The sequence below is a fragment of the Enterobacter cloacae complex sp. IR5403 genome, assembly GCF_049238705.1.
GTDB lineage: Bacteria > Pseudomonadota > Gammaproteobacteria > Enterobacterales > Enterobacteriaceae > Enterobacter > Enterobacter hormaechei_C.
Map to the genome: position 1 here is coordinate 1 of NZ_JBMKHP010000013.1, position 112,755 is coordinate 112,755.

The 112,755-nt window shown below is 56.9% G+C and carries 109 protein-coding genes, 3 tRNA genes, 1 pseudogene and 1 other annotated feature (1 of these 114 only partly in view); of the genes and pseudogenes, 59 read left to right on the forward strand and 54 right to left on the reverse strand.

Features of this window, described 5'->3' with window-relative positions; all coding sequences use genetic code 11:
* From ACOTW6_RS16540 to tal, 3 genes are all read right to left on the reverse strand, one after another.
* Window positions 1-1,113 (reverse strand): MFS transporter (locus ACOTW6_RS16540; RefSeq protein ID WP_421766268.1); only part of this gene is annotated, 1,113 nt, incomplete at its 3' end.
* 122 nt (window positions 1,114-1,235) lie between these two features.
* On the reverse strand, window positions 1,236-1,823 hold the full coding sequence (gene mog, locus ACOTW6_RS16545) for a molybdopterin adenylyltransferase (protein ID WP_213789058.1): 588 nt from the start codon (window positions 1,821-1,823) through the stop codon (window positions 1,236-1,238).
* Between the two features lie 110 nt (window positions 1,824-1,933).
* Window positions 1,934-2,887 (reverse strand): transaldolase, encoded by a 954-nt coding sequence (gene tal, locus ACOTW6_RS16550; protein ID WP_003856481.1) that lies wholly within the window; start codon window positions 2,885-2,887, stop codon window positions 1,934-1,936.
* 262 nt (window positions 2,888-3,149) lie between these two features.
* On the opposite strand from tal, the gene ACOTW6_RS16555 reads away from it, so the two are divergent.
* Together ACOTW6_RS16555 and yaaA are read left to right on the forward strand one after the other, a co-directional pair.
* Window positions 3,150-4,583 (forward strand): alanine/glycine:cation symporter family protein, encoded by a 1,434-nt coding sequence (locus ACOTW6_RS16555; protein WP_062932381.1) that lies wholly within the window; start codon window positions 3,150-3,152, stop codon window positions 4,581-4,583.
* 66 nt (window positions 4,584-4,649) lie between these two features.
* A complete protein-coding gene (yaaA, locus tag ACOTW6_RS16560; protein WP_022650381.1) occupies window positions 4,650-5,423 on the forward strand; it encodes a peroxide stress protein YaaA in 774 nt (257 codons plus the stop codon).
* Between the two features lie 31 nt (window positions 5,424-5,454).
* Here yaaA and ACOTW6_RS16565 read toward each other — a convergent pair whose 3' ends face one another.
* The 7 genes from ACOTW6_RS16565 to yjjY form a co-directional block, all read right to left on the reverse strand.
* Entirely contained in the window at window positions 5,455-5,742 is a 288-nt protein-coding gene (locus ACOTW6_RS16565; RefSeq protein ID WP_062932382.1) for a DUF2502 domain-containing protein, read from the reverse strand.
* 246 nt (window positions 5,743-5,988) lie between these two features.
* Entirely contained in the window at window positions 5,989-7,275 is a 1,287-nt protein-coding gene (gene thrC / locus ACOTW6_RS16570; protein ID WP_047727834.1) for a threonine synthase, read from the reverse strand.
* Window positions 7,276-7,278: 3 nt separating this feature from the next.
* Window positions 7,279-8,208 (reverse strand): homoserine kinase, encoded by a 930-nt coding sequence (gene thrB / locus ACOTW6_RS16575; protein WP_022650380.1) that lies wholly within the window; start codon window positions 8,206-8,208, stop codon window positions 7,279-7,281.
* 1 nt (window position 8,209) lies between these two features.
* Window positions 8,210-10,672, reverse strand: a complete 2,463-nt coding sequence (gene thrA / locus ACOTW6_RS16580; protein ID WP_062932383.1) for a bifunctional aspartate kinase/homoserine dehydrogenase I — start codon at window positions 10,670-10,672, stop codon at window positions 8,210-8,212.
* Window positions 10,673-10,696: 24 nt separating this feature from the next.
* Window positions 10,697-10,814: a sequence feature (Thr leader region), on the reverse strand.
* Window positions 10,753-10,821, reverse strand: coding sequence for a thr operon leader peptide (gene thrL, locus ACOTW6_RS16585; RefSeq protein WP_015572623.1), 69 nt, complete (start codon window positions 10,819-10,821; stop codon window positions 10,753-10,755). It overlaps the preceding feature by 62 nt.
* Window positions 10,822-11,032: 211 nt before the next feature.
* Window positions 11,033-11,719 (reverse strand): tRNA/rRNA methyltransferase, encoded by a 687-nt coding sequence (locus ACOTW6_RS16590; RefSeq protein WP_062932384.1) that lies wholly within the window; start codon window positions 11,717-11,719, stop codon window positions 11,033-11,035.
* Between the two features lie 399 nt (window positions 11,720-12,118).
* A complete protein-coding gene (yjjY, locus tag ACOTW6_RS16595; protein ID WP_001541509.1) occupies window positions 12,119-12,259 on the reverse strand; it encodes a protein YjjY in 141 nt (46 codons plus the stop codon).
* A 95-nt stretch (window positions 12,260-12,354) separates the two neighbouring features.
* On the opposite strand from yjjY, the gene arcA reads away from it, so the two are divergent.
* Window positions 12,355-13,071, forward strand: coding sequence for a two-component system response regulator ArcA (gene arcA, locus ACOTW6_RS16600; RefSeq protein ID WP_003856501.1), 717 nt, complete (start codon window positions 12,355-12,357; stop codon window positions 13,069-13,071).
* A 48-nt stretch (window positions 13,072-13,119) separates the two neighbouring features.
* Here the strand turns inward: arcA and creA are convergent, their stop codons facing one another.
* Window positions 13,120-13,590, reverse strand: coding sequence for a protein CreA (gene creA / locus ACOTW6_RS16605; RefSeq protein ID WP_003856503.1), 471 nt, complete (start codon window positions 13,588-13,590; stop codon window positions 13,120-13,122).
* Window positions 13,591-13,805: 215 nt separating this feature from the next.
* Here creA and robA point away from each other — a divergent pair, with 215 nt between their 5' ends.
* Window positions 13,806-14,675 (forward strand): MDR efflux pump AcrAB transcriptional activator RobA, encoded by an 870-nt coding sequence (robA, locus tag ACOTW6_RS16610; RefSeq protein ID WP_062932385.1) that lies wholly within the window; start codon window positions 13,806-13,808, stop codon window positions 14,673-14,675.
* Here robA and gpmB read toward each other — a convergent pair.
* Window positions 14,672-15,319 carry a 2,3-diphosphoglycerate-dependent phosphoglycerate mutase GpmB gene (gene gpmB / locus ACOTW6_RS16615; RefSeq protein WP_047052512.1) on the reverse strand — a complete coding sequence of 216 codons (648 nt, stop codon included), beginning with the start codon at window positions 15,317-15,319 and terminating at the stop codon, window positions 14,672-14,674. The genes robA and gpmB overlap by 4 nt on opposite strands.
* A 48-nt stretch (window positions 15,320-15,367) precedes the next feature.
* Between gpmB and yjjX the strand changes: the two genes are divergently transcribed.
* Window positions 15,368-15,883 (forward strand): inosine/xanthosine triphosphatase, encoded by a 516-nt coding sequence (gene yjjX / locus ACOTW6_RS16620; protein WP_015572619.1) that lies wholly within the window; start codon window positions 15,368-15,370, stop codon window positions 15,881-15,883.
* Window positions 15,884-15,910: 27 nt separating this feature from the next.
* On the opposite strand, the gene trpR is transcribed toward yjjX, so the two are convergent.
* The gene (trpR, locus tag ACOTW6_RS16625; RefSeq protein WP_003856511.1) at window positions 15,911-16,240 is read right to left on the reverse strand and encodes a trp operon repressor; all 330 of its coding nucleotides are present in this window, start codon (window positions 16,238-16,240) and stop codon (window positions 15,911-15,913) included.
* A gap of 55 nt (window positions 16,241-16,295) precedes the next feature.
* On the reverse strand, window positions 16,296-18,233 hold the full coding sequence (gene sltY / locus ACOTW6_RS16630; RefSeq protein ID WP_213789059.1) for a murein transglycosylase: 1,938 nt from the start codon (window positions 18,231-18,233) through the stop codon (window positions 16,296-16,298).
* 226 nt (window positions 18,234-18,459) lie between these two features.
* Between sltY and ettA the strand changes: the two genes are divergently transcribed.
* On the forward strand, window positions 18,460-20,127 hold the full coding sequence (gene ettA, locus ACOTW6_RS16635) for an energy-dependent translational throttle protein EttA (protein ID WP_003856515.1): 1,668 nt from the start codon (window positions 18,460-18,462) through the stop codon (window positions 20,125-20,127).
* A 128-nt stretch (window positions 20,128-20,255) separates the two neighbouring features.
* On the opposite strand, the gene ACOTW6_RS16640 is transcribed toward ettA, so the two are convergent.
* Window positions 20,256-21,155 carry a LysR family transcriptional regulator gene (locus tag ACOTW6_RS16640; protein ID WP_015572618.1) on the reverse strand — a complete coding sequence of 300 codons (900 nt, stop codon included), beginning with the start codon at window positions 21,153-21,155 and terminating at the stop codon, window positions 20,256-20,258.
* Window positions 21,156-21,263: 108 nt separating this feature from the next.
* On the opposite strand from ACOTW6_RS16640, the gene ACOTW6_RS16645 reads away from it, so the two are divergent.
* On the forward strand, window positions 21,264-22,265 hold the full coding sequence (locus tag ACOTW6_RS16645) for a zinc-binding alcohol dehydrogenase family protein (RefSeq protein WP_213789060.1): 1,002 nt from the start codon (window positions 21,264-21,266) through the stop codon (window positions 22,263-22,265).
* Window positions 22,266-22,348: 83 nt separating this feature from the next.
* Here ACOTW6_RS16645 and nadR read toward each other — a convergent pair whose 3' ends face one another.
* From nadR to serB, 3 genes are all read right to left on the reverse strand, one after another.
* Window positions 22,349-23,581 carry a multifunctional transcriptional regulator/nicotinamide-nucleotide adenylyltransferase/ribosylnicotinamide kinase NadR gene (nadR, locus tag ACOTW6_RS16650; RefSeq protein WP_062932388.1) on the reverse strand — a complete coding sequence of 411 codons (1,233 nt, stop codon included), beginning with the start codon at window positions 23,579-23,581 and terminating at the stop codon, window positions 22,349-22,351.
* A gap of 35 nt (window positions 23,582-23,616) precedes the next feature.
* Complete coding sequence (gene radA / locus ACOTW6_RS16655) at window positions 23,617-25,002, reverse strand: DNA repair protein RadA (protein WP_003856523.1); 1,386 nt, start codon at window positions 25,000-25,002, stop codon at window positions 23,617-23,619.
* 75 nt (window positions 25,003-25,077) lie between these two features.
* The gene (serB, locus tag ACOTW6_RS16660) at window positions 25,078-26,046 is read right to left on the reverse strand and encodes a phosphoserine phosphatase (RefSeq protein WP_003856524.1); all 969 of its coding nucleotides are present in this window, start codon (window positions 26,044-26,046) and stop codon (window positions 25,078-25,080) included.
* A 117-nt stretch (window positions 26,047-26,163) separates the two neighbouring features.
* On the opposite strand from serB, the gene ACOTW6_RS16665 reads away from it, so the two are divergent.
* From ACOTW6_RS16665 to ACOTW6_RS16695, 7 genes are all read left to right on the forward strand, one after another.
* A complete protein-coding gene (locus ACOTW6_RS16665) occupies window positions 26,164-26,808 on the forward strand; it encodes a YtjB family periplasmic protein (protein WP_015572615.1) in 645 nt (214 codons plus the stop codon).
* Window positions 26,809-26,847: 39 nt separating this feature from the next.
* Window positions 26,848-27,864: a lipoate--protein ligase LplA gene (gene lplA, locus ACOTW6_RS16670; RefSeq protein ID WP_213789061.1), complete on the forward strand. Its 1,017-nt coding sequence runs from the start codon at window positions 26,848-26,850 to the stop codon at window positions 27,862-27,864.
* Window positions 27,865-28,097: 233 nt separating this feature from the next.
* Entirely contained in the window at window positions 28,098-28,790 is a 693-nt protein-coding gene (locus ACOTW6_RS16675) for a DUF1120 domain-containing protein (RefSeq protein ID WP_219241046.1), read from the forward strand.
* Window positions 28,791-28,848: 58 nt separating this feature from the next.
* Window positions 28,849-29,538, forward strand: a complete 690-nt coding sequence (locus ACOTW6_RS16680) for a DUF1120 domain-containing protein (RefSeq protein ID WP_213789063.1) — start codon at window positions 28,849-28,851, stop codon at window positions 29,536-29,538.
* 76 nt (window positions 29,539-29,614) lie between these two features.
* On the forward strand, window positions 29,615-30,322 hold the full coding sequence (locus ACOTW6_RS16685; protein WP_213789064.1) for a fimbria/pilus chaperone family protein: 708 nt from the start codon (window positions 29,615-29,617) through the stop codon (window positions 30,320-30,322).
* A 27-nt stretch (window positions 30,323-30,349) separates the two neighbouring features.
* On the forward strand, window positions 30,350-32,773 hold the full coding sequence (locus ACOTW6_RS16690) for a fimbrial biogenesis outer membrane usher protein (protein WP_062932394.1): 2,424 nt from the start codon (window positions 30,350-30,352) through the stop codon (window positions 32,771-32,773).
* Window positions 32,770-33,339 carry a hypothetical protein gene (locus ACOTW6_RS16695; RefSeq protein WP_213789065.1) on the forward strand — a complete coding sequence of 190 codons (570 nt, stop codon included), beginning with the start codon at window positions 32,770-32,772 and terminating at the stop codon, window positions 33,337-33,339. The genes ACOTW6_RS16690 and ACOTW6_RS16695 overlap by 4 nt, the downstream gene beginning before the upstream one ends.
* 34 nt (window positions 33,340-33,373) lie before the next feature.
* Here the strand turns inward: ACOTW6_RS16695 and deoD are convergent, their stop codons facing one another.
* From deoD to deoC, 4 genes are all read right to left on the reverse strand, one after another.
* Window positions 33,374-34,093 carry a purine-nucleoside phosphorylase gene (gene deoD / locus ACOTW6_RS16700; RefSeq protein ID WP_003856538.1) on the reverse strand — a complete coding sequence of 240 codons (720 nt, stop codon included), beginning with the start codon at window positions 34,091-34,093 and terminating at the stop codon, window positions 33,374-33,376.
* Between the two features lie 125 nt (window positions 34,094-34,218).
* Complete coding sequence (gene deoB, locus ACOTW6_RS16705; protein WP_003856540.1) at window positions 34,219-35,442, reverse strand: phosphopentomutase; 1,224 nt, start codon at window positions 35,440-35,442, stop codon at window positions 34,219-34,221.
* A 53-nt stretch (window positions 35,443-35,495) separates the two neighbouring features.
* Window positions 35,496-36,818 (reverse strand): thymidine phosphorylase, encoded by a 1,323-nt coding sequence (deoA, locus tag ACOTW6_RS16710; protein ID WP_017383831.1) that lies wholly within the window; start codon window positions 36,816-36,818, stop codon window positions 35,496-35,498.
* Window positions 36,819-36,917: 99 nt separating this feature from the next.
* On the reverse strand, window positions 36,918-37,697 hold the full coding sequence (gene deoC / locus ACOTW6_RS16715) for a deoxyribose-phosphate aldolase (protein WP_003856543.1): 780 nt from the start codon (window positions 37,695-37,697) through the stop codon (window positions 36,918-36,920).
* A 262-nt stretch (window positions 37,698-37,959) separates the two neighbouring features.
* On the opposite strand from deoC, the gene ACOTW6_RS16720 reads away from it, so the two are divergent.
* Both ACOTW6_RS16720 and ACOTW6_RS16725 read left to right on the forward strand, forming a co-directional pair.
* A complete protein-coding gene (locus ACOTW6_RS16720) occupies window positions 37,960-39,495 on the forward strand; it encodes a YjjI family glycine radical enzyme (protein ID WP_213789066.1) in 1,536 nt (511 codons plus the stop codon).
* A complete protein-coding gene (locus ACOTW6_RS16725) occupies window positions 39,470-40,330 on the forward strand; it encodes a YjjW family glycine radical enzyme activase (RefSeq protein ID WP_063133589.1) in 861 nt (286 codons plus the stop codon). The genes ACOTW6_RS16720 and ACOTW6_RS16725 overlap by 26 nt, the downstream gene beginning before the upstream one ends.
* On the opposite strand, the gene ACOTW6_RS16730 is transcribed toward ACOTW6_RS16725, so the two are convergent.
* From ACOTW6_RS16730 to ACOTW6_RS16765, 8 genes are all read right to left on the reverse strand, one after another.
* Window positions 40,325-41,107: a TatD family hydrolase gene (locus ACOTW6_RS16730; RefSeq protein WP_213789067.1), complete on the reverse strand. Its 783-nt coding sequence runs from the start codon at window positions 41,105-41,107 to the stop codon at window positions 40,325-40,327. The two genes, ACOTW6_RS16725 and ACOTW6_RS16730, sit on opposite strands and share 6 nt — an antisense overlap.
* Entirely contained in the window at window positions 41,104-42,156 is a 1,053-nt protein-coding gene (locus ACOTW6_RS16735; protein WP_213789068.1) for a patatin-like phospholipase family protein, read from the reverse strand. The genes ACOTW6_RS16730 and ACOTW6_RS16735 overlap by 4 nt, the downstream gene beginning before the upstream one ends.
* A gap of 122 nt (window positions 42,157-42,278) precedes the next feature.
* Complete coding sequence (locus tag ACOTW6_RS16740; protein WP_003856556.1) at window positions 42,279-42,440, reverse strand: DUF1328 domain-containing protein; 162 nt, start codon at window positions 42,438-42,440, stop codon at window positions 42,279-42,281.
* Between the two features lie 125 nt (window positions 42,441-42,565).
* Window positions 42,566-43,183 carry a molecular chaperone OsmY gene (gene osmY / locus ACOTW6_RS16745; protein ID WP_047052524.1) on the reverse strand — a complete coding sequence of 206 codons (618 nt, stop codon included), beginning with the start codon at window positions 43,181-43,183 and terminating at the stop codon, window positions 42,566-42,568.
* Window positions 43,184-43,486: 303 nt separating this feature from the next.
* Entirely contained in the window at window positions 43,487-45,076 is a 1,590-nt protein-coding gene (gene prfC / locus ACOTW6_RS16750) for a peptide chain release factor 3 (protein ID WP_006810210.1), read from the reverse strand.
* A gap of 92 nt (window positions 45,077-45,168) precedes the next feature.
* Window positions 45,169-45,846 carry a pyrimidine 5'-nucleotidase gene (gene yjjG / locus ACOTW6_RS16755; RefSeq protein WP_213789069.1) on the reverse strand — a complete coding sequence of 226 codons (678 nt, stop codon included), beginning with the start codon at window positions 45,844-45,846 and terminating at the stop codon, window positions 45,169-45,171.
* 19 nt (window positions 45,847-45,865) lie between these two features.
* Window positions 45,866-46,309 carry a ribosomal protein S18-alanine N-acetyltransferase gene (gene rimI, locus ACOTW6_RS16760; protein WP_213789070.1) on the reverse strand — a complete coding sequence of 148 codons (444 nt, stop codon included), beginning with the start codon at window positions 46,307-46,309 and terminating at the stop codon, window positions 45,866-45,868.
* The gene (locus tag ACOTW6_RS16765) at window positions 46,278-46,691 is read right to left on the reverse strand and encodes a DNA polymerase III subunit psi (protein WP_063133592.1); all 414 of its coding nucleotides are present in this window, start codon (window positions 46,689-46,691) and stop codon (window positions 46,278-46,280) included. The genes rimI and ACOTW6_RS16765 overlap by 32 nt, the downstream gene beginning before the upstream one ends.
* Before the next feature lie 102 nt (window positions 46,692-46,793).
* Here ACOTW6_RS16765 and rsmC point away from each other — a divergent pair, with 102 nt between their 5' ends.
* The 4 genes from rsmC (at window position 46,794) to ACOTW6_RS16785 (ending at window position 48,286) form a co-directional block, all read left to right on the forward strand.
* A complete protein-coding gene (gene rsmC, locus ACOTW6_RS16770) occupies window positions 46,794-47,822 on the forward strand; it encodes a 16S rRNA (guanine(1207)-N(2))-methyltransferase RsmC (protein ID WP_096204482.1) in 1,029 nt (342 codons plus the stop codon).
* 144 nt (window positions 47,823-47,966) lie between these two features.
* Window positions 47,967-48,053 (forward strand) — tRNA-Leu (locus tag ACOTW6_RS16775).
* 28 nt (window positions 48,054-48,081) lie between these two features.
* A tRNA-Leu gene (locus tag ACOTW6_RS16780) sits at window positions 48,082-48,167 on the forward strand.
* A gap of 32 nt (window positions 48,168-48,199) precedes the next feature.
* A tRNA-Leu gene (locus tag ACOTW6_RS16785) sits at window positions 48,200-48,286 on the forward strand.
* 42 nt (window positions 48,287-48,328) lie between these two features.
* Here ACOTW6_RS16785 and ACOTW6_RS16790 read toward each other — a convergent pair.
* Complete coding sequence (locus tag ACOTW6_RS16790; RefSeq protein WP_047735121.1) at window positions 48,329-48,598, reverse strand: DUF1435 domain-containing protein; 270 nt, start codon at window positions 48,596-48,598, stop codon at window positions 48,329-48,331.
* Window positions 48,599-48,814: 216 nt separating this feature from the next.
* Here ACOTW6_RS16790 and ACOTW6_RS16795 point away from each other — a divergent pair, with 216 nt between their 5' ends.
* The gene (locus tag ACOTW6_RS16795) at window positions 48,815-49,879 is read left to right on the forward strand and encodes a GGDEF domain-containing protein (RefSeq protein WP_033486722.1); all 1,065 of its coding nucleotides are present in this window, start codon (window positions 48,815-48,817) and stop codon (window positions 49,877-49,879) included.
* A gap of 95 nt (window positions 49,880-49,974) precedes the next feature.
* On the forward strand, window positions 49,975-50,763 hold the full coding sequence (fhuF, locus tag ACOTW6_RS16800; RefSeq protein ID WP_047052527.1) for a siderophore-iron reductase FhuF: 789 nt from the start codon (window positions 49,975-49,977) through the stop codon (window positions 50,761-50,763).
* A 136-nt stretch (window positions 50,764-50,899) separates the two neighbouring features.
* On the opposite strand, the gene ACOTW6_RS16805 is transcribed toward fhuF, so the two are convergent.
* Entirely contained in the window at window positions 50,900-52,246 is a 1,347-nt protein-coding gene (locus ACOTW6_RS16805; protein ID WP_047052528.1) for a PTS sugar transporter subunit IIC, read from the reverse strand.
* Window positions 52,247-52,574: 328 nt separating this feature from the next.
* On the opposite strand from ACOTW6_RS16805, the gene ACOTW6_RS16810 reads away from it, so the two are divergent.
* The gene (locus ACOTW6_RS16810; protein WP_003856572.1) at window positions 52,575-53,033 is read left to right on the forward strand and encodes a YbaK/EbsC family protein; all 459 of its coding nucleotides are present in this window, start codon (window positions 52,575-52,577) and stop codon (window positions 53,031-53,033) included.
* 37 nt (window positions 53,034-53,070) lie between these two features.
* On the opposite strand, the gene bglJ is transcribed toward ACOTW6_RS16810, so the two are convergent.
* Both bglJ and ACOTW6_RS16820 read right to left on the reverse strand, forming a co-directional pair.
* On the reverse strand, window positions 53,071-53,706 hold the full coding sequence (gene bglJ / locus ACOTW6_RS16815; protein WP_213789093.1) for a DNA-binding transcriptional activator BglJ: 636 nt from the start codon (window positions 53,704-53,706) through the stop codon (window positions 53,071-53,073).
* Window positions 53,703-54,440, reverse strand: coding sequence for a helix-turn-helix transcriptional regulator (locus ACOTW6_RS16820; protein ID WP_213789071.1), 738 nt, complete (start codon window positions 54,438-54,440; stop codon window positions 53,703-53,705). Before ACOTW6_RS16820 ends, bglJ begins: the two co-directional genes overlap by 4 nt.
* Before the next feature lie 390 nt (window positions 54,441-54,830).
* Here ACOTW6_RS16820 and ACOTW6_RS16825 point away from each other — a divergent pair, with 390 nt between their 5' ends.
* The 9 genes from ACOTW6_RS16825 (at window position 54,831) to ACOTW6_RS16865 (ending at window position 62,124) form a co-directional block, all read left to right on the forward strand.
* The gene (locus ACOTW6_RS16825) at window positions 54,831-55,607 is read left to right on the forward strand and encodes a threonine/serine ThrE exporter family protein (RefSeq protein WP_213789072.1); all 777 of its coding nucleotides are present in this window, start codon (window positions 54,831-54,833) and stop codon (window positions 55,605-55,607) included.
* Window positions 55,598-56,071 (forward strand): threonine/serine exporter, encoded by a 474-nt coding sequence (locus tag ACOTW6_RS16830; protein ID WP_032103059.1) that lies wholly within the window; start codon window positions 55,598-55,600, stop codon window positions 56,069-56,071. The genes ACOTW6_RS16825 and ACOTW6_RS16830 overlap by 10 nt, the downstream gene beginning before the upstream one ends.
* A 44-nt stretch (window positions 56,072-56,115) precedes the next feature.
* Window positions 56,116-56,568 (forward strand): MarR family winged helix-turn-helix transcriptional regulator, encoded by a 453-nt coding sequence (locus ACOTW6_RS16835; protein ID WP_213789073.1) that lies wholly within the window; start codon window positions 56,116-56,118, stop codon window positions 56,566-56,568.
* A gap of 84 nt (window positions 56,569-56,652) precedes the next feature.
* Window positions 56,653-57,081, forward strand: a complete 429-nt coding sequence (locus tag ACOTW6_RS16840) for an organic hydroperoxide resistance protein (protein ID WP_003856578.1) — start codon at window positions 56,653-56,655, stop codon at window positions 57,079-57,081.
* A gap of 124 nt (window positions 57,082-57,205) precedes the next feature.
* A complete protein-coding gene (gene dnaT, locus ACOTW6_RS16845; RefSeq protein ID WP_062932402.1) occupies window positions 57,206-57,751 on the forward strand; it encodes a primosomal protein DnaT in 546 nt (181 codons plus the stop codon).
* The gene (dnaC, locus tag ACOTW6_RS16850; RefSeq protein WP_003856580.1) at window positions 57,748-58,485 is read left to right on the forward strand and encodes a DNA replication protein DnaC; all 738 of its coding nucleotides are present in this window, start codon (window positions 57,748-57,750) and stop codon (window positions 58,483-58,485) included. Before dnaT ends, dnaC begins: the two co-directional genes overlap by 4 nt.
* 84 nt (window positions 58,486-58,569) lie before the next feature.
* Entirely contained in the window at window positions 58,570-59,052 is a 483-nt protein-coding gene (locus tag ACOTW6_RS16855) for a DUF2501 domain-containing protein (RefSeq protein WP_015572603.1), read from the forward strand.
* 271 nt (window positions 59,053-59,323) lie between these two features.
* Entirely contained in the window at window positions 59,324-61,615 is a 2,292-nt protein-coding gene (gene opgB / locus ACOTW6_RS16860; RefSeq protein WP_213789074.1) for a phosphatidylglycerol--membrane-oligosaccharide glycerophosphotransferase, read from the forward strand.
* Window positions 61,615-62,124: a GNAT family N-acetyltransferase gene (locus tag ACOTW6_RS16865; RefSeq protein ID WP_032103061.1), complete on the forward strand. Its 510-nt coding sequence runs from the start codon at window positions 61,615-61,617 to the stop codon at window positions 62,122-62,124. Before opgB ends, ACOTW6_RS16865 begins: the two co-directional genes overlap by 1 nt.
* Before the next feature lie 183 nt (window positions 62,125-62,307).
* Here the strand turns inward: ACOTW6_RS16865 and tsr are convergent, their stop codons facing one another.
* Window positions 62,308-63,972 carry a methyl-accepting chemotaxis protein gene (gene tsr, locus ACOTW6_RS16870; RefSeq protein ID WP_121479323.1) on the reverse strand — a complete coding sequence of 555 codons (1,665 nt, stop codon included), beginning with the start codon at window positions 63,970-63,972 and terminating at the stop codon, window positions 62,308-62,310.
* A gap of 83 nt (window positions 63,973-64,055) precedes the next feature.
* Window positions 64,056-64,496 carry a homoprotocatechuate degradation operon regulator HpaR gene (hpaR, locus tag ACOTW6_RS16875; protein ID WP_003856591.1) on the reverse strand — a complete coding sequence of 147 codons (441 nt, stop codon included), beginning with the start codon at window positions 64,494-64,496 and terminating at the stop codon, window positions 64,056-64,058.
* Window positions 64,497-64,764: 268 nt separating this feature from the next.
* On the opposite strand from hpaR, the gene hpaG reads away from it, so the two are divergent.
* The 14 genes from hpaG (at window position 64,765) to yjiA (ending at window position 79,062) form a co-directional block, all read left to right on the forward strand.
* Window positions 64,765-66,042: a 4-hydroxyphenylacetate degradation bifunctional isomerase/decarboxylase gene (hpaG, locus tag ACOTW6_RS16880; RefSeq protein ID WP_062932405.1), complete on the forward strand. Its 1,278-nt coding sequence runs from the start codon at window positions 64,765-64,767 to the stop codon at window positions 66,040-66,042.
* On the forward strand, window positions 66,039-67,505 hold the full coding sequence (hpaE, locus tag ACOTW6_RS16885; protein ID WP_062932406.1) for a 5-carboxymethyl-2-hydroxymuconate semialdehyde dehydrogenase: 1,467 nt from the start codon (window positions 66,039-66,041) through the stop codon (window positions 67,503-67,505). The genes hpaG and hpaE overlap by 4 nt, the downstream gene beginning before the upstream one ends.
* Window positions 67,506-67,507: 2 nt before the next feature.
* Window positions 67,508-68,359 carry a 3,4-dihydroxyphenylacetate 2,3-dioxygenase gene (hpaD, locus tag ACOTW6_RS16890; RefSeq protein WP_024908288.1) on the forward strand — a complete coding sequence of 284 codons (852 nt, stop codon included), beginning with the start codon at window positions 67,508-67,510 and terminating at the stop codon, window positions 68,357-68,359.
* A gap of 9 nt (window positions 68,360-68,368) precedes the next feature.
* Complete coding sequence (locus ACOTW6_RS16895; RefSeq protein ID WP_045339629.1) at window positions 68,369-68,749, forward strand: 5-carboxymethyl-2-hydroxymuconate Delta-isomerase; 381 nt, start codon at window positions 68,369-68,371, stop codon at window positions 68,747-68,749.
* A gap of 154 nt (window positions 68,750-68,903) precedes the next feature.
* Entirely contained in the window at window positions 68,904-69,707 is an 804-nt protein-coding gene (gene hpaH, locus ACOTW6_RS16900; protein ID WP_213789076.1) for a 2-oxo-hept-4-ene-1,7-dioate hydratase, read from the forward strand.
* A gap of 9 nt (window positions 69,708-69,716) precedes the next feature.
* Window positions 69,717-70,511 carry a 4-hydroxy-2-oxoheptanedioate aldolase gene (gene hpaI, locus ACOTW6_RS16905; protein WP_062932408.1) on the forward strand — a complete coding sequence of 265 codons (795 nt, stop codon included), beginning with the start codon at window positions 69,717-69,719 and terminating at the stop codon, window positions 70,509-70,511.
* Window positions 70,512-70,532: 21 nt separating this feature from the next.
* A complete protein-coding gene (gene hpaX / locus ACOTW6_RS16910; RefSeq protein ID WP_062932409.1) occupies window positions 70,533-71,876 on the forward strand; it encodes a 4-hydroxyphenylacetate permease in 1,344 nt (447 codons plus the stop codon).
* A complete protein-coding gene (hpaA, locus tag ACOTW6_RS16915; protein ID WP_213789077.1) occupies window positions 71,848-72,780 on the forward strand; it encodes a 4-hydroxyphenylacetate catabolism regulatory protein HpaA in 933 nt (310 codons plus the stop codon). The genes hpaX and hpaA overlap by 29 nt, the downstream gene beginning before the upstream one ends.
* A gap of 177 nt (window positions 72,781-72,957) precedes the next feature.
* A complete protein-coding gene (hpaB, locus tag ACOTW6_RS16920; RefSeq protein ID WP_010427196.1) occupies window positions 72,958-74,520 on the forward strand; it encodes a 4-hydroxyphenylacetate 3-monooxygenase, oxygenase component in 1,563 nt (520 codons plus the stop codon).
* A 17-nt stretch (window positions 74,521-74,537) separates the two neighbouring features.
* A complete protein-coding gene (locus ACOTW6_RS16925) occupies window positions 74,538-75,047 on the forward strand; it encodes a 4-hydroxyphenylacetate 3-monooxygenase reductase subunit (RefSeq protein ID WP_003856606.1) in 510 nt (169 codons plus the stop codon).
* A 120-nt stretch (window positions 75,048-75,167) separates the two neighbouring features.
* Window positions 75,168-75,425, forward strand: a complete 258-nt coding sequence (locus ACOTW6_RS16930) for a DeoR family transcriptional regulator (RefSeq protein ID WP_163358867.1) — start codon at window positions 75,168-75,170, stop codon at window positions 75,423-75,425.
* Between the two features lie 219 nt (window positions 75,426-75,644).
* A complete protein-coding gene (locus ACOTW6_RS16935) occupies window positions 75,645-77,798 on the forward strand; it encodes a carbon starvation CstA family protein (RefSeq protein WP_047052543.1) in 2,154 nt (717 codons plus the stop codon).
* Between the two features lie 96 nt (window positions 77,799-77,894).
* The gene (locus tag ACOTW6_RS16940) at window positions 77,895-78,098 is read left to right on the forward strand and encodes a YbdD/YjiX family protein (RefSeq protein ID WP_003856610.1); all 204 of its coding nucleotides are present in this window, start codon (window positions 77,895-77,897) and stop codon (window positions 78,096-78,098) included.
* A gap of 10 nt (window positions 78,099-78,108) precedes the next feature.
* The gene (gene yjiA / locus ACOTW6_RS16945) at window positions 78,109-79,062 is read left to right on the forward strand and encodes a GTPase (RefSeq protein WP_063151197.1); all 954 of its coding nucleotides are present in this window, start codon (window positions 78,109-78,111) and stop codon (window positions 79,060-79,062) included.
* A 58-nt stretch (window positions 79,063-79,120) separates the two neighbouring features.
* Here yjiA and ACOTW6_RS16950 read toward each other — a convergent pair whose 3' ends face one another.
* A complete protein-coding gene (locus ACOTW6_RS16950; RefSeq protein WP_063151199.1) occupies window positions 79,121-80,485 on the reverse strand; it encodes an esterase-like activity of phytase family protein in 1,365 nt (454 codons plus the stop codon).
* Between the two features lie 400 nt (window positions 80,486-80,885).
* On the opposite strand from ACOTW6_RS16950, the gene ACOTW6_RS16955 reads away from it, so the two are divergent.
* On the forward strand, window positions 80,886-81,431 hold the full coding sequence (locus ACOTW6_RS16955; protein WP_033486712.1) for a YfaZ family outer membrane protein: 546 nt from the start codon (window positions 80,886-80,888) through the stop codon (window positions 81,429-81,431).
* Window positions 81,432-81,594: 163 nt separating this feature from the next.
* Here the strand turns inward: ACOTW6_RS16955 and ACOTW6_RS16960 are convergent, their stop codons facing one another.
* On the reverse strand, window positions 81,595-82,965 hold the full coding sequence (locus ACOTW6_RS16960; RefSeq protein WP_213789078.1) for an NAD-dependent succinate-semialdehyde dehydrogenase: 1,371 nt from the start codon (window positions 82,963-82,965) through the stop codon (window positions 81,595-81,597).
* A 153-nt stretch (window positions 82,966-83,118) separates the two neighbouring features.
* Here ACOTW6_RS16960 and ACOTW6_RS16965 point away from each other — a divergent pair, with 153 nt between their 5' ends.
* From ACOTW6_RS16965 to ACOTW6_RS16975, 3 genes are read left to right on the forward strand one after another with little or no spacing between them, the layout of a single operon-like run.
* Window positions 83,119-83,871, forward strand: a complete 753-nt coding sequence (locus tag ACOTW6_RS16965; protein WP_213789079.1) for a helix-turn-helix domain-containing protein — start codon at window positions 83,119-83,121, stop codon at window positions 83,869-83,871.
* Between the two features lie 38 nt (window positions 83,872-83,909).
* Window positions 83,910-84,563 (forward strand): LysE family translocator, encoded by a 654-nt coding sequence (locus tag ACOTW6_RS16970; RefSeq protein WP_090279858.1) that lies wholly within the window; start codon window positions 83,910-83,912, stop codon window positions 84,561-84,563.
* Between the two features lie 3 nt (window positions 84,564-84,566).
* The gene (locus ACOTW6_RS16975; protein ID WP_213789080.1) at window positions 84,567-85,838 is read left to right on the forward strand and encodes a DUF445 domain-containing protein; all 1,272 of its coding nucleotides are present in this window, start codon (window positions 84,567-84,569) and stop codon (window positions 85,836-85,838) included.
* On the opposite strand, the gene ACOTW6_RS16980 is transcribed toward ACOTW6_RS16975, so the two are convergent.
* From ACOTW6_RS16980 to ACOTW6_RS17010, 7 genes are all read right to left on the reverse strand, one after another.
* A complete protein-coding gene (locus tag ACOTW6_RS16980; RefSeq protein ID WP_063133616.1) occupies window positions 85,835-86,911 on the reverse strand; it encodes a DUF2955 domain-containing protein in 1,077 nt (358 codons plus the stop codon). The two genes, ACOTW6_RS16975 and ACOTW6_RS16980, sit on opposite strands and share 4 nt — an antisense overlap.
* Window positions 86,901-87,968: an HlyD family secretion protein gene (locus tag ACOTW6_RS16985; RefSeq protein WP_090279862.1), complete on the reverse strand. Its 1,068-nt coding sequence runs from the start codon at window positions 87,966-87,968 to the stop codon at window positions 86,901-86,903. Before ACOTW6_RS16985 ends, ACOTW6_RS16980 begins: the two co-directional genes overlap by 11 nt.
* The gene (locus tag ACOTW6_RS16990; RefSeq protein ID WP_213789081.1) at window positions 87,965-88,435 is read right to left on the reverse strand and encodes a MarR family winged helix-turn-helix transcriptional regulator; all 471 of its coding nucleotides are present in this window, start codon (window positions 88,433-88,435) and stop codon (window positions 87,965-87,967) included. The genes ACOTW6_RS16985 and ACOTW6_RS16990 overlap by 4 nt, the downstream gene beginning before the upstream one ends.
* A gap of 149 nt (window positions 88,436-88,584) precedes the next feature.
* Window positions 88,585-89,280 (reverse strand): ArsR/SmtB family transcription factor, encoded by a 696-nt coding sequence (locus ACOTW6_RS16995; protein WP_032647138.1) that lies wholly within the window; start codon window positions 89,278-89,280, stop codon window positions 88,585-88,587.
* Window positions 89,255-89,650 (reverse strand): amino acid-binding protein, encoded by a 396-nt coding sequence (locus tag ACOTW6_RS17000; RefSeq protein ID WP_045350116.1) that lies wholly within the window; start codon window positions 89,648-89,650, stop codon window positions 89,255-89,257. The genes ACOTW6_RS16995 and ACOTW6_RS17000 overlap by 26 nt, the downstream gene beginning before the upstream one ends.
* Window positions 89,643-89,966 (reverse strand): antibiotic biosynthesis monooxygenase family protein, encoded by a 324-nt coding sequence (locus ACOTW6_RS17005; RefSeq protein ID WP_045333468.1) that lies wholly within the window; start codon window positions 89,964-89,966, stop codon window positions 89,643-89,645. Before ACOTW6_RS17005 ends, ACOTW6_RS17000 begins: the two co-directional genes overlap by 8 nt.
* A gap of 260 nt (window positions 89,967-90,226) precedes the next feature.
* The gene (locus ACOTW6_RS17010; RefSeq protein WP_047062292.1) at window positions 90,227-90,706 is read right to left on the reverse strand and encodes a carboxymuconolactone decarboxylase family protein; all 480 of its coding nucleotides are present in this window, start codon (window positions 90,704-90,706) and stop codon (window positions 90,227-90,229) included.
* 102 nt (window positions 90,707-90,808) lie between these two features.
* Between ACOTW6_RS17010 and ACOTW6_RS17015 the strand changes: the two genes are divergently transcribed.
* Window positions 90,809-92,197: a PLP-dependent aminotransferase family protein gene (locus ACOTW6_RS17015; protein ID WP_213789082.1), complete on the forward strand. Its 1,389-nt coding sequence runs from the start codon at window positions 90,809-90,811 to the stop codon at window positions 92,195-92,197.
* Window positions 92,198-92,282: 85 nt separating this feature from the next.
* Here the strand turns inward: ACOTW6_RS17015 and ACOTW6_RS17020 are convergent, their stop codons facing one another.
* A complete protein-coding gene (locus tag ACOTW6_RS17020) occupies window positions 92,283-92,444 on the reverse strand; it encodes a DUF1127 domain-containing protein (protein WP_194302893.1) in 162 nt (53 codons plus the stop codon).
* Window positions 92,445-92,620: 176 nt separating this feature from the next.
* On the opposite strand from ACOTW6_RS17020, the pseudogene ACOTW6_RS17025 reads away from it, so the two are divergent.
* A pseudogene (locus tag ACOTW6_RS17025) lies at window positions 92,621-94,039 on the forward strand (PLP-dependent aminotransferase family protein).
* 61 nt (window positions 94,040-94,100) lie between these two features.
* Here the strand turns inward: ACOTW6_RS17025 and ACOTW6_RS17030 are convergent.
* Together ACOTW6_RS17030 and ACOTW6_RS17035 are read right to left on the reverse strand one after the other, a co-directional pair.
* A complete protein-coding gene (locus ACOTW6_RS17030; protein ID WP_121479332.1) occupies window positions 94,101-95,222 on the reverse strand; it encodes a cupin domain-containing protein in 1,122 nt (373 codons plus the stop codon).
* A 134-nt stretch (window positions 95,223-95,356) separates the two neighbouring features.
* Window positions 95,357-95,962 carry an ATP-dependent Clp protease proteolytic subunit gene (locus ACOTW6_RS17035; RefSeq protein ID WP_003863062.1) on the reverse strand — a complete coding sequence of 202 codons (606 nt, stop codon included), beginning with the start codon at window positions 95,960-95,962 and terminating at the stop codon, window positions 95,357-95,359.
* 300 nt (window positions 95,963-96,262) lie between these two features.
* On the opposite strand from ACOTW6_RS17035, the gene ACOTW6_RS17040 reads away from it, so the two are divergent.
* The gene (locus ACOTW6_RS17040; RefSeq protein ID WP_047052558.1) at window positions 96,263-96,880 is read left to right on the forward strand and encodes a response regulator transcription factor; all 618 of its coding nucleotides are present in this window, start codon (window positions 96,263-96,265) and stop codon (window positions 96,878-96,880) included.
* 3 nt (window positions 96,881-96,883) lie between these two features.
* Here ACOTW6_RS17040 and ACOTW6_RS17045 read toward each other — a convergent pair whose 3' ends face one another.
* The 5 genes from ACOTW6_RS17045 to ACOTW6_RS17065 form a co-directional block, all read right to left on the reverse strand.
* Window positions 96,884-102,469: a trifunctional serine/threonine-protein kinase/ATP-binding protein/sensor histidine kinase gene (locus ACOTW6_RS17045; protein ID WP_213789083.1), complete on the reverse strand. Its 5,586-nt coding sequence runs from the start codon at window positions 102,467-102,469 to the stop codon at window positions 96,884-96,886.
* Window positions 102,470-102,478: 9 nt separating this feature from the next.
* Window positions 102,479-102,859 (reverse strand): response regulator transcription factor, encoded by a 381-nt coding sequence (locus tag ACOTW6_RS17050; RefSeq protein WP_006810275.1) that lies wholly within the window; start codon window positions 102,857-102,859, stop codon window positions 102,479-102,481.
* Window positions 102,860-102,882: 23 nt separating this feature from the next.
* Complete coding sequence (locus tag ACOTW6_RS17055; protein ID WP_003863056.1) at window positions 102,883-103,143, reverse strand: XapX domain-containing protein; 261 nt, start codon at window positions 103,141-103,143, stop codon at window positions 102,883-102,885.
* Window positions 103,140-103,361 carry a DUF1427 family protein gene (locus ACOTW6_RS17060; protein WP_022646923.1) on the reverse strand — a complete coding sequence of 74 codons (222 nt, stop codon included), beginning with the start codon at window positions 103,359-103,361 and terminating at the stop codon, window positions 103,140-103,142. Before ACOTW6_RS17060 ends, ACOTW6_RS17055 begins: the two co-directional genes overlap by 4 nt.
* Before the next feature lie 61 nt (window positions 103,362-103,422).
* The gene (locus ACOTW6_RS17065; RefSeq protein ID WP_003863053.1) at window positions 103,423-104,109 is read right to left on the reverse strand and encodes a hydrolase; all 687 of its coding nucleotides are present in this window, start codon (window positions 104,107-104,109) and stop codon (window positions 103,423-103,425) included.
* Between the two features lie 220 nt (window positions 104,110-104,329).
* Between ACOTW6_RS17065 and ACOTW6_RS17070 the strand changes: the two genes are divergently transcribed.
* The 6 genes from ACOTW6_RS17070 to mcrC all read left to right on the forward strand — a co-directional run bounded on the left by ACOTW6_RS17070 (window position 104,330) and on the right by mcrC (window position 112,290).
* Window positions 104,330-106,201, forward strand: a complete 1,872-nt coding sequence (locus ACOTW6_RS17070; RefSeq protein ID WP_047052562.1) for an amidohydrolase — start codon at window positions 104,330-104,332, stop codon at window positions 106,199-106,201.
* On the forward strand, window positions 106,201-106,608 hold the full coding sequence (locus ACOTW6_RS17075; protein ID WP_017383877.1) for a DoxX family protein: 408 nt from the start codon (window positions 106,201-106,203) through the stop codon (window positions 106,606-106,608). Before ACOTW6_RS17070 ends, ACOTW6_RS17075 begins: the two co-directional genes overlap by 1 nt.
* A complete protein-coding gene (locus tag ACOTW6_RS17080) occupies window positions 106,605-108,224 on the forward strand; it encodes an MFS transporter (protein WP_213789084.1) in 1,620 nt (539 codons plus the stop codon). The genes ACOTW6_RS17075 and ACOTW6_RS17080 overlap by 4 nt, the downstream gene beginning before the upstream one ends.
* A gap of 30 nt (window positions 108,225-108,254) precedes the next feature.
* The gene (locus ACOTW6_RS17085; protein WP_213789085.1) at window positions 108,255-109,076 is read left to right on the forward strand and encodes an alpha/beta fold hydrolase; all 822 of its coding nucleotides are present in this window, start codon (window positions 108,255-108,257) and stop codon (window positions 109,074-109,076) included.
* Between the two features lie 131 nt (window positions 109,077-109,207).
* Window positions 109,208-111,160 (forward strand): AAA family ATPase, encoded by a 1,953-nt coding sequence (locus tag ACOTW6_RS17090; protein ID WP_213789086.1) that lies wholly within the window; start codon window positions 109,208-109,210, stop codon window positions 111,158-111,160.
* Entirely contained in the window at window positions 111,157-112,290 is a 1,134-nt protein-coding gene (gene mcrC / locus ACOTW6_RS17095; RefSeq protein ID WP_213789087.1) for a 5-methylcytosine-specific restriction endonuclease system specificity protein McrC, read from the forward strand. Before ACOTW6_RS17090 ends, mcrC begins: the two co-directional genes overlap by 4 nt.
* A 40-nt stretch (window positions 112,291-112,330) precedes the next feature.
* On the opposite strand, the gene ACOTW6_RS17100 is transcribed toward mcrC, so the two are convergent.
* Window positions 112,331-112,755, reverse strand: the 3' end of a protein-coding gene (locus ACOTW6_RS17100) for an MFS transporter (protein ID WP_213789088.1). Its footprint extends 970 nt past the window's final position; 425 of the gene's 1,395 nt are visible here — the last part of the coding sequence; its start codon lies beyond the right edge, outside the window; it ends in the stop codon at window positions 112,331-112,333.

Genomic DNA, 112,755 nt, shown 5'->3' on the forward strand with positions numbered 1-112,755 from the left:
GAAAGAGATCCCAGTGAAGCGTACCTCCGGCGGGAAGGCGCGGACCATTACGTACGGTACGGCGCCAACGACGCCCACGCACAACCCGACGACACCGTACAGCAGGACCAGCTGTTCAGGATGGGTGCCCGCAAGATGATAAAATGCCCAGCTCGACGCGGCCAGAAGCAGACTGCCGACAATAAAGGTCGCGCTTGCGCCGAAACGATCCGCCGCCAGCCCGGCGGCCAGACAGCCAAAGCAGAGCATAATTGTCGCGATACTGTTCGCCTGTAACGTCACGGCAGGCGCAAAACCGTACTGTTTTTGCAGCCAGACCGGCGACATCAAAATGACCACCACGATACCCGCAGACAGCAGCCAGGTCAGAAGCATCGACACCACTACCGCTTTTTTATGCCGCACCACCACGGTTTTCACCGGCAGTTCTTGCGCCAGCGCCTTCCGCTGCTGCATTTCCAGAAATATTGGCGTCTCCTGCAACCAGCGTCGCAGGTACATTGCCACCAGCCCGAACGCCCCGCCCAGCAGGAACGGAATGCGCCAGCCCCAGTCGTGAACGGCCTGTTGCGTCATGCTGGTATTGATGATGGTTGCAACCACGGAGCCAAGCAGGATCCCGATCGTCAGCCCTGCGGTCAGCGTTCCGCACGCAATGCCGATGCGGCGCACCGGGACGTGCTCAGCGACAAACACCCAGGCGCCAGGCACTTCCCCGCCGATGGCCGCGCCCTGGAGAATACGCATCAGCAGCAGCAATAACGGGGCGATAATGCCCATCGACTCATAGGTAGGCAAAAGACCAATCGCCAGCGTCGGCACGGCCATCAGCAGGATGCTGAGGGTAAACATCTTCTTGCGCCCAACCAGATCGCCAAAATGCGCCATAACAATGCCGCCCAGCGGACGCGCCAGATACCCGGCAGCGAAAATGCCGAAGGTTTGCACCTGACGCAGCCATTCCGGTATATCCGCCGGGAAAAACAGCGCCCCCACAACGGCGGCGAAGAAGACAAAGATGATGAAGTCGTAAAACTCCAGCGCGCCGCCCAGGGCAGCGAGCGTGAGGGTTTTGTAGTCCTGTCGATTCAGAGGTCGGGTGTTATGTGACATAGCGAACCATTGTGCATGTGTTGTGGATTATTTTTTACAGCAATCGTAAAGAAAAAATTACTATATCGTAAATCCATTTACACGCTACTGCGGCTGGCGCTAATGTCACATTTTAATCATTTTCAGGAGATTGTTTCGCGGCGAGCGCTTTTAGGGCGAAATGCTGCTACCACGTTGCCGTCAGTTTCCACATACGGACCGTCAAGCAACTGTATACAATACGGTACACTTGCAAAAATACCGTTAACGATAACGCTGCCGTCTTCCGCTTTAAGCCCTTCGAGGGTCTCTTTGATCGACTTCGGCTGGCCCGGCAGATTCAGGATCAGCGCCTGTTTGCGGATCACCCCGACCTGACGGGAAAGGATGGCCGTCGGGACAAAGTGTAGACTGATCTGGCGCATCTGTTCACCGAAGCCCGGCATTTCACGATCGGCGATAGCCAGCGTCGCGTCCGGCGTCACATCGCGGCGCGCGGGGCCGGTGCCGCCCGTCGTCAGCACAAGGTGGCAGCTCATCTCATCCACCAGTTCACACAGGGTTTGCTCGATGATCGGCTGCTCGTCCGGGATCAGGCGAGTCTGGATCTCAAACGGGGTAGTGAGCGCGCTGCCCAGCCACGCTTCCAGAGCAGGGATGCCTTTATCCTGATAAACACCGCTGGAGGCGCGGTCAGAAATCGACACTAAGCCGATGCGTAAGGTATTCATATCCATTCCATTCAAAAAGTACTGATTAAAGGGAATGATACACGCAGAGAGAAAATTCAGACAGAGGCGGGGGAAAGACGCGTGACCGGGAACCCGGTCACGCAGAATGATTACAGCAGGTCGCCGATCATTTTTTCCAGTTTTTCCTGGTCGATAGCAAACTTACGGATACCGTCCGCCAGTTTATCTACCGCCATTGGATCCTGGTTGTGCTGCCACAGGAACTCGGACTCGGTGATGCGCTCAGGGCGTGCTTTCACTTCGCCGGTGTAGGACAGTTTACGCTCGATAGCACCTTCGCTTTCTGCCAGCTCTTTCAGCAGCGCAGGAGCGATGGTCAGGCGGTCACAGCCAGCCAGCTCGATGATTTCGCCGACGTTACGGAAGCTTGCGCCCATAACAACGGTCTCATAGCCGTGCTGTTTGTAGTATTCGTAGATTTCAGTCACAGAAATCACGCCTGGATCTTCAGACGCCGCGTACTCTTTCTTGTCGGTGTTGGCTTTGTACCAGTCCAGAATACGGCCCACGAACGGAGAAATCAGGTATACGCCAGCTTCGGCACATGCACGTGCCTGCGCGAAGGAGAACAGCAGAGTCAGGTTACAGTTGATGCCTTCTTTTTCCAGCTGCTCAGCGGCGCGGATGCCCTGCCAGGTAGAGGCCAGTTTGATCAGGATACGGTCGTTGCTGATGCCCGCATCGTTGTACAGCTTGATCAGGCGTTTTGCTTTGGCGATAGAGGCTTCGGTGTCGTAGGACAGGCGAGCATCAACTTCGGTTGAGATACGGCCAGGAACGAGCTTCAGGATTTCCAGACCGATGTTCACTGCCAGTTTGTCAGTGGCATCCACAACCTGCTGCGCGCGGTCATTGCTCTGTGCTTTTGCCCAGGTCACCGCCTCGTCGATCAGTTTGCGATACTCAGGGATCTGCGCGGCGTTAAGGATCAGAGAAGGGTTGGTTGTGGCATCCTGCGGCTGGTACAGCTTCATTGCCGCGATATCTCCGGTGTCAGCGACGACAGTGGTGAACTGACGAAGGGAGGTCAATTTATCCGTCATGATAGTGTTTCTCTTTTAACGTGCCCTGGATAATTCACACTACCGACAGCTTGCCAGCAGCGGAAAAATGACAGGTTTACTTGTTAGGGGGATGTAACCGGTCTGCCCTGATGATAACACGAGTGAGAGGCAGCGCAACCGCAGACAGTGCGCTTAGGCAGAGTATGATAAACTCAGAATATTAACAGGCTGCTAAGTAACAGCATGCACAATCAGTGGTAGCGCTTACATATTCACTTTGGCATCAACAAGAGGGACGTTAGTGCCTGATTTCTTTTTCTTTATTAACGAAGTCCTCTGGGGTTCGATCATGATATACCTGCTTTCTGGAGCAGGTATCTGGTTTACGTGGCGCAGCGGTCTGATTCAGTTTCGCTATATCCGCAAATTTGGCAGAAGTCTGAAAAACAGCGTCACCCCACAGCCGGGCGGCCTGACCTCGTTTCAGGCGCTCTGTACCAGCCTGGCCGCACGCGTCGGCAGCGGTAACCTGGCCGGTGTCGCGCTGGCGATCGGCGCGGGCGGTCCGGGCGCGGTATTCTGGATGTGGGTGACGGCGATTATCGGTATGGCCACCTCCTTTGCTGAATGCTCGCTTGCCCAGCTCTACAAAGAAAAAGACGGCAAAGGTCAGTTTCGCGGCGGTCCCGCCTGGTATATGGCTCGCGGGCTGGGAATGCGCTGGATGGGCGTCCTGTTCTCGATCTTTTTGCTGATTGCCTATGGCCTTATTTTCAATACCGTTCAGGCAAATTCCGTCGCGCACGCGCTGCGCTTTGCCTTCAATTGTCCGGAGTGGCTGACGGGCGGCGCGCTTGCCCTTCTCACCCTGCTGACCATTGTGACCGGGCTCAAAGGGGTTGCCCGCCTGATGCAGTGGCTGGTTCCGCTGATGGCGCTGCTGTGGGTGTCCACCAGCCTGATGGTCTGCGCGATACATATTGACGAGGTGCCGAACGTTATCGTCACCATTTTCCAGAGCGCGTTCGGCTGGCGCGAAGCGGCTTCCGGCGCGCTGGGTTACACCCTTAGCCAGGCACTCACTGCGGGTTTTCAGCGGGGTATGTTCTCCAACGAAGCGGGAATGGGCTCCACGCCGAATGCCGCCGCAGCCGCCGCATCATGGCCTCCGCATCCCGCCGCGCAGGGCATTGTACAGATGATTGGCGTCTTCACAGACACCATTGTTATCTGCTCCGCCAGCGCGATGATCATGTTGCTGGCCGGTGCCGCTGAACAACCGTCCGGTAGTACGGCAGGCATTCATTGGGTACAACAGGCGCTGGTCTCCCTCGTCGGCGGCTGGGGCGCGGGCCTTGTCGCACTTGTCGTGGGACTTTTTGCCTTTAGTTCCATTGCGGTGAACTATATCTATGCCGAAAACAACCTTATCTTCCTGAAAGTCGATTCGCGTCTGGCCCGCAACGTCCTTCGCGCGGGTGTGCTGGGAATGGTTTTCGTCGGCTCCCTGCTCAGCATGCCGTTGGTCTGGCAAATAGCGGACGTCATTATGGCGCTGATGGCCATCACGAACCTGACGGCGATTTTGCTTCTTTCACCGGTTGTGGCGCTAATTGCGCGCGATTATCTGCGTCAGCGCAAGCTTGGCGTACAGCCCGTCTTTGACGCCTCACGCTATCCCGAAATCGAGTCACAAATTGCCCCTGGCACCTGGGATGATTTGCCGCGGCAATAACAGCTATCGATCAATTCAGGGCGATTTTTTGTTAAAGTCGCTCTAAATTTCCTGCAAGGACTGGATATGCTGATTCTGATTTCACCTGCCAAAACGCTCGACTACCAGAGCCCGCTCGCCACTGAGCGTTATACCCAGCCGGAATTGCTGGATTACTCGCAACAGCTGATCCACGAGGCGCGTAAGCTTTCGGCTCCGCAAATCGCTTCGCTGATGAGCATCAGCGATAAACTCGCCGACCTGAACGCCACCCGTTTTCATGAGTGGCAGCCTGACTTCACGCCCGCTAACGCCCGCCAGGCGCTGTTGGCCTTTAAAGGTGACGTCTACACTGGCCTGCAAGCAGAAACGTTTAGCGAAGCCGATTTCGATTTTGCCCAGCAGCATCTGCGCATGTTATCCGGCCTGTACGGGGTGCTGCGCCCGCTGGATCTGATGCAGCCGTATCGGCTGGAGATGGGTATCCGCCTGGAAAACGCCAAAGGCAAAGATCTGTACCAGTTCTGGGGCGATGTCATTACCGACAAGCTTAACGCGGCGCTGCAAGCCCAGGGGGACAACGTGGTGATCAACCTGGCCTCCGATGAGTACTTCAAATCGGTGAAGCCGAAAAAGCTGGATGCGGACATTATCAAGCCGGTGTTCCTCGACGAGAAAAACGGCAAATTTAAAGTGATCAGCTTCTACGCCAAAAAAGCGCGCGGTCTGATGAGCCGCTTCATCATTCAAAACCGCCTGACGAAGCCAGAGCAGCTCACCGGCTTTAACAGTGAAGGGTATTTCTTCGACGAGGCATCGTCAGGAAAAAACGAGCTGGTGTTTAAGCGTCACGAGCAATAAAAGACAACCCCGCCAGCTGGCGGGGTTTGTGTTAATGGTGCTTCCGGTCCGGGCCCGGGCGGCGCTCGTCATGACGGTGATGATCGTCACGATCGCGATGTTCATCGTGCGGACGCCAGTGGTTATCGCGCCAGTCATAGTGTGCTTTCCACCAGTCATGGTCGCGCCAGCGGCCGCCATCCCAGTAGTGCCCGTTATTATCCCGATCGCCAATTTGCAGTTTTACCGCGGGCACGAGGGTGATCTCAGCTGCCTGCACCACCATGGGAGCGACCAGCATCAGTGAAAGCGCGATAAGTGCAGGTTTCAGGGTAGACATAGGTGACTCCTTATTCTTCTTGCCCAACGTGGGCCGATGTAAGGAGAGTACGTGATGGGAACGGGGGATGTTATTCTCTGCAATCCTAAACGCTAAGTGACCGCATTTATTGGGAATTTCTGCTTTTTTCCTGCTGTTTTTCTCCTTAATTTCTCCATAAAAAAGCCGGGTGGCGCAGCGCTTACCCGGCCTACATTCTGAGCCGTTGTAGGCCCGGTAAGGCGTAGCCGCCACCGGGCAACAAACTTACGCTCGGGTCATCATCAGCTTACGCAGCGCGGCAAAGTCTGCGGGCAGTTCATGAGACAGCAGCGGCAGGTCGGCGCGCTCTGCCAGCTCTTTTGGCAGCGGCAGCGTTTCCCCCAGGATCGCTTCCACGCTCTCTTTGAACTTGGCCGGATGGGCGGTGCCGAGGAACAGGCCATACTCACCCGGTTGAAGCTGATCGCGCAGGGCACGATAGGCGATCGCCGCGTGCGGCTCAGAGGTATAGCCCACCGCTTTCAGCTCGCGCATGGTGGCTTTCGTGGTTTCGTCCGTCACCGCTGCGTAACCCAGATCGCCCAGACGCCAGACCTTACGGCGGAACAGCTCTTCCACACGCGGCCAGTTGTTAGGTTGTGACACATCCATCGCATTGGAGAGCGTGGCCTGCGTCGCGTTTGGCGCCCACTTCCCGTCTTTCAGGAAGCGTGGCACGGTGTCGTTGGCGTTGGTGGCGGCGATAAAGCGCTTCACCGGCAGGCCGAGGGATTTCGCCAGCAGGCCTGCCGTCAGGTCGCCGAAGTTGCCGCTTGGCACGGAAACCACCAGCTGATTGCGCGCCTCCTGCGGCAGCTGCGCCACCGCTTCGAAGTAGTAGCAGATCTGCGCCAGCAGACGGCTGATGTTGATGGAGTTGGCAGAGTTCAGCCCCAGCGCCGCCTTCAGCTCTTCGTCATCGAAGGCCTGCTTCACCAGCGCCTGACAGGCATCGAAATCGCCGTCGATCGCCACGGTTTCAATGTTGCCCCCAAGGGTGCAGAACAATTTTTCCTGAAGCGGGCTAATTTTGCCTTTCGGATAGAGGATCACCACGCGGACGTTTTTCAGGCCGTAGAACGCATGGGCCACCGCCGCACCGGTATCGCCTGAAGTCGCGGTCAGAATGGTCACCGGTTTGTCGCCGCTGATGTGGGTCAGCATCTGCGCCATAAAGCGACCGCCGAAATCTTTGAACGCCAGCGTCGGGCCGTGGAACAGCTCCAGACAACCAACGTCAGGCTCCACCTGCTTCACCGGCGCCGGGAAAGCAAACGCCGCACGCACGCGCTCTTCGAGCAGCTCCTGCGGGATTTCGTCGCCGATAAACGCAGACAGAATTTTGGTGCTGCGGGTGACAAAGTCCTGCTTCAGCAGCTCATCGATGTCGGTCAGTTGAAATTCCGGCAGGTCGTGGGGGAAGAACAGCCCCTGATTTTTGCCCAGCCCCTGCGTTACCGCCTGCGCAAAGCTGACCTGCTCGTTATGATCTTTAAGGTTGTAGAGTTTCATTCGTTATCCCAGTACTCGTGCGCCAGCCGTGTCCAGACGGCAGATATGAACAAAGCCTTCCTGATTTTGCAGGTAGTGTTTAGAGAGCCAGTCCGCCACGCGCTGCGCGGTGTCTGGCTTGTCGCATAAGGCGAACAGCGTCGGGCCGGAGCCGGAGATGCCGCACGCCTGTGCGCCGATATCCATGGATGCCTGTCGCGCTTCGTTAAAGCCCGGCAGCAGCTTCGTGCGATACGGCTCGGCAATAACGTCTTTCATCAGCTTCGCCGCCAGCTGCGGCTGACGGGTGTAGCAGGCGTGAATAAAGCCCGCCAGATGACGGCCGTGGGCGATACAGTCCTGACGACGATACTGCGCCGGCAGGATCGCACGCGCTTCGGCGGTAGAAACTTTAATACCCGGATAGGCCAGCACCCACAGCCACTCATCAAACCCTGGCACCTGCTGGCTGATGATGCCATTTTCTTCGATCATCAGCTGCATGCCGCCGAGGAAGCACGGCGCAACGTTATCGTAATGAATGCTACCGGAGATGCGCCCTTCCAGCTCGCCCATCAGCGCCAGCAGACGGCTGTTGTTCAGCGGCTTGCCGCAGTGCTCATTCATCGCCACCAGCGCGGCGACCACCGAGCAGGCGCTCGAGCCCAGCCCCGAACCAATCGGCATGCTCTTTTCCAGCGTCATGGCGACCGGCACGTTTTTGCCGATCTCCTGACAGAAGCGTTCCCAGCACTGATAAACGATATTCTCGCGCGGTTCAGACGGCAGCTTACTGGCGAAACGGCCGATGTTATTCAGGCTGAAGCGCTCTGCCGCCTCAACCGTAACCGTATCGCCCAGCAGCGAACCGTCCACCGGCGTTACCGCCGCGCCCAGCACGTCAAATCCGACGCTCATATTGGCGCTGGAAGCCGGGGCATATACTTTAACCATCTTAAACTCCTAACTTCCATGACAGGGTACGCAGCAGATCGGCAAACACGCCTGCCGCCGTCACATCATTCCCTGCGCCATAGCCGCGAAGCACCAGCGGCAGTGGCTGATAATAATGGCTGTAGAACGCCAGGGCGTTCTCGCCGTTTTTCACCTTGTACAGCGGATCGTTGCCATCCACTTCGGCAATCTTCACCCGGCAGACGCCATCTTCTTCAATGTTGCCAACATAGCGCAATACCTTACCTTCATCACGGGCTTTCGCAACGCGTGCGGCAAAGGCGGCGTCAAGCTGCGGCAACCTGGCCATAAAGGCGCTGACGTCACCGCTGTCATCAAATTCTGCTGGCAGCACCGGCTCAATCACGATATCCGAAAGCTCCAGCTCGCGGCCGGTTTCGCGCACCAGGATCAGCAGCTTACGCGCCACGTCCATACCGGAGAGGTCGTCACGCGGATCCGGCTCGGTGTAGCCCAGCTCGCGCGCGGCGCGGGTGGCTTCCGACAAGCTCATCCCTTCGTCCAGCTTGCCGAAGATAAACGACAGGGAGCCGGAGAGGATGCCGGAGAAACGCTGTAGTTCGTCGCCCGCGTTCAGCAGGTTTTGCAGGTTCTCGATGACCGGCAGGCCCGCGCCCACGTTGGTGTCATACAGAAACTTACGGCGCGACTTACTCGCCGCCAGCCGCAGCTGGTGATAGTAATCCATCGACGAGGTGTTGGCCTTTTTGTTCGGCGTCACCACGTGGAACCCTTCGCGCAGGAAATCCGCGTACTGATCGGCCACCGCCTGGCTGGAGGTACAGTCAACGATCACCGGGTTAAGCAGGTGATATTCTTTCACCAGGCGGATCAGGCGGCCCAGGTTAAATGGCTCTTTCGCCTCTTCCAGCTCCGCCTGCCAGTTTTCCAGATTCAGACCGTGGACGTTAGTCAGCAACGCTTTCGAGTTCGCAATGCCGCAGACGCGCAGATCGATATGTTTCTTCTTAAGCCACTCCTGCTGGCGCTTTACCTGCTCCAGCAGCGCGCCACCGACGCCGCCGACGCCCACCAGGAACAGCTCAATCACCTGGTCGGTGTTGAACAGCATCTGATGCACCACGCGCACGCCGGTAGTGGCGTCATCGTTATCCACAACAACGGAAATGGAACGCTCGGATGAGCCCTGGGCAATCGCCACGATATTGATATTAGCCCGAGCCAGCGCGGCAAAGAATTTGGCGGAGATACCGCGCAGGGTGCGCATTCCATCGCCGACCACAGAGATAATCGCCAGACGCTCCTGAATCGAGAGCGGCTCCAGCAGCTCTTCTTTCAGCTCCAGGTAGAACTCTTCTTCCAGCGCGCGACGGGCGCGCAGGCAATCGCCCTGCGGGACGCAGAAGCTGATGCTGTATTCGGAAGAAGACTGCGTGATCAGCACCACGGAGATCCCGTTGCGGGACATAGCGGCAAAAACGCGTGCCGCCATGCCGACCATCCCCTTCATCCCCGGGCCGGAGACGCTGAACATCGCCATATTGTTGAGGTTAGAAATGCCTTTCACCGGCAGGTCATCTTCATCCGCGCTGGCGCCAATCAGCGTGCCCGGCGCCTGGGGGTTACCGGTGTTTTTAATCAGGCAAGGGATCTGGAACTGGGCAATCGGGGAGATGGTACGCGGGTGAAGAACTTTAGCGCCGAAGTAGGAGAGCTCCATCGCTTCCTGGTACGACATCGACTTCAGCAGCCTGGCGTCCGGTACCTGGCGCGGATCGCAGGTATAAACGCCGTCGACGTCAGTCCAGATCTCACAACAGTCTGCGCGTAAACAGGCCGCCAGCACGGCAGCGGAGTAGTCAGAGCCGTTACGCCCCAGCACCACCAGTTCACCCTTCTCGTTCCCGGCGGTGAAGCCTGCCATCAGGATCATATGGTCAGACGGGATTTTGCTCGCCGCAATACGGCGTGTCGACTCGGCAATGTCGACGGTGGATTCAAGGTAGTGGCCCACAGCCAGCAGTTTTTCAACCGGATCGATGACCGTCACGTGGTGACCGCGCGCTTCCAGCACGCCTGCCATGATGGCGATAGAGAGTTTTTCACCCCGGCAAATCAGCGCCGCGTTGATGCTGTCCGGGCATTGGCCAAGCAGGCTGATACCGTGAAGAACGTGTTTAATCTGGGCAAATTCGAGTTCAACGGTGCTTTTCAGCTGCGCCAGCGGGAAACCAGGCTGGGCGTCGGCCAGCCCCTGAAGCAGATCGGCGAAGATACGCTCGGCGTCGCTGATGTTCGGCAGTGCATCCTGACCACCGATGGTTTTTTCAATCATCGCCACCAGGTGGTTCGTGATTTTGGCCGGGGCAGAGAGCACGGTGGCAACCTGCCCCTGCCTGGCGTTGCTTTCCAGGATATCGGCAACACGCAGAAAACGTTCTGCATTTGCCACTGACGTACCGCCGAACTTCAACACTCGCATGGTTCTACCTCATTTCCTTTAGCCGAAAAAAAAGCCCGCACTGTTCAGGTGCGGGCTTTTTTCTGTTTTTCCTGTACGCGTCAGCCCGCATCGTTACCTGTGGTAATGATGATGGTTGTAGTAATGGTGGTGATGCTGATGCGTTTCATGGATGTTGTGTACTCTGTCATTATTATCTGTCTGTGCTCTATTCTTTTAGGGTTAAAGGATCGAGCCCCTTAAGTCAATGAATTTTTAATTTGATCACAATTCGGGACATTCTCACGTCCCGCTGCGGGCAGATTTATTTTCATCGGAATACCCCAGATGCAACCCCAGACATCAGCAGGATCGGCCATAATAAAAACCTATGACACTATTTTACTCGGCTAATTTTTTTTCAATATCATGAAGCAATCGGTGCAGCATTGCCGTGTCGCGCTGTTCAAGACGCCCCAGGCGCTGCTGTAACCAGTCCACCATTTTTTGATCGTCAGCGACGCCCAACTGCTCAAGAAGCTTATCTGCACGAACACGCAGTGCCGCCAGCTGGTTTTCATCCGAAACTGTCGCCGGTGGCTGAGAAATTTGTATTAAGGATGCTAATTGATAGCAATAGACCATCACCGCCTGCCCCAGATTGAGTGACGGATAATCCGCCACCATTGGCGCGCCCGTCAGCACGTCAGCCAGCGCCAGCTCTTCGTTAGTCAGCCCGGAATCTTCTCGCCCAAACACCAGCGCGGCTTTCTCCAGCCACTGGCTTTTTTCTTCCAGCATCGGCACCAGTTCAGCAGGCGTGGCGTAATAGTGAAACTTCGCCCGGCTGCGCGCGGTCGTCGCGACGGTAAACGAAATATCGTGTAGTGCGTCGGCGAGCGTAGCGTAAGTGGTTATATTATCAAGAATATCACCCGAACCGTGCGCCACCCAGCGCGCAGCAGGCTCCAGATGTGCGGTGCTGTCCACAATACGCAAATCGGTAAAACCCATAGTCTTCATGGCACGCGCCGCAGCGCCAATATTTTCAGCTCTTGCTGGCGCCACCAGCACAATCGACAGATGCATTTACGTTCTCTTTTTAATCAGTTAGCAGGTAAAAATGTGATTCAGTTCAACATATTACGCAGCACGAATTTACAATTTTGCAACACAAATCACCGAAATAGCGTTTCACAACAATTAAAAAAAGCTAAACTATTTTGTGACTGAACAATCAGTTAGAATGTTAACAGAAGTCCATTATCCTTATGTTTTGTAATGATAATGACCATATGAATACTCTTTTCGGATTGGATTCGTACCGTTTATCAATCAATGTCCGCAACTAGTTGGTTTATTGAAAAATTGTGACAAAGGCTAGCATTCAGCTACGATGATTTCATCAAACTGTTAACGTGCTACAATTGAACTTGATATATGTCAACGAAGCGTAGTTTTATTGGGTGTCCGGTGTCACTTAGCCTGTTATGTTGCTGTTAAAATGGTTAGGATGACAGCCGTTTTTGACACTGTCGGGTCCAAAGGGAAAGTACCCACGACCAAGCTAATGATGTTGTTGACGTTGATGGAAAGTGCATCAAGAACGCAATTACGTACTTTAGTCACGTTAGGCCGATCATGTTAATTTGCGACATGCATCAGGCAGGTCAGGGACTTTTGTACTTCCTGTTTCGATTTAGTTGGCAATTTAGGTAGCAAACATGCAGACCCCGCACATTCTTATCGTTGAAGACGAGTTGGTAACACGCAACACGTTAAAGAGCATTTTCGAAGCAGAAGGCTACGATGTCTTTGAAGCGACCGATGGCGCAGAGATGCATCAGATCCTTTCTGAAAATGATATCAACCTGGTGATTATGGATATCAACCTGCCGGGCAAAAACGGGCTTCTTCTGGCGCGCGAACTGCGTGAACAGGCGAACGTCGCGTTGATGTTCCTGACAGGCCGTGACAACGAGGTTGATAAAATTCTTGGTCTGGAAATCGGCGCGGATGACTACATCACCAAGCCGTTCAACCCTCGCGAGTTAACCATTCGTGCACGCAACCTGCTGTCCCGCACCATGAATCTGGGTACGGTCAGTGAAGAGCGTCGTAGCGTCGACAGCTACAAATTCAACGGCTGGGAACTTGATATCAATAGCCGTTCGCTGATTAGCCCGAACGGTGAGCAGTACAAACTGCCGCGCAGTGAATTCCGCGCGATGCTGCACTTCTGCGAGAACCCGGGCAAGATTCAGTCTCGTGCAGAACTGCTGAAGAAAATGACCGGTCGTGAGCTGAAGCCACACGATCGTACCGTTGACGTAACCATCCGTCGTATTCGTAAACATTTCGAATCTACGCCTGATACGCCGGAAATCATCGCCACGATCCATGGTGAAGGCTATCGTTTCTGCGGTGACCTCCAGGAGTAATTCTCCCGTCACGCAGTAAAAAACGGCGCTTTTGCGCCGTTTTTTTTATCAATGCCACGGCATAATCGGCACCGCGCTAATCGCGTTTTTCGGTGAGCCTTCCACGACTTTGTCCGAGTAGGCCAGATAAGCCAGGGTGTTACGCTTCGCGTCATAAAAACGGACCACCTGTAGCTTTTTGAACACCAGCGAGGTCCGTTTCTGGAATACGACATCGCCCTGCGCTTTGCCGTTTTTGATTTTGTCACTCAATTCCACCGGACCAACCTGCTGGCAGGAGATGGCCGCGTCAGACGTGTCTTCAGCCAGCCCCAGGCCGCCTTTAATCCCGCCGGTCTTCGCCCGGCTGACATAGCAGGTGACGTTTTTAACGTCCGGATCGTCAAAGGCTTCCACCACAATTTTGTGGTCCGGCCCAAACATTTTAAACACGGTATCCACGGAACCAATTTGCTCCGCCTGCGCCACGCGCCCTGCCATCAGCGCCAGTGCTGCAAAGACTAAAACCTTGTATTTCATATTGTTACCATTCATAAAAAATTACGCTGAGCGATTATTCAACAGGTTAGATAAAAATGTAGCAAGATCACAGGATTAGAATATATCCGCACATAAATCACCACAAAAAGCATTTATGCGCAAAAAAAACACTGAATGCTAAAACGTCAGAAAATGCTATTATCCGCTAACCTGTAAACAGGCACCTGCGGCAGTTTTAAGGATGAGGATAGTATATGGATCAGGCTGGAATTATTCGCGACCTGCTCACCTGGCTGGAAGGTCATCTCGACCAGCCTTTGTCACTGGATAATGTGGCGGCAAAAGCAGGCTATTCCAAGTGGCATCTGCAAAGGATGTTCAAGGATGTCACCGGTCATGCTATCGGTGCCTATATTCGCGCTCGTCGTTTATCAAAGTCTGCTGTTGCGTTGCGCCTGACCGCGCGACCAATCCTGGATATTGCCCTGCAATATCGTTTCGATTCGCAGCAAACCTTCACCCGCGCCTTTAAAAAACAGTTCTCGTTAACGCCAGCGCTTTATCGCCGCTCGCCGGACTGGAGCTCCTTTGGTATGCGTCCGCCGCTGCGTCTGGGCGAGTTCGCGATGCCAAAATATGAAATCATCTCCCTGCCGGAAACGCACCTGGTCGGCACCACGCAGAGCTACTCCTGCTCCCTGGAGCAGATCTCCGAGTTCCGCCATCAGATGCGCGTTCAGTTCTGGCGCGAATTTTTAAGCCACGCTCCGGCGATCCCGCCGATTCTGTATGGTTTGAACGAAACGCATCCAAGCCAGGAAAAAGATGACGAGCAGGAGGTGTTCTATACCACGGCGCTGACGCCTGACATGGCGAACGGTTACATTCATGGCTCGAAGCCTGTCGTGCTGGAAGGCGGCGAGTATGTGATGTTCTCATACGAAGGTTTAGGAACGGGCGTTCAGGAGTTCATCCTGACCGTTTACGGGACCTGCATGCCGATGCTGAATCTGAATCGCCGTAAAGGTCAGGACATTGAGCGCTACTATCCGGCGCAAGATGCTAAACCGGAAGAAGGCCCTATCAATCTGCGTATGGAATTCCTGATTCCGGTACGTCGTTAACGCTGCAATTCGTCCAGTGCAGGGGCATCAAGATGCGAAATGTCCCCTGCCATCTCAACCACCCACCCCGATGCCAGCCAGGCACTTTCCTGATAGTCGATACGGGAAATGGAGCAGTTGCGCAGACGCAAACGACGCTCGGCGTAAGCCGGCAGTCCCAGAATGGTGCTTACCAGACAACCCAGCGCGATACCGTGGCTCACCAGCAGCGGTCGGCTACCTGCCGGGAGTTTCAGGCACTCGGCCAGCGCGGCATGCATGCGCACGCTCAGCTCCTGCATGGATTCCCCCTCAGGGATGCGACCATCTTCAGTGCCGTTCACCAGCGTGCGACGCCAGCCTTCTTCGGTTTCCGTCAGCGTATCGATAGGACGTTTTTCCAGCACCCCCATATCCAGCTCGCGCAGGCGCGGTTCGAGGATCACGTCGCAGCCACAGGCATCGGCGATGATGCGTGCCGTCTGCTGCGTGCGGCCTAAATCACTGGAGATGACGTGAGTGATACCCAGCGTTCTGGCGCGCTCTGCCACCTGCCACGCTTGCTGCACACCTTTGTCGGTGAGAGGACTGTCTGACTGGCCTTGAATACGTCGCTCGGCGTTCCACTGCGTTTCACCGTGGCGAACAAGGTATACCTGTAACATGCTTTTTTTCCGTTATACTGCGATGATTTTTTTAAATCGAGCTTAATTATGCACCATGTTGTCTCTGCTACCACCAATCCTGCCAAAATTCAGGCAATTCTAAGGGCATTTGAAGAGATCTTCGGCGAAGGATCCTGCCATATTGACGCCGTCGGCGTCGAGAGCGGTGTGCCGGAACAGCCGTTTGGCAGCGAGGAAACACGCGCTGGCGCACGAAATCGCGTGGCGAATGCGAAAGCCGCCGCGCCAGACGCTGACTTCTGGGTCGCGATTGAAGCAGGTATCGACGAAGGGGCGACCTTCAGCTGGGTTGTCATTGAAAGCCGTGAGCAGCGCGGCGAAGCGCGTTCAGCCACGCTGCCGCTACCGGAAGTCATACTGGAGAAAGTCCGCGCGGGTGAGGCGCTGGGGCCGGTAATGTCGCACTACACCGGCATTGATGAAATTGGTCGTAAAGAGGGGGCGATTGGCGTCTTTACGGGTGGCAAGCTTACGCGTTCAGGCGTTTACCACCAGGCCGTTATTCTGGCGTTAAGTCCTTTTCATAACGCGATTTATCGTTAAGTTTGTAGGCCGGATAAGCCGAAGCCGTCATCCGGCGTTTTTCAGCAATACCGCTTCCAGCCACTGACGCAGTTCAACCGGCGCCGACTTCAGGCTGTTTGAACCCCGGGTGATGGTCGCGATACCCGCGCCCAGCTCGTTTTTCAGCTCGCGCTGGCTCATTTCGCCGCGCAGCAGTTCCTCAATAATGCGTACCCGCGTGCCCAGCGCTTCACGTTCGTCTGGCGTCAGCATCAGCTGTAGCAACGGTAAATGCAGATCTTTGTCATAAGACTGGCGGAGCAACTCCACAAAACGAAGCCACTCCTGATGACGCTGTTCGGCCATGGCCGAGGAATACGGGGAATGCTGGGTCATGTTATGCTGCCTCTTGTACTCATTAGCGAGTACAGCATAACACAACCCGCGCCGATCAGTAACGTCTCTGCCACTCGGCATCGCTCATCAGGGTATCTTTCTGCCCCATGAAGTAGCGATAGTAGGCGTCATACGCCAGCACGTTCTTCACATAGCCGCGCGTTTCCGAGAATGGAATGCTCTCGACAAACGCCACGGCGTCGATGCGCCCTGCGCTGTTGCCAAGCCATGTCCGCACGCGGCCAGGCCCGGCGTTGTACGCCGCTGACGCGAAGATACGGTTATTACCGAACTGCTGATAGACGTACTGCAAGTAGCTGGTACCGATGTTGATGTTGGTCTCCGGATCCAGCAGCTGGGACGGGCTACTGTAGCCTGGAATATTAAACATCTTCACCGTGTGCGTCGCGGTGCCCGGCATAATCTGCATCAGGCCGCTGGCACCCACCGGAGAACGCACTTTCGGGTTCCAGGCGCTCTCCTGACGGGCGATCGCCATCGCGTAGCTTTGCGGAATATCTTTGCCGCTGGTGTAGCGATCGAACAGATCCTTGTAAGCCAGCGGGAAACGCTCTTCGAGATGATCCCACAGCTTGCCGGCGATCGTCGCCTGCACGCTCAGATCCCACCAGCGATTATCAAACGCATAGCGGGCAAGCTGCGCTTTCTCATCGGTGGTACGGCTGGTAACCAGATTCGCCCACTCGCTGCGCGCGATATTATCCAGATTCCAGTACATCAGCTCGCGCACGCGCGCCATTTCCGGCCCCTGCGTCAGCGCCGGGTTCGCGTTGGCTGGCGCTTTGTCGATCTTCAGGGTGTACTCCTCGCCCAGACGCTGCGCTGCCGCCATCGGGTAGAATCCGCGCTGCTGCATCAGGGAGTGGAGGATCTCTTTGGCTTCATCGTCACGCCCACGCTCCAGCAGCAGGTCCGCCTGCCAGTAACGCCATTCATCTTTCTCTTTGGCATCCATCGGCAGACGCGCCAGCCAGGTATTGAGGCCACGACGATCGCCTGTTCCCAGCGCCATGCGCACGCGACGCTCCACCAGCGAGACAGAGTTTGAACGCATCACCGCATCGTCACGCCAGCGCGCCTGTTCGTCGGTGACATCTGTTCCCATCAGTCGCCACGCCACGATATCGCGCAGCTCCTGGGTTTGATCGTCATTAAGCTGCTGGGCCTGCACCAGTTGCGGGATCATCAGCCGGGCGTTTTCCACATCATCACGCGCCACGCTGGCAAAGGCCACCGCCGCCATCTGGCGGGTAAAATCGGTCGCGCCGGTGGAACGCGCAAACGTCAGCACGGTATTAGGATCGTTTGCCAGACTGATAACGGCCGAGGCAATGGTCTGATAATCCGCGGGCATCTGGCCCGCCAGCACGGAGACCAGCCGGGTGTTTCCGGCCTTCATCGCCAGGCGAATACGTTCCAGGTAAGAGAGCGGATCCTGCTTGCCCGAGGCGCGCCAGGCGCTGAACAGCGGGTCACAGGCGTTTGGCTGGCTTTTGCCCGTCAACCACAGCTCTTTCGCACCGGCCCAGGCTTCCTCCTGCTGACCGGTCGCCCATTTCGCATAATAGTAATTACACTGCGCTTCCGTCGCGCCCGGTTTATCCGGGCTGAAAGCCAGCAGGCCGCGCCAGTCTTCGCGACGGGCCAGCTCGTTCACAAACCGGGACTTCAGGGTGCGCGCAGGCGGTAGGGTCGGGTTCGCCTGAATGAAGTTATTCACGGTGACGGTCGGTTGATTCATGAGATCGTCCGTGATCTGGCGATACTCAAGATACGGATACAGCGGATAATCCTTCAGCGTCGGCATCAGCGCCTGAACGGTATCCATCTGCTTGTTGTCCCATGCCTGTTTAATCTGGGCATAGCGGTTACGTTGTTCATCCAGTGAATCGGCATGCACCGCCTGGCTTACCGCCATTACGCATACGCTGGCAGCCAGCAGACGCCAGACCACCCGTTTGGCTTTTTCCACAAGCTCTTCCTCATTGTTTTTCGTCAGTTGCAGCGTCTTGCCACGTCAAAGTTACATCAACTTATGCTAACCAGGCATCCCACAACGCGCCACGTCATGGACACTTTTTTACCTTTCTTGCGCGTTTTAACACTCCCGACGTTCCTGGCTGGGATTAGGGCGTGAAAAAGGCTACACTTCGAGGCTGAAATTCATTCTCATCACGATAAAAGAGGCGAAGTCCAACGTGGCTCAATTCGTTTATACCATGCATCGTGTCGGCAAAGTTGTCCCGCCGAAACGTCATATTCTTAAAAATATCTCGCTGAGCTTCTTCCCGGGCGCAAAAATCGGTGTTCTGGGTCTCAACGGTGCCGGTAAGTCCACCCTGCTGCGCATCATGGCCGGCATCGATACAGACATCGAAGGTGAAGCCCGTCCGCAGCCTGGCATCAAGATCGGCTACCTGCCGCAGGAACCTCAGCTGAACCCGGAACACACCGTACGTGAATCCGTTGAAGAAGCGGTATCCGAGGTGGTTAACGCCCTGAAAGGTCTGGATGAAGTGTATGCCAAATACGCCGAGCCGGATGCGGACTTCGACAAGCTTGCTGCACAACAGGGCAAGTATGAAGAGATTATCCAGGCGCACGACGGTCACAACCTGAACGTGCAGCTGGAGCGCGCGGCCGATGCCCTGCGTCTGCCAGACTGGGATGCGAAAATCGCTAACCTGTCCGGTGGTGAACGCCGCCGCGTGGCGCTGTGCCGTCTGCTGCTGGAAAAACCAGACATGCTGCTGCTCGACGAACCTACCAACCACCTGGATGCCGAATCCGTGGCGTGGCTGGAACGCTTCCTGCACGACTTCGAAGGCACCGTGGTGGCGATTACCCACGACCGTTACTTCCTTGATAACGTGGCAGGCTGGATCCTGGAGCTGGACCGCGGCGAAGGTATTCCGTGGGAAGGCAACTACTCTTCCTGGCTGGAGCAGAAAGACCAGCGTCTGGCGCAGGAAGCGTCTCAGGAAGCCGCCCGCCGTAAGTCTATTGAGAAAGAGCTGGAGTGGGTGCGTCAGGGCGCGAAAGGCCGTCAGTCTAAGGGCAAAGCCCGTCTGGCACGCTTCGAAGAGCTGAACAACACTGAATACCAGAAACGTAACGAAACCAACGAACTGTTTATTCCACCTGGCGCACGTCTGGGGGATAAAGTGGTGGAAGTGACTAACCTGCGTAAGTCCTACGGCGACCGTGTGCTGATCGACGATCTGACCTTTTCCGTACCGAAAGGCGCTATCGTCGGCATCATCGGTCCGAACGGCGCGGGTAAATCCACCCTGTTCCGCATGATGTCCGGTCAGGAACAGCCTGACAGCGGCTCCATCACCCTGGGTGAGACTGTGAAGCTGGCCTCCGTGGACCAGTTCCGCGACGCAATGGATAACAGCAAAACCGTGTGGGAAGAGGTTTCCGGCGGTCTGGATATCATGCGTATCGGCAACACCGAGATGCCAAGCCGCGCCTACGTTGGCCGCTTTAACTTCAAGGGCACCGACCAGGGCAAACGCGTGGGCGAGCTGTCCGGCGGTGAGCGCGGTCGTCTGCACCTGGCGAAACTGCTCCAGGTTGGCGGCAACGTTCTGCTGCTTGATGAACCTACCAACGATCTGGACATCGAAACCCTGCGCGCGCTGGAAAACGCCCTGCTGGAGTTCCCGGGCTGCGCGATGGTTATCTCGCACGACCGCTGGTTCCTGGACCGTATCGCAACCCACATCCTGGACTACCAGGACGAAGGTAAGGTGGAGTTCTTCGAAGGTAACTTCACCGAATACGAAGAGTACAAGAAACGCACGCTGGGCGCAGACGCGCTGGAGCCGAAGCGTATTAAGTACAAGCGTATTGCGAAATAAAAGCAAAACGGCAACTTCGGTTGCCGTTTTTTATGTTTGTACCCTCTCCCCGTGGGAGAGGGCCAGGGTGAGGGCATCAGGCCGCACAGTGTGTAGGCCGGGTAAGGCGAAGCCGCCACCCGGCTTTTTTATTTGCCCACGTAATACCGCTTCACCTCATCAAACTGCATCGCAAAGTCGATATAGCTCATCAGCGCAGGCGAATTGAGCTTACGGCTCGGGTAGGCCAGCCAGAGATCGTTTCCCTCAACGCTCCACGCCGGCAGCACCTTCACCAGCGCGCCCTTTTCGATCTTATCTTCCAGCAGGAATGCGGGTAACAGCGTGATCCCCGCCCCGGCAATGGCGCATTCCCGGGCGTACACCAGGTTATCGGTCATATGGGCGTTATCCGGCAGATACCGATAATCCTCACTCTCGCTTCGCAGAAGCCACTCCGACCATGCCCGGTGCGTAATGCAGCGGTGCTCCACCAGCTGTCGGGGATGGATTAACGGCGCCCGACGCGCCAGGTAGTGGGGCGAGGCCAGCATGTAGCGCGGACAGTGCCCAATCATGCGGCCAATCAGGGAAGAATCCTGCGGTTTGCCGGTGCGCAGCGCCACGTCAAAGCCAGACTCGACCAGATCCACCACGTCGTCAGAGATCGACACATCCAGCGACACATCAGGATAGCGAAGCTGAAACTCGGCATTCATATGCGCCAGCAGCGTCGCACCAATTCCCGCCGGACAGGTGATCCGCAGCCGCCCGCTGGGGTTTTCGCGCAGCCGCTGAATGGCATACTCCGCACGCTCGCTGGCCGCCAGCATCTCACGACAGTGCACCAGATAGTGTTCGCCCGCAAACGTCAGGCTTATTCTGCGCGTGGTGCGATTCAACAGGCGGATCCCCACCTGTTGCTCCAGCTGGCTAATCCGCTGGCTGACGCTGGATTTCGGCAGTTCCGCCTTCTGCGCCGCCGCGGTAAAGCTGCCCATCTCGGCCACCAGCGCAAACAGCGCCATATCCTGAAGCTGTTTAAACATGATTGTTCACCCTGTACGAACGCTGAGTTCTGGATTGTCCATCTTATCATGCAGCTGACCACTTAATAGACTAGCCTCAACAAAACGCATGCCATTGAGGAGCACACCATGTCAGTGAAAGCCATTGCCGTTAACCCAGAAAATCTTTCCACCTTCGTTGAAATCACCCCGCCGATGCCGCAGCCCGGCGAACACGATCTGCTGGTGGAGGTGAAAGCCGTCTCCGTAAACCCGGTGGACACCAAAGTACATGCAGGCATTGCTAAAAGCGGACTGAAGGAGCCGCGCATTCTCGGGTGGGATGCCAGCGGGATCGTCAAAGCCGTTGGGGCTGGCGTCACCGGATTCAAACCGGGTGACGAAGTGTGGTACGCGGGGGATATCACCCGCCCGGGCAGCAATACCACGCATCAGCTGATCGATGCGCGCATTGTCGGGCACAAGCCTGCAAGCCTCGGCTGGGCGGCAGCCGCTGCACTACCCTTAACCGCGCTCACCGCGTGGGAAGGTCTGTTTGAACGGCTGAAGATTCAGGATGCCGACGCAGATAAAACGCTGCTGATAATTGGCGGCGCGGGTGGAGTCGGATCGCTGGCGATCCCGTTTGCGAAGCACAACAGCAAGGTGAAGATCGTCGCAACTGCCTCACGAGAAGATTCCGCCCGGTGGTGTCGCGATCGCGGCGCTGACATTGTCGTAAATTACCGCGACCTGAAGGGTGAACTGGCGAAACAGGGGCTCACCTTTGTGGATTACATTTTTATCCTCAACGATACCGACGGGCACTGGGATGCGGTCAGCGATCTGATTGCCCCTCAGGGACACATTTGTTCCATCGTTGAAAACGCGCATCCGCTGAACCAGGACAAGCTGAAGTCTAAATCTGCCGCCCTGCACTGGGAGTTTATGTACACCCGCAGCATGTACCAGACCGCGGATATGGCGCGTCAGGGTGAGATTTTAAATGAGGTAGCGAAGCTGGTGGATAACGGCGTGGTGGAAAGCTCGCTCAGCGAAACGCTGCACGGGCTAAGCGTGGAAAGCATTACCGAAGCGCACCGCAAGGTGCTGGAGGGGCATATGCGTGGGAAGGTGGTGGTTGAGTATTGAGTGGGCTGATTCCCTCACCCCGGCCCTCTCCCAAAGGGAGAGGGAGATTAAAGTCCCCTCTCCTGGTGGAAGAGGGGAAGTTATTAACCCTGCTCCCCCATCATCTCCTTCACCAGCTCGACGCAGCGCAGGAAACGGGTGTCGTAATCCGACTCTTCCACATGGACAAACTCAACGTTGTTCTCGTTAAGCATCTCTACCAGCATGGACTGAAATTCCCGCCTGTCCACCGAGCTGCCCAGGCTGCGCATGCCGTCGGCTACCCACGGGGTGTTGTTTTCCAGCAGGATCACCAGGTCAAAGCGGTATTCGTCAATCAGCGCCTGCACAAACGGGTGCTCGCGTCCCTCGTACTTTTTACAGAACGCCTGCGTGGTGACGAAATCGGTATCAATAAAGGCGACTTTATTAGCATATTTCACCGCGAAATCAATGTACTGGGCATGACCGAGCGCGATTTTATCGTAGTCGGAATACTGCAACGCCATCTCGTCGCCGCCAAGGTGTGAGAAGACGTAATCGCGACCATACTCCCACGCACTGGTGGTATTGAAGATGTTAGCCAGCTTATTTACCAGCGTCGATTTCCCGCTCGACTCGCCGCCGAGGATCGCCACCGTACGCACGAAGAACGGCTTCACCTCGGTCGGGATATAGTCCCAGTAGCGGAACGGGTTCTCGCGGATCTGCGCCCCGCTGATGTTCATGAAGGTGCGTTTAGGATCGATCAGCACCGTCTCAATGCCCAGATGCTCGCGGAACTGCGGCGCGTCGGACTCTTCAGAGGTGTAGATCCAGTTAGGCGCAATGCCCTTCTCTTCCATAAACGCTTTGATGCCGTTGCTCCACACGTCCCAGCCGTGCGGGTACGGCTCCATGCCCTCTTCGTTGAAAGCATGAATGCGTATATTTTTCTGGTACTTAAAGGTCTGAAGTAGCCAGCGCAGGCGGTCAGGCACGGTGGGCTGCTGCGACATGGCGCTGTCTTCAAACAGCTGGCGATCGCGGGTTTCATCATAACCCATGATGATATGCAGCTCGTCGACCTGGCTACAGGCGCGCTGGATCAGATAGATATGCCCGGTATGCAGCGGGTAGAACTTACCGAACACCACGCCAATGTTCTTTTGCATCCGCGGAAATTCAAGCCCCAGAAAACGGTGCAGCGCTTCCAGCTTCTGCGCGCTGGGACTTTTGATTTTGGCGTTCAGCAGTTGGCTCAGATAGCCCTTGGTCATGCCGCTGGCGTCCGCCACCTGCTGCAACGTGCAGCCCTTCTGGCGGATAGCGGTCTTGATGTAGTCAAATGATGACATAAATTACGGTGCCTCCTGCAAAATCGAATACGTAATTATAAGTCGTCAAAGACATTTAACGCATCTGCGAGTTTTTTAACGCCAAAAACCTGCATCCCTTCCGGGATTTTTTTCGGCACGTTGGCGGCCGGAACAATCGCGCGGCGGAAGCCATGTTTTGCCGCTTCGGAGATACGCTCCTGACCGCTCGGCACCGGGCGGATCTCGCCAGCCAGCCCCACCTCGCCAAACACCACCAGATCCTGCGGCAACGGCCTGTCGCGCAGGCTGGAGACCATTGCCAGCAGCAGCGCCAGGTCCGCGCTGGTTTCCGTAACCTTCACCCCACCAACCACGTTGACGAACACATCCTGATCCGCCATTTGCAGACCGCCGTGACGGTGCAGCACCGCCAGCAGGATCGCCAGGCGGTTCTGTTCCAGACCGACCGCCACGCGCCGCGGGTTGCCCATCATCGAGTGATCCACCAGCGCCTGAATTTCAACCAGCAGCGGACGCGTCCCCTCCCACAGCACCATCACCGAACTACCGGACGTGATCTCGTCGCCACGGCTCAGGAAGATGGCCGACGGGTTGCTGACTTCGCGCAGCCCCTGCTCGGTCATGGCAAACACGCCCAGCTCATTCACCGCGCCGAAGCGGTTTTTGTGGCTGCGCAGGGTACGGAAGCGGGAGTCCGCATCGCCGTCGAGCATCACCGAGCAGTCGATACAGTGCTCCAGCACCTTCGGCCCCGCCAGCGAGCCGTCTTTGGTGACGTGGCCGACCATCACAATCGCCACGCCGCGCGTTTTGGCAAAGCGCGTCAGGTAGGCTGCGGTTTCACGCACCTGCGCCACGCTGCCCGGCGACGACTGAATGTCAGCCATGTGCATCACCTGAATGGAGTCGATCACCATCAGCTTCGGCTGCTCTTCTTCGGCGATCATGCAGATCTGCTCGATGCTGGTTTCCGAGAGCATATTCAGATTGCCGGTCGGCAGGCCGAGGCGGTGCGCGCGCATCGCCACCTGCTGGAGTGATTCTTCCCCCGTGACGTACAGGGTTTTCATCTGTTCGGCGAGCTTGCAGAGCGTTTGCAGCAGCAGGGTCGATTTACCCGCGCCCGGGTTACCGCCGATCAGAATGGCGCTGCCCGGCACTACGCCACCGCCGAGCACGCGGTCAAATTCTTTGAATCCGGTGGAAAAGCGCGGCAGTGCTTCCAGGCTGATATCCGAAAGTTTTTGTACCTTCGACACGCCTGCATTGCCCGCATAGCCGCTCAGCCGTTCATTGCGGGCCACGCTCGGCGAAGCCGCCACACCACGCACTTCGGTGATGGTGTTCCAGGCATGACAGGCGCTGCATTGCCCCTGCCAGCGCGGATAATCCGCACCACATTCATTACAGACAAATGCGCGTTTTGGAGCTTTCGCCACGGTTTACCTCGTTATTTCTGTGCGGTCTGCGCGCCGGGTGGCGCTGACGCTTACCCGGCCTACAAAAGCAAGCCGCTATTTTTGATTAATGCTGCCGGAGAGAATGCAGAACACCCCCATCAGATCAGCATGACGGATAGTGACTTCCGTCTTTTCATTCACTTTCGGCTTGGCATGGTAGGCAATACCCAGCCCGGCAACTTTGATCATCGGCAGATCGTTCGCGCCATCGCCGATGGCGACGGTCTGCTCGACCGGAATGGCATATTTCTCCGCCAGACGCGTCAGCGTATTGGCTTTGTACTGCGCATCCACGATGTCGCCGATGACCTGTCCGGTGAGTTTGCCGTCCATGATCTCCAGCTCGTTTGCCACCACGGTGGTCAGACGCAGCTTGTCACGCAGGTAGTCGGCAAAGAAGGTGAACCCGCCGGAGGCAATCGCCACTTTCCAGCCGAGCGTCTCCAGCTTGAGCACCAGCTGCGTCAGCCCAGGCATCAGGGGCAGTTCATCGCGCACCTGACGCAAAATGTTAGCATCGGCCCCCTTCAGGGTCGCCACGCGCTGCCTCAGGCTGGCGGTGAAATCCAGCTCGCCGCGCATCGCGCGCTCGGTGACTTCCGCCACCAGCTCGCCGCTGCCCGCCAGTTTAGCGATCTCGTCAATACATTCGATCTGAATGGCGGTGGAGTCCATGTCCATCACCAGCAGGCCGGGCGTTTTCAGGTGCGGAATTTTGCCGAGGGGGGCAACGTCCAGCCCGGCGTCGTGCGCCAGACGCGTGGCGCGCTGCGTCAGGGAACCCGCCAGGCGAATGACCTGATAATCTTCCACGCACCAGGCCGCAACGATGACCATCGCTGCGCCCAGTTTGGTTTGATACTGGGTGAGGCGTTGCTTATCCAGGCCGCGTCCGTACAGCAGCCAGCCGCTACGGCCAGCGTGGTAATCGAGAGGCATCACCTCATCGCCACTTAAAGAGAGCGGCAATCCTGGCCATAAAGAGACATCCGTTGGCAGGTCGCACCAGGTAATGTTCGGCATTGAAGCTCCTGTAATTTCGTTCGCGCCGGAAGGTTCCAGAGGGAAAATAACGCATGAGGCTACCCTGTAACCATCACTTCTGGCAACATTAAGCCGTAAATTTTAAGCAGGTGGAATATGGCTCGCGCAAAACTGAAATTCCGGCTTCATCGCGCCGTGATTGTCCTGATCTGTCTCGCACTATTAGTGGCGCTGATGCAGGGGGCATCCTGGTTTAGCCAGAATCACCAACGACAGCGTAACCCGCAGTTTGAGGAGCTGGCCCGTACCCTGGCGCGCCAGGTGACGCTCAACGTTGCGCCGTCTATGCGCACCGAAACGCCGGATGATAAGCGAATAGCCCAGGTATTGCGCCAGCTTACGGAAAACAGCCGCATTCTGGATGCAGGCGTGTACGATGAACAGGGCGACCTGATTGCCCGCGCGGGTGAGCATGTTGACGTGCGCGACAGGCTGGCGCTGGACGGCAAAAAAGCTGGGGGGTATTTCAACCAACAAATCGTCGAACCTATTCAGGGCAAGAATGGTCCGCTTGGCTATTTACGTCTGACACTCGACACCCATACCCTGCCAACCGAAGCCAAACAGGTGGATAACACCACCAATATTTTGCGCCTGATGCTGCTGCTCTCGCTGGCGATTGGCGTGGTACTGGCGCGTACGCTGCTGCAAGGCAAGCGCACCCGCTGGCAGCAGTCACCGTTCCTGTTAACCGCCAGCAAGTCGGTGCCCGAAGAGGAAGAGAGCGAGAAGAAAGAATAGTGGTAAAGTAGGCGGATGATTCGGAAAAGGAACTCTGCCATGACGACGTTACGCCTGCTTATCTCTGACTCTCACGATCCCTGGTTTAACCTGGCGGTGGAAGAGTGCATCTTCCGCCAGATGCCCGCCACCCAGCGCGTCCTGTTTCTCTGGCGCAACGCTGATACGGTCGTTATTGGCCGCGCGCAAAATCCGTGGAAAGAGTGTAACACCCGCCGTATGGAAGAGGACAACGTCCGCCTGGCGCGCCGCAGCAGCGGCGGCGGTGCGGTGTTTCACGATCTGGGCAACACCTGCTTTACCTTTATGGCGGGCAAGCCGGAATACGACAAAACCATCTCGACCTCCATTGTGCTTAACGCGCTCAATTCGCTTGGCGTGACGGCTGAAGCCTCGGGACGTAACGATCTGGTCGTGAAAACGCCTGAAGGCGACCGGAAAGTGTCAGGCTCAGCCTACCGCGAAACGATGGATCGCGGATTCCACCACGGCACATTATTGCTGAATGCCGATCTGAGCCGTCTGGCAAACTATCTGAACCCGGACAAGAAAAAGCTCCAGGCCAAAGGCATTACCTCCGTGCGCGGTCGCGTGGCGAATCTGGTGGAGCTCCTGCCGGGAATTACCCATGAACGCATTTGCGATGCGATCCGCGAGGCCTTTTTCAGGCATTACGGTGAACGCATAGAAGCCGAGGTGATTTCTCCGGATAAAACCCCGGATCTGCCAAACTTCGCGGAAACCTTCGCCCGCCAGAGCAGCTGGGAGTGGAATTTCGGTCAGGCACCGGCGTTTTCACACCTGCTGGATGAGCGATTTACCTGGGGCGGAATTGAGCTGCACTTTGACGTCGAGAAAGGCCATATCTCTCGTACCCAGGTATTTACGGATAGTCTTAATCCGGCACCGTTAGAAGCGCTGGCTGCACGTTTGCAGGGCTGTCTCTATCGGGCAGATATGCTGCAACAGGAGTGCGAGGCGCTACTGGTTGATTTCCCACAGCAGGAAAAAGAACTGCGGGAACTGTCGGGATGGATTGCCAAAGCGGTACGCTAACAATTTTATGGGAAGTGAATACTTCCTTTATTCCTAAAAACATTTTTAAGCATTTAAAGTAAAGCATATATAATATGAATAATATATTTCTCTTTATATATTATTTAGCAAAAATTAATTAAGAAATTAATATTTCTTATCATGAGCATGTGTATTTTTTGCGATAATCCTTGAGATGGAAAATTTTTTCTATTCCCTTTCCACACGTCTATTTCGAACGTTAAGGATTAACGATGAAAAAACTTATTATTGCAACAGCTGTTGCAATGACTCTGTCTGCGGCAGCGCATGCCGACTCCACTGCGGTATTAAAATTAAAAGGTGTTTTAACCAATGATGCCTGTACGCCGACATTAAGCGGTGGCGGTACCGTTGATTTTGGTACTAAATACACCTACGCGCTATCTCCAACTGCCACTAACCAATTAGGTAATAAAGATCTGACACTGACGATCGCATGCCCCTCGCCTACCAAGGTGGGCTGGACAATGACGGATGAAAAGGTGGATTCACTGGTTACGCTTAATATTGAAAACGCACGTTTTGACGGGGCGGCCATCAGATATGAACCTGTCGAATTTGGCGTAGGCAAAACTGCGGGGGGCATCAAGATTGGTGCTTACTCTGTGGCAATTGATGCAGACAACACCCTGGCAGATGGGACGAAATCTGACGTCTATATTGCTGATAGAGCCAGTGGCACTTATGAGTGGCACAACAAGGTCACAAACGACCAAAACTGGAGTCTTGTCTATGGTGATGGCGATCAAACCTATACCGTGGGTTCTGATATGCAGCCAGCCGCCTTTACGAATGCCGTATTCCCGCTGCGCGTAGCGCTCGCCGTGCAGGATACGACAACGCTTGCGATCACCGACGATACGCCTATCGACGGCCAGGCAACAGTCACTCTGTACTATCTGTAATTGCCTCGTTTCGCCCATAAATATTGGCGCGATGACCCGCATTTGTTAAGGAACAACAATGAAAAAGATTTTAGTTGCCACCGCCGTTGCTATGGCGCTTTCCGCAACCGCTGCTAACGCTGCGTCCACCGCCGTGCTGAAAGTTACCGGCATGCTCTCTGTTGCCGCCTGTACTCCGCAGTTAAGCGGCGGCGGCGAAGTAGATTATGGCCGTATTCACCTGGCCGATCTCTCCGCAACCAGCATAAACCAGCTGGGGCAGAAGGATATCTCCCTGACCATCACCTGCCCGGAAGCCACCAAAGCTGGCTGGACCATCAGCGATGACCGCGCAGACACCCACCCGGGCGCCTCTGTGATCACCATTAATGCCGCAGACGCGGCGGGCGGCACCGTTTCCGACACCACCCAGTCCTACGGCGTGGGCAAAACCGCAGGCGGCGTGAAAATTGGCGCTTACTCCATCTTCGCTGATGTGGCGAACGTCACCGCTGATGGCGTGAAATCAGACGTTATCTCCGGCACCGTGGACAGCCCGACCTGGCAGACATCCGCTACCGGTATCATCAAAAACGCCAACATGGAAATGATGACCGTGGCCGCCTCCGGCACCTCTGAGCCGCTGCCTTTCACCACCGCAGTATTTCCGCTGAAAACCTCTCTGGCTATTCAGAACACCGCGACCCTTGCGATTACGGATGATACCAACCTGGACGGCCAGGCCACCATTACCGTGAAATATCTCTGATTATCAGCCCGATATAGTGTGAAACGTACCTCCTCTTAACAGAGGAGGTGTTTGTCAGGTTAAAGGATTAATCTCGATGTCAGTCAAAACCACGATCGCGCAGTGCGCCATTGCCGCACCGTTATTATTCCCTGCTCTCTTTTCTCAGGCGTATGCCGCCGGCATGGTGCCGGAAACTACGCTGCTGGTTATTGAAGAGTCGACCCACAGTGGCGTAATGAACGTTAAAAATACCGATAATTTTCCGGCCTTACTCTATACCACAATTGTCGATCTGCCTGACGACACGGGCGTGACGCTGAACGTCACCCAGCCGGTGGTTCGCGTGGAGCCGGATCAGCAGCAACAGCTTCGTTTTATTATGGAAAGCGCGCAGCCCCTCACCGTTGAACACCTTAAACGCGTGACCTTCGAGGGTATTCCGCCGAAATCCAATGATAAAAAGATCAAAATCGGCTTTAACCTGCGCCAGGATCTGCCGGTTTTAATTCGCCCAAAAAATCTGCCCGTCGTTACCGATGCCTGGAAGCTGCTTGAATGGTCCGGCAGCGGGGAACACTTTACCGTGAAAAACCCGTCCGCTTACGTGGTCCGCATGGCGCAGAACGTCACCTTTCTGCCCTCAAACGCCGAAGGCAAGCTGAAGAAAACCTACATTCTGCCCGGCGAAACCCTGGAGGTTCAGGTGCCAAAAAGCCTGGCGGGTGAAAAGTCGGTACGCTTTTATCCGGCAAGCCGCTACGGCATTGAGGTTCCCAGCTTTACCGCCTCTTTAGCGCCATGATCTTTCTTCAGATAAGAGAATTAATCGGTGAACCGTCTTAATCTTTCCTCTTGTGTTCGGGCCGCACTCTATTGCTCGCTGACAGCCTGTATTCTCCCCGGCGCATTTGTCCATGCCAGGGAAGTGACGTTTGATACCGATATTCTGCAATCAAGGGGGATCAGTAAGAACCTGGCTGACTATTTTGCCGACTCTCCCCGTTTTCTGCCAGGAAGACATACGGTCTCCGTCACCATTAACGGCGTTGAGAAAGGCTCGATTGCCGTGCTTTTTGGCCCGCAGGGCGAACTCTGCGTTGACGACGATTTTCTCAGTGCCACGGGTTTAATGCCGGTGCGGATCGCCAGCAATGAAACGTGTCATGATTTACACAGTGACTACCCGTCAGCGGTGATCAACCCTGTACCGGGTAATGAGTCGCTTGCGCTTTTCGTTCCGGCAGAGGCGCTGGACAGCGTTTTTTTGACTCCGCAAAACTTTGCTAAAGGGGGGACCGCCGGGCTGTTTAACTACAACCTGTTCACCAGTCGCAACGACAGTTCAGGCTCCGACAGCACCAATTATTCGCAGGCCAACCTTGAGGCGGGTTTGAATATTGCACAGTGGACGGTACGCAGCCGCTATATGCTGACCGATGACGATGGTGATTTTAATTCGGACAGTCTCTACACCTATGCGGAACACGTTTTCCAGAATCAGAAGGTTCGCGCTCAGGTAGGTCAGATTAATGTGCATTCGTCACTGTTTAGTGGCGCGCCCATTGACGGCATCCAGTTTATCCCGGAACAGGGACTGGCGCAGGATACTCCCGGCGTCACCGTTAATGGCATTGCCCGCACCCACCAGGCGCGCGTCGAAGTTCGCCAGTCAGGACAGCTCATCTACTCCTCGCTGGTTAATGCCGGGCCATTTACGCTGGAAAGTGTACCGGTGATACGCGGTAACGCCGACCTTAACGTCAGCGTCGTTGAAACCGATGGTTCCACCACGCGATTTACCGTGCCCGCCTCCTCTTTTAATTTTCATGTGCTAAAACCTATCGGCCTCTCCATGTCGGTCGGGCGGGTGCGTGATATCGATACCGATTACGATCGTCCCTGGGTGTATAACATCTCTGATGGCTGGCTGCTCCACCCCGACTGGACGGCGACCGCCTCCGGCGTGCTGGCGCAGGATTACCAGGCAACGGGAGGCATGTTGCAGTGGCTGCCAGCGGAAAGAGTGTCAATTTCCGGCTCGCTGCTGGGAAGCCGGGAGTCTTTTGGCGAGTCACAGCAGGGCGCAAAGGGTGAAATCATCACCAGCATGGCGCTACCCGGCGATCTGAGTCTCGACTTAAGCGCTGCCAAATACAGCGGAGGCTATCGCGAACTGACAGAAGCGATGGACGATGATTTTCACGGTTATCAAAGCAGCTATAGCGCCAATATCAGCTGGGGCAACAACCTGTTCGGTACCTTCTCGCTGGGCTATTACGGCTATCAGGCGACAAATGATTATGATGATACGCGCAATGTGATGGTGTCATGGGGCAAAACGTTCAAATATGCCTCCATCTCCGTCAACTGGCAGCATGCGGTCAATCAGCATGAAGACGAGGATACAGACAGTAGCAGTAATGATGACGACATGTTTTATGTCAACGTCAGTATTCCGTTCGGCGCGCAGCGTGTCGGCGCCTATATGCGCAGCCAGGGCGATAAAACCTCCTACGGTCTGCAAAATAATGGCTCTTTGGGTGAAGATACCAGTTACTACATTTCGGCGGATCGTGATAACGAAAACAACGAAAATAGCTTTAATGGCAATATCAACACCAACCTGCATTACACGCAGCTCAGCGTGGGTGGCGGCTCCAGCGGCGACAATCAGCGCAACTATAACGCCACCCTCAGCGGCGGCGTGGCGCTGCATGAGCATGGTGTCACGTTCTCGCCTTACAGCGTTAAGGATACCTTTGCCATCGCCCGCCTGAGCGAGCCTGAAAGCGGTATTGAAATCGCTACGCCGCAGGGCCGCGTCTGGACCGATCGCTGGGGGCAAGCCGTTGTCCCGGGGCTGACGGAATGGCGCAAATCAAGAGTTGAAGTGAACGCTAACACGCTACCGAAAAGCATGGATCTGGCCAACGGCATTAAGAACATTTCCGTCGCCCATGCAGCTTTCAGGGAGCTGGATTTCAAAGTGCTGAATACCCGTCGCGTGATGCTCGAAGTGAAACGTGCAGACGGCTCGTGGCTGCCAAAAGGGACCAGCATCGTGGATGAGAAAAACAACTACCTGGTCAGCGCGGTGGACAGCGGGCGCGTTTTTGTCACCGATATGTCCAACAGCCCGGCGCTCTATGCCGTTGACGATAACATGCAGCGCGTCTGCCGCATCGATTACACCCTGAGCGAGACTCAGGACAAAGAATCGTTTTATGAAACCGCTAAAGGAGTCTGTAAATGAAACACCAGGGTAAACATTTACTGATGACTTTTTCGATAATGGCTGCGCTTTTTGCGCCCGCCGCCTGGTCCGCCGACGAGTGCCAGCTAACCCTCTCCTCGCCTGACGTCCGCTTCGGGCGGTTTAAACAGGACGAGGAGGTCAGCACTCAGCAGGGCTGGCATCAGATGCCTTCCCGGGAGGTTAACGTCAGCATTAGCTGCCCGGAAAACCAGACTATCGCGCTTTTTGTTCAGGCGACAGCGGGCGAAAAAGGACGCTTTTACTTTGGCGACAGCAGCGGCCTGGCGTTGCGCGCCAGCCATATGGTGATAGATGGTAAACCCTATGCGATTGGCAGAACCGTTGACAGAACGCAGTTTACTGCCGACGGCGATGCGCAGGAGAGCCAGTTGCTGAAGAATAATAACGGCATTATTGCAATGGAAAATCATCAGCCGGTAGAAGGTAAACAGATGAATGTTGTCCTGACTCTCACGCCAGTGCTGAGCGACCGTCAGTTTAATCACGTGGGTGATACGGTGACGCTGGAAAGTAATCTGATGTGGGAAGTGTTGACGAAGTAAAACAGGGGGCAAGTCCGCCCCCTGGAAAACGGGATTACTCTTTATCGCCCAGCAGAACGGATTCCAGCGCGATTTTGATCATGTCGTTGAAGGTGGTCTGACGCTCGGCAGCGGTAGTCTGCTCGTGGGTACGGATGTGGTCAGACACGGTGCAGATGGTCAGCGCTTTCGCACCGAATTCAGCCGCCACGCCGTAGATACCGGCCGCTTCCATTTCCACGCCCAGAATGCCGTATTTTTCCATCACGTCGAACATGTCGCCTTCTGGCGAGTAGAACAGATCGGCAGAGAACAGGTTGCCCACGCGCGCGTCAACGCCCAGCGCTTTTGCCGCGTCAACCGCGTTACGCACCATGTCAAAGTCAGCGATGGCCGCAAAGTCATGATCTTTAAAGCGGATGCGGTTGACTTTAGAGTCGGTGCACGCGCCCATGCCGATCACCACGTCACGCAGCTTAACGTCCATGCGCACTGCGCCGCAGGAGCCGACACGGATGATTTTCTTCACGCCGAAATCGGTGATCAGCTCTTTGGTGTAGATGGAGCAGGATGGGATACCCATGCCGTGACCCATCACGGAGATTTTGCGGCCTTTATAGGTGCCGGTGAAGCCCAGCATGCCGCGCACGTTGTTCACTTCACGCACGTCTTCGAGAAAGGTTTCTGCAATGTGCTTCGCGCGCAGCGGGTCGCCCGGCATCAATACGACGTCAGCGAAATCACCCATTTCTGCATTAATGTGAGGAGTTGCCATCTTCAGTTCCTTTTACATTGTTGTTTTTGCCGGGTGGCGGCTACGCCTTACCCGGCCTACATTCTGTTCTCCCTCTCCCACAGGGAGAGGGCCGGGGTGAGGGCATCAGGCCGCACCCAATCCGTTTAGAACATAGCCTTGCCATATTCCATGTCAGACGTACCAAAGTATTTCGCAATCGTCTGGCCGATGTCCGCGAAGGTTTCACGGTGACCCAGCGAGCCCGGTTTGACTTTCGGGCCGTACACCAGCACCGGAATATGCTCACGGGTGTGGTCGGTACCGGTCCAGGTCGGGTCACAGCCATGGTCAGCGGTCAGGATCAGAATGTCATCTTCCCCCACCAGCTCCATCAGCTCTGGCAGACGGCGGTCAAACAGCTCCAGACCCGCAGCATACCCGGCGACGTCGCGACGGTGGCCCCAGGAGGAGTCGAAGTCCACGAAGTTGGTGAAGACAATGGTCTTATCGCCCGCTTCTTTCATCTCTTTGATGGTGGCGTCGAACAGCGCATCCAGACCGGTCGCTTTGACCTTTTTGGTAATGCCGCAGTTGGCGTAAATGTCCGCGATTTTACCCACGGAAACCACGTGGCCGTCTTTCTCGTCGACGAGTTTTTGCAGCACGGTCGGCGCCGGTGGCTCCACGGCCAGGTCGTGACGGTTGCCGGTACGCTGGAAGTTACCCGCTTTGTCGCCGATAAACGGACGCGCGATAACGCGGCCAATGTTGTAGCCGCCTTCGGTCAGCTCTTCACGGGCGATCTCGCACAGCTCGTACAGTTTATCCAGGCCAAACGTCTCTTCGTGGCAGGCGATCTGGAACACGGAGTCAGCAGAGGTATAGAAAATCGGCTTGCCGGTTTTCATGTGCTCTTCGCCGAGCTGATCCAGAATCACGGTACCGGAAGAGTGGCAGTTACCGAGATAACCCGGCAGGTTGGCACGCTTCACCAGCTTATCCAGCAGCTCCTGCGGGAAGCTGTTCTCGTGATCGGAGAAGTAGCCCCAGTCAAACAGCACCGGCACGCCGGCGATTTCCCAGTGGCCGGACGGAGTATCTTTCCCGGAAGAGAGCTCGTGCGCCCACGCGTAGGCGCCCACCACTTCCGCGTTACCGTCCATACCGGCTGCGATCTTACCGGTTGAGCCTTCATGCGCTTTTACCAGCCCCAGACGGGTCAGGTTTGGCAGGTTCAGAGGGCCTTTACGACCGTTGTCCGCTTCGCCTTTTGCACAGGCTTCCGCGATGTGACCCAGGGTATCGGAACCCACGTCACCAAATCGTTCTGCATCTTCGGTTGCGCCGATGCCGAATGAGTCCAGCACCATAATAAATGCACGTTTCATAATTGTTCTCCGTACTTAGTGCTTCATAAAAATGCGATCAGATCAGTATACCGCTATTCAGTGATACGACGATAGACCGTCGGTGTGGTTTCCGGTGCTTTATCGTCAAGAGATATTGCCGCCTTCACCGCTTTCGCCGCGTCCTGCCAGCTGGCTTCATCTTTCGCGTGGATCACCGCCAGCGGACGTTGGCCGTCAACGCTGTCGCCCAGACGGGCCATATCGGTAAAGCCGACGCTGTAATCAATGGTGTCCGATGCCTGACGACGACCGCCGCCCATAGACACGACAGCCATGCCGAGCGCGCGGGTATCCATAGCCGAGACAAAGCCTTCGCTGTCCGCATAGACCGCTTTGCTGAGCATCGCGGTTGGCAGGTATTTCGCGTAGTTTTCCACGAAGTCGGTCGGGCCTTTCTGCGCCGCCACCATCCGACCAAAGATCTCCGCCGCTTTGCCGTTGTCCAGCACCGCCTGAAGCTTCGCGCGGGCTTCCGCATCGTCTTTGGCCAGCTTGCCGGAGATGAGCATCTCAACGCACAGCGCCATGGTGACATCGAACAGGCGCGGGTTACGGTATTCGCCTGTGAGGAACTGCACGGCCTCACGGACTTCAACCGCGTTACCGGCGCTGGAGGCCAGCACCTGGTTCATGTCCGTCAGCAGTGCAGTGGTGCGCACGCCCGCGCCGTTGGAGACGCCAACGATCGCTTCGGCCAGCGCCTCAGAGAGTTCATAGGTTGGCATAAACGCGCCGCTGCCCACTTTCACATCCATCACCAGCGCATCCAGACCTTCCGCCAGTTTTTTGGCAAGGATAGAGGCGGTGATCAGCGGGATGGAGTCTACGGTCGCGGTAATGTCACGCGTCGCGTAGAAACGCTTGTCTGCCGGAGCAAGAGAGCTGGTCTGGCCGATAATCGCCACGCCAACGTCTTTAATAATGTCGCGGAAGCGGTTGTCATCCGGGAAGATATCGAAGCCCGGAATGGCTTCCAGTTTGTCGAGCGTACCGCCGGTATGACCCAGGCCGCGCCCGGAAATCATCGGGATGTAACCGCCACAGGCTGCCACCATCGGGCCAAGCATCAGGGAAGTCACGTCGCCCACGCCGCCGGTGGAGTGTTTGTCCACAATCGGGCCGTTGAGGTTGAGGCTTTTCCAGTCCAGAACGGTTCCTGAATCTCGCATCGCCATGGTCAGCGACACGCGCTCAGGCATCGACATATCGTGGAAGAAAATGGTCATCGCCAGAGCCGCAATCTGCCCTTCAGAGATGGTGTTATCACGAATGCCGTTGATAAAGAAGCGGATTTCTTCGTCGCTTAATGCATGACCATCACGTTTTTTACGAATAATTTCTTGTGCGAGAAACACGGTAACCTCCATGCGGAATCGGGTGAATGGCGGCGGGTATGTTGACCCGCCCTACGATCCTGTAGGCCGGGTTAGCGTAGCGCCACCCGGCAATTCAACTTAGTAGCTGCTTGCGCTCTTACCGTCACCGTGACCCAGCGCTTTCAGCAGGCTGGCCAGCAGGCTGGACGCGCCGAAGCGGTAGTGGCGGGAATCAGCCCAGTCGGCGCCGAACAGCTCGTCGGCAATCGCCAGGAACTGCTGCGCGTCTTCTGCGGTACGCACGCCGCCCGCCGGTTTGAAGCCAACAGTTTTGGACACGCCCATATCACGGATGACTTCCATCATGATGCGTGCGCTTTCCGGAGTAGCGTTGACCGGCACTTTACCGGTAGAGGTTTTAATGAAGTCCGCACCGGCTTTGATGGAGATTTCAGACGCCTTACGAATCAGCGCCTCTTCTTTCAGCTCGCCGGTTTCGATGATCACTTTAAGCAGCACGTTTGCCGCCGCACACGCGTCTTTACAGGCTTTCACCAGGTCAAAACCGACCTGCTCGTTGCCGGCGATCAGCGCGCGGTACGGGAATACCACGTCAACTTCGTCTGCGCCGTACGCAATCGCCGCGCGGGTTTCTGCCAGCGCGATCTCGATATCGTCATTGCCGTGCGGGAAGTTAGTTACGGTGGCAATGCGCACGTCCGGCGTGCCCTGCTCTTTCAGCGTTTTGCGGGCAATCGGGATAAAGCGCGGATAGATACAGACGGCGGCGGTGTTACCCACTGGCGTTTTCGCCTGATGGCACAGGGCGATGACTTTTTCATTGGTGTCGTCATCGTTCAGGGTGGTCAGGTCCATCAGTTTCAACGCGCGCAGGCTGCTTGCAGTTAAATCGGTCATAACAATCTCCAACGGCAGTGCCGTATAAATTTTACCTTGCGGGTCTGTGAGTATTCTAACATTCACCCGCATCCACACTTCGACATTCATCACAGTTAATGAAAACTGTGTGCAAATTTGCACTACTGTAATGAGATCTTCTTCAAACTTTAGTGCGTTAATTGCTGACTAAATCGGCGATATCCCCTGTCTGATCAAAAGCGCCACCAGGCTGGCTTCCTACAATTCGTTCACTGTCCGCAGAACAACCAAGGAAGTGAACATGCCCGACGCCCTGCAACAACGTTGCCAGCACATTGTGACCAGCCCGGTGTTAACCCCGGAACAAAAACGTCATTTTCTGGCGCTGGAAGCGGAGAACAATCTGCCCTATCCCGCTCTGCCAGAGGCGGCCCGCGCCGCGCTGGACGAGGGATTCATCTGCGACATGTTCGAAGGCCATGCGCCTTACAAACCGCGCTACGTGCTGCCGGACTACGCTAAATTTCTGGCTAACGGCTCAGAATGGCTGGAGCTGGAAGGGGCGAAAGATCTGGATGATGCCCTCTCGCTGCTCACTATCCTTTATCACCATGTTCCGTCCGTCACATCGATGCCGGTCTATCTGGGCCAGCTCGATGAGATACTCAGCCCCTATGTTAAAATTCTAACACAGGATGAAATCGATAGCCGAATAAAACGTTTCTGGCGTTACCTGGACAGAACCCTGCCCGATGCGTTTATGCATGCCAATATCGGCCCGGCGGATACGCCTGTTACCCGAGCCATACTTCGTGCGGATGCCGAACTGAAGCAGGTTGCGCCGAACCTGACCTTTATCTACGACCCGGATGTTACCCCCGGCGATCTGCTGCTGAGCGTGGCGAAAAACATTTGTGAATGTAGTAAGCCGCATATTTCCAATGGCCCGGTGAATGATAAAATTTTCACAAAAGGTCGCTATGGCGTGGTGAGCTGTTACAACTCCCTGCCGCTGGCGGGCGGCGGCAGCACGCTGGTGCGCCTTAACCTGAAAGCGATCGCGGAACACAGCCGCTCACCGGAAGACTTTTTCACCCGTACCCTTCCCCACTACTGCCAGCAACAAATCGCGATCATCAATGCGCGCTGCGATTTTTTATATGAACAATCCGGCTTCTTTGAGAATAGCTTCCTGGTGAAAGAGGGGCTGATTGATGCCGATCGTTTTGTGCCGATGTTTGGCATGTACGGTCTGGCTGAAGCGGTGAATGTGCTGTGCGAGAAAGCAGGTATTACGGGACGTTACGGTAAGAACGAACAGGCCAATGCGCTGGGCTACCGCATCAGTGAACAGCTTGCGGCGTTTGTTGAAAATACGCCGGTGAAACACGGCTGGCAGCACCGCGCGATGCTGCATGCCCAGTCGGGGATCAGTTCCGATTCTGGCACCACGCCGGGCGCACGTCTGCCGTACGGCGACGAACCGGACCCTGTCAACCACCTGCTGGCCGTGGCGCCGCATCATAAACACTATCATTCGGGGATCAGCGATATTCTCACCCTGGATGAGACGGTTAAACGCAATCCTCAGGCTGTGGTGCAGCTGTGCCTGGGGGCGTTCAACGCCGGTATGCGTGAGTTCACCGCGAATGTAGCCGGAAACGACCTCGTGCGCGTCACCGGGTATATGGTGCGGCTCTCCGATCTGGAGAAATACCGCGAGGCCGGCTCGCGCACCAACACCACCTGGCTCGGCGAGGAGGCCGCGCGCAATACCCGTATTCTGGAACGTCAGCCGCGCGTGATAAGCCATGAACAACAGATGCGCTTTAGTTAGTCAGGTCATCCCCTTCTCCTGCGTGGACGGGCCGGGCAGCCGCCTGGCGCTGTTCCTCCAGGGCTGTAACCTGCGCTGCAAAACCTGCCATAACCCGTGGACGATAGGGCGCTGCAACGACTGCGGCGACTGCGTTCCCCACTGTCCGCATGATGCGCTGACGATTCAGGCCGGGCGCGTCTGGTGGCAGGAGAGTCACTGTCAGCAGTGCGACACCTGTCTGCATCTGTGTCAGCAGCAGGCGACGCCGATGGCGCAGCGCTATAGCGTCGAAGAGATCCTCTCCCGGGTTCGCACGTCCGCGCCGTTTATTGAGGGCGTGACCGTCAGCGGGGGTGAGGCCACCACGCAACTGCCGTTTGTGGTTGCGTTGTTCACCGCGATGAAAGCCGATCCGTCCCTGCGCCATCTGACGTGCCTGGTGGACAGCAACGGTCTGTTAAGCGAAACCGGCTGGCAAAAGCTGTTACCGGTGTTTGACGGCGCGATGGTGGATCTGAAAGCCTGGGGTAATGAACATCACCGTTTTCTGACCGGGCGCGAAAACACGCTGATCAAGCAGAGCATCCGCTGGCTGGCCGATCGTCATCGCCTGACGGAGCTGCGCCTGCTGGTGATCCCCGATCGGTGTGATTATCTGCAACATCTGCCATCGCTGACCGCTTTTATCCACGCGTTGGGGAACGTTCCGGTGCGGATCAACGCGTTTCATGCCCATGGGGTTTACGGGGAGGCGGCGCGATGGCGGAGCGCCACGCCGGAGGACATCGAGCCGCTGGCGCAGGCCCTGGAACGGCAGCAAATCACGGTGATCCGCCCGGCCCTTTATCTATAGCGTGATGCCGAAGACCGCGCGGGTATTTTCCAGCAGCGCGCTGGCAATCACATCTTCAGGCTCCTGACGCAGCTCACACAGCACATCAAAAACGCGCGCCGCCTGCTCCGGGCGGTTGGGCTGGCCCTGAAAACCATTCAGCGGCATGTCAGGCGCATCCGTTTCCAGCAGGAGCGAGGTCAGCGGGAGCTGCGCCATCACATCACGGGTTTTGCTGGCACGCGGATAGGTGATGGTGCCGCCGACGCCAATCTTATAGCCCAGCTCGATAAAACGCTGCGCCTGCTGAAGGCTTCCAGCGAAACCATGGACCACGCCCCTGCGCGGCACGTCGATACGCTTCAGGTGCATCGCCAGTTTGTCATGGGTACGTCTGGAGTGGAGGATCACCGGCAGATCGTGGCGCTTTGCCAGCCGGAGCTGCGCGTCCAGGATCGTCTGCTGGCGTTCAAACTGCGGATCTTCACGATAGAGATCGAGGCCGATCTCACCGATGGCAACCAGCTTCGTATCCGCATTTTGCAGCGTGGCATCCAGCCTGTCGAGATGGTCATCAAGATGGTGCTCAATAACGATCGGATGCAGACCCAGCGCGGCATACAGCGCATCGTGCCCCCGGGCAAGCGCCAGAACTTTGTCGAATCTCGCCGCTTCAATAGCGGGCACAATAATGGCTTTCACGCCGGCCTCAGCCGCGCGCGCAATACTTGATGTTTCCTCCCCGCTAAACGGCGGGAAATCAAAGTGGCAATGGGTATCGATAAAGCAGTGCGTCACGCCAGATCCTCGTTATCGAGTAAGCCATCGTTGGCCTGCGGCGCGTCCACCAGCGGCATCGCCACCGCGTCATTGGCCACAACGGCAGGCGGCAAAATGATGCTTTTATGCCGATGAAGAGGCGGTTGCTCCGCCAGCATTTTCCCGACGGTCGCCAGGAAATAACGCCCGCACAGCCGCCCCGTTTTGTAATCCATACGCAACGCAGGCAGCCGACTGCCCAGCGCCATGCTCAGTAGCGGCTTAGGCGGATAAATTTCAAAGATGCGCAGCTTGCCCGGTGGTTTTTCAATAAAACGCTGCATCGCGCCGTAGGTGGTTTCATGCTGCTTCGCGATATTCACCAGCGGTTGCAGGCTGCTGTCGCCCAGCCAGCGTTCCATCCGCTTAAACCACTGTGGGGTGTAATACATCTGCGAAGGCACCGTGCGGATCACCACAATGGTTTTTGCCTCGCGCCGCGCCGCCTCCTGTACCGGCACCGCGTCGCTGATACCGCCGTCAAGATAGCTTATCCCCTCCAGCAGGGCGCCGGTGCGGTAGAATCCCGGGATCGCGCTGGACGCGCGGATGATATCCAGCCAGTTCTCTTTCTGCGGCGAAAAGTAACCCGGCGAATAGTCATCGCCACGGCTGGCGCACATCCAGAACTCTTTGCCGGTATCGAACAGACGTGACGCGGTATCCATGGCCAGCGGCATCTGGCTGGAGGTAGCATCCAGTAACCAGTCGAGATCGATCAGGTTCCCGCCGCGTACGAAGCGTACCGGATTGAAGAATTCTTTGGAGGTGGTGTAGCGCATAATCACTTTGCGCGCATAGCCGGGCTGGTTGCAGACATAGGCGGAGAGGTTCTGCGCCCCGGCAGAGGTGCCGAAATAGAGATCGAACGGGTTGAATTGCGCGCGCATAAATTCGTCGAGCACGCCAGCAGTGAAAATACCGCGCTGCCCTCCCCCTTCACAGACCAACGCAAGCTGGCCTGCATGAAACGGTTTTAACGTCAGCGGCGCAATATTGCCGAGCGTAACGGGAATTCGTTGCCCCACCTCTGCCTTCCTGTTTTCATTATTTTGATGAGACACAGTAACGCACTTCCCCGGTGGTTCTCAAACGAGAAAAAGCCAGTCACGAGGACTGGCTTGAGTTTGTTTAGTAAATATTGCGTTTGCTACGGGCGACGTCGACCCGTAAACAGGCTGACCAGGAACAGAATAATACCGACGACGAAGACAATTTTCGCTGCCCATGCCGCGGTACCCGCCAGTCCACCAAAGCCCAATGCGGCGGCAATTAACGCGATAACCAGAAATATAATGCCCCAACGAAACATAAGCCTCTCCTTTACCATAGTTAATGTCGGCCGCTAAACGTGAGCGCTCAGGTCACTCACCGGCTTTTCCAGAATCGTTTTTATTTCGCCCGCGGTTTTAAGCCAGACGGGCGAGTGGTACTGCTTTACTTCGTTTTCAGATCGTTTTTGACGCTTTTCACACCATCAATAGCTTTCGCAATTGACTCCGCACGATCGCTTTGTGCCTGATTCTCAACCGTACCGGACAGCTGGACCACACCATCGGTGGTTTCAACTTTCACCATACGGGATGGCACGATGTCGTCAGCTAACAGTTTAGCTTTGATTTCGCTGGTAGTTGCTGCATCTCCGGCATAGCCCTTCACCGACGATTCTTTGCTGTCACGTACGTGCAGTTTGTCGCTGACGGAGCTTACGCCCTCAACGCCTTTCGCCACTTTAACGGCCTCTTCAGCCTGGGTCTGGCTTTCAACGAAACCGCTCAGGGTGACAACCTTGTTGTCGGTTTTAACAGAAATATCGGTGCTCTTAATGGATTCGTGATCCACCAGTGCGGCTTTCACTTTTGCTGTGATTGAGCTGTCATCCATGAAATTACCGACTTTATTCATAGAGCTATCGATTTTTTCCCCTGCGGTATTGGCGGAACTTTGCGCTTTATCCATGGTGCTGGATTCCGCCAGAGCAGAACCGCTTACCAGGACACTACCCAACGTTACAGCCAGCAGAGTTTTAGAAATCTTCAGTCTTGTCATATTCATCGATTTATTCCTGTGTTTTGCCCGTTATTTGGGCGACATACTTCCCTAATCTTGGTTTTATATATTGCGAATTAACACCGGGGCAAAATGGAGAACCAATGGACATGCATTGAACAGTTAATTCATCCACGCCCGGTGCTAAACACTGAGTTAAATATAGATCACAATCAGAGGGGTGCATTCAGAATTGGGGAAAAAACGAACGAATAGCGAAAAATTGCGGTGAATTAAGAACATTCCGCAAGGGTTTAATAACACAGGAATTAAAGAAGAGCACGGCGGCTGCCGTGCTCTGAGAGGGAATTAATGCTCGCGCGTTTTGCGGAACTGAACATCAGGATAACGTTCCTGCGTCAGGTTCAGGTTAACCATAGTCGGGGCGATATAGGTCAGGTTATCGCCACCGTCCAGCGCCAGCTGAACTTCGTTCTTACGTTTAAATTCTTCGAATTTCTTCACGTCTGAACATTCAACCCAGCGGGCGGTCGCCACGTTCACCGATTCGTAAATCGCTTCCACGTTGTACTCGCTCTTAAGACGGGCAACCACCACGTCGAACTGGAGCACACCCACCGCGCCCACGATCAGATCGTTGTTGGCGATTGGGCGGAACACCTGTACCGCGCCCTCTTCGGAAAGCTGGACCAGGCCTTTCAGCAGCTGCTTCTGCTTCAGCGGATCGCGCAGGCGAATGCGGCGGAACAGTTCTGGCGCGAAGTTCGGGATACCGGTGAACTTCATCATCTCGCCCTGCGTGAAGGTATCGCCAATCTGAATGGTACCGTGGTTGTGTAAACCAATGATGTCACCCGGATAGGCCTCTTCTACATGCGAACGGTCGCCCGCCATGAAGGTCAGTGCGTCGGAGATCACTACGTCTTTACCGATACGGACCTGACGCAGCTTCATGCCCTTTTCGTACTTACCGGAAACCACGCGCATAAAGGCGACGCGGTCACGGTGTTTCGGGTCCATGTTGGCCTGAATTTTAAAGACGAAGCCGGAGAACTTCTCTTCCTTCGCTTCTACTTCGCGGGTGTCGGTTTTACGCGGCATCGGCTGCGGGGCCCACTCCACCAGACCGTCGAGCATATGGTCAACGCCGAAGTTGCCGAGTGCGGTACCGAAGAAGACCGGGGTAATTTCACCGCTCAGGAACAGCTCTCTGTCGAACTCATGCGACGCGCCTTTAACCAGCTCCAGCTCATCGCGCAGCTGGGCGGCCAGCTCTTCACCGACAGCGGCGTCCAGCTCCGGGTTGTCCAGACCTTTCACAATGCGGACTTCCTGAATGGTGTGGCCCTTACCGGTCTGGTACAGGTAGGTTTCGTCTTTATAAAGGTGGTAAACCCCTTTGAACAGCTTGCCGCAGCCAATCGGCCAGGTGATTGGCGCGCAGGCAATCTTCAGCTCGTTTTCCACTTCATCCATCAGCTCCATCGGGTCACGGATGTCACGGTCGAGTTTGTTCATAAAGGTGAGGATCGGCGTATCGCGCAGACGGGTGACTTCCATCAGCTTGCGGGTACGATCTTCAACACCTTTCGCGGCGTCGATCACCATCAGGCAGCAGTCCACCGCCGTCAGGGTACGGTAGGTATCTTCGGAGAAGTCTTCGTGGCCCGGGGTGTCCAGCAGGTTCACCAGGCAGTCGTGATAAGGGAACTGCATCACGGAGGTGGTAATCGAAATACCACGCTGCTTTTCCATCTCCATCCAGTCGGATTTCGCATGCTGGCTGGAGCCACGGCCTTTAACGGTACCCGCGGTCTGGATCGCCTGTCCGAACAGCAACACCTTCTCGGTGATGGTCGTTTTACCGGCATCCGGGTGCGAGATAATGGCAAAAGTGCGGCGTTTGGCCACCTCTTGCAGATAAGGAGACAACGTCATAATCAATTCTTCTTAGGTAAGCGCGGCAGCAGGCCGCGCATCATGGAATACGAAAAATGCGGCTATTTTACCCATCAACAGGGGGCAGGCAATCATTGTTTACACAGGAGCTGCTCCAGTTCGTTCAATGACGTTACGGTCCAGGTCGGCTCGATGCCTTCCGGCAGCGTGCGGCCATGCGCATTCAGCCAGACGGTCGACAGGCTCGATCTCATACCTCCCAGAATATCAGATTCTGCCGTATCCCCCACCATCAGCACGCGATCGCGGTCAGGATTGCCGGCTTGCGCCAGCGCATAATCGAAAATACGCGGATCCGGCTTCGGTACGCCCACCTCTTCGGAGATCACCAGCGCGTCGAAATGATCGCGCAGGCCGGTGCGTTCAAGGCGGATCTGCTGAAGCGCGGTAAAGCCGTTGGTGATGATCCCAAGCTTCACCTTCCCTTTCAGCGAATCCAGCAGAGAAACGGCGCCGGGCAGCGGCGCGCAGATATCCGCCATGGCATTCAGGAAGGCCTCGTTCAGCACCCCAGGACTGACGTTTAACCGTTCAGCCCACACGTCAAAACGCTGATGCTGAAGCTGTAACGCGGTGATGGCTCCGTTCTGGTAATCCACCCACAGCGGTTTGTTCACCGCCTGATAGTCCTGAAAATCTTCCGCGGTGAACGTCACGCTATAGTCGAGAAACATCCGCTGTAGGCCGCCGAACGAGTCAAACGTAAACAGCGTTTCGTCGGCATCAAAGAAAATCCAGTCCCATTTCATCGTTACAACCTTATTTTCGTTATCCAATCGGCAGAGCCATGATAATGGCGTCTTCACGTCCCTCTGCGGTGGGGTAGTAGTTACGGCGGATAGTCGCCTCGTTGAAGCCTAAGCTTTCATAGAGCGCGATGGCGGCGACATTCGACGCGCGCACCTCCAGCCACAGGGTGAAAACGTCACGGGTTTCCAGCTCACGAATGAGGTGCTCAAGCAGTTCCCTGCCCAGCCCGCGGCGCTGGTAAGCGGGATCGACCGCAATATTAAACAGCGTCGCCTCGTCCAGAACGACCTGCGTGATGGCGAATGCAGCCATCGCACCGTCAACGTCCAGGCGGAGATTTAAATAGCGTTCGCCCTGATTGCTGGCAAACGTCTTTTCGCTCCACGGAAAAGCATTGGCGCGGGTTTCAATCGCGAACGCGGTGGTCAGGTCAGACGTCGTGAGGGAAGAAATCGTGTTCATATTCGCAAATTTGTTGCCATAGCGCGCTGCGCGCTTTTGGGTTGGCTTTCAGTTCGTCCAGCGCTGGCGAACTGATCTGGCTTCCTTCAAGAGGTAGCTCGTCCACTGCCCCGATTCGCCAGCTGTTACAGCGGCTGTCTGGGGGAAGCATCGCGACGCTTTCGGGCGCCAGCTGTAATACCTGATCGTGGGTCACCTTCAGGCTGCGAAGGACATCCTCAATCAGGGGCTCGTTCAGGGCAGGCGGCGCTTCTGCCACCATCACCAGGCGGACATGCGCAGGGATGGAGATGGCTATTTCGCCCCGCAACGCCGTCGGGCGACGCAAAGCCCACTGGGTAATGCCCAGCTGCTGCAACTGCCAGTCTCGTCGGGATGTCATAGCGAAAACTCCTGTCTCTCAGGCGCGCAAATATAGCAAATGTGTCGAAACTGCGCCATCTACCTACTATAATCCCCGCCTGAGTTTATTGAGGAACAATTCATGTCTGCATTTACCCCGGCAAGTGAAGTCTTGCTGCGTCACAGTGATGATTTCGAAGAAAGCCGTATTCTGTTTGCCGGAGATATGCAGGATGACCTGCCCGCGCGTTTCGACTGTGCTGAAAGCCGTGCCCACACCCAGTACTATCACCACTGGCAGGTGCTGAGCCGCCAGATGGGCGAGCGCGCGCGCTTTAGCCTGGCGGCGGAGCAGAGCGATATTGCTGACTGCGATACGCTCATTTACTACTGGCCGAAAAACAAGCCAGAAGCCCAGTTCCAGCTGATGAACCTGCTTTCTCTGCTGCCGGTCGGCTGCGATATTTTTGTTGTCGGTGAGAACCGCAGCGGGGTGCGTAGCGCAGAGCAGATGCTCGAAGCCTGGGCGCCGCTGACGAAAATCGACAGCGCCCGTCGCTGCGGCCTGTACCATGGTCGTCTGGAAAAACAGACCACCTTTGATGCCGACACCTTCTGGGACGAGTACCAGCTTGATGGCCTGACCATTAAAACCCTGCCGGGCGTGTTCAGCCGTGACGCGCTCGATACGGGCAGCAAGCTGCTGCTGTCCACCCTGACGCCTCACACCAAGGGCAAGGTGCTGGACGTCGGCTGTGGCGCGGGCGTGCTGTCAACGGTTCTTGCCAGCCACTCACCAAAAGTGCGTTTAACCCTGTGTGACGTGAGCGCCCCGGCGGTAGAAGCCAGCCGCGCCACGCTTGCGGCGAATGGCATTGAAGGCGACGTGTTTGCCAGCAACGTCTTCTCCGACGTGACCGGTCGCTTTGACATGATCATCTCTAACCCGCCGTTCCATGACGGAATGGAGACCAGCCTTGAAGCGGCGCAAACGCTGATCCGTGGCGCAACCCGTCACCTCAACAGCGGCGGTGAGCTGCGTATCGTGGCGAACGCCTTCCTCGCGTACCCGAAAGTGCTAGATGAAACCTTTGGCTTCCACGAAGTGATCGCCCAGACGGGCCGCTTTAAGGTCTATCGCACCGTGATGACGCGCCAGGCGAAAAAGTAATCCCCCGGTCCGGCGATGGCTGACGCTGCCATCGCCCATTTTTGCAGCAATCAAAACAACGTGCGCAATTTTCTGTTGACGTAAAGCTGAAAACATCTAGAATGCGCCTCCGTGGTTACGATACTTTTACAGTGTCGATGGTATGCGAAGGTGGCGGAATTGGTAGACGCGCTAGCTTCAGGTGTTAGTGTCCTTACGGACGTGGGGGTTCAAGTCCCCCCCCTCGCACCATAAATCACGTTGATATTGCTCGCACTGGGCGAAGGTGGCGGAATTGGTAGACGCGCTAGCTTCAGGTGTTAGTGTCCTTAGGATGTGGGGGTTCGAGTCCCCCCCCTCGCACCAACGAGGCGATATCAAACCAGTAAGATGACTGTGCGAAGGTGGCGGAATTGGTAGACGCGCTAGCTTCAGGTGTTAGTGTCCTTACGGACGTGGGGGTTCAAGTCCCCCCCCTCGCACCAATTATCTTACATCCCCTCAGCAGTGCCTCTTCTTTTTCCCTTTTATTTCAAACTCATCATAATCACCAGCAGTCCACTGATTAGCGCCACGCATGATGGCAGCAGCACGTAATGCCGTAACTGTTTGTGCCAGATCATCGCGGATGTCACCAGCAAGCCTGAAACAATCATTGCTTTCCAGACGTCAATGGGGAGATCGGCAAACATCAGCCCACCGATAATGGAACCAGGCAGTAATATCCCCCACCCACTTCCCAGCGCTTTGCTCAACATGGTTTCACCTCTCGCACTGATAATGATAACCAATATCATATGATAGTAATTATCACTTGTCAGCATGCGAGGTAAGAAATTGCGCCAGCAATTGCTTTCCCATAATGACAGAGAATGTGTAAGGTGATAAATTGCCCACCTGTTAACTTCCGATAAAGTTTTTCTGATAATAAAAATTCAATTTTGTAGCGACCAATATTACATAACAACACCTTGCTCATTGTTTTAATTGAGTTTTAATAAAAACGCACGCATATGACATCACAATCCTGGCTGTCTTTAGTCAACAAGAAATATCAGCTATCTTTACGTTTGTTTTTATTTCTGAACGCCGCATCAGCATTGTTCTCGGTAACAAACCCTCTCTATTCCGTGCGCGTGTTATCAGTCCCGCTGTTTGCCGTACTGACTATCAGCACAGGCTTACTTATCTGGCACTGGAAAAACAGCACGAGAAAAATAAATATCCCTGTTGTTTCAGCTATTTTTGGGCTTTTATGGGCCTGGCAGATCGTCTCTAAATTTCTGTTAATCACGCACGATCACGCGACCTATTTAATGATGGCGCTATTAACAGTGCTTTTTATAGGGTCTCTGGCGTTCGCGAGTAATATTAAAGCCTTTACGTTACATTCATTTCCCGCTTTTATATCCTGCCTGTGGCTTAGCCCGTCCGAAAACTGGCTGAGAATGGCCTATTTTTTCGCGCTGCCGGTGGTCGCCATTGGTATTCATCATGTACTTCAGCGGCGCAATGACCGTTTCGCCCAGGAGCTGCTTTCCGAACTGCTGGAGGAGCGTGAAACCCTGACCGATCTCAGCATGATGGACCCGCTCACCGGCCTGTATAACCGTCGCGGGCTGCAAAGCCGGCTGGAGAATCTTCCCAGGCCTGACGCTGGCGAGCACTTCGTGCTGCTGATGGATATCGACCACTTCAAAGCCTACAACGACCATTACGGCCATATGATGGGCGATCAGGCCTTGATCAGGGTCTCGGCTGCGATCCGCGACGCCGTGCGCTCACGCGATGTTGTCGCCCGGTTTGGCGGGGAAGAATTTATGGTGCTGTTGAGTAATATCCCGCTGGAGCAGGCACGCCAGACGGCAGAACGCATACGTCAGAAGGTATACGATCTTAAAATCCCCCATATGTTTAACGAAAGCGTCGCCACTAACGTGACCATTAGCATCGGCATCGCCATGTTCGAGGGAGAAGACGTTGAAGGCGCGCTGGCGAAAGCCGATAAAGCCCTCTATGAAGCCAAGCATATGGGACGCAACAGCATTCTGCTGAGCGACGAGCTACATACCGCCTGAAACCGCCTTCACAGCGCCAGGATAAAACGCTTGCGCTCGGTTTTATCTATAGTTAGGATTGGCAATCATTATCATTTAGATTTGTAATCCACACTATGGCGACTCGTACCGCACACATCGTTGAGCCCCTGCTCTGGCGAGCTCCACTTTCCGCCGGGGAAACGACGCTTGCGGATGCCATTCGGGAAAAAATTGCCGTAACGCGCGCCCATCTGCTGGATTTCATCAAACTGGATGAAGCGCCTCCGCATCATGCTCAGACGCTGACTGAGTGGCAACGCCCTGCCGAGCTGCGGTCACTGCTGGCAACCTATTCCGACCATATTTATCGTAACCAACCGACGCTGACGCGGGAAAACAAACCGCTGTTATCCCTCTGGGCACAGTGGTATATCGGACTGATGGTGCCGCCTGTCATGCTGGCCCTGTTGACCCAGGAAACGATGCTCGATCTCTCGTCGGAACATTTCCACGTTGAATTTCATGAGACCGGCCGCGCTGCCTGTTTCTGGATTGATGTACACGAAGATCCGAGCGCGAGGCACCTGTCAGCGCAGGCGCGTATGGAACGGCTGATTACAAGAGCGCTGGTTCCGGTCATTGATGCGCTGGAAGCGACGGGAGAGATTAACGGCAAACTGATCTGGAGTAATACCGGGTATCTTATCCACTGGTATTTAACGGAGATGAAGCCGCTGCTCGGCGACGAGAAAGTGGATGCGCTGCGTCAGAGCTGTTTCTTTGCCAGACAGCTGTCGGATGGACGGGATAACCCTCTTTACCGCACCGTGGTTCCGCGTGAGGGACTTCTGGTGCGTCGTACCTGCTGTCAGCGCTACCGTTTGCCGGATGTCCAGCAGTGCGGCGATTGCACGCTTAAGTAGTCTGGCCCCCTCTCCCACAGGGCTAATGCCTGCACAGGAGGCCCACCTCTTCCTTGAGGGAGAGGGCTGGGGTGAGGGGGAACATACGGCTCTGGTGGTCATTAAACGGCAACTCGCGTTGCCGTTTTGCTTTTACCTAAGCGACCTGCTGATTTTCCTCTTCCTCATTACGCTGTGCTTCTTCCGCTTCCTGCTGAAGCAACTGTTTCTCGTACACCTTAAAGAACGGGAAATAGATAATGGCGGAAACGCAGGCCAAAACCAGCACCAGAATGGCTGCACGGAAATCCCAGCCCAGCGCCCAGGCGGCACCAACCGGAGCCGGTGCCGTCCACGGCACAACGGAAATCACGCGGCCAATCAGATCAAACTTCATCGCTGCCCATGCCAGCACGGCATTAACCATCGGCGCCAGCAGGAAAGGAATAAAGAACACCGGGTTCATCACAATCGGCGTACCGAAAATCACCGGTTCATTGATATTGAAAATGCTTGGCACCACGCTCAGGCGTCCAATGGAGCGCAGGTGCGCGGAGCGGCTACGCAGATAGCAGAACACCAGCCCCATCGTCGCCCCCGATCCGCCGATAACGATAAAGAACGTCCAGAAGGCTTCCATAAAGATGTGTGGCAAAGGCTGGCTCGCCGCTAGCGCGGTCTGGTTCGCCCCCAGGTTTGTCAGCCAGAACATTTGCAGCATCCCGGAGACAATCGCCGCGCCGTGGATCCCGGCAAACCACAGCAGGTGGCCAATCAGCACCGCCAGCAGGATCGCAGGCAGCGAGTCAGCCGCAGAGACCAGCGGTTTGAATATCGACATGATGGCCTGTGGGATCAGCATACCGAACTGCGACTGGATCAGCAGGCTCAGCGGGTATAGCGTGAGCACCACTACCAGCACCGGGATCAGCAGGTCAAACGAGTTTTTGATCATCGGAGGAACCTGGTCTGGAAGGCGGATCCCGATATTGTGTGCTTTCAGGAAACGCATCATCTCAACGCAATAGATCGCCACCAGAATCGCGGTGAAAATACCGGTCCCTCCCAGGCTATCGACCGGCAAAGCGCCTTTGGTTTTAGGGGCGGCGACCAGCAGGAACGCCATCAGCGATAGCATCGCGCACATGAACGGATCCAGCTGATGGGTTTTAACGTAATGTTTGCCGAGGTTGTAGGCGATAGCCGCACAGATATAAAGGGACATCACCCCCATTGTCATATCAAACGGCGTCAGAATTTGACCTTCAAACTGCTTCGCCATATCCAGCCAGGCGCGAGCAAAACCCCAGGTGGTATCAGGCGAAAAAGGCGGGTAAGCGAATACTAATAAAAACGAGCCCACAATCATAAATGGCATCGCTGAGATAAACCCGTCACGAATAGCCATAACGTGACGCTGGGAAGAGATGCGCCCGGCAATAGGGCTGACATAATTTTCAACGAAGCGGAAAATCAGATTAAATGCAGCGTGGTTGGCAGACATAGCAGATCTCCTGTCAGACGTTCGTTTTGGACGCTCTCACGTCACACGTTGTTCCATACATCAGCGTCACAACCTTGCCGGATCGTGTACCTGCGGTACTGCTCAAACGGAATGGTTTCATAATTAGCTCTTATTATTAGATACAGGGGAAGTTACACACTTAGTATTAATCTCTGCATCACGCTCTGCAACCGGTTACTGTAACCGGTTTCTGTGAATGTGAAGGCGATCCAGAAATCGCCCCTGACGGATATTTGTTACTTAAGGGATATTTACAGCGACTAAATTCTTATGACAGATTACGCAGGATATTTGTCAGGAGGAATCAATGAGTTTGCAGTCTGTACAACAGTTTTTTGCCGAACACGCTCCGGATATAGAGATCATTGAGCTTAACCAAAGCACAGCGACTGTTGCCCTTGCTGCTGCCGCGCACAACGTTGAACCCGGCCAGATTGCCAAAACGCTATCACTGAAAATTAAAAATGACGTGATTCTGGTGGTTGCAAAAGGTGATGCGCGTCTGGATAACAAAAAGCTCAAAGAGACATTCGGCGCAAAAGCCCGCATGCTCAGCAGCGATGAGGTGGTCACCCTGACAGGTCATCCTGTTGGCGGCGTCTGCCCTTTCGGACTGGAAAATCCGCTCTCTGTTTACTGTGACATCACATTAAAACAATACGCGGAAGTGTTACCCGCAGCGGGTGCCATCCACAGTGCGGTGCGTATTTCGCCCGACAGAATGGCAGAACTGACCGCAGCAAAATGGGTGGATGTTTGCATTTGAACGGTGCGCCAGAAGAACGCTGGCGCACCCTTTAACGCTAAGAGAAAGAAGGAACGGTGAGAGCGGAACGACGAACTTCCCGGGCAGGGAGATGCGCCAGGATATCCGCCGCATCCAGTAATCCCACGTCAGAATTGACGCCCAGCTTTACCATGGCGTTAAACTTATGCGCCCGGATAGTTTTAATATTACGTTCAAGCTGCGCCGCAATTTCAGGGATTGAAAAACCCGATGACATATAACGCAGAATCGCCCTTTCGGTTGGGCTTAACATACGATTCTGGCTCACACACCAGTGATTGTACATGTTGTCATTCACCTGATGCGTTTCGCTGAGTAATGTCTCCAGCCCTTCCATTAGCTGCTTTAGCGGAACCGATTTGCTGATTATCCCATGCAAACGAGAAGGCGAAAGATGGCTGACCAGTCTCGCCTCCATTTCGTCAGAGGCCAGCACGATACGCTGGACGTCGCTGTGGGAGTAAGTGAGATCCCGTAAGCAGGCCAGACAGTTTCTCCGCTCTTCACGCTCATCAGACAATGAATAGATAACCGCATAAAAGGAGATATCCGAGAGCGCCGTTTTGAAGCTGTCGAATCTGCTAAACAGATGCACCTGATAATGGCTCAGGGCGGGCATCGCAAAGAGATGCTTCAGCCCCACAGCGCTCATTGAGCAGCTTTCGATGACGGCGATATGTCTTGTTGCAGTGGTCTTTTCCATTCCTCAAACTCTCCATAAGCCGACATTAAACTGAGTTCTCGCATTCCCTGGTTACTGCTTATCCACGCGTACATATCGGCATTACTGCGAAGTGATAAGCGACGCATTGCACTGTTTTTCTGTGCACTGATCGTTTTATTACTTTTATTCAGCAGCGTGGCAATTTGGTTGATTCCCCAACCTTTACCGAGTAAACGCAGCACCTTACGTTCAGAGTGGGTGAGCGCAATCATTTGCTCACTCTCCTCTTCAATATCGGGCGTTTCCGGTATTAATAACGTCTGGCTTATTCGCTCGGCACGTTCACTGCCCGCGCGAATAGCGTTAATAACGCCTTCAATGGGTTCCATATCTGAAAGCAGCGTGCTTTCCGGACGCATAAGAAGCTCTACTGCAAGCGGATAAAGGGGACGCGAGACAAGGAAAATCCAGTGAATATCCCGATACTGATTCATTAATCCATAATACTGCTCAAGCGTGCCGCGAGGATTACGATACTCCCCCGAAATATCGGCAATAACGACCCCGGCGCGACGCAACTGTAGTAGCGTCAACTCCTGCATCGAACGGCAGTACGTTATCTCAAAATCGGGAAAATGACGCGACATGACGCCACCTAACCCATTTTGCATAACCGGTACTCTACTGATCACCACTCCGTGTTTACCATTCAATGGCAACATAGACCCTCCCTGTCTTGAATTCATTATTTAAGAACGAACTAACCCTACGAGGTTAAACACGTTTGCATCCTTAAGTACAAAACGGCTTAATACTCGCAAACCAGAAGAAATGTCACATGGGTTAAGAAACGCCCAATACAGGCTTAATATCGCATAAAGACCACAAAAATTTAATTCAGGTTGCGTGAAAAGAACGAAAATATGAAATTAGAATTACTTAATATATTGTTTTTATAAATCCCCATCTCATATTCATTTAATAAATAAAAATGCGGCTTTTCGCCATGCTGGTCACGCGAACTGATCGCACAAATGTTGATCTGGCCCAGCGCAAAGGGCCCTGCACTTTGTGTTAAAAGTAAGCAATCTCTCTACTCTTCAGGGCGTTTCATGCAGGCAGATCGGTCTACGCAACGTGCTACCACGCGGCTATGTATTCAGTGCGGGCTTTTTCTTTTACAACACGGGGCAGAAAGCGCCCTCGTGGAAGAACTTTCCACACGCCTTGGGCTGGCGCTGGGGATGGACAGCGTTGAGAGCTCCATCTCGTCAAATGCCATTGTGCTGACCACCATTAAAGACGGACAGTGCCTGACCTCCACCCGTAAAAATCATGACCGCGGCATTAACATGCACGTCGTGACGGAAGTGCAGCACATCGTGATCCTTGCTGAACACAAGCTGCTCGATCTGCGGGAGATAGAGAAACGCTTCAACCAGATCAAACCTCTCCGGTATCCACGCTGGCTGGTTGTGCTGATGGTGGGACTCTCCTGCGCCTGCTTCTGCAAGCTCAACACGGGCGGCTGGGACGGCGCTGTCGTGACCTTCTTTGCCAGCAGCATCGCGATGTATGTCCGCCAGCTGTTGACGCACAGGCAACTGCATCCGCAAATTAACTTCTGCATCACGGCGTTCGTGGCGACAACCGTATCCGGCCTGCTTTTGCGCCAGCCTTACTTCGCCAGCACGCCTACTGTTGCGATGGCCGCCAGCGTATTGCTGCTGGTGCCGGGTTTTCCCTTAATCAATGCCGTCGCTGATATGTTCAAAGGCCACATCAACACCGGTCTGGCGCGCTGGGCGATAGCCAGCCTGCTGACGCTGGCAACCTGTATCGGGGTGGTAATGGCCATGACACTCTGGGGGTTACGCGGATGGGCGTGATGGATTTTCTGCTCGCACTGGCGCAGGACATGCTCCTGGCAGCCCTTCCCGCCGTTGGCTTTGCGATGGTGTTTAACGTCCCGCAGCGTGCATTACCTTGGTGTGCGCTGCTGGGTGCCATTGGCCACGGCTCACGTATGATCATGATGACCGCGGGCTTTAATATCGAATGGTCGACGTTTATCGCCTCCATGCTGGTCGGCAGCATCGGTATTCAGTGGTCCCGCTGGTATCTGGCGCACCCGAAAGTGTTCACCGTGGCGGCAGTCATTCCTATGTTCCCGGGCATTTCAGCCTATACGGCGATGATCTCCGCCGTCAAAATCAGCCACTTTGGCTACAGCGAACCGCAGATGATCCTGCTTCTGAGCAACTTCCTTAAAGCCTCGTCGATTGTGGGCGCGCTCTCCATCGGCCTGTCGATCCCCGGCTTATGGCTTTACCGCAAACGTCCACGGGTATAATAAAATCGCTTGCAATTGTATCGTGCACTATCTATATTCATTTCATGGACGCAAAAACGAACGACACCACCAACGCGCTTCTGCTGGATAACCAGCTCTGTTTTGCCCTCTATTCGGCAAATCTGGCGCTTAACAAGCTGTACCGGCAACTGCTGGCGCCGCTTAACCTGACCTACCCGCAATACCTGGTGATGCTGGTGCTGTGGGAGCAGGATGATATTACGGTGTCAGACATTGGCGAGCGGCTGTTCCTGGATTCCGCCACGCTGACTCCCCTGCTGAAACGCCTGGAAAGCGCAGGATTGATCTTCCGCCAGCGCTCCCGTCAGGATGAGCGTCAGGTCGCCGTCACCCTGAGCGACGCGGGTCGGGCGCTGCAACAGCAGGCCGTGACGATACCCCATGCCGTGGGTTGTGCAGCGCAGTGTGATACCGACACCATGCTGGCGCTCAAGCAACAGCTCGAACTTTTGCGCCAACAGCTGCATTGCGCGTAAGGCTATACTTTACGCGTCTGATTTTAACTTAATACATCGTGCGCTATTTAATAGCGCATATAAACGTAAGGTGAGGAACCTGCCATGTCTTTAGAAAAAGTTGTCTACACTGCCAAAGCCAAAGCAACCGGAGGCCGTGATGGCCGCGCAACGTCTTCCGATGGCGTTCTGGATGTCAAACTGGGTGTGCCAAAAGAGATGGGCGGCATGGGGGGTGAAGTAACCAACCCTGAACAGCTGTTCGCTGCGGGCTACTCCGCCTGCTTCCTGGGCGCAATGAAATTCGTTGCGGCACGCGACAAATTCGCTCTGCCAAAAGACGCCTTTATTGAAGGCGAAGTGGGGATTGGCCCGCTGCCAACCGGTTTTGGTATCGAAGCGAAGCTGAACATCCACGTTGAAGGGATGGACGCAGCGGAAGCCAAAAAACTGGTGGATGCAGCGCATATCGTCTGTCCGTACTCTAACGCGACGCGCGGCAATATCGACGTGACGCTGAACATCATCGCGTAAACAGCCCTTGTGATTTTAGCCCCGGTAAGCGTAACGCCGCCGGGGAAATCCTCTCCTTTCCTCTCCTCTCTCTGTGCTACCATAACCCTCAATCACGCCCGTAGTAATCAGTTGAGAAAGTGTTATGTCCTCCAGAATCCTGACCACCAGCATTGCTGGCATCGATGCCTTTATGCGCGATCCTCGCGGTGTGTTGACGCACGCCGAAGGCGGCACGCTCGCGGTATTTGCCGACAACGCCCCGGCGTTTTATGCAGTCACGCCGGAACGTCTGGCGCAGCTTCTGGACATTGAAGCGAAGCTGTCGCGCCCGGCGAGCGATGTCATGCTGGATAATCAGTTTTTTGACGAACCCACCAGCGCTCCGGTGGCCGTTCCAATGGGGAAATTTCCCATGTACGCCGGTTGGCAGCCGGACGCCGATTTTCAGCGGCAGGCGGCCTTATGGGGAATAGCCCTCTCGCAGCCCGCGACGCCGGAAGAGCTGGCGGCCTTTACCGCTTACTGGCAGGCTGAAGGAAAAATCTTCCACCATGTTCAGTGGCAGCAAAAGTTCGCGCGCAGTCTGCAAATTAACCGCGCCAGCAACAACGGCCAGCCAAAGCGTGATATCAATGCCTTTTCAGAACCGGACAAAAAAATCCCTGATGGATTCCGAGGTGCGAAATGAAAAACGTCGGCGACCTGATGAAACGTTTGCAGAAGATGATGCCCGCCAACGTGAAGCCCGCCTTCACCACCGGTGAAGAGCTGCTGGCATGGCAAAAAGAGCAGGGTAAAATTCGCGCGGCGGCCCTCGCCCGCGAAAACCGCGCGATGAAAATGCAGCGCACCTTTAACCGCTCGGGCATTCGCCCTCTGCACCAGAACTGCTCTTTCGAGAATTATAAGGTCGAGTCACAGGGGCAGATGAACGCCCTTAACCAGGCGCGCCAGTACGTGGATGAATTTGACGGCAACATTGCCAGCTTCATCTTTAGCGGAAAACCCGGCACGGGGAAAAATCACCTTGCGGCCGCTATCTGCAATGAGCTGCTGCTGCGCGGGAAGTCAGTGCTGATTATCACCGTGGCCGATATTATGTCCGCCATGAAGGACACCTTCAGCAACCGCGAAACCAGCGAAGAACAGCTGCTGAATGATTTGAGTAACGTGGATTTGCTGGTCATCGACGAGATCGGCGTCCAGACGGAGTCCCGCTACGAAAAAGTGATCATCAACCAGATTGTCGATCGCCGTTCGTCGTCAAAACGCCCAACCGGTATGCTGACGAACCACAATATCGACGAGATGACCCGACTTCTTGGCGAGCGGGTGATGGATCGCATGAAGCTGGGTAACAGCTTGTACGTCATCTTCGACTGGGACAGCTACCGCAGCCGCGTCACCGGCAAAGAGTATTAAGATATTTCCAGGGAGCGCCGGAAGAGCAGAGGTATATACTGAACCCACTTTTGGCCCAAAACGGACCTTGTTGAGTAAATCATTATGAAAAAACAGTTTCTTATCAGCATCCTTACTGGCGCCCTGCTGGTGACTGGCGCAGCGCAGGCCGCATCATGGCAGGAGTCGCTCTCCAGCGCAGCAAGTGAGTTAACCAAAGAGAGCGGCACTTCCCAGGGCGGGCTGTCAGCCTCGTCCCTCACCGGCCTGCTGAGTAACAGCTCCCAAAGCCTGAGCGCCGGAACGATGAATAACGCGGCGGGCATTCTGGAATACTGCGCGAAGCAGAAACTGGCTTCCGTCACCGATACCGAAAACATCAAAAACCAGGTGCTGGGTAAACTTGGTCTGGACACCCAGGAGCAGAAAGCGGACACCAACTATATGGACGGTATTCAGGGCCTGCTGAACGCGCAAAATGGCCAGCAGCTGAACCTCAGCACCCTTGGAAATTCATCTCTGGCGAAACAGGTGAAAACGAAAGCCTGCGATCTGGTGCTGAAACAAGGCGTTAATTTCCTCTCCTGATCGCCTCCCATTTTCTGCCACAACACGCCGGGTTTATTACGTTAGTCTTACACCGCGGCGTGAAGTGCGTTTTTTTACCCCCAGCCACCACCTCAGCCTCCGTATGCCACGATGCGACGGTATTCAAAAATCCGATTTTATAAACCAAATCCTAACAACAGCACACTTTCGTGACACTAAAATTGCAGCTAAGTGATATCGCAATTACATTGTATTACCCAAAAAATAAGCATTTAGCCGGCTAAGCGTCCGGCATGATGAGGATCTGCTGTTGTCAGAGTTAATGTCCCTTGTCCTTTTCCTGGCTTCCATCGGCGTTTATGCCTGGAAAGCCGGTCGTCACACCTGGTGGTTTGTGGCCACCCTGGTGGTGCTCGGCATTTTTATTGTTTTGAACATTACGTTATATGCCAGCGATTACTTTACCGGCGACGGTATTAACGACGCGGTGCTCTACACGTTGACCAACAGCCTGACCGGCGCTGGTGTGGGTAAGTACATCCTTCCGGGCCTGGGGCTGGTGGTCGCCCTGGTGGGTATCTTCGCCGCGCTGGCCTGGGTTCTGCGCCGTCGCCGTCACCGTCCGCATCATCATGGCTACAGCCTGCTGGCGCTGTGCCTGGCGCTGGCCTCCGTGGATGCCAGCCCGGCATTCCATCAAATTACCGAGCTGGTAAAATCCCAGTCGCGCGATGGCGACCCGGACTTTGCGGCCTATTACAAAGAACCCTCGAAGAAGATCGACAATCCCAGACTCAACCTGGTCTATATCTACGGCGAAAGTCTGGAACGCACCTATTTTGATAACGATGCTTTCCCGAACCTGACGCCAGAGCTTGGCGCGCTGAAAAACCAGGGCCTCGACTTCAGCCACACCATGCAACTGCCCGGCACGGATTACACCATCGCCGGGATGGTGGCCTCCCAGTGCGGCATTCCGCTGTTCGCTCCGTTTGAAGGCAACGCCTCCGCCTCGATGTCGAGCTTCTTCCCGCAGAACATTTGCCTTGGCGATATCCTGAAAAACTCGGGCTATGAAAACTACTTTATGCAGGGTGCAAACCTGCGCTTTGCCGGGAAAGATGTGTTCCTGAAATCCCACGGTTTCGATCACCTGTATGGTTCCGAAGAGCTGAAAACCACGGTGGCCGATCCGGCTTACCGCAACGACTGGGGCTTTTACGACGATACCGTTCTGGATGAAACCTGGAAGAAATTCGAGGAGCTTTCCCGCGCCGGTAAACGCTTCTCGCTGTTTGCGTTGACCGTTGACACGCATCATCCGGATGGTTTCGTCTCACGCACCTGTAAACGTCAGGGCTACGACATTGACGGTAAAAACAACAAGTCGTTCAGCGCCGTGACCTGTAGCCAGGAGCATATCGCGGCGTTAATCGAGAAAATCAAAGCGTCGCCGTATTTCAAAAATACGGTCATTGTCGTCTCATCTGACCATCTGGCGATGAAAAACAGCGCCTGGGATGAGCTGAATAAGCTTGATCGCAGCAACCTGTTCTTTGTGCTGCGCGGCGATAAACCGCAGCAGGAGATCATTGCCGCTAAACGTAACTCGATGGATAACGGCGCTACCGTGCTGGATATTCTGGGTGGTGATAACTTCATTGGCCTGGGCCGCAGTACGCTTTCGGGTCAGTCCCTGTCGGAAATCTTCCTCAACATGAAGGAAAAAATCCTCGCCTGGAAACCGGATATCATTCGTCTGTGGAACTTCCCGAAAGAGATAAAAGATTTCACCATCGATCAGGATAAAAAAATGATCGCGTTCTCCGGCAGCCATTTCCGCCTGCCACTGCTGCTGCGCGTGTCGGATAACCGCGTCGAGCCGCTGCCGGAAAGTGAATACTCCGCGCCACTGCGCTTCCAGCTGGCGGAATTTGCCCCGCGCGATAATTTCGTCTGGGTCGACAAATGCTACAAAATGGGCCAGCTCTGGTCGCAACAGCTGTCGCTGTCCACCGACTGGTGCGTCTCTCAGGGGCAACTCGGCGGCGAGCAGACCGTGCAACACGTTGACAAACCGCAGTGGCAGGGAAAAACCGGGTTTAAAGATACGGTTATTGATACCGCACGCTATCAGCGCAACGTAGACCTGCTGAAAATCGTCGACAACGACATTCGTTATAAAACAGACAGCTTCATCTTTAATGTTGCCGGCGCGCCGGAAGAGGTGAAGCAGTTCAGCGGTATTTCACGGCCGGAATCCTGGGGGCGCTGGTCTAACGCGCAGTTGGGCGATGAGGTGAAAATTGAGTATACCCATCCGCTGCCGGAGAAATTCGATCTGGTGATCACCGCCAGGGCATTTGGTCCCAACGCAAACCGTCCTATACCGGTGCGCGTCGGTGATAAAGAACAGACGCTGACGCTGAGCAATGACGTCACCACCAGCACGCTGCACTTCGATAACCCAACGCGCAGCAATACGCTGGTCATTGTGCCACCCGATCCGCAGTCCACTAACGAAGGGAATATTCTCGGTCACGCTCCGCGCAAGCTGGGGATCGGCATGGTGGAGATTAAAATTGTGAGCAGCGCTGGCTGATGACGGCGTTCACCCTTCGCCCGACGCGCATCGACGATGTCGCTGCCCTGCCCGCCATCGAACGCGCAGCGGGGCAGCGGTTTCGCGACGTTCCTGAGCTGGCCTGGCTGGCAGACAATGAGGTTATTTCCGTTGAAGATCACCTCGGTTACGCCGGACGCGGATTAAGCTGGCTGGCGCTGGCTGACGACAGGCCCGTGGGTTTTATTCTCGCCGAAGCTCATCCATCGTCGCTGTTTATTGTGGAACTGTCGGTTCACCTGGACTGGCAGGGACGAGGTCTTGGACGCCAGTTAATCGCCCGTGCCGCCGCGCATGCCCGCAGTCTGGGGCTGAACTCGCTGACGTTAACGACGTTTCGTGATGTCCCGTGGAATGCGCCCTTCTACAGGCGATTAGGGTTTGAAATGATGACGACGCTGACGCCGGAACTGCGCCAGAAACGCGAGGAAGAGACGGCGCACGGTTTAGCGTATGGTTCCCGCTGCGCCATGCGCCTGCCTCTGTAAAATCGCCCGGTGGCGCTGCGCTTACCGGGCCTACAAAACCCAATTCCGAAGGACAAGTCAGACGCAGCCGCCCCCGACAAAACCCACAATCCGTAGGCCGGGTAAGGCGAAGCTGCCACCCGGCGCAACGCACATCCCTCAGGCCGGGTCAGGCGTAGCCGCCACCCGGCAAAACGCACAGCGTCAGAACGTTTCCCAGTTATCGCCCGCGTCTGCGGTCGCCGGTTTACGCGCCACTACCGGTGAAGCAACGCTTTTCGCCGAGGCGAACTCGCGCGCCTTCATCTGTTCCTGCTGAATACGGAACACCGCAACGGCCTGCGTCAGACGGCTCGCCTGCTCTTCCAGTGCCGCGGCCGCGGCCGCTGACTCTTCCACCAGCGAGGCGTTCTGCTGGGTCACGCGATCCATCTCAGCCACCGCGAGCCCAACCTGGTCGATACCGCGGCTCTGCTCGTCAGACGCAGACGCGATTTCGCCCATGATGTCCGTCACGCGCGTTACCGCATTCACGATCTCGCCCATGGTTTCACCCGCGCTTTCCACCAGCGTTGAACCAATTTCCACGCGCCCCACGGAATCTTCAATCAGGCTCTTGATCTCGCGAGCCGCCTGGGCGCTGCGCTGCGCCAGGTTTCGGACTTCACCTGCAACCACCGCAAAACCACGGCCCTGCTCGCCCGCACGTGCCGCTTCTACCGCCGCGTTCAGCGCCAGAATATTGGTCTGGAAGGCAATCCCGTCGATCACGCTAATAATGTCGGCGATTTTCTGCGAACTGCCGGCGATGTCGCGCATGGTCTGCACCACGTTATCCACCACCTTACCGCCTTTCTGCGCGGTTTCAGACGCGCTCAGGGCCAGGTTGCTCGCCTGACGGGCGTTCTCGGCGTTCTGCTTCACGGTGGCAGTCAGCTGTTCCATGCTGGCGGCGGTCTCTTCCAGAGAGGCAGCCTGCTGTTCGGTACGGGATGAGAGATCGTTATTGCCCATCGAGATTTCGCTCGCACCGCTGTAAATGGCGTTTGCGCCGTTACGCACGTCACCCACGGTACGCACCAGCTCGCCCTGCATGTGGCGCAGGGAGTCAGCCAGTTCCCCCATCTCGTTGGAGCCTTCCACGTCGATGCGCTTCACCAGGTCGCCGCTGGCGATATGTCGAATGCTGTCAATCAGACGGTTCAGCGGCGAAATCAGCGCCTGACGAATGCCCAGCCAGACGGCAACAATCACCACCAGCACCGCAGCCAGCACACTAATCAGCACCCAGATAGCCTGGCGGTAAGAACTGTTGCTGTCTTCAACCGCGGTCTGATACAGCGCGTCGTTCTGTTGCAGGTAGGTGACGTACTGCTTCTCAAAGCCATCCTGATAGCTCTGGGTCGGCTGGTCGAAGAACTCGTTGATCTTGCCCGCCCCCAGCAGCTGGATCAGCTCGGCCAGCGCGCCATGGTAGATATCGTAATTACGTTTGATTTCCAGTGCCGCAGCGTCGCTCTGACGCGGGTCGCGCGGCAGCGCTTCGTAATCCGCCCAGTTTTTTTCCGCCTGTTTCAGAGACGCAGAGGCAATCTGCATCAGCTCGGCGACGGTTGAGCCGCTGCCGATATTGTTCTGATCCATCATGTAGCGGATACCCGCGCGGTTCAGGGTGTTACGGGTTTGCAGCAGCGCCACCCAGCTACCGTTCAGGGTGGATTGTTGCTGGCGAATGGTTTGTAGAATGGTGAAATTCTCTTTGTCATGCTTCAGGGCATTGAAGAAAAGACCACCGGATGTGAGTTGTAAAAGGCCAAATATCGCTAAAACCAGCAGTAAGCTGGTGACAATCTTGATACGATTTAACATGTTTTCTCTTTCCTCAGACAGATACAGAATTTTCGGCCTGGAAAGGGAAAACTTTACGAAAATCATCCTGGAATTTAGGGTTTTTACTCTTCGTCCCGCGCGGCAATATGTCGGTTTCCGAGTTCAATAAACTCTTCCAGCAGCGCCGTGAGCTGCGTCATCTTCTCCGGAGTATATTCCGCCTCAATCTGCTGATACGCCTCTTCCACCTGAGCCTGCGCACGCTGGTACAGCGCGTTGCCTTCTTTCGTCAGCGACACGTATAGCTTGCGCTGGTCGTTCACCGGCTTTAAGCGCAGCACCAGACCGTCGCGCTCCATCCGCGTCAGAATGCCGGTCAGGCTTGGGCGCAAAATGCAGGTGCGGAACGCCAGATCGTGAAAATCCATGGAGGGATGCTCGGCCAGCACGCGGACGATACGCCACTGCTGCTCGGTCAGATTATGCCGCTTCACTATCGGGCGGAAGTAGCCCATCGCCGCTTCACGCGCCTGCAACAGTGCGATGGTTAATGAGTCATGCATCACCTTCCCCTTACATCATTAACAAGTAAACAATTTAAAACAGATGCTTTTATAGACAACACGTTGTAACCCAAAAAGTCTAACAGAAACAACGTCATTTTTTTAATGACTTGATTTAAATGATAATTCACCTTTTTATGTAAATTTATTGTTATTCATATCACAAATTATTCACTTCTGATTGCGAAACGAACAGCAAAAGCATAAAACCAGATCATTAACATATTAATGAAATCAAAACCGGACAACCGGTTTGAGGAGTATGGGAATGAAAGGTACTGTTTTTGCCGTAGCGCTAAACCACCAGAGCCAGCGTGCAGCCTGGGCTGAAGCGTTTGAAAAAGCCCCCTATAACGCGCCGCCAAAAACGGCGGTGTGGTTTATCAAGCCACATAACACCGTTATTCGCGCAGGCGAGCCGATTCCCTTCCCGCAGGGAGAAACCGTGTTAAGCGGCGCAACGGTGGCGCTGGTGGTGGGCAAAACCGCCAGCAAAGTACGCGTTGAAGAGGCGGCGGCGTACATCGCTGGCTACGCGCTGGCCAACGAAATCAGCCTGCCGGAAGAGAGCTTCTATCGCCCGGCGATTAAAGCCAAATGCCGGGATGGATTTTGCCCGCTCGGCGAACCTGTCGCCGTTGATAACGTGGACAACCTGACCATCATCACCGAGATCAACGGACGCGAAGCGGACCACTGGAACACGGCCGATCTGCACCGCAACGCCGCCGAACTGCTGAGCGCCCTGAGCGAATTTGCCACCCTGAACCCCGGCGATGCGATATTGCTCGGTACTCCGCAAAGCCGCGTCGAAATTCGCCCGGGCGATCGGGTACGCATTCTGGCAGAAGGATTTCCGCCACTGGAAAACCCGGTAGTGGCGGAACGCGATGTTACCATCGCTTCGCGCACGCCGCCGCACGCCACGCTGTTCGCCCTCGGCCTGAACTACGCCGACCACGCCAGCGAGCTGGACTTCAAGCCCCCCACCGAACCGCTGGTGTTTATCAAAGCGCCGAACACCTTTAACGGCGACAACCAGACCTCGGTGCGCCCAGACAACATTGAATACATGCATTACGAAGCCGAGCTGGTGGTGGTCATCGGCAAAACCGCGCGCAAGGTCAGCGAAGCCGAGGCGATGGAGTATGTTGCGGGCTACACGGTGTGCAACGACTACGCCATCCGCGATTATCTCGAAAACTACTATCGCCCGAACCTGCGGGTGAAAAGCCGCGACGGGCTGACCCCCATCAGCCCGAACGTGGTGCCAAAAGAAGCCATTCCTGACCCGCACAACCTTCGTCTTCGCACCTACGTCAACGGTGAACTGCGTCAGGAAGGCACCACGGCAGACCTGATCTTCAGCATCCCCTACTTGATTGCGTATCTGAGCGATTTTATGACCCTGCAACCGGGCGACATGATTGCCACCGGCACGCCGAAGGGGCTGTCCGACGTGGTGCCGGGCGATGAGGTGGTGGTGGAAGTGGAAGGCGTAGGCCGCCTGGTAAACCGAATTGTCAGTGAGGAGACTGCAAAATGAAAAAGATTAACCACTGGATCAACGGGAAAAACGTCGCCGGAAGTGAGTACTTCCACACCACTAACCCGGCCTCCGGCGAAGTGCTGGCAGAAGTGGCCTCCGGCGGCGAAGCCGAAATCCATCAGGCCGTTGCCGCCGCCAAAGAGGCGTTCCCAAAATGGGCCAACCTGCCGATGAAGGAGCGCGCGCGCCTGATGCGTCGCCTGGGGGAGCTGATCGACCAGAACGTGCCGGACATTGCCGCGATGGAAACCGCCGACACCGGCCTGCCGATCCACCAGACCAAAAACGTGCTCATTCCGCGCGCCTCGCACAACTTCGAGTTCTTCGCCGAGGTGTGCCAGCAGATGAACGGCAAAACCTACCCGGTCGACGACAAGATGCTCAACTACACCCTCGTGCAGCCGGTAGGCGTTTGCGCGCTGGTGTCGCCGTGGAACGTGCCGTTTATGACCGCCACCTGGAAAGTCGCGCCCTGCCTGGCGCTCGGAAACACCGCGGTGCTGAAGATGTCTGAACTCTCCCCGCTGACCGCCGACCGTCTGGGCGAGCTGGCCCTCGAAGCGGGCATTCCGGCGGGCGTGCTGAACGTGGTGCAGGGCTATGGCGCCACGGCGGGCGACGCGCTGGTGCGTCATCATGACGTGCGTGCCGTCTCCTTCACCGGCGGCACCGCCACCGGGCGCAACATCATGAAAAACGCCGGGCTGAAGAAGTATTCCATGGAGCTGGGCGGCAAATCGCCGGTATTGATTTTTGAAGACGCGGACATCGAGCGCGCGCTGGACGCCGCTCTGTTTACCATCTTCTCCATCAACGGCGAACGCTGCACCGCCGGCTCGCGCATCTTCATTCAGCAGAGCATCTACCCGGAGTTCGTCAAACGCTTTGCCGAGCGCGCCAATCGCCTGCGCGTGGGCGACCCGACCGATCCGAACACCCAGATTGGCGCGCTCATCAGCAAGCCACACTGGGAAAAAGTCTCCGGCTATATCCGCCTCGGTATTGAAGAGGGGGCAACCCTTCTGGCGGGCGGCCCGGACAAACCGACCGATCTGCCTGCGCACCTGAAAGGCGGCAACTTCCTGCGCCCGACCGTGCTGGCGGATGTCGATAACCGCATGCGCGTGGCGCAGGAAGAGATCTTCGGGCCGGTGGCCTGCCTGCTGCCGTTTAAGGACGAAGCGGAAGGGCTGCGCCTGGCGAACGACGTGGAGTATGGCCTGGCGTCGTACATCTGGACACAGGACGTCAGCAAAGTGCTGCGTCTGGCGCACAACATCGAAGCGGGCATGGTATTCGTTAACACCCAGAACGTGCGCGACCTGCGCCAGCCGTTTGGCGGCGTGAAGGCCTCCGGCACCGGACGTGAGGGCGGCGAGTACAGCTTCGAGGTCTTCGCGGAGATGAAGAACGTCTGCATCTCCATGGGCGACCATCCGATTCCAAAGTGGGGGATCTGATCATGGGAAAATTAGCGTTAGCGGCAAAAATCACCCACGTCCCGTCGATGTACCTCTCTGAGCTGCCGGGCAAAAACCACGGCTGCCGCCAGTCGGCCATCGACGGGCATAAAGAGATCAGCAAGCGCTGCCGCGAGCTGGGCGTGGACACCATTATCGTCTTCGACACCCACTGGCTGGTGAACAGCGCGTATCACATCAACTGCGCGGATCATTTCTCAGGCGTCTACACCAGCAACGAGCTGCCGCATTTTATTCGCGACATGACCTACGACTACGACGGCAACCCGGAACTCGGCCAGTTGATCGCCGACGAAGCGGTGAAGCTTGGCGTGCGCGCCAAGGCGCACAACATCCCGAGCCTGAAGCTGGAGTACGGCACGCTGGTGCCGATGCGCTACATGAACGCGGATAAGCACTTCAAAGTGGTCTCCATCTCGGCGTTCTGCACGGTTCACGACTTCGCCGACAGCCGCAGGCTGGGCGAGGCCATCGTCAGCGCCATCGAAAAATACGACGGCACCGTGGCGGTGCTCGCCAGCGGCTCGCTGTCGCACCGCTTTATCGACGACCAGCGCGCGGAGGAAGGGATGAACAGCTACACCCGCGAGTTTGATCGCCAGATGGACGAGCGGGTGGTCAAGCTGTGGCGCGAGGGTCAGTTCAAGGAATTTTGCAGCATGCTGCCGGAGTACGCCGACTACTGCTACGGCGAGGGCAACATGCACGACACGGTGATGCTGCTGGGAATGCTCGGCTGGGACAAATACGACGGTAAGGTGGAGTTTCTCACCGAGCTGTTCGCCAGCTCCGGCACCGGCCAGGTCAACGCCGTTTTCCCGCTGCCCGCGTAAGGAGCCACCATGCCGCATTTTATTGCTGAATGTACCGACAACATCCGCGAGCAGGCCGACCTGCCGGGGCTGTTCGCCAAAGTGAACGAGGCGCTCGCCGCCACGGGCATCTTCCCCATCGGCGGCATCCGCAGCCGCGCCCACTGGCTGGACACCTGGCAGATGGCCGACGGTAAGCACGATTACGCCTTTGTGCATATGACGCTGAAGATCGGCGCGGGGCGCAGCCTGGAGAGCCGGAAAGAGGTCGGTGAAATGCTGTTTGCGCTGATTAAAGATCATTTCGCAGCGCTGATGAACAGCCGGTATCTGGCGCTGTCGTTCGAGCTCGACGAGCTACACCCGACGCTCAATTACAAGCAGAACAACGTGCACGCGTTGTTTAAGTAGCCGTTTGCTCGCCCGGTGGCGCTGCGCTTACCGGGCCTACAACGACCCCAAACCGTAGGCCGGGTAAGCGCAGCGCCACCCGGCAACAGCAGCACCGAACCGTAGGCCGGGTAAGCGAAGCGCCACCCGGCAACAGCCGCACAAAGGATACGCCATGCTCGACAAAAACACCCATACCCTGATCGCCCACCGCCTGCATCAGGCGGAACAATCCCAGGAGCAGATCCGCGCGATCTCGCTGGAATACCCGGAGATCACCATTGAAGACGCCTACGCCGTTCAGCGCGAATGGGTCAGCCTGAAGATCGCCGAAGGCCGCGTGCTGAAGGGCCACAAGATCGGCCTCACCTCCAAAGCGATGCAGGCCAGCTCGCAGATCAGCGAGCCGGACTACGGCGCGCTGCTGGACGATATGTTCTTCCACGACGGCAGCGACATTCCCGTGGATCGCTTTATCGTCCCGCGCATCGAAGTAGAGCTGGCCTTCGTGCTGGCAAAACCGCTGCGCGGCCCGAACTGCACGATCTTCGACGTCTACAACGCCACGGATTACGTCATCCCCGCTCTGGAGCTGATCGACGCGCGCTGCCATAACATCGACCCGGAAACCCAGCGCCCACGCAAGGTGTTCGACACCATCTCCGATAACGCCGCCAACGCGGGTGTGATCCTCGGCGGCCGCCCGATTAAACCCGACGAGCTGGATCTGCGCTGGATCTCCGCCCTGCTCTACCGCAACGGCGTGATCGAAGAGACCGGGGTCGCCGCAGGCGTACTTAACCACCCGGCGAACGGCGTGGCGTGGCTGGCGAACAAACTCGCGCCGTACGACGTGCAGCTTGAGCCAGGCCAGATCATCCTCGGCGGCTCGTTTACCCGCCCGGTTGCCGCCAGCAGAGGCGACACCTTCCACGTCGACTACGGCAACATGGGCTCGATTAGCTGCCGCTTTGTGTAGGAGTGCACCATGGAAAACGCATTTAAGACCGCGCTGAAAGCCGGAAAGCCGCAAATCGGCCTGTGGCTGGGGCTGACCAGCAGCTACAGCGCTGAGCTACTTGCCGGGGCCGGTTTTGACTGGCTGCTGATCGACGGGGAGCACGCGCCGAACAGCGTGCAGACCGTCCTGACTCAGCTCCAGGCCATCGCCCCTTATCCCAGCCAGCCGGTGGTGCGCCCGTCGTGGAACGATCCGGTGCAGATCAAGCAGCTGCTGGACGTGGGGGCGCAAACCCTGCTGGTGCCGATGGTGCAAAACGCCGACGAAGCCCGTCTGGCGGTGAGCGCCACCCGTTATCCGCCTGCCGGCATTCGCGGCGTCGGCAGCGCGCTGGCGCGGGCGTCGCGCTGGAACCGCATCCCGGATTACCTGCAACAGGCTAACGACGCCATGTGCGTGCTGGTGCAGATCGAAACCCGCGAGGCGCTGAAAAACCTGCCGCAGATCCTGGACGTGGAAGGGGTAGACGGCGTGTTTATCGGCCCGGCGGATCTGAGCGCCGACATGGGCTTCGCCGGTAATCCGCAGCACCCGGAGGTGCAGGCCGCCATTGAACAGGCGATCGCGCAGATCCTCAGCGCGGGCAAAGCGCCCGGCATCCTGATGGCGAATGAACAGCTGGCAAAACGCTATCTCAGCCTCGGCGCGTTGTTTGTCGCGGTCGGCGTGGATACCACCCTGCTCGCCCGCAGCGCCGAAGCGCTGGCGGCCCGCTTTACCGACGTCACCACAGCAGTTGATAACAATAAATCCGTCTACTAAACGTACGATGTGGAGCGCAACATGACGACCTCAACCCTGCATACTAAAGCTGTTGAACATCGCGTTATTAATAAGCTGTTCCGTCGTTTGATCGTGTTTCTTTTTATCCTGTTTGTTTTCTCGTTTCTCGATCGCATCAACATCGGCTTTGCCGGGCTGACGATGGGCAAAGATCTGGGCCTCACGTCGACCATGTTTGGCCTGGCTGCGACCCTGTTTTATGTGACCTACGTGCTGTGCGGGATCCCCAGCAACATCATGCTGGCGAAGGTCGGCGCCCGCCGCTGGATCGCCGGGATCATGGTGGTGTGGGGCATCGCCTCTACCTGCACCATGTTCGCCACCAGCCCCGAAACGCTCTATGTCCTGCGCATGCTGGTGGGCATTGCCGAAGCTGGCTTCCTGCCGGGCATTCTGGTCTATCTCACCTGGTGGTTCCCGGCGTATCACCGCGCCCGCGCCAACTCGCTGTTTATGATCGCCATGCCGGTGACCATGATGCTCGGTTCGATCCTCTCCGGGTACATTCTGGCAATGGACGGGCTGTGGAACCTGAAGGGCTGGCAGTGGCTGTTCCTGCTGGAGGGGCTGCCGTCGGTGGTGCTCGGCGTGGTGACCTGGTTCTACCTTAACGACACGCCGGATCAGGCCACCTGGCTGGATGATGACGAAAAGCAGGCACTCAAAACGATGATCGCCCGCGAGCAGGAGCTGGCCATTGCGCACGTCGCCACGCCGCGCTCGACGCTGCGCGAGGTGCTGACGCCCGCCGTGCTGCTCTACACGCTGGCCTACTTCTGCCTGACGAATACGCTGAGCGCGATCAACATCTGGACGCCGCAGATCCTGCAAAGCTTCAACACCGGCAGCAGCAATATCGTCATCGGCCTGCTGGCGGCGATCCCGCAGTTTTGCACCATCCTCGGGATGATCTGGTGGAGCCGCCGCTCCGACAGGCTGAAAGAGCGAAAAAAGCACACCATCCTGCCGTATCTGTTTGCCGCGGCGGGATGGATGCTGGCCTCGGCGACCGATCACAGCCTGATCCAGCTGCTTGGCATCATCATGGCCTCAACCGGATCGTTTACCGCCATGGCGATATTCTGGACCACGCCGGATCAGGTTATTAGCCTGCAATCCCGCGCGGTGGCGCTGGCGGTGATCAACGCCATCGGCAACGTCGGGTCTGCCGTCAGCCCATTGCTGATTGGTATTCTGCGCGACGCGACCGGCAGCTTCAGCTCGGGACTGTGGTTCGTGGCGGGTCTGCTGGTGGTGGGCGCACTGGTGCTGACGCGCATTCCGATGACGCAGCGGGATCAACAGAGGAACGATCATGTGCCAGAGCCCCATCGCCAACATTGATATCAGCAAAGAGTACGACGAAAGTCTGGGCACCGACGATGTGCACTACCAGTCGTTTGCCCGCATGGCGGCCTTTTTTGGCCGCGACATGCAGGCGCACCGCCACGACCAGTATTTTCAGATGCATTTTCTCGACACCGGGCAGATTGAGCTCCAGCTTGACGACCATCGCTACTCGGTGCAGGCACCGCTGTTCGTGCTGACGCCGCCGTCGGTGCCGCACGCGTTTATCACCGAATCCGACAGCGACGGCCACGTACTGACGGTACGCGAGGATCTCATCTGGCCGCTGTTAGAAGTGCTCTACCCCGGCACGCGGGAAGCGTTCGGCCTGCCGGGGATCTGCCTGTCGCTTGCCGACAGGCCTGACGAGCTGGCGGCGCTGAAGCACTACTGGCAGCTGATTGCCCGGGAATCCACGGAACAGCTGCCGGGCCGTGAGCATACGCTGGTCCTGCTGGCGCAGGCCGTTTTTACCCTGCTGCTGCGAAACGCAAAGCTCGACGACCACGCTTCGGGCGGCATGCGCGGTGAGCTGAAGCTGTTTCAGCGCTTTAACCAGCTGACAGATGCTCATTACCACGAGCACTGGACGGTGCCGGAATACGCCAGCGAACTGCATCTCACCGAATCCCGCCTGACCGATATCTGTCGCCGCTTCGCCAACCGCTCGCCGAAACGGCTGATCTTCGACCGCCAGCTGCGGGAAGCCAGACGTTTGCTGCTGTTTTCCGACAGCACCGTGAGCGACATTGCCTGGCAGCTGGGGTTTAAAGATCCGGCCTATTTCGCCCGTTTTTTTAACCGACTGACGGGGTGCTCACCCAGCGCGTACCGGGCGCAGAAAGTACCGGTATCGCCTGTTCCCCTCACCCCTGCCCTCTCCCAAAGGGAGAGGGAGTAACCGTCCCCTCTCCCTTTGGGAGAGGGTTAGGGTGAGGGAAATCACACTCTGCGATCTCTCGCGAAAAGTACCTGCCGTTGTCCCAATCGTCCCTTCACGTTCCGCCCCTCTCAAGCTTCAATTAAACAACAAAAACAAAACATAAATTTAACAATCATCTTCCGATACGAGGTCCCTATGAAGCCTGAAGATTTCCGCGCTGATGCCAAACGTCCGTTAACCGGTGAAGAGTATTTAAAAAGCCTGCAAGATGGCCGTGAGATTTATATCTACGGCGAGCGCGTTAAGGACGTCACTACCCACCCGGCATTTCGTAATGCGGCGGCGTCCATCGCCCAGATGTACGATGCCCTGCACAAGCCAGACATGCAGGATACCCTCTGCTGGGGCACCGACACCGGCAGCGGCGGCTACACCCATAAATTCTTCCGCGTGGCGAAAAGCGCCGACGATCTGCGCCAGCAGCGCGACGCTATCGCCGAGTGGTCGCGCCTGAGCTACGGCTGGATGGGGCGCACGCCGGACTACAAAGCCGCGTTCGGCTGCGCGCTCGGCGCTAACCCTGCCTTCTACGGTCAGTTCGAGCAGAACGCCCGCAACTGGTACACCCGTATTCAGGAAACCGGCCTGTACTTTAACCACGCCATCGTCAACCCGCCGATCGACCGCCATAAACCGGCGGACGAGGTGAAAGACGTTTACATCAAGCTGGAGAAAGAGACCGACGCCGGGATCATCGTCAGCGGCGCGAAAGTGGTGGCCACCAACTCGGCATTAACCCATTACAACATGATCGGTTTTGGCTCGGCACAGGTGATGGGCGAAAACCCGGACTTCGCGCTGATGTTCGTCGCGCCGATGGATGCCGAAGGGGTGAAGCTGATCTCCCGCGCCTCTTACGAGATGGTGGCAGGGGCGACCGGCTCTCCGTACGACTACCCGCTCTCCAGCCGCTTTGACGAGAACGACGCCATTCTGGTGATGGATCATGTGCTGATCCCGTGGGAAAACGTGCTGATCTACCGCGATTTCGACCGCTGCCGTCGCTGGACGATGGAGGGTGGCTTCGCCCGCATGTACCCGCTTCAGGCCTGCGTGCGTCTGGCAGTGAAGCTCGACTTCATCACCGCTCTGCTGAAGAAGTCGCTGGAGTGTACCGGCACCCTCGAGTTCCGCGGCGTGCAGGCGGATCTCGGCGAAGTAGTGGCGTGGCGCAACATGTTCTGGGCGCTGAGCGACTCCATGTGCTCCGAAGCCACGCCGTGGGTAAACGGCGCGTATCTGCCTGACCACGCGGCGTTACAGACCTACCGCGTGATGGCGCCAATGGCCTATGCGAAGATCAAGAACATCATCGAACGTAACGTGACCTCCGGGTTGATCTACCTGCCGTCCAGCGCGCGGGACCTGAACAACCCGCAGATCGACCAGTACCTGGCGAAGTACGTGCGCGGCTCTAACGGGATGGATCATGTCGAACGCATCAAGATTCTGAAACTGATGTGGGATGCCATCGGCAGCGAGTTTGGCGGACGTCATGAGCTGTACGAAATCAACTACTCCGGTAGCCAGGATGAGATCCGCCTGCAATGCCTGCGTCAGGCGCAAAGCTCCGGCAACATGGACAAGATGATGGCGATGGTTGACCGCTGCATGTCCGAGTACGACCAGCACGGCTGGACCGTACCGCACCTGCACAACAACACTGATATCAACATGCTGGATAAGCTGCTGAAATAACGCAGCGGGAGGTTTCAATGCAATCTGAAGAACGCCTGCGTTTTCGCGACGCGATGGCCAGCCTGTCGGCGGCGGTGAATGTGGTCACTACCGAGGGCGATGCGGGTCGCTGCGGCATTACCGCCACCGCCGTCTGTTCGGTCACGGACACACCACCTTCGGTCATGGTCTGCATCAACGCCAACAGCGCCATGAACCCGGTCTTCCAGGGCAACGGCAAACTGTGCGTCAACGTGCTGAACCATGAGCAGGAGATCATGGCTCGCCACTTTGCCGGGATGACCGGCATGGCAATGGAGGAGCGCTTTGCTCTCTCCTGCTGGCAGAAGGGACCGCTGGCGCAGCCGGTGCTGAAAGGCGCTCTGGCAAGCCTGGAAGGTGAGATAACCCAGGTGCAAACCATTGGCACCCATCTGGTCTACCTTGTGGAGATTAAGAACATCATCCTCAGCAGCGAGGGGCACGGCCTGATCTACTTCAAACGCCGTTTCCACCCGGTGATGATGGAGATGGAAGCCGCAGTTTGAGCCCGTTGCACAAAAAAACGTTAAGGTTTCCGCAAAGGTGCGCCGTTAACTATCCATAAGATAAATTTTCCGGGGCGGCTGGCGACGTCGTCAGCCGCCCCCTTAACGCTGGAAAGTCTTATGGCCCCTTCACCCCGAAGCCGCTCGGCTGAACGTCTGGTTGAAATCATTATTGCCCTGCACCGCAACGGAAGCGTTAATCGCCGCGATCTGATGCATAAATTTGGCATTACCGAACGCACGGTGTACCGCGATTTACAGGCGCTTTCCCCGATTATTGAACACGACGGCAAAGGGCGCTATCAGCTGCTGCCTGCGTATCAGCCTTGCCGCTGCGCGCACTTCCCTGAAGCGAACGACGAAACCCCGCAGGGTTAGATTATTCTCAGTGATCTCAATCACATATTTTCTTCCACCGGGGGTGAGCCTTAACCACTTACCCTCGCTTTTGACCGCTCACGCATCGCTTTCAACCACTCACCTATTTACCGTGCTTTACACGCGCGAGGATCTGGCACGATCGCTCCAGCATTAATCAACACCTCCTCACAACGAACCCTGACCCTTTTTTCTTTACATAAAAAACCAGGTCTTATTATGGATACTAAAAAACTACTTAAGCACGTGCCCTGGGCCATACTCGGGATCATCGGTGCTTTCTGTCTGGCGGTTGTCGCATTACGCCGGGGCGAGCACGTCAGCGCCCTGTGGATCGTGGTCGCGTCGGTTTCCGTCTATCTTGTGGCTTATCGCTACTACAGCTTGTACATCGCGCAGAAGGTCATGAAGCTCGACCCGACGCGCGCCACCCCGGCGGTCATTAACAACGACGGCCTGAACTACGTGCCAACCAACCGTTACGTGCTGTTTGGTCACCACTTCGCCGCCATTGCAGGCGCGGGTCCGCTGGTCGGTCCGGTGCTGGCTGCGCAGATGGGCTACCTGCCGGGTACGCTCTGGCTGCTGGCGGGCGTGGTGCTGGCGGGAGCGGTGCAGGACTTTATGGTGCTGTTTATCTCCTCGCGCCGTAACGGTTCGTCGCTGGGCGAGATGATCAAAGAGGAGATGGGCCGCGTGCCGGGCACCATCGCCCTGTTCGGCTGCTTCCTGATCATGATCATCATCCTGGCGGTGCTGGCCCTGATCGTGGTGAAAGCGCTGGCCGAAAGTCCGTGGGGGGTCTTCACCGTCTGCTCTACCGTACCGATTGCGCTGTTCATGGGCATTTACATGCGCTTCCTGCGCCCTGGCCGCGTTGGCGAGGTGTCGGTCATCGGTATCGTGCTGCTGGTTGCCTCCATCTACTTCGGCGGCGTGATTGCGCACGACCCGTACTGGGGCCCGGCGCTGACATTTAAAGACACCACCATCACCTTCGCGCTAATCGGTTACGCGTTCATCTCAGCGCTGCTGCCGGTGTGGCTGATTCTGGCCCCGCGTGACTACCTGGCGACCTTCCTGAAAATCGGCGTTATCGTCGGGCTGGCCATTGGTATTGTGATCATCAACCCGGAGCTGAAAATGCCGGCGGTGACGCAGTACATTGACGGTACCGGTCCGCTGTGGAAAGGCGCCCTGTTCCCGTTCCTGTTTATCACCATCGCCTGCGGCGCCGTATCTGGCTTCCACGCGCTGATCTCCTCTGGCACCACGCCGAAGCTGATGGCCAACGAAACCGACGCGCGCTTCATCGGTTATGGCGCGATGCTGATGGAATCCTTCGTGGCGATCATGGCGCTGGTTGCGGCATCGATTATCGAGCCAGGCCTGTACTTTGCGATGAACACCCCACCGGCGGGTCTCGGCATCACCATGCCAAACCTGCATGAGATGGGCGGCGAAAATACCGCGCTGATCATGGCGCAGCTGAAAGACGCCAGCGCACACGCGGCGGCGACCGTCAGCTCCTGGGGCTTCGTGATTTCGCCTGAGCAAATCATGCAGACCGCGAAAGACATCGGCGAACCGTCCGTGCTGAACCGCGCAGGTGGCGCGCCAACGCTGGCGGTGGGTATCGCACACGTATTCCACAAAGTGCTGCCATGGGCGGACATGGGCTTCTGGTACCACTTCGGTATTCTGTTTGAAGCGCTGTTCATCCTCACCGCGCTGGATGCTGGTACGCGTGCAGGCCGCTTCATGTTGCAGGATCTGCTGGGTAACTTCGTGCCATTCCTGAAGAAAACCGACTCTCTGGTGGCCGGTGTTCTGGGCACTGCGGGCTGCGTAGGCCTGTGGGGTTATCTGCTGTATCAGGGCGTTGTTGACCCGCTGGGCGGCGTGAAGAGCCTGTGGCCGCTGTTCGGTATCTCTAACCAGATGCTGGCGGCTGTGGCCCTGGTGCTGGGTACCGTTGTCCTCGTGAAGATGAAACGCACCAAGTACATCTGGGTCACCGTGGTGCCTGCGCTGTGGCTGCTACTCTGCACCACCTGGGCGCTGGGTCTGAAACTGTTCAGCACCAACCCGCAGCTGGAAGGCTTCTTCTTCATGGCTAACCAGTACAAAGAGAAGATTGCCGCAGGCGGCGCGGATCTGACCGCGCAGCAGATTGCCAACATGAACCATATCGTGGTGAACAACTACACCAACGCGGGTCTGAGCATTCTGTTCCTGGTGGTGGTGTACAGCATTATCTTCTACGGCATCAAAACCTGGATGAAAGTGCGTAACGTTGAGGGCCGTACGGACAAAGAAACCCCGTACGTACCGGTGCCGGAAGGCGGCGTGAAGACCTCTTCACACCATTAATAAAATGGCGGGTGGCGCTGCGCTGACCCGCCCTACAACGGTACTGTAGGCCCGGTAAGCGTAGCGCCACCGGGCTTTTTCTTATCAGGACACGTTATGTTTGGTAACTTAGGCGAAGCGAAAAAATACCTTGGTCAGGCGGCGAAAATGCTGATTGGCATTCCGGACTATGACAACTACGTTGAGCATATGAAGACCAATCATCCGGATAAGCCGTACATGACCTACACTGAATTCTTCCGCGAGCGTCAGGAAGCGCGCTACGGCGGAAGTGGAGAAGGCGGCGTCCGCTGCTGCTAAAGGAGAAACCATGACCCCGATTGCCGTTACCCTGCTGACCGGTTTCCTCGGCGCCGGTAAAACCACCCTGCTGCGCCATATCCTGAATGAACAGCACGGCTTCAAAATCGCCGTCATCGAAAACGAATTTGGCGAAGTCTCCGTTGACGATCAGCTGATTGGCGACCGCGCCACGCAGATCAAAACCCTGACCAACGGCTGCATCTGCTGCACCCGCTCTAACGAATTAGAAGACGCCCTGCTGGACCTGCTCGACAGCCGCGATCGCGGTGACATCGACTTTGACCGTCTGGTGATCGAGTGCACCGGCATGGCCGACCCCGGCCCGATTATTCAGACCTTTTTCTCTCATGAGATCATCTGCCAGCGCTACCTGCTGGACGGCGTGATTGCCCTGGTCGATGCGGTCCATGCCGACGAGCAGATGAACCAGTTCACCATCGCCCAGTCTCAGGTTGGCTACGCCGACCGCATCCTGCTGACCAAAACCGACGTGGCGGGTGAAAGCGAAAAACTGCGCGAGCGCCTGACGCGCATTAACTCGCGTGCGCCCATTTACACGGTGACGCACGGCGATATCGATCTCGCCCAGCTGTTCAACACCAACGGCTTTATGCTGGAAGAGAACGTCACCGCGAAACCGCGCTTCCACTTTATGTCCGACAAGCAAAACGACGTGACGTCGATTGTGGTGGAGCTGGACTACCCGGTGGACATCAGCGAGGTCTCCCGCGTGATGGAGAACCTGCTGCTGTCGTTTGCCGACAAGCTGCTGCGCTATAAAGGGATGCTGTGGATCGACGGCGAGCCGAACCGCCTGCTGTTCCAGGGTGTGCAGCGCCTGTACAGCGCCGACTGGGATCGCCCGTGGGACGATGAAGCGCCGCACAGCGTGATGGTGTTTATTGGAATACAGCTGCCGGAAGAAGAAATTCGGGCAGCGTTTGCGGGGCTGAAAAAATAACCGCACCGATTATCCCCTCTCCCCCGCGGGGAGAGGGTCAGGGTGAGGGGTAAGTGGCTCAGCCCTGGTTCAACGCCTCCGGCAGCGTCACAATCCACAGCTCGCTGTCGGACTCCGGTTTCTTCAGCGGCTTCACGCTGAGGGTGGTTTCAACCGGTTTGTCATCCAGCGTCAGCGCCCCCTGCGCGTTCACCCGATAATCCTTGAGCTTCTTGCCTTCGACTGGCTTCTGCATCGCCACCTTCACGCCAAAGTCATTATCGTTCGCTACCGCCAGCGTTTTACTGTCAATCAGCGCCAGCCCTTCGGCCTTTTCCTGTTGCCAGCCCAGCGCACGCAGATCGACCACCTGCGTTTTTTCCGCAAGGGTGATGCCGCGCTGCGCCAGCGTTTTCTCATCATCAAACTCCGGGTATTCGCCCGGCTTGTCGAAGGCGGCCAGATCGCTCGCCTTGCTCAGATCCACCCTGTAGATGAGGTTACGCATTGCGTCGTTTTTATCCTCACCCTGTTCTATCAGCAGGATGGTGTGGTTATCCAGCGCCACTATGTCGCCGATTTTGGCGTCGCTGTTTTTGCTGTAGGCCGCGCTGTCGATGGGGTAGCCGTACATCGCGGTTTTCCCGGTCGCCGGATCGAAGCTGACCAGACGCGTAAACAGCGCCTGTTTTTTGCTCTTCCCGTCGATATCCAGCGTGCTTTGCACGGCGGCGATAATGCGTCCGTCCGGCATGCGGGTCAGCCCTTCGAAGCCCCGGTTTGCCTGACGCCATTTGATAACGTTTGGCAGACCACCCGCGATGGACTTCTCCCCTTCCGTCGCCTGCGGGCCGTGGATCGCGAGGATTTTCCCTTTCCCGTCGATGTTAATCAGGAACGGGCCATACTCATCGCACAGCCAGTAGCCGCCCTTCCCGTCCGGCGTGATGCCTTCCGTATCCAGCCCGCGGTTATCGCCTTTCAGCACTTTTAAGGTGTCGCTTAGCGCGATTTCATTGGTGGAGCCAATCACGCCGCTTTGCAGCGGCAGGCCGTTGATCTCGCCTTTATCGTCATGCAGCGGTCGCGCGTCCACGGCCTCCGCTTTACCGTTTTGCACGCGGATCGTCATCAGCAGCGGGGCGAAATCCGGAGTAACAAAGATTTTGGCATCGTTTTTTCCCATTTTTGGCGAATCCGCGTTAGGACCGCGATCGGTCACGGTCGCAAACGTCAGCGCATCGCCCTGCTTGCCCGTGAACAACAAACCCGAACCAATACCCACCGGGAGCCCGTTCGGGAATGCGCTGGCAAACGCACCGCTGTATTTGACATGCGCGCCTTCGGGAAAGCTGACGACGTAGCGCTCCGCGGTTGGCTGTGCCGCCAGGCCAGAGAAAGAGAGCGCACAACCGATTAGCACAGGAATAATTTTTCTTTTCATATTGTTAGCATCCAGTAAGTGAAGCCAACAACGTAATGAAGAAACGTGTCAGAAAAATGACATGTAAAGGCCCGGAGGGACGTATACCAATCACCAGAAATGTAAACCTCTGTCTTTATCTGTGTCAGCTGAAATACTTTTGGAAATTATTAGAAACCCAATTAATTCATGGCGAAGAACTATTTGCGCCTCGTTCATTTTACGTTTAGCCAGAAATGTAAACTGTCCCTAAACGCGAATGTATTGGGCATTGACGATTTGCCATATAAACAATTCACCAACATTTACCATTCAAAAACCCAACATAAACAGCATAAAAATGCGAAACTTATCACATTTGCAGTCATAAACATCGCTTGTTAAGGTGCCCTCAGATTAATTTAATGACGAGGAAACACTCATGAAAAAACTTAACGTCCTGATCCTTTCTGCTCTGACCGCCGTATCGGGCTCCGCACTGGCCATGGGTGGCAGCATTGAGCAGGGTAAAAACTTTACTAACCTCAATCTGGAAATGGGGAAATCCTCATCTGGCCTGTATGCGGAGAGCAACTGGCTGAAAAACACCGATGACGGCACCCAGACCGGCGGCGTTGGGGCAGGCTACAACCTGGAAGTGGGTCCGGTAATGCTGAATGCTGGCGCGAAAGCCATCTATATTGGCCCGAAAAAAGGCGATAACGGTGTGGCGTTCCCGATTGGCGGCGGTGTTAACGTTGCGCTGACGGACAGCATTCACGTGTTTGGTGAAGGTTATGTGGCGCCAGACGGCCTGAACAACAGCGTGAAGAACTATGTGGAAGCTAACGGCGGCGTAAGCTGGACGCCAGTCAAACCTGTCACGCTGAAAGTGGGCTATCGCCACGTGAGCGTAGACGGTAAAGACGGTCGTCCAAACCACACGTTGATCGACGGCGCATATGTAGGCGGTGGAGTGTCCTTCTAAGCCTGTCTGCGCATTTCGCCCGGCGGCGCTACGCTTGCACGGGCCTACAATGAAGGGTGAAATGTATTCTTTGTAGGCCGAGTAAGCGCAGCGCCACCCGGCAAGAAAAGCGGTGCAACGGTTAATGGCAAACCTGCCGGATGGCAGGTTTTTTATTACCGCGTTACTTGCGAACGACCACCAGCTTCTGGTTCACAAACTCTTTGATCCCCAGGTCCGACAGCTCGCGTCCGTAACCCGAACGTTTTACGCCGCCGAACGGTAGCTCTGCCGCAGTGTCGGTGAGCCAGTTGATGTACACCATCCCGGTCTCAATGCGCGACGCCATTTTCTTCGCGCGCTCGATGTTCTGGCTGAACACCGCTCCGCCCAGTCCGTAGTGGGAGTCGTTCGCCAGGGCAACCGCCTCGTCGTCGTTTTTCACCACATAAATCTGCGCTACCGGTCCAAAGAACTCTTCGAAATACGCCGGATTATCGCGCGAGATATTGGTCAGGATGGTCGGCTCAAAGAAGCTCCCGTCACGCTGTATGGGCTTGCCGCCATAGTGCAGCTTCGCGCCATTTTTCACCGCCTCGTTAACCTGTTTAGTTAGCGTCTCCAGCGCGTCTTTGGATGACAAAGGCCCCAGCGTGGTGCTTTCGTCCAGCGGATCGCCAATTTTCACCTGCTTAAACGCCTCGGTGAATTTGCTCAGGAAGGCGTCTGCAATCTTTTCATGCAGGATAAAGCGTTTCGCAGCGGTACAGACCTGCCCGGCGTTATTAAGCCGCGCGTTAACGCCAATCTTCACGGCTTTCTCGAGATCCGCATCGTCCAGCACCACGAAGACGTCGTTCCCGCCCAGTTCCAGGGTCGATTTTTTGATGTGCTTCGCAGCCTGTGCCGCAACCACGCTACCCGCTTTTTCTGAACCGGTCAGCGCCGCTCCCTGTACGCGATCGTCGGCGATGATGTTCGCCACCTGTTCGGACGAGATAAACAGGTTGGTCCACGCCCCTTCCGGCGCGCCCGCCTCACGTACCAGCTGTGCAAAGGTCTCTGCACAGTGCGGCACGATGCTGGCATGCTTGGCGATCACCGGGTTACCCGCTGCCAGGTTTGGCGCCAGAACGCGCATCAGCTGATAGTACGGGAAGTTCCATGGTTCGACGGCCATCAGCACGCCGATGGGGTGATGTTCAACCCATGCTTCCCCGAGTTCAGAGTCATACTTCACCGGGGCCAGGAACTGCTTCGCGTTATCCGCATAGTAGCGGGCGATTTGCGCGCACAGCTTCACTTCGCCGCGGCTTTGTTCGATGAGCTTACCCATCTCCTGACTGGCGATTTTCGCCAGATCCTCCACGCGTTCGTCGATCAGGTCCGCCAGCTTATGCAGTACCGGCAGGCGCTGGCTTATGTCGCCCTTCGCCCAGTCGGAGTGATAGAGCGCATCGGCTGCCTTCAGCGCCGCTTCAACGTCTGCATCAGTGTGGGAGGGATATTCTTTGATGAGCTGGTTCGTGGCAGGATTTACTGTCTGGTAAGCCATATCGAATCTCCTTGTTTTACCGCTTAGGGTATTAAGGGTAGTCAATCTGACTGGCTATGAAGGTAAAGTTGGGTATATACGGAGGGTTCTTAACAAGACGCTGCCAGGCGATGCGCAGACATGGTATAAAAAACGCTCACCACTGGAGTTCTTATGACCGATACCCGCCACATCCGCCAGACCTTCAACCGCGCAGCAGGCCTTGAGCTGCGCAGTACGTGGCAGAGCACCCAGGCATACAAACGTCATTGCCATCCACAGCTCTCCATCGGCGCGATTGTGGAAGGCCAGACCTGCTGCGTAAGTCACGGCTACGCGTACGTTCTTGAACCTGGTGATCTTATCGTGATCCCGGCTTATGCCCCGCACAGCTGCAACCCCGTTGTCGGGAAGCCGCGCAGTTACCATATGCTCTATATCGACACCGATCTTCCCCTGGGGCTACAGGTTATTCGCGATCCCACGCTCTTTAAGCGCTTTCTTGCCGTTGTCGGGACGATGTCCTCCGCATCCGTGGAGACCCTGCTTTCCGCCCTTCCCCGTTGCGCGGGTGAGATGAATGCGCCTCGCTCAACCAGCCAGCAGATTCAGCAGGCGTTACTCTCCGACCTTGCCGCACCGCCTTCCCTTGACGAACTCGCCCAACGATTCTCGCTGCGCAAGGAGACGCTGATCCGCACTTTCAGGCAGGATACCGGCCTTACGCCGGGCAGTTTCCTCAACATTTCGCGCGTGGAGTACGCCAAAGCGCGGCTGCGCGCGGGGGATGATATCGCCGACGTGGGCTACCAGAGCGGGTTTGCCGACCAGAGTCATTTTCATAAGACCTTCGTGAACTATACCGCCGCCACGCCGCGCCAGTACGCCACGGGCCGATCAATATCAGACAATAATCAGGATACGTAACGTCGTAAGGTGACCTCAGATTTGTCACTGAGGTCGCTATGGAACTGTTATTTCCCTCCGCTTTTCTTGCCCTCGCGCTGGCGCATTTTGTTGCCCTGTTAAGCCCGGGCCCGGATTTCTTCCTGCTGGTGGGCTACGCCGCCCGCTACCGGCTGCGTGGCAGCGCCGGATTGTGTCTCGGCATCGCAGCAGGTAACGGGTTGTATATCTTACTGGTGATTATCGGCTGGAGCGCGCTGCGCCAGTTTGGGTGGCTGTTTACGCTAATCGAGCTTTGCGGGGCGCTGTACCTGCTGTGGATTGGCTCGCACCTTGTGCGCAGCCGCCCGCAGCCGCTGACGCTGAATGAAACCCATCAGCGCTGCCCTTCGCTGCGCAAGCAGATCCTGCTGGGGCTGGGTTCGGCGCTGTTGAATCCCAAAAACGCGTTGTTCTACCTGGCGCTGATGACGGCGTTACTCGGGCCGGACGTCACGCTGCTTCAGCAGGCGACCTGCGGCGTCTGGATGGTGATGGTGGTGCTGATATGGGATTTTGCGCTGGTATCGCTGATAGGGTTACCGGCAGTTCAGCAAAAGCTCAGCCGTTCGCTCTGGCTGATAGAGCGCACGGCGGGGGTGGTATTGATGGGGTTTGGTGGGTGGGTGCTGTGGCGGTTTTTGCACTTTTCCCCCGTATCCCTCTATCCTTAACCCATGGAAAAACATACCGAACTCAAACGCGCCAAGCTTCTCGCGCTGTCGCTGCTGCTGATTGCCGTCGCAGCGTTTATCACCACCCTGTTCCTGCCGCAAACCTTCTGGGTGCGCGGCGTAAAGGCCATTGCCGAGGCGGCGATGGTCGGCGCGCTGGCGGACTGGTTTGCCGTTGTCGCGCTGTTCCGCCGGGTGCCCATTCCCTTTATCTCGCGCCATACGGCGATTATCCCGCGCAATAAAGACCGCATCGGCGACAATCTCGGCCAGTTCGTGCAGGAAAAGTTTCTCGATACGCAATCCCTTGTCGATCTTATCCGTCGCTACGAGCCCGCACAGATGATTGGGAGCTGGTTCAGCCAGCCCGATAACGCCCGGCGCGTGGGGCAGCATCTGGTACAGGTGATGGGCGGTTTTCTGGAACTCACTGATGACGGACGCATCCAGCGCCTGCTCAAACGCGCCGTCCATAAGGCTATCGACAAGGTTGATTTAACCGAGACCAGCGCCGTCATGCTGGAAAGCATGACCAAAAACAACCGTCACCAGGTGCTGCTGGACGCCATCATCAACCGCCTGATTACCCTGATTCAGCGGGAAAGCACGCGGGAATTTATTGCTGACCAGATCGTCCACTGGCTTAAGACCGAGCATCCGCGCAAGGCGATGGTGCTGCCCACCGAGTGGCTGGGCGATCAAAGCGCAGAGATGGTGTCGAACGCGGTGAACACGCTGCTGGACGATATCAGCCACGACCGCACGCACCAGATCCGTCAGGCGTTTGACCGCGCCACGATCAAGTTCATCGACAATCTGAAAAACGATCCGGAGATGACGGCGAAAGCCGAGAATATCAAACACTACCTGAAGAATGACGAGGCCTTTAACCGTTATCTGGGGGAAATGTGGGCTGACCTGCGCCAGTGGCTGAAAAATGACATGCAGAGCGACGATTCCCGCGTGAAGCAGCGTATCGCCAACGCCGGGCTGTGGTTTGGTGAAACGCTGACTAACGACGCCAGCCTGCGGGCGTCGCTGAATGAGCATCTGGAGCAGGCCGCGCACCGCGTGGCGCCGGATTTCGCCGCGTTCCTGACGCGCCATATCAGCGACACGGTGAAAAGCTGGGATGCCAAAGACATGTCACGCCAGATAGAGCTCAATATCGGTAAAGATCTTCAGTTCATTCGCGTTAACGGTACCCTGGTGGGCGGTACGATTGGCCTGATCCTGTTTCTGCTCTCGCAGCTGCCCGCCGTGCTGGGGCATTAATCCGCTTTTGGCGGCGCGATAACGTAGCGCGTCGCCTCGAAGCGGTTCAGGATCAGGTGCACCAGAAAGACCATCGTCAGCGTGACCACCAGCGCGAAGGTGACGGAGGTTATGCGGTACAGATCGCTGAACACCAGGTCGCTGTCCGGGTGCATGTTCTGCCCGAACATAATGCCGATGGTGGTGATACTGGCGAAGCCTACCCCGGCGCCGACCTTCTCCATTACGTGCAGACGCGCGCCAAACGCCAGCCCAAGGCCAATCAGCGGCATCATCAGCAGCATATGGCTGCTGTGATCGTAGAGGATAAGCTGGACGACAAGGATATAGAGACACCCCAGCACCACGCCGACCACGCGCCAGATGGAGCTGATAACCGATCCGCGATAGTGCATCGGGAACAGGATCAGAATGCCCGCCATCAGCGCCGAAAGCGAATCGCTTAAGTCGCTCATCTGGAACACCACGAAAATCAGCGTCGCCACGGTGCCCGAGAGCAGTGACTCGTGGCGCACGCGGGCGTCATCTTTCTCGATCAGTGGCGGCGGCTTACGCGCCTCCACGTCCGGCAGCAGGTAGTTCATCAGCGCGCTCAGGCACACCGCCATCACGCTCGCTTCGATGTTAGAGAATAAAAGCGTGTGCCAGTTGGTGGTGGGGTAGCTCATAAAGTTGAGCATCACGCTCTGGCAAACCACGCCCATCGAGCCGAACAGGAACAGCGGCCCCTTACTCATAAAGCGAAAACGCATCACGTACAGGGCAAACACCACCAGCGTCATAATGACCGGCCACTGGGACAGATAGCCGATGATAAACACCATTTCGATGCAGTTCAGCGAGGCGCTAAAGATAAACTGCTTCGCCACGTGGCGGTTAAACACCGGCACCAGCGACAGCAGCATGATCGGGTAGACCACAAAAAACACGCCGTAGCTGGTGTTGTAGAAACTCGAAATACTGAGCGCAATCATCCCGGCAAAGACGATACGCAGGGTCTGACGAAAGTCGTTTGCCGTGTAGACGATGTTGCCGTGCGGGGTAAATACCCGCGCCAGGGTGCTAATAGACATAGTGAAGCAGGCTCACCAGATGGATTTGCATCCCGGAGAAGAATCGCGCAAACGGCCCTTCGCTGTTGTAGAGCTGTACGGTGGCGCGCGCGCCGGTCGGCAGCGGCTTCGGTAAGGCTTCGTCCAGCGCCACGTGAATGCGCATACGCTGGGCATCACGCACCCAGCGGTTGGAGGTTTCCGGTTCAGAAAGTTGACCGTTTACGGCCTCCTGTCCGGCGAGGATCCCCGCGTCGCTGCTGGTGACGTGGGCACGGAAAACTTGCCCCGGGAAGGCGTCGAACACCACGGCGGCGTCGGTCCCCTGGTGGGTATGCCGCAGGCTCTTCTCGCGGAAATCCGCCACGATATCGATCCGGGTGTTCACCAGCGCCAGCGCTGCCGAACCGGACGAGGCGTAAAAACCGGGGCTTAATTGCAGGTTACTGACCGTGCCGTCCGCCTCGGCGTAGACCTTCGTCCAGCCAAGATTCAGCTCCGCTTCATCCAGCGCGTTACGGTATTTTTGCAGCGTCACGTTGCGGTGCTCATCCCGCTCGCCGCGCTGAATGCGCAGGTTATGAATATTCGCCTGAATCGAGCTGACGGACTGCTCGCTGCTCTGCCAGGTGGTACGAACCTTATCCAGATCCGCCTGCGACACGTTCTGCAAGGTGCTCAGTTTCTGGTAGCGGTCGAAGGTCACTTTGTCGTTACGCGCGGTCAGCACGGCGGTTTTCAGGCTGGCCTGCGCCGCGGCAATCTGCGCGTCCAGCTGGTCGTTAGACAGACGCGCCTGTTCCAGCGCGATCTGCGCCGCTTCGACCTTATTGCGAAACGGCGTGGCGTCGAGTTCAAACAGCAGATCGCCTTTCTTAACCTGGCTATTGTTGTGGACATGTACCGCCGCCACATACCCGGAGACGCGGGCTGACACCGGGGTCACCACGCGCATCACGGTGGAGTCCGGCGTCAGCGGGATCCAGATATCCGCGACGATAAAGTAGACAAACATCAGCAGGAAAGAGGCAATACTCACCCTTACCCAGCGGGCAAACTTTTGTTCAGGAGTCATTATTTTTCGGTCTTATTATCTTCTTCGCGGATTGTCCGCAAATTGCAGGCGATTTGATTGAGTGTGGCGCTGAAAATATCGATATGTTCCGGCGCGATGTTTTGCGATACGCGCGCCTGATACGTCTCAATCACCTGAGAGAGCCTTTCAAGAATGGCTTTTCCCTCACGCGTCAGCGTCAGCAGCCGGATACGCTTGTCATACGGCGAGACGGTGCGCAGCAGGTAGCCCTGCTTTTCCAGCTGTGTCAGCGTGCGCATTAGCGGAGGCAGTTCAATCCCCTGCACTTCCGCCAGCTCGCTGACCGAGACGTTATCCCCAAGTTGATGAAGCTGCATCATCACCGTCCAGCTCGACTGGGTTAACCCGGTGTCGAGGATGGCGTCGTCGATGACTGCGCGCCACTGACGCACGATCATCGCCATCCGCATGCCCATCGGCCTGCGGTTAAACAGATCTTCTTCACTCATGGGGAGCCCTCTCGTAGTACGCCATTACGATAATAGTTATCAGGGTAAGTATCAAGAAACGAGAAGTTAAAGCGCAGGAATTGCGAAACGATGTTCTCCCTCTCCCCGTGGGAGAGGGCCGGGGTGAGGGCACTAGTCCGCAGCAGAGTTTAGCGGCTAAAATGCTTCCTGACGGCACTTTTCCCCGAAGCCGTCACCACCACCTCCCTGTACCCCGCCACCCGCTGGATCCAGCCTTTGCTTTCCAGATAAATCAACAGCGCAGCGCCCGCCTCACCGCCAAGATGAAACCGCCGCTCGCTCCAGTCCAGGCAGGCGCAGCACGCCTTGCGACGGGTATTGGGATTTAACGGAATACCAAGCTTCAGAAACTGCTCGCGGCCATGTAGCGTGAGCGCTGAACCGTCTGCCTCAAGCCAGCCTTCCGCCTGCATGAATTCATAGATATGCACCGCCACCGTTCCGGCAAGATGGTCGTAGCAGGTTCGTGCTTCGCGCAGGGCTTTTGGCGCGGAGGTTTCCGGCGGCGTGATGCGGCTCCAGGAGAGCCCCATCATCTGCTCGACAAGCGCCGCCACGTCGTGTCCCGCCAGGCGATAGTAGCGATGCCGCCCCTGAGACAGGCAGGTAATCAACTTTCCCTCCACCAGCCGCGCGAGATGCCCACTGGCGGTCGACGGCGCAACGTCTGCCGCCACGCTCAGCTCTGTAGCCGTCCACGCCCGCCCGTCCATCAGAGCACAGAGCATCTTCACGCGCGACGGATCGGCCATTGCAGCCGCTACAGCGGCAATGGCCTGTTCCAGCATCGCGCTGTTATCAGAGGGTAAGCTCGTCTTTAACATTCGTCGCCCAGGATTCGGTGATCTCTGCGGCCAGCTTATCATCATCCGTCAGCAGAATAAGGTGATTCGCATGGTCGCTGTACTGAGTCAGGATAGACACGCCGCGTGCCGCCAGCGCCGCCGCAATTTCACCCAGCTCGCCAGGACGCTCCTGCTTAAGCTTTCTGATCACCGGCTTTCGCAGCGCCTGCACGGTAAACCCGGCGTCGAGCAGCACACGGCGGGCTTTTTCCCCGTCCTCCACCAGGAAATGGGCATCCGTACCGAAAACGCCGCCCCCCTCCAGCCCCACGCCGTTGCGGCCTAACAGTTGTCCAAAGCTCGCCAGCTCGCCGGGCCTGTCGCTAAAAATCACGTGAACGTCATACATCCGCGTGCCCTCCGGTTTCGGAACTGTATTCCCGCACCAGCTGCGCCACGCGAATACGGTAGAAAGAAAAAATCGACGCCCGTCCTTCGGCCTGCGCCGCCTGATGAAAGACGTTCTGCTTCCAGCGGCGGACGGCCTCTTCATCCCGCCACCAGGAAAGGGACAGGATTTTGCCGTCGGTCGTCAGGCTCTGGAACCGTTCGATATCAATAAAGCCGTCGATGTCGGCCAGTAAAGGCTTAAGCTCTGCGGCCAGTTGCAGATAGCGCGCCTGATAAGCGGGTTCGGCTTTGGCTTCGAAAAGGACTGCGATCATGGTTTTCTCTCCGTTGTGATGTTGGGGAGAGAATGCAGAATGGAGAGATACAATGCTTCGGTATGGAGCGAAGTGTTTGCCGGATGGCGCTGCGCTTATCCGGCCTACGGTGTTTTGTAGGCCCGGTAAGCGTAGCGCCACCGGGCTGGTTTTAGCCCACCATCGTACTCGGCTCCATAAACGCCTGAATCCCCCCTCTCGCCATCGTCACGTCCCGCCAGGCTTACGGGCGCTGGTGGCGATGATCCGCGAGCGCGGGATTACTCCAGGTTAGCCTTGTTCAGCCCGTATGCCGCATCCAGCGAGCCCGGCTCCATGCGGGAGGTGATCCCCAGACGATTCCAGGCGTTGATCGCTACGATGGCGAAGTTCAGCTCTGAAATTTCCACGTCCGAGAAGTGCTCCGCCACGCTGCGGTACAGCGCGTCGCTCACGCCGTGAACGCCAATCTGGGTCAGCGCTTCGGTGAAGGCCAGGGCCGCTTTCTCGCGGGCGCTGAACAGCGGGGACTCGCGCCATGCCGCCAGATGGTACAGGCGCAGCTCGCGCTCGCCAGCAATTTTGGCCTCTTTCGAATGCATATCCAGGCAGAAGGTACAGCCGTTCAGCTGTGACACGCGAATGTCGATCAGGTGCTTCAGCGCCGGATCAAGGGAGGTTTTCGCCACTTCCATGCTCAGGGCGGAAAGCGCGTTGGCGAGTGCAGGTGTGGCTTTGTGGTGATTTACGCGGGTGCTCATTGTCTTTCCTCTTTTTTGTGCGGTTTTTATCATGCGATGAGGCAAATCTACGCCGTTAATGACATAGTAAAAAGACACAAAAAACATGAAATGAGGTAGGACATGAAGCCGGGCTATCACGACATTTATACCCGCTACCGCGACAACATTACGCGCGGCGTACTGAAGCCCGGCGACAAAGTGCCTGCCATTCGCGTGCTGGCTGAAGAACTGAAGGTGGCGCGCAAAACCGTCGAGACGGCGTATGCCATTCTGACGGGTGAAGGGTATCTGGTGAGCCAGGGTGCGCGCGGCACGCGGGTGAATCCGGATCTTCTGCTGCCCGCGCAAAACGCCCCGGCAGAACAAGCGACCGGCACGCTGCCGGCGTCGTTGATTAGCCAGCGCGAACGGGCCGGTTTTCTGCGCCCCGGCATTCCCGCGCTCGACAGCTTCCCCTATAAAAAATGGCTGCTGCTGGCAGGCCAGGCGACGCGCGCCATGCGACAGGATGAAATGCTCAACCCGCCGGTGCTGGGCTGGTATCCGCTGCGCGAGGCGATTGCCCGCTATCTCAATATCTCGCGCGGGTTGCCCTGCACCGCAGAACAGGTGCTGATCACCAGCGGCTACAGCGGCAGCCTGCGCCTGATCCTCGACACGCTCGCCAGCCGCAGCGATAAGGTGGTATTTGAGGATCCGGGCTACTTTATGGGCCAGCAGTTGCTCAAGCGCATTGTGCCCCGCCTGCACACCGTGCCGGTCGATCGCGCAGGGATGGATACGGACTACCTGCTGCGTAATCACCACGATGCCCGCTTCGCCATCGTTACCCCGTCGCACCAGAGTCCGCTGGCGGTGACGCTCTCCCTGCCGCGCAAGCAGCAGCTGCTCGACTGGGCGTCACAAAACGAGGCGTGGATTATCGAAGATGATTATGACGGCGAATTTCACTACACCCGCAAAGTGCTGCCGTCGCTGAAAAGCCTCGACCAGCATGACAGGGTGATCTTTATGGGCACCTTCAGCAAAACCATCATGCCATCGCTACGCATGGGCTACGTGGTGATGCCCGCCAGCACCGTCGGCGCGTTTACCGACAGCGCGGACATTCTCACCAGCGGCCAGCCGGTGCTGACGCAAAAGATCCTCACAGCCTTTCTCAACGAGGGGCATTTTTTTCGGCATCTCAAGAAGATGCGCGCGCTCTATCAAACCCGCCGCGACTGGATGATTGCCGCCCTGCGTGAGGTCTATGGCGATCTGTTTTTCACCGAGCAAAACGACGGTGGAATGCATATTGTCGCGTTCCTCGCAAAGGGAAGCGCTGACCGGGAGATCGCCCGCTGCTGGCAGGAACAGCAATTGCAGGTAAACGCGCTTTCGGCGTGGTATCGCGGATCAGGAAAACGCTACGGGCTGGTGATGGGCTATAACAACGTGCGGTCGTATCAGGAGGCGGTTGAGCTGCTGGAAAGGCCGAAACAGCAGACGCTTGCGCTGTTGAGCTGAAAACCGCCGGGTGGCGGCTGCGCCTTACCCGGCCTACGGTCTCCTGTAGGCCCGATAAGCGTAGCGCCACCGGGCAACCCTATGCTCACACATCATATCGCGATAACCCGACGTCCTTGAGCTGCTCGTCGCTCATCTGGCTCAGAATACGGCGGGTACGGTTGATGCGATACCATTTACGCAGCGTTTTCGCTACCCAGACAAACGCGATAAACGGACGTTTTGAACGATTCTCGTAGAATTCCATGATGCTCTCCTCGCTGTGCCAGTGGAGTTATCATCATGGAAAACGGCCAGTACAATACAGATTCAAAAACTGCTTTTGTTTACCATACAGATCCGCTAAAACGGTATCTGCATGGTGGTTTAACCATCAATCTGTACTGGTTTAATGCTCTGTATGGTGAAAAAAAAGGATACAGCATGACGCGCTATCAACATCTGGCCAACCTCCTGGCGGAACGTATTGAACAAGGGCTGTATCGCAGCGGCGAACGTCTGCCGTCGGTCCGCACGCTGAGCTAGGAGCACGGCGTGAGCATCAGCACTATACAGCAGGCCTACCAGATCCTCGAAAATCTCCAGCTGATTACGCCTCAGCCGCGCTCCGGCTATTTTGTCTCGAAACGCAAAGCGCAGCCGCCCGTCCCGGCGATGACGCGCCCGGTGCAGCGCCCCGTGGACGTCACCCAGTGGGATGAAGTGATGATGCTGCTGGATGCCCGCGCCGACAAAGAGATGATCTCCTTTGGCGGCGGCTCGCCGGACATTAACCAGCCGAGCCTGAAGCCGCTCTGGCGCGAGATGAGCCGCATTGCGCAGCATAACCCGGGCGAAATGCTGAGCTATGACGTCCTTGACGGGCGCCTGGAGCTACGCGAGCAAATCGCCCGCCTGATGCTGGACGGCGGCTCCACCGTCGCGGCAAACGAGATTGTCATCACCAACGGCTGCCACGGCGCGCTGTCGATCGCCCTGCTCTCGGTGTGCAAGCCGGGTGACATCGTGGCGGTCGAGTCACCATCGTTTCACGGCACCATGCAGATGCTGCGCGGCTTTGACATCAAGGCCATTGAAATTCCCACCGATCCCGAGACCGGGATCAGCATCGAGGCGTTAGAGCTGGCGCTGGAGCAATGGCCGATCAAGGCGGTGATCCTGGTGCCGAACTGCAATAACCCGCTCGGGTTTATCATGCCGGAGTCTCGCAAGAAGCAGGTCTTAGCCCTGGCACAGCGGCACGATATCGTGATTGTTGAGGATGATATCTACGGCGAGCTGGCGGCGGAGTATCCGCGTCCGCGCACCATTCATTCTATGGACATAGATGGTCGCGTGCTGTTATGCAGTTCGTTTACCAAAACCGTGGCGCCGGGCCTGCGGGTCGGCTGGATTGTGCCGGGGCGCTATTACGACCGGGTGATGCACATGAAGTACGCCGCGGGCGGGTTTAACGTGCCGGGCACGCAGATGGCGGTGGCGGCGTTTATTCGCGACGGCCACTACCATCGCCACGTGCGCCGTATGCGCCAGATTTATCAGCAGAATATGGAGACCTACACCTGCTGGGTGCGGCAGTATTTTCCGGCAGAGATTTGCGTCACCCGCCCGCAGGGCAGCTTCCTGCTGTGGGTTGAGCTGCCGGAGACGGTCGATATGGTGTGCGTCAGCAAGCAGCTGTGTCGGCTGAAGATCCAGGCCGCAGCAGGGTCGCTGTTTTCCGCCTCCGGGAAGTACCGCAACTGCCTGCGTATCAACGTGGCGCTGCCGCCGACAGACAAAAATCGCGAGGCGTTGAAAAAGATGGGAGAAGCGATTGTGATTGCGATGGAGGAGGGCTAGTGCGGCCTGATGCCCTCACCCCGACCCTCTCCCACAGGGAGAGGGAGAAAACCGTGCCGCATTACTCGTCGAAGTACCAGTAGCCCTGGTTAATCAAACCGGTCAGCTCTTCCACAAACGCCGGATTATTCAGCGCCTCGCCCAGCTCAGCCTGGCCGAGCTCGGTGTAGCGGCACAGCGCGTCCGCCCCGTTCACATCCGCCGTTTCCAGCTGTTCGCTGTTGATAAAGAAGCTGCCGTTGATGTTCAGCACGCGCAGCCCGCTCAGGCGGGAGAGCGTTTCGCCCCCTTGCAGCGCGTCGAGCACCTCTTCTGCGGAATACGGCGGCTCGGCGGCGGCAATATCCAGCTCGTGACGCGGCGTGGAGACGAAGCTGCCAAACCATTTCGTAAAATCATCCGGCTTGCTAATCATGTCGATCATCATCTGGCGAATGCGATCAAGCTCGTACTGCTCCACGCGGCCAGGGTGTTCGCGACAGGTCAGATCCGGATCGCTGTAGTGTTCGCCGCCCAGATCGTTCTCCAGCGCGTAGTCGGCAAAGCTGCTGATCAGATCGCGACCGTTCGGCCCGCGGAAGCCGACGGAGTAGTTGAGCGCGGTTTCATGGGTAAAGCCGTCATGCGGGAATCCAGGCGGAATGTAGAGGATATCGCCCGGCGCCAGATCTTCGTCGATGATCGGCTCAAACGGATCGACGTGCAGCAGGGCCGGATGCGGGCAGAACTGACGCATCGGCAGCTTGTCACCCACGCGCCAGCGGCGGCTGCCCATCCCCTGGATGATAAACACATCGTACTGATCGATATGCGGCCCAACGCCGCCGCCCGGGACGGAGAAGGAGATCATCAGGTCATCAAGACGCCAGTCCGGCAGGACGCGGAACGGACGCACCAGCTCTGCGGCGGGCATATGCCAGTGGTTCACCGCCTGCGCCAGCAGGGACCAGCCGGTTTCACCGAGGTTATCGAAATGCTCAAACGGGCCATTGCTCGCCTGCCACTTGCCGTTAGCGTGGCTTACCAGGCGGCTATCGACTTCCGGCTCCATCGCCAGACCCGCCAGCTCATCAGGGGTAATGGGGTCGACAAAATTCGGGAAGGCATTTTTCAGCACAACGGGTTGTTTTTGCCAGTATTTTTCAAGAAATTCCGGCCAGTTCAGGTTTAGTTGATACGCCATGGTTAGCACCAGTGAGAGGGTAAACAGGCGCGATTATAGGTAAGAAAGCAGAGGGGGAACTTGTCATGGGTCAATCGAGCGCGTGTAGGTCGGGTAAGGCGAAGCCGTCACCCGACGCACACGCGGGCTAAAACTTAATCCAGGTTCAGCTCGTCATAATGGGTAATCAGTTTACCCACGATGCCGTAGTCCAGCGCTTCCGCCGGTGACATCCAGAAGTTACGGTCGGTGTCTTTCTTCACTTTCTCCAGCGGCTGGCCGGTGGCGTCAGCAATCAGCTTGTTCACGCGTTCCAGCATGCGGATGATCTCGCGCGCTTCGATCTCAATATCCGTCGCCTGGCCGCGCACGCCGCCCAGCGGCTGGTGGATCATAAAGCGGGTATTTGGCAGCGAGTAGCGGTGCTCTTTTTTCGCCGCCAGGAAGATGGTGATCCCGGCGCTTGCCACCCAGCCGGTGCCGATCACGTGCACTTCCGGACGGATAAACTTAATGAAGTCGTGGATGGTGTCGCCTGCTTCCACGTGGCCGCCCTGGCTGTTGATGTACAGCTTGATCGGATCGTTGCTGACGCTTTGCAGCAGGATCATCTGAGTGATGACTTTCTGAGCCAGCTCCTGGTTAATCTCTCCGGAGATGACAATCGAACGGGATTCCAGCAGTTTTTGCTGTAGAGCGCCCGCGCCGTTTGTTCCTTCCGCTTTTTCTTTATCGTCACTGCTTTTCAGTGTGTAGTGCATCGTTATGTCCTCAGCTTGTCGCGCTCAAAATCAGAGTGTAGCCTGTTTTACCCGTCGGCGTCCTCACACGAAACATCGCGTGCCGTGCGCTGGCTTTGCCCCCGGAAAGGTCTCTAAAAACAGCGCACCATTCCTAACTAATTCGCCACATTTTTATTACACTTTCATATCATCTTCATATTGATAAATGATAATAATAATTAATGTGTTAGTATGAATGAGGATAGCAAACAGCCGCTTACGTTCAAAAAGGCGCTATTTTATTCTCGATGATTTACTGATCACACACCGGGGCGGTGAATGGAACACATTGTTTATGTGGTTGATGACGATGACACAGTCAGACAGTCCGTTGTCAGGCTGCTGGAATCCGCGGATATACACGCCCTTGGCTTTTCCTCAGCAGAAGCCTTTCTCAGCCATCCCTTTGAGGATCTGCCCTCCTGCGTGATCCTCGATATGCAGATGCCCACGATAACCGGGTTTGATGTCGCAGATGCGCTGAAAGCCAGCGGGCGGGAAATACCGATCATCTTTCTCACCGGTCACGGCACCATCCCTATGTCCGTCCGGGCGATCAAAGGCGGGGCCTACGAATTTCTCACTAAGCCCGTTGAATCCAGCGCGCTCATTGGCTCCATCGAATCCGCGCTCAGGCTGGCACAGCACAACGCCGCCCGCGTCAAAGAGCACTACGCCCTGAAACAGCGCCACATGTCCCTCACGCCGCGCGAGCACGAAGTGCTTGAGCTGGCCATCAGCGGCAAGCTCAACAAGCAGATTGCCGCCGAGCTGGGCGTCAGTGAGATTACGGTGAAAGTGCACCGCCGCCGGGTGATGGAGAAAATGCAGGTCCGCTCCGTAGCCGAGCTGGTCAGGGCCGTCGAGCGCCTGACCAAACATCAGCCAGCGGAATAACCGTTACTCCTCCTGTCCGGCAAGCGGCAACGCGAAGGTAAACACCGTGCCGTACGGCTCTCTGCGGCGCGCGCTCAGTTTCCCCCGGTGCCGTTCAATGATGCTGGCGCTGATGGTCAGCCCCATCCCCATTCCCTGCGCTTTGGTCGAATAGAACGAGTCAAAGATCCGCTCGGTGAGCGCCGGCTCAATGCCGCTGCCGGTATCGGCGATCTCGAAGATCACCTTTCCCTCGGCGCAGTTCGCGGTGGAGATCGTGATGCTGCACGGGCGATCCGTCACTTCCGCCATTGCTTCCATCGCATTCATCACCAGGTTAAGCAGCACCTGCTGGATCTGCACGCTGTCACCGATGATAAAGCTGTCGTCAGCGTTCAGAAGATAATCAACGCTTATGTGTCGCAGCTCAAGTTCGCTGCGGGAGAGCATAATGATGTGGTGGATCAGGAAGTGCAGATCGATTCGCGTAAACGTGGGGTCCTGTTTGCGCGTCAGAGACTGAATGCTGCGGATGATCTCCCCTGCCCGCTCGCCCTCGGCGGCGATCTCCTCCAGCCCCTCGCGCACTTTGTCCAGCCGTGCCGGATCGCGGTTGAGCCAGCGCAGGCTCGCGCCGGCGTTCGAGACAATCGACATCAGCGGCTGGTTGATCTCGTGCGCGATCGAGGAGGTCAGTTGCCCGACGGTAGTGGCCCGTGAGACTCGCGCCAGATCCGCCTGCGCCACCCGCATCGCATCCTCCGCCGCCCGCTGGCTGGTGATGTCGGTAATGATGCCGTAATACTCATTCACCTCGCTGCCGACGCCCACCGGATCGCCAATCCCGAGGATGTAGCGAACGGAGCCGTCGGTGCGGATGATGCGAAACTCCGCGCGCATCGACAGCCCGTCACGCACGCTCTGGTTAACGAGGGTGCTGATCCGGCCATAATCGTCCTCATGCACGAAGGTCAAAAACTCCGCCATTGAGATCATCTTTTGCTGCTCTGGCAGGCCAAGGATACGGGCGTACTCTTCGGACATAAACATCAGATCCTGCACTAGCTCCCAGCGCCAGCTGCCGGTATGGCTGATCTGCTCGCCCAGCATCAGCGAGGTCTGGCTGGCGCGCAGCTCTTTCTCCACCCGTCGGCGCTGGATGTTTTCCGCCAGCAGCTCGGCGTAGAGCCGCGCCGTCTCCAGCGAAACCGCCGCCTGCGCGCCCAGCAGGCTAACCACGCGCGAATGTTCGGCGGTAAACACTTCCGGCATCAGGCGGTTTTCCAGATACAGAACCCCCACCAGCCGCGCCTGTTTGAACATCGGCACGCACATCACGGCGGCGCCGGACGTCACCAGATACGGATCCTGGCTGAACGGGTGGAACTCCTCCGGTTTGCCGGTGCGGATCTCCTGCCCGGTGCGGATCACCGCGGCCAGCACCGACAGCGGCATGTCCGTCGCCATCGGCGACGCCTTCAGGATGCGCACCCGCACGCCGTCGGTACTGGTCCAGGCGCTGGCTTCGATCTCCGGGATGTGATTATCGCTGACGCGCAGCAGCAGGCCACGCTGCGCCCCGGCCCGTTCAAGCAGCAGCGTCATCAGGTTTTCGATTAAACGTTCAAGGTTGATCTCTTCGGACAAGGCGCGTGAGGCTTTGATGACGCTCTGTAAATCGCGGATCACCTCGTTCTGGGCAAACGCCGCCGTGTCATACGCGCGGCTCTGCCCGGAGGCCAGCAGATGGGGGAAATCCTGCTCCAGCTGGCGCACCTTGGCCTGCGCCCCGGCGCGCCCCCAGGCGGCAATCGCGCCGCGGAAATGGGCGTCGGAGGCGGTCGGGTAGCCGCAGGCCAGCGAGAAACGCCCGGCCAGCTCGTGCGCCAGGGCATTGTTCGGGTTAAACCCGCCCTCCCGCGAGAGTCGCACCGCTTTTTCATACTGCTCCAGCGCGATGCTGTTCATGCCGTCCAGACGGACGATTTCGGCATAAATCAGCGCCTCTTTATCGGCAAACGTGCCCGGATTGATCCGCGCCCAGAGGGCTATTTTGTCGTAATGGTGATGAATACTGCGGCGATAATCCGCCGAGAAGGTTTCCGGCGTGAGCTGGCGGGAGAGCGCCAGCGCGCTGTAAAAATGGTAATCCAGCAGATGAATATGACCCGGCGCGGACCACGCATACCAGCCCGCCATTTCTAAATCCGCCTGTGCGTCGGCGTATTCGCCGCAGGAAAAGTGCGCCATCCCGCGATAGAGCCAGTACCAGAAGAGCATGGTCGAGGTCTGCTCGGGCGCCTGCTCCGGCGGCGCGGGCAGCAGATCGTCAGGCAGCGCCTGGGCGGCACTCCATGTGCCCGTCACTGGCGTGCGTAAAAACTCCACGTAGCGGCGCTGAATGTGCAGAACGGTTTCAATGTCCTGGTAATCCGTTTTGCGCACAAAGGCCAGACCGCGATCGATGCTGGTCAGCACGCCATCCAGATGATCGCCCCGGGAGAGGAAGTTAATGATCTGATGACAGGCCGCGAAGCAGGCCATCGTCATGTCGCCGTGGGTCACCGCCGAGGTAAAGCAGGCCTTGGCGCACTCGATAGTGTACGACAGCGGCTGGGTCCAGACGCTGAGCTGGTCGAGCGGCAGCAGAGTTTTGGCTTCATAGGCATCATAGCCGTGGCGGTTCACCAGCTCACGAGCCAGCGTGCCGTACTCAAACCCGAGACGGTATTCGGCGTAGCGGTGGCCAATCAGCACGCCAAACCAGGCCATCGCCGTGGTGGAAGCACCGGTTATGCCGTGATCGAGCGTGAGGTGCATCATCCGGCACAGGAGTAAAAAGTGCAGGCGCGGGCAGGTAAAGCTGGCGAAAATACTGGCGCTGTAAAGCAGGTTCATCACCGCTTCGGTCTCTGCGTTCTCCATCAGCTTAAGCTGAGAAAACGGGTTCTGCGGCGCGTCGGCGGTGCGTTGACAGAACTGCTGCCAGGCCTCGTCACATTCGGCGTTTTCCGGGTAGCGGCTGATCTGGATCCCGAACACCCCCAGCCAGCATAACGACGCCTCCAGCGCCAGACGGATCTCCGACTGGCGCATATAAACTTCCGCCAGCAGGTTGGCGGCCAGCGCTTTCTCCGTCAGCCCGCCCGGTGAACCGAGGATCGCATCGCACAGCGCACGCGTGCTCTCCAGGTGTCCGAGCGCAAACTCACAGCCCGCCTCTTCGATATCCAGCATAAAGTCCGAGACCGGGCCCGCATTCCCCAGCGCTCTGGCGGTCTGGATATAGCTTAAGGCGGAAAGGTAATCGCCGGTACGCTTCGCACGCCGCGCGGCCTGAAGGCTCAGCTCCCGGAATCGCTGCCGCTGGGGTGCAGGCTGGATGCAGTCCAGCGCGGCGCTGACGTGGTGAACCGCGCGGAACAGCAGTTCGTTGCCCGCCGTCTGCCGCGCGGCATCCGCCAGCAGGCTGGCGGTGGTCAGGTGCAGATGGCTTTTCTCGCCCTCATCCAGCAGGGCAAAGGCGGCTTCCTGCACCCGATCGTGGGTAAAAGCGTACTCTTTCTCCGTCAGCACAATCAGCTGAGCGGTAACGGCCGGGTGAAGCGCGTAGCGGATTTCCGCCGCCGACCGCCCCACCACGCGGCACAGCATCTCCAGCTCACCGGTGCAGCCGAGGCAGGCGATGCTGCCCAGCAGGCGGCGCGTCTCGTCGGGCATCTCCTTGAGCTGTTCAAGCACCAGCGTCACCACGTTCTCGGTGTAGTGCCGGGCGCGGATGGCCTGGAGATCGTAATGCCATTTCCCCTGATATTTGTTGTGCACCACCAGTCCGTCATCGACGATGCGGCGGAAAAACTCCTGCACGAACAGCGGGTTGCCGCCGGTTTTTTCATGGATCAGCGTGGCAAGATCGGCGGTACCGGTACTGCGGGCATGAAAAATCCCCCCGAGCCAGCGCGCCACGGCCTTCACCGACAGCGGCTGCGGCACGATCGTCGTGGCGTGCTGCGCCGCCTCCGGCAGGCTCGCCAGCGCGGTCTGCAAGGTGGGCTCAGAAAGCGAACTGAGATCGCGGTGCGCCACCACCACCAGCAGCGGGATGGCGCCGCAGGCGCGCAGCAGGTGATCGAGCGTTTGCAGGCTGGCGGCGTCGATCCACTGCACATTATCCAGCAGCAGCACCAGCGGCGCGCCCTGGGTGGCGAAGGTTTTCACCAGCGCCAGCACCATATGGCTGAAGCGCGCCCGCGCGTCGATGGAAAAGGTATCCGCAGAGAAACGCGGTTTGTTCTCAAGGAGTAAATTCAGCTCCGGCACCAGGCTGACGGCCAGCTCCTCGAAGCCTTCCAGCGCGCGCGACAGGCGGATTTTCCACGTCGCTACCTCCCCGGCTGGCAGCCCGAGCAGGTGCAGCGTGAGCGTCCGAAACGCCGAACTCAGCACGCCGTAGGGCAGCGTGGGAGAATATTGATCGACCTTGCCCACCGCCAGCAGCACCTTGCGCTGTTGCAGCGATTTCAGCGTGGTGGCGATCACGGAAGACTTGCCGATCCCCGACGGACCGCCAATCGTCACCAGTTCCGGCGCACCGCTCTGGCTGACCCGCTCAAACGCGGCGATGACGTCGCTGGCCTGCGGATGCGCAGAGAAAAGCGAATCGGCAAGATGGATCGCCGGAGAGCGATCCTGCTGGCCGGGAATAAAGTCGACGATCTCACCTTCGGCGGTCAGCGTCGCCTGGCAACGCCTGAGGTCGGCAATCAGCCCGTCGACGGTCTGATAGCGATTCTCCGGGTTCTTCTCCAGCAGCTTAAGGATAATGGTCGACAGCATGCCGGGTACGTCCGGGCGCACCCGCCCCGGCGAAAGCGGCTCAGAGGCAATGTGGTAATGCGCCCAGTTGGTCTGGTCATCAGCGCTCAGTTCAAACGGCAATCGCCCGGTCAGAAGTTCATAAAGCACGATACCAAGACTGTAGAGATCGCTCCGGCTGTCGACGGCGCGCCGGGTACGCGTGGTGTGTTCCGGTGACATGTAGGCGGGCGTGCCGCCAGACGCGGCAAGCCGGGACTGGGAGAACGCGTCGGAGGTGCCGCAGGAAAGACCGAAGCTGCACAAACGGCAGGTGGCGTCGTGATGAACGAAGATCGCCCCGGGTTTGATATCGCCGTGGATCAGGTTGTGCAGATGCATCTGGCGCAGGGGACCGCAGATGCGGATCGCCATCTCGATAAAGCGGGCGATCCCGGAGATCGCCTTACCTGCCCGGCACGCCAGCAGTTCAAAGCAGAACGGCGCGTAGACCAGCGCAAAACGTCCGCGGTACTGGGTTGAAGCGACGGGCCGGATAGCCCAGCCGTCATGAAGCCGATCGCGCAGGGCAAACTCGTTTTTCAGCAGCCGCGTGGCCCGCTCCTCTTCTTCATCGCTGACCGCGGTGGCAATAATAAACGAACCGCCGGACTGGGGATGCCGCCCGTTCATCCAGGCGATGCCGCCCTCCTGCGCCAGCACGGTAAAAATGACATCCTCTTTCAGAACAAAAGCCCGCCCTTCATGGAGACTTCCCCGGGCGGGCCAAAATGCAGGCGACGTATGTTCGTTCATCCGCGATCCTTATTGTCGGCGGGTCAGCTCCCGCTGAATATGATCCAGCAGAATATCGATGTTAATCGGCTTACGCAAAAATGCAGCGGCGCCCAGACTGAGTGCATACCGCTGCATATTTTCATCAGCATGACCGGAGATAAACAGTATTGGCGGTGGCGGCGTGGCCAGCAACCGCAGCTTCTCAAACAGCTCGATGCCGTTCATGCCGCGTAGCTTGATGTCGGTGATCACCAGCGACGCGCCGGACAGGGCGAGAGGGTGGCTCAAAAACACCTCTGCCGAATCGAAGGTATCGGTAGCATACCCTTCCGATTGCAGCAGGTTACTGAGCCCGCTGCGAACAGAGCGTTCGTCATCAATGATGGCAATGCGCCACGGCAGCGTCATGCTGTCTTTCCTCAAACAAATCGTTACGCGTCGCGGCTTTCCTTCGCGGGCGCTGGGGGCGCGGTACCGCTGATCTTCGGTACGCATTCATGACGAAACCAGGCCAGGGTTAACGGTTCGCGGCTCACCAGACGCCGTCCGATGGGGATTAGCTGTTCACCCACCAGCATGCCGAACAGGCCAAGCAGCGCGACGACCGGCGGCGCCGGGGAATGCACGTCGAGCAGGGCGTAAAGTACCCCAGCCGCGACCCCGCACACCAGCGAAATAATCCAGGCCTTCATGATGACGCTCCGGTCAGGTGCTGAACGTGGGGAACCGTCACCTGCACGCCCGCGGGATTATCGCGGGATAAAAGATGACGCATCGCCTGTTCCCCCGCCAGCATCCCCAGCAGGCCAATCAGCGCCAGCGCGGGCGGCGCGGGGGAACGCACCTTCAGCACGGCATACATCAGGCCAATCAACACGCCTGCCGCGAGGGATATCAACCCTGTACTCATTGTGAACTCCAGAGAAAAAGGCAGCGGCGAGCCGGATGAGGGACCAGCCCGCCAGCGGAACTTAGCGAGCCGGAACCGGCGCTAAGGTGCGGTGCTCGCTCTTCTGACGAGACGGCGCTTTGTGCACCATGGTGTAGGCGTAATCCACACCCATTCCGTAGGCGCCGGAGTGCTCGCGCACGATATCCATCACCGCGGTGTAGGTCTCTTTGCGCGCCCAGTCACGCTGCCACTCCAGCATCACCTGCTGCCAGGTCACCGGGATCACGCCCGCCTGGATCATGCGCTGCATCGCGAAGTCATGGGCTTCTTTGGAGGTGCCGCCGGAGGCGTCTGCCACCATATAAATTTCGTAGTCGCCTTCCAGCATCGCGCACAGGGCAAAGCTGTTATTGCACACTTCGGTCCACAGGCCCGCGACAACCACCTTCTTCTTGCCGTTGGCCTTCAGCGCGTCGCGCACCTTCTGGTCGTCCCAGGAGTTCATGGAGGTACGCTCCAGAATGTCCTGGCCCGGGAACACGTCCAGCAGCTCCGGATAGGTATTGCCGGAGAAGCTTTCGGTCTCAACGGTGGTGATGATGGTTGGGATGTTGAACACCTTAGCCGCTTTCGCCAGCGCCACGGTGTTGTTTTTCAGCACCTGGCGGTCAATAGACTGCACGCCGAACGCCATCTGCGGCTGGTGGTCAATGAAGATGATCTGACAGTTGGCAGGGGTTAAGACTTCGAGCTTAGAAGTGGTCATAAGAGTATCCAGTGAGGTTAAAGGTTAAAATCGCCGCGAACAGCACGCCGATAAAATCGCGTTCATCCTATGACCCACACCGCCGTGGTGTAATTATCTCTTCGTATAGTTAACCTTAGGTATAGTTATACTTTGGTATACCTATCCTATTGTATAACTGGATCTTTACCGAAACCGGTTCCCATAATCCTGACCATTCCCCTCTGAGTCTGGAGCTATTATGGTTACCCTCGGTAAAGCCGATCTCATTCTGGTTAACGGCCAGTTTCACACCGTCGATCGCGAGAATCCTGTCGCGGAAGCCGTTGCCGTGCGCGACGGGAAATTTCTGGAAGTGGGTACCGTCGCCGAGGTGATGCAACACCACTGCGACGGCACTAAGGTGGTGGACTTAAAAGGCCACACCGCCATCCCCGGCCTGAACGACTCGCACCTGCACCTCATTCGCGGCGGGCTGAACTACAATCTTGAGCTGCGCTGGGAAGGCGTGCCGTCGCTCGCCGACGCCCTGCGGATGCTGAAAGAGCAGGCCCTGCGCACGCCGTCGCCCCAGTGGGTGCGCGTGGTGGGCGGCTGGAGCGAGTTCCAGTTCGCCGAGCGCCGCATGCCGACCCTCGACGAAATTAACGACGCCGCGCCGGATACGCCGGTCTTCATCCTCCACCTGTACGACCGCGCCCTGCTCAACCGCGCCGCGCTGAAGGTGGTCGGCTACACCAAAGACACGCCGAATCCGCCGGGCGGGGAGATCCAGCGCGACGCCAACGGCAACCCGACCGGGATGCTGATTGCCCGTCCGAACGCCATGATTTTGTACGCCACGCTGGCGAAAGGGCCGAAGCTGCCGCTGGAGCAGCAGGTCAACTCCACGCGCCAGTTCATGCGCGAGCTGAACCGTCTGGGGCTGACCAGCGCCATCGACGCAGGCGGCGGCTTCCAGAACTACCCGGAAGATTACGAGGTGATTGCCGAGCTGCACGAGAAAAAGCAGATGACCATCCGCATCGCCTACAACCTGTTTACCCAGCGTCCGGGCCACGAGCTGGAAGACTTTGAAAAATGGACCGACATGCTTACGCCGGGCCAGGGCAGCGACTTCTTCCGCCACAACGGCGCGGGCGAGATGCTGGTTTTCTCCGCCGCCGATTTTGAAGACTTCCTCGAGCCGCGTCCGGACCTCGCGCCGGGTATGGAAGACGAACTGGAGCGCGTGGTGCGCCATCTGGTGGAGCACCGCTGGCCGTTCCGCCTGCACGCCACTTACAACGAATCCATCAGCCGCATGCTGGACGTGTTCGAGAAGGTGAACCGTGACATTCCGTTCAACGGGCTGCACTGGTTCTTCGACCACGCCGAAACCGTGTCGCAGGCCAACATTGACCGCATCAAAGCACTCGGCGGCGGCATTGCCGTCCAGCACCGCATGGCCTTCCAGGGCGAGTACTTTGCCGAGCGCTACGGCATCGAAGCCACCCGCCACACGCCGCCGGTGGCAAAAATGCTCGAGACCGGCGTGCCGGTGGGCCTGGGAACGGACGCCACCCGCGTGGCGAGCTATAACCCATGGACCGCGCTCTACTGGCTGGTCTCCGGCCGCACCGTTGGCGGGATGCAGATGTACGATCACAGCGCCCGTCTGGATCGCGATACCGCCCTGATGCTCTGGACCCAGGGCAGCGCGTGGTTCTCCAGCGAGCAGAACCAGAAGGGGCAGATCAAAGCTGGCCAGCTCGCGGATCTGGCGGTGCTCAGCAAAGATTACTTCCGCGTGCCGGAGGAGGAGATCAAGGGCATCGAGTCCGTCCTCACCGTGGTGAACGGCGATATCGTCTATGCCGCAGGCGCTTTTGGCCCACTCGCGCCGCCCGCCATTCCGGTCCTGCCCGAGTGGTCCCCGGTGGTGAAGGTGCCGGGCCACTACCGCAGCGCGCCGCCGCAGGCCGCACGCGTGGGTATGAGTGTGGCTCACCACTGTAGCGGCCCGTGCGGGGTTCACAGCCACCAGCATGATTTCGCCCGTACGTCAGCGATGCCGGTATCCGACGATAACGCTTTCTGGGGGGCGCTGGGTTGCAGCTGCTTTGCATTCTGATGAAACAAAATGACGCTTCGCCCCGGATCGATCCGGGGCTGTTCTTTCTGCGCCTGACCGGCAGTCTGCTGCTGCTTTACGTGCACGGCCTGCCGAAGGTGCTGCACTTCAGCGAAGAGCTGACGCGCATTGAAGATCCGTTTGGTTTTGGGCCGTATGCCAGCCTGATCCCGGCGATCGTCGCCGAGGTGATCTGCCCGCTGTTTATCATTGCGGGGGTTTACACCCGCCTGGCGTGCCTGCCGATTATCGCCGTGCTGCTGGTGGCGATGCTGGCGGTTCATCCGAACTGGTCGATTGCCGAGGGGCAGTTTGGCTGGCTGCTGCTGATTATCTTCACCACCCTCGCCCTTACCGGGCCTGGCCAGTGGCGAGTGCAGCGTAAAACAACGGAGAGGTTCGCATGACCCAGGTAAACGACGTTCGCGACGCACACGTCGAGACGACGCCCACCCCTACGGTTTCACCCTGGCAGCCGCTGAGCCAGCCGGTGTTCCGCATGCTGTGGATCGCCACGGTGGTCTCTAACGTCGGCTCATGGATGAGCGACGTCGGTATCAACTGGAGCATGCTGACGCTCAGCGCCGATCCGCTGGATATCGCGCTGGTGCAGGCGGCGAGCAGCCTGCCGATGTTCCTTTTCGCCCTGCCGTCCGGGGTGATGGCGGACATCGTTGACCGACGTAAATACCTGCTCTTCTCCCAGCTGTGGGTATTCATTGCCGCCGCCGGGCTGACGCTGCTCTCTTTTACCGGACACGTCACCCCCACCGTTCTGCTGGCGGCGACGTTTCTGCTGAGCGTGGGCGCGGCCATGAGTTCGCCGCCGTTTCAGGCGATTGTCCCTGACCTGGTGAGCAAGCCCGAACTGGGTTCCGCCGTGGCGCTGAACTCGCTGGGGGTGAACATCAGCCGGGCAATTGGCCCTGCGCTGGGCGGTTTTCTGCTGTCGCTTGCCGGACCGTGGATGGTGTTTGCCCTGAACGCCCTGTCCGTGATGGGCGTGGCGTGGGTGCTGTGGCGCTGGCGTCCGGCACCGTCCGTGCAGCGTTTGCCACCGGAGCACTTCTTCTCTGCGGTGCGCTCCGGGATTCGCTACGTGCACGCCGCGCCGGTGCTGCGCAACGTGCTGGTGCGCACCGTGGCCTTTTTTGTTTTCGGCAGCGCGGGCTGGGCATTGCTGCCGCTGGTGGCGCGCCGCGAGCTGGGCTTAGGCCCGGCGGGCTATGGCGTGATGCTGGCGTGTATCGGCCTTGGCGCCATTGCCGGGGCCATCCTGCTGCCGCGTCTGCGCCAGCGGCTGAACGCCGATCGGCTGATGGTGGCCGCCAGCCTGACGTTTGCGATCACCATGCTGGCGCTGGCATTTGTACGTCACTTTTGGCTGCTAAACTTGTTTGAGTTCTTTACCGGCTTCGCGTGGATTGCGGTGCTCTCCACCCTCAACCTTGGCGCGCAGCGCAGCGCCGCACGCTGGGTAAAAGCCCGGGCGCTGGCGGTGTATCTGACGGTCTTTTTCGGTTCGATGACCGCAGGCAGCGCCGTCTGGGGCCAGATCGCCTCACAGTTCGGCACTCCGGCTTCGCTGGTGGTCGCCACGCTGGGGATGGTGCTGGCGAGCATGACGGTGTTCCGCTGGAAGCTGGAGAAAGATCCGGATTTAAATCTCGACCTGAGCGGGCAGCCGCTGGACGGGGTGGAGATTGAACTCCCGAACGAGCGTGGCCCGTTGCTGGTCTCGCATGAGTACATCATCGACCCGCAGAACGCGAAAGCGTTTTTGCAGGCCGTGCACGAGCTACGCCGGGTGCGCCGCCGCGCCGGGGCGATGAGCTGGGCGGTGTACGAAGATATTGAACGTCCGGGTCTGTTTATCGAGACCTTCCTGATGGGTTCCTGGATTGAACATCTGCGCCAGCAGGAGCGCCACACCATGAATGACCTCCTGTTGCAGAGCCGCGTTCTGGCTTTTCATCAAGGCACAACATCACCGGCAATTCGTTATCTGGTCGCGCCGGTCTGAACATAACAATCACCTGTAGAGGAACACACTATGGCAACGTTTAAGGCAAAAGATGGTACGCAGATTTATTACAAAGACTGCGGCGCGGGCAAACCGGTTCTCTTCAGCCACGGCTGGCCGCTGGACGGGGATATGTGGGACAGCCAGCTGAACTTCCTGGCCGAGCGCGGCTACCGCACCATCGCCTTTGACCGTCGCGGGTTTGGGCGTTCGGATCAGCCGTGGAACGGCTATGACTACGATACCTTTGCATCCGACATTAACGACCTGATCACCACGCTGGATCTGCGCGATGTGACGCTGGTGGGCTTCTCCATGGGCGGCGGCGACGTGACGCGTTACATCAACAACTACGGCAGCGAACGCGTGGCCGGTCTTGCCCTGCTGGGCGCGGTAACGCCCATTTTCGGCAAATCCGAAAGCTACCCGGAAGGGGTCGATCAGAGCGTGTTCAGCGGGATTCGTGACGGACTGCGTAAAGATCGCGCCCAGTTCATCAGCGACTTCGCCACCCCATTCTACGGCACCAACGCCGGGCAGACCGTTTCTGCCGGTGCCCTGACGCAGACGCTGAACATCGCCCTGCTGGCGTCCCTGAAGGGCACCATTGATTGCGTAACCGCCTTCGCCGAGACCGATTTCCGCCCGGATATGGCGAAAATCGACGTGCCGACGCTGGTGATCCACGGCAGCAACGACCAGGTCGTGCCGTTTGAAACGACCGGCAAGCTGGCGGCAGAGATGATCAAAAACGCCACGCTGAAAGTGTACGACAACGCGCCGCACGGCTTCGCGCTGACCCACCAGGATCAGCTCAACGAAGATCTGCTGGCGTTTGTGAAGTCGATGTAACATCGACCAGGGGCATGTTGATCCGGCATGCCCTTATAGATCACTGTTTTAGGTAGTTATTCACTCAGGCTTGCAATCCCGTAAAATTCATTCGCCAGGTTACTGAAGCCTGTAATTTTACTGGAGAGCATATGGACGCAGTTGAGCAAGACGTCAGATTCGAATGGGCAGACTTTTATCAGGCTTTTGCCTCTCAGCTACTGACCTGGCGAAATCGAAGAGAGGAGTTGGTGGCGGGTATTCACCGCATTGCTGCTGAGATTGGTAGTATGTCACACCTACAGGACAAGCCCGCTAATGGCGTCCCCCATCCTTTGAAAGACATTTGTCCTTTCACCACTATGGGCTTGTTTAATCGCTCGCTTACCGTTACCAACCGAAGAAATATCGCAGCCAGCCTGGCAAAACTGATAGGCGTACGCGAAAAGGTTCCTGAATCGTTCGACGGTATTCCGCTACTGAACAATCAGAAATCATGGTTCTTTGGCTATGAGAAATCACGTAAGCCTGAAGACATCGATACGCTGTGGGAAATGTTTTCTCAGGCAATCTCCTTCGCCGACACCCCAAACGCCGATCCCGCTGACTTCCTCTTTTCTTATGACGCCGCATCTAACGTGCGCAATGTGGGCTGGAACCTGACAATGGGATTGTACTGGCTACGCCCCTGGTTCTACCCTACGCTGGATAGCCAGTCTCAGTACTACATCCAGAAAGTCCTGAACATTAAAATCATTAAAAAAGGTGCCAAAGGGCGCTGTAGCGGACACAACTATCAGACCGTAGCCCTGGCGCTCAAAAAGGCTTTTACCCAGCCAAACTATCCGGTTCACTCCTTCCCTGAACTCTCTCTGGCGGCATGGAATATTGATTTGCAACAGTCAAATGATGAAGTCGAGCGGCTGACATGGAAAGCGTATTTGCTCAATAAGATCAAGGTGCTGTGCCTACGAAAAGACAGCCCCTTTTTCTCTTTGAGGGAGTTAAAAGAGGCCTATCTGGATGAGATTAAGGCGGATTATCCCAATAACAATACTATTGAATCATCCATTTCATATTATCTGCAAAAACTACGTGACGATGATGAACTGGAGTTTCAGACCCCCGGCAATTATGAATACCTCAACTTCGATAAAGGTGAATTGCAGAGCATCACCGAGGAAACGGTTGAAGAGAACGTGCCCGCAGAAATCCCCCACAAGCCTTACGCGATAAGCAATTTGATCGATGAGGGCTGCTTTTTAGAAGAGGAAAAAATCCAATTCATCCTTCAGCGGTTACAGGCCAAAAAAAACCTGATCCTTCAGGGCCCGCCGGGAACCGGTAAAACCTGGCTTGCGCGCCGTCTGGCGTATTGTCTGATGGGCGAGGAAACCTCTAAGCGCATCAGCGCGGTGCAGTTCCACCCTACCCTCTCCTACGAAGACTTTATTCGCGGCTGGCGTCCTAACAATGAAGGACGTTTAGCACTGGTAGACGGGCCTTTTCTCCATGCAATCGACAAAGCAGTAAACGATCCGACAACTAAGTACGTGGTCATTATTGAGGAGATTAACCGGGGCAATCCTGCGCAAATTTTTGGCGAAACGCTGACGCTGATGGAGGCGGATAAACGTACGCCGAACGAGGCGCTTGAGCTCTCATATCGATCTGATATGGATGAAAAAACCTACATTCCTGAAAACCTGTATATCATCGGGACGATGAATATCGCTGACCGCTCGCTTGCCCTGCTAGACCTGGCATTACGGCGCCGCTTTGCGTTTATTGATCTAAAGCCCGAGTTTAACGACGCGTGGAAAAAATGGGTTAACCAACGGTTTAATGTGAGCCTGGAAACATTAGCCTTTATCGAATCCAAATTCACCGCGTTAAATGAAAAATTGTCCAGGGATGCGGCCCTGGGACCTCAATTTTGTATCGGGCATAGCTATGTTACCCCACCTGCGGGGTTGAAAATTGACGACGGGATGGCCTGGTACGAGCAGATTGTCGAAACCGAAATCTGCCCTTTACTTGCCGAATACTGGTTTGATGCGCCGGAGAAAGTCCAGGATTCCAGAAAGGAACTTCTCAGCGTATGACCGATCTTGCTGAACGTGACGATACGCAGGCTCGGGCAGCTGTATCGCGTATTCCTTTGCGGAATATCTGGCTATTGATGCTGTACGCCTCCAGTCTGTTTCGCCACCACGGGCGCAGCATGGTTGCCGCTGAAAACAACCCGGAGGAGATCCCGGCGCTGGTGGCCAGGATCCTGCTTCACGAAGTGGAGCAGCGGCTGTTAAGGCATTTAAGTATGGGATACCAAACTCGCCGCGCCACGCTTAACAGGGTAAGGGGACGCATTGATGTTCTGCGCACAACCAGTCGACAATTGCTTGAGCGGGCACAGGTAGCCTGCCAGTTTCAGGAAATGACGCTGGACACACCACGAAATCGCTATGTTCGCTCTGCGTTAGAGCACCTTGTTCCGCTGCTCAGCAACGGCCCGCTGGCTGCGCAATGTCGCGCAATGGCAATCAATTTGCGTCGTCGTGGTATTGAGGGGGGTATGCCCAGTAAAGGTGAACTGCCGTCAATCACACGTTTTGGCCGCCACGATGCGGCGGATAAAGCCATGGTCGATGCCGCGAAGCTGGCATTTGAATTATGGCTACCAACCCAAACTGCGGGGCATAAACTGTTGCCAACGCCGTCTGATGATCCTTACTGGATGCGCAAGCTGTTCGAGAAAAGTATGGCGGGTTTCTATCACTTCCATCTTCCCAAAAAAGACTGGACAGTCGCTGCCGGAAAAGAGTTGAAATGGGGATTAACGTCTCAAAGTACAGGGAGCGAAAGTATTTTCCCAACCATGAACTCAGACATTATTCTTGAGCACAAGCAACCTGCACAGCGCGTCATCATCGACACCAAATTCAATAACATTCTGACTAAAGGCTGGTATCGCGATAAGAGCTTGCGCAGCGGTTATATCTACCAGATTTATACCTATCTGCGAACGCAGGAGAACCGAACAGACCCATTATCTCTCCGTTCAGCTGGATTATTACTTCATCCAGCCGTCGATGTAATGCTCTACGAATTCGTTGAGGTACAGGGGCATAAAATCCACTTTGCCACCGTAGATTTAGCAGCAGATGCCGTCACAATCGCTCAGCAATTATTGAAATTAGCGCGTGATTGCTGTGGGATAACTGACGTGAATTAAGTTCTGAAGTGGACGCCTGCATGACAGGCGCCCATTTATCTTAGTTCGCCGGAGCCGGATGCTCCAGCCGCTCATTCTCTGCACGGCTATTTTCTACATGATGCCGACGCTCCGCCAGCAGCCGACAAATCTCCGCGTGCTTCTCCTCGGTAAAGGTAAAGCGCGACATAAAGCCCATGCGGATCAGCGACCCAATCGCCGGCAGCAGGCAAATCCCGAAGAACAGCCCCGCCAGCACGCTGTCGCTCTGTGACTGTGCCTGCGGCACATAGTCGATCATTGTCAGAAACACGCCGATGAGCCCGCCGCCCACCGCCACCGACATCTTGCCGGTAAAGGTCTGCCCGGAGAAGGTGATCGCCGCGCAGCGCTTGTGGGTGTGATACTCCGCGTACTCGATGGTGTCGGCAATCATCGACGAGGTGAGAATGTTGGTCATCATCACGAACAGCGTGCTCAGGCCGA

Excerpts from the sequence above, each read along its gene's own strand:
- mog (WP_213789058.1), bottom strand. The coding sequence starts at position 1,823 with ATGAATACCTTACGCATCGGCTTAGTGTCGATTTCTGACCGCGCCTCC.
- tal (WP_003856481.1), bottom strand. The coding sequence starts at position 2,887 with ATGACGGATAAATTGACCTCCCTTCGTCAGTTCACCACTGTCGTCGCT.
- yaaA (WP_022650381.1), top strand. The coding sequence starts at position 4,650 with ATGCTGATTCTGATTTCACCTGCCAAAACGCTCGACTACCAGAGCCCG.
- ACOTW6_RS16565 (WP_062932382.1), bottom strand. The coding sequence starts at position 5,742 with ATGTCTACCCTGAAACCTGCACTTATCGCGCTTTCACTGATGCTGGTC.
- thrC (WP_047727834.1), bottom strand. The coding sequence starts at position 7,275 with ATGAAACTCTACAACCTTAAAGATCATAACGAGCAGGTCAGCTTTGCG.
- thrB (WP_022650380.1), bottom strand. The coding sequence starts at position 8,208 with ATGGTTAAAGTATATGCCCCGGCTTCCAGCGCCAATATGAGCGTCGGA.
- thrA (WP_062932383.1), bottom strand. The coding sequence starts at position 10,672 with ATGCGAGTGTTGAAGTTCGGCGGTACGTCAGTGGCAAATGCAGAACGT.
- ACOTW6_RS16590 (WP_062932384.1), bottom strand. The coding sequence starts at position 11,719 with ATGCATCTGTCGATTGTGCTGGTGGCGCCAGCAAGAGCTGAAAATATT.
- arcA (WP_003856501.1), top strand. The coding sequence starts at position 12,355 with ATGCAGACCCCGCACATTCTTATCGTTGAAGACGAGTTGGTAACACGC.
- creA (WP_003856503.1), bottom strand. The coding sequence starts at position 13,590 with ATGAAATACAAGGTTTTAGTCTTTGCAGCACTGGCGCTGATGGCAGGG.
- robA (WP_062932385.1), top strand. The coding sequence starts at position 13,806 with ATGGATCAGGCTGGAATTATTCGCGACCTGCTCACCTGGCTGGAAGGT.
- gpmB (WP_047052512.1), bottom strand. The coding sequence starts at position 15,319 with ATGTTACAGGTATACCTTGTTCGCCACGGTGAAACGCAGTGGAACGCC.
- yjjX (WP_015572619.1), top strand. The coding sequence starts at position 15,368 with ATGCACCATGTTGTCTCTGCTACCACCAATCCTGCCAAAATTCAGGCA.
- trpR (WP_003856511.1), bottom strand. The coding sequence starts at position 16,240 with ATGACCCAGCATTCCCCGTATTCCTCGGCCATGGCCGAACAGCGTCAT.
- ACOTW6_RS16640 (WP_015572618.1), bottom strand. The coding sequence starts at position 21,155 with ATGTTTAAACAGCTTCAGGATATGGCGCTGTTTGCGCTGGTGGCCGAG.
- ACOTW6_RS16645 (WP_213789060.1), top strand. The coding sequence starts at position 21,264 with ATGTCAGTGAAAGCCATTGCCGTTAACCCAGAAAATCTTTCCACCTTC.
- nadR (WP_062932388.1), bottom strand. The coding sequence starts at position 23,581 with ATGTCATCATTTGACTACATCAAGACCGCTATCCGCCAGAAGGGCTGC.
- serB (WP_003856524.1), bottom strand. The coding sequence starts at position 26,046 with ATGCCGAACATTACCTGGTGCGACCTGCCAACGGATGTCTCTTTATGG.
- ACOTW6_RS16665 (WP_015572615.1), top strand. The coding sequence starts at position 26,164 with ATGGCTCGCGCAAAACTGAAATTCCGGCTTCATCGCGCCGTGATTGTC.
- lplA (WP_213789061.1), top strand. The coding sequence starts at position 26,848 with ATGACGACGTTACGCCTGCTTATCTCTGACTCTCACGATCCCTGGTTT.
- ACOTW6_RS16675 (WP_219241046.1), top strand. The coding sequence starts at position 28,098 with ATGAAAAAACTTATTATTGCAACAGCTGTTGCAATGACTCTGTCTGCG.
- ACOTW6_RS16680 (WP_213789063.1), top strand. The coding sequence starts at position 28,849 with ATGAAAAAGATTTTAGTTGCCACCGCCGTTGCTATGGCGCTTTCCGCA.
- ACOTW6_RS16685 (WP_213789064.1), top strand. The coding sequence starts at position 29,615 with ATGTCAGTCAAAACCACGATCGCGCAGTGCGCCATTGCCGCACCGTTA.
- ACOTW6_RS16695 (WP_213789065.1), top strand. The coding sequence starts at position 32,770 with ATGAAACACCAGGGTAAACATTTACTGATGACTTTTTCGATAATGGCT.
- deoD (WP_003856538.1), bottom strand. The coding sequence starts at position 34,093 with ATGGCAACTCCTCACATTAATGCAGAAATGGGTGATTTCGCTGACGTC.
- deoB (WP_003856540.1), bottom strand. The coding sequence starts at position 35,442 with ATGAAACGTGCATTTATTATGGTGCTGGACTCATTCGGCATCGGCGCA.
- deoC (WP_003856543.1), bottom strand. The coding sequence starts at position 37,697 with ATGACCGATTTAACTGCAAGCAGCCTGCGCGCGTTGAAACTGATGGAC.
- ACOTW6_RS16720 (WP_213789066.1), top strand. The coding sequence starts at position 37,960 with ATGCCCGACGCCCTGCAACAACGTTGCCAGCACATTGTGACCAGCCCG.
- ACOTW6_RS16725 (WP_063133589.1), top strand. The coding sequence starts at position 39,470 with ATGAACAACAGATGCGCTTTAGTTAGTCAGGTCATCCCCTTCTCCTGC.
- ACOTW6_RS16740 (WP_003856556.1), bottom strand. The coding sequence starts at position 42,440 with ATGTTTCGTTGGGGCATTATATTTCTGGTTATCGCGTTAATTGCCGCC.
- osmY (WP_047052524.1), bottom strand. The coding sequence starts at position 43,183 with ATGAATATGACAAGACTGAAGATTTCTAAAACTCTGCTGGCTGTAACG.
- prfC (WP_006810210.1), bottom strand. The coding sequence starts at position 45,076 with ATGACGTTGTCTCCTTATCTGCAAGAGGTGGCCAAACGCCGCACTTTT.
- yjjG (WP_213789069.1), bottom strand. The coding sequence starts at position 45,846 with ATGAAATGGGACTGGATTTTCTTTGATGCCGACGAAACGCTGTTTACG.
- rimI (WP_213789070.1), bottom strand. The coding sequence starts at position 46,309 with ATGAACACGATTTCTTCCCTCACGACGTCTGACCTGACCACCGCGTTC.
- ACOTW6_RS16765 (WP_063133592.1), bottom strand. The coding sequence starts at position 46,691 with ATGACATCCCGACGAGACTGGCAGTTGCAGCAGCTGGGCATTACCCAG.
- rsmC (WP_096204482.1), top strand. The coding sequence starts at position 46,794 with ATGTCTGCATTTACCCCGGCAAGTGAAGTCTTGCTGCGTCACAGTGAT.
- ACOTW6_RS16790 (WP_047735121.1), bottom strand. The coding sequence starts at position 48,598 with ATGATATTGGTTATCATTATCAGTGCGAGAGGTGAAACCATGTTGAGC.
- ACOTW6_RS16795 (WP_033486722.1), top strand. The coding sequence starts at position 48,815 with ATGACATCACAATCCTGGCTGTCTTTAGTCAACAAGAAATATCAGCTA.
- fhuF (WP_047052527.1), top strand. The coding sequence starts at position 49,975 with ATGGCGACTCGTACCGCACACATCGTTGAGCCCCTGCTCTGGCGAGCT.
- ACOTW6_RS16805 (WP_047052528.1), bottom strand. The coding sequence starts at position 52,246 with ATGTCTGCCAACCACGCTGCATTTAATCTGATTTTCCGCTTCGTTGAA.
- ACOTW6_RS16810 (WP_003856572.1), top strand. The coding sequence starts at position 52,575 with ATGAGTTTGCAGTCTGTACAACAGTTTTTTGCCGAACACGCTCCGGAT.
- bglJ (WP_213789093.1), bottom strand. The coding sequence starts at position 53,706 with ATGAGCGCTGTGGGGCTGAAGCATCTCTTTGCGATGCCCGCCCTGAGC.
- ACOTW6_RS16820 (WP_213789071.1), bottom strand. The coding sequence starts at position 54,440 with ATGTTGCCATTGAATGGTAAACACGGAGTGGTGATCAGTAGAGTACCG.
- ACOTW6_RS16825 (WP_213789072.1), top strand. The coding sequence starts at position 54,831 with ATGCAGGCAGATCGGTCTACGCAACGTGCTACCACGCGGCTATGTATT.
- ACOTW6_RS16830 (WP_032103059.1), top strand. The coding sequence starts at position 55,598 with ATGGGCGTGATGGATTTTCTGCTCGCACTGGCGCAGGACATGCTCCTG.
- ACOTW6_RS16835 (WP_213789073.1), top strand. The coding sequence starts at position 56,116 with ATGGACGCAAAAACGAACGACACCACCAACGCGCTTCTGCTGGATAAC.
- ACOTW6_RS16840 (WP_003856578.1), top strand. The coding sequence starts at position 56,653 with ATGTCTTTAGAAAAAGTTGTCTACACTGCCAAAGCCAAAGCAACCGGA.
- dnaT (WP_062932402.1), top strand. The coding sequence starts at position 57,206 with ATGTCCTCCAGAATCCTGACCACCAGCATTGCTGGCATCGATGCCTTT.
- dnaC (WP_003856580.1), top strand. The coding sequence starts at position 57,748 with ATGAAAAACGTCGGCGACCTGATGAAACGTTTGCAGAAGATGATGCCC.
- ACOTW6_RS16855 (WP_015572603.1), top strand. The coding sequence starts at position 58,570 with ATGAAAAAACAGTTTCTTATCAGCATCCTTACTGGCGCCCTGCTGGTG.
- ACOTW6_RS16865 (WP_032103061.1), top strand. The coding sequence starts at position 61,615 with ATGACGGCGTTCACCCTTCGCCCGACGCGCATCGACGATGTCGCTGCC.
- tsr (WP_121479323.1), bottom strand. The coding sequence starts at position 63,972 with ATGTTAAATCGTATCAAGATTGTCACCAGCTTACTGCTGGTTTTAGCG.
- hpaR (WP_003856591.1), bottom strand. The coding sequence starts at position 64,496 with ATGCATGACTCATTAACCATCGCACTGTTGCAGGCGCGTGAAGCGGCG.
- hpaG (WP_062932405.1), top strand. The coding sequence starts at position 64,765 with ATGAAAGGTACTGTTTTTGCCGTAGCGCTAAACCACCAGAGCCAGCGT.
- hpaE (WP_062932406.1), top strand. The coding sequence starts at position 66,039 with ATGAAAAAGATTAACCACTGGATCAACGGGAAAAACGTCGCCGGAAGT.
- hpaD (WP_024908288.1), top strand. The coding sequence starts at position 67,508 with ATGGGAAAATTAGCGTTAGCGGCAAAAATCACCCACGTCCCGTCGATG.
- ACOTW6_RS16895 (WP_045339629.1), top strand. The coding sequence starts at position 68,369 with ATGCCGCATTTTATTGCTGAATGTACCGACAACATCCGCGAGCAGGCC.
- hpaH (WP_213789076.1), top strand. The coding sequence starts at position 68,904 with ATGCTCGACAAAAACACCCATACCCTGATCGCCCACCGCCTGCATCAG.
- hpaI (WP_062932408.1), top strand. The coding sequence starts at position 69,717 with ATGGAAAACGCATTTAAGACCGCGCTGAAAGCCGGAAAGCCGCAAATC.
- hpaX (WP_062932409.1), top strand. The coding sequence starts at position 70,533 with ATGACGACCTCAACCCTGCATACTAAAGCTGTTGAACATCGCGTTATT.
- hpaA (WP_213789077.1), top strand. The coding sequence starts at position 71,848 with ATGTGCCAGAGCCCCATCGCCAACATTGATATCAGCAAAGAGTACGAC.
- hpaB (WP_010427196.1), top strand. The coding sequence starts at position 72,958 with ATGAAGCCTGAAGATTTCCGCGCTGATGCCAAACGTCCGTTAACCGGT.
- ACOTW6_RS16925 (WP_003856606.1), top strand. The coding sequence starts at position 74,538 with ATGCAATCTGAAGAACGCCTGCGTTTTCGCGACGCGATGGCCAGCCTG.
- ACOTW6_RS16930 (WP_163358867.1), top strand. The coding sequence starts at position 75,168 with ATGGCCCCTTCACCCCGAAGCCGCTCGGCTGAACGTCTGGTTGAAATC.
- ACOTW6_RS16935 (WP_047052543.1), top strand. The coding sequence starts at position 75,645 with ATGGATACTAAAAAACTACTTAAGCACGTGCCCTGGGCCATACTCGGG.
- ACOTW6_RS16940 (WP_003856610.1), top strand. The coding sequence starts at position 77,895 with ATGTTTGGTAACTTAGGCGAAGCGAAAAAATACCTTGGTCAGGCGGCG.
- yjiA (WP_063151197.1), top strand. The coding sequence starts at position 78,109 with ATGACCCCGATTGCCGTTACCCTGCTGACCGGTTTCCTCGGCGCCGGT.
- ACOTW6_RS16950 (WP_063151199.1), bottom strand. The coding sequence starts at position 80,485 with ATGAAAAGAAAAATTATTCCTGTGCTAATCGGTTGTGCGCTCTCTTTC.
- ACOTW6_RS16955 (WP_033486712.1), top strand. The coding sequence starts at position 80,886 with ATGAAAAAACTTAACGTCCTGATCCTTTCTGCTCTGACCGCCGTATCG.
- ACOTW6_RS16960 (WP_213789078.1), bottom strand. The coding sequence starts at position 82,965 with ATGGCTTACCAGACAGTAAATCCTGCCACGAACCAGCTCATCAAAGAA.
- ACOTW6_RS16965 (WP_213789079.1), top strand. The coding sequence starts at position 83,119 with ATGACCGATACCCGCCACATCCGCCAGACCTTCAACCGCGCAGCAGGC.
- ACOTW6_RS16970 (WP_090279858.1), top strand. The coding sequence starts at position 83,910 with ATGGAACTGTTATTTCCCTCCGCTTTTCTTGCCCTCGCGCTGGCGCAT.
- ACOTW6_RS16975 (WP_213789080.1), top strand. The coding sequence starts at position 84,567 with ATGGAAAAACATACCGAACTCAAACGCGCCAAGCTTCTCGCGCTGTCG.
- ACOTW6_RS16980 (WP_063133616.1), bottom strand. The coding sequence starts at position 86,911 with ATGTCTATTAGCACCCTGGCGCGGGTATTTACCCCGCACGGCAACATC.
- ACOTW6_RS16990 (WP_213789081.1), bottom strand. The coding sequence starts at position 88,435 with ATGAGTGAAGAAGATCTGTTTAACCGCAGGCCGATGGGCATGCGGATG.
- ACOTW6_RS16995 (WP_032647138.1), bottom strand. The coding sequence starts at position 89,280 with ATGTTAAAGACGAGCTTACCCTCTGATAACAGCGCGATGCTGGAACAG.
- ACOTW6_RS17000 (WP_045350116.1), bottom strand. The coding sequence starts at position 89,650 with ATGTATGACGTTCACGTGATTTTTAGCGACAGGCCCGGCGAGCTGGCG.
- ACOTW6_RS17005 (WP_045333468.1), bottom strand. The coding sequence starts at position 89,966 with ATGATCGCAGTCCTTTTCGAAGCCAAAGCCGAACCCGCTTATCAGGCG.
- ACOTW6_RS17010 (WP_047062292.1), bottom strand. The coding sequence starts at position 90,706 with ATGAGCACCCGCGTAAATCACCACAAAGCCACACCTGCACTCGCCAAC.
- ACOTW6_RS17015 (WP_213789082.1), top strand. The coding sequence starts at position 90,809 with ATGAAGCCGGGCTATCACGACATTTATACCCGCTACCGCGACAACATT.
- ACOTW6_RS17020 (WP_194302893.1), bottom strand. The coding sequence starts at position 92,444 with ATGGAATTCTACGAGAATCGTTCAAAACGTCCGTTTATCGCGTTTGTC.
- ACOTW6_RS17030 (WP_121479332.1), bottom strand. The coding sequence starts at position 95,222 with ATGGCGTATCAACTAAACCTGAACTGGCCGGAATTTCTTGAAAAATAC.
- ACOTW6_RS17035 (WP_003863062.1), bottom strand. The coding sequence starts at position 95,962 with ATGCACTACACACTGAAAAGCAGTGACGATAAAGAAAAAGCGGAAGGA.
- ACOTW6_RS17040 (WP_047052558.1), top strand. The coding sequence starts at position 96,263 with ATGGAACACATTGTTTATGTGGTTGATGACGATGACACAGTCAGACAG.
- ACOTW6_RS17045 (WP_213789083.1), bottom strand. The coding sequence starts at position 102,469 with ATGAACGAACATACGTCGCCTGCATTTTGGCCCGCCCGGGGAAGTCTC.
- ACOTW6_RS17050 (WP_006810275.1), bottom strand. The coding sequence starts at position 102,859 with ATGACGCTGCCGTGGCGCATTGCCATCATTGATGACGAACGCTCTGTT.
- ACOTW6_RS17055 (WP_003863056.1), bottom strand. The coding sequence starts at position 103,143 with ATGAAGGCCTGGATTATTTCGCTGGTGTGCGGGGTCGCGGCTGGGGTA.
- ACOTW6_RS17060 (WP_022646923.1), bottom strand. The coding sequence starts at position 103,361 with ATGAGTACAGGGTTGATATCCCTCGCGGCAGGCGTGTTGATTGGCCTG.
- ACOTW6_RS17065 (WP_003863053.1), bottom strand. The coding sequence starts at position 104,109 with ATGACCACTTCTAAGCTCGAAGTCTTAACCCCTGCCAACTGTCAGATC.
- ACOTW6_RS17070 (WP_047052562.1), top strand. The coding sequence starts at position 104,330 with ATGGTTACCCTCGGTAAAGCCGATCTCATTCTGGTTAACGGCCAGTTT.
- ACOTW6_RS17075 (WP_017383877.1), top strand. The coding sequence starts at position 106,201 with ATGAAACAAAATGACGCTTCGCCCCGGATCGATCCGGGGCTGTTCTTT.
- ACOTW6_RS17080 (WP_213789084.1), top strand. The coding sequence starts at position 106,605 with ATGACCCAGGTAAACGACGTTCGCGACGCACACGTCGAGACGACGCCC.
- ACOTW6_RS17085 (WP_213789085.1), top strand. The coding sequence starts at position 108,255 with ATGGCAACGTTTAAGGCAAAAGATGGTACGCAGATTTATTACAAAGAC.
- ACOTW6_RS17090 (WP_213789086.1), top strand. The coding sequence starts at position 109,208 with ATGGACGCAGTTGAGCAAGACGTCAGATTCGAATGGGCAGACTTTTAT.
- mcrC (WP_213789087.1), top strand. The coding sequence starts at position 111,157 with ATGACCGATCTTGCTGAACGTGACGATACGCAGGCTCGGGCAGCTGTA.